General features: G+C 50.6%; 108 protein-coding genes, 3 tRNA genes, 1 other RNA gene and 5 pseudogenes. 55 read left to right on the forward strand and 62 right to left on the reverse strand.

Features of this window, described 5'->3' with window-relative positions; all coding sequences use genetic code 11:
* On the forward strand, positions 1-234 hold a 234-nt coding region (locus tag ACFPVS_RS03670), incomplete at its 5' end, for a hypothetical protein (RefSeq protein ID WP_378595426.1).
* A gap of 75 nt (positions 235-309) precedes the next feature.
* Here ACFPVS_RS03670 and ACFPVS_RS03675 read toward each other — a convergent pair.
* From ACFPVS_RS03675 to parC, 5 genes and pseudogenes are all read right to left on the reverse strand, one after another.
* A pseudogene (locus ACFPVS_RS03675) lies at positions 310-429 on the reverse strand (IS5/IS1182 family transposase); the annotation flags it as partial.
* Between the two features lie 134 nt (positions 430-563).
* On the reverse strand, positions 564-1322 hold the full coding sequence (locus ACFPVS_RS03680; RefSeq protein ID WP_096296020.1) for a class I SAM-dependent methyltransferase: 759 nt from the start codon (positions 1320-1322) through the stop codon (positions 564-566).
* Between the two features lie 101 nt (positions 1323-1423).
* Positions 1424-3052 (reverse strand): sigma-54-dependent transcriptional regulator, encoded by a 1629-nt coding sequence (locus ACFPVS_RS03685; protein WP_096296019.1) that lies wholly within the window; start codon positions 3050-3052, stop codon positions 1424-1426.
* Entirely contained in the window at positions 3045-4625 is a 1581-nt protein-coding gene (locus tag ACFPVS_RS03690) for an ATP-binding protein (protein ID WP_096296018.1), read from the reverse strand. The genes ACFPVS_RS03685 and ACFPVS_RS03690 overlap by 8 nt, the downstream gene beginning before the upstream one ends.
* Positions 4626-4800: 175 nt before the next feature.
* Complete coding sequence (parC, locus tag ACFPVS_RS03695) at positions 4801-7131, reverse strand: DNA topoisomerase IV subunit A (protein ID WP_096296017.1); 2331 nt, start codon at positions 7129-7131, stop codon at positions 4801-4803.
* Positions 7132-7805: 674 nt separating this feature from the next.
* Between parC and ACFPVS_RS03700 the strand changes: the two genes are divergently transcribed.
* The 7 genes from ACFPVS_RS03700 (at position 7806) to ACFPVS_RS03730 (ending at position 14001) form a co-directional block, all read left to right on the forward strand.
* Complete coding sequence (locus ACFPVS_RS03700) at positions 7806-7937, forward strand: hypothetical protein (RefSeq protein WP_255419094.1); 132 nt, start codon at positions 7806-7808, stop codon at positions 7935-7937.
* A 158-nt stretch (positions 7938-8095) separates the two neighbouring features.
* Positions 8096-8308: a hypothetical protein gene (locus ACFPVS_RS03705; RefSeq protein WP_158608739.1), complete on the forward strand. Its 213-nt coding sequence runs from the start codon at positions 8096-8098 to the stop codon at positions 8306-8308.
* A 307-nt stretch (positions 8309-8615) separates the two neighbouring features.
* A complete protein-coding gene (gene garD, locus ACFPVS_RS03710; protein WP_096296014.1) occupies positions 8616-10178 on the forward strand; it encodes a galactarate dehydratase in 1563 nt (520 codons plus the stop codon).
* Positions 10179-10435: 257 nt separating this feature from the next.
* On the forward strand, positions 10436-11086 hold the full coding sequence (gene pxpB, locus ACFPVS_RS03715) for a 5-oxoprolinase subunit PxpB (protein WP_096296013.1): 651 nt from the start codon (positions 10436-10438) through the stop codon (positions 11084-11086).
* The gene (locus ACFPVS_RS03720) at positions 11083-12012 is read left to right on the forward strand and encodes a 5-oxoprolinase subunit C family protein (RefSeq protein WP_096296012.1); all 930 of its coding nucleotides are present in this window, start codon (positions 11083-11085) and stop codon (positions 12010-12012) included. Before pxpB ends, ACFPVS_RS03720 begins: the two co-directional genes overlap by 4 nt.
* Positions 11999-12739, forward strand: a complete 741-nt coding sequence (pxpA, locus tag ACFPVS_RS03725) for a 5-oxoprolinase subunit PxpA (RefSeq protein ID WP_096296011.1) — start codon at positions 11999-12001, stop codon at positions 12737-12739. The genes ACFPVS_RS03720 and pxpA overlap by 14 nt, the downstream gene beginning before the upstream one ends.
* 71 nt (positions 12740-12810) lie before the next feature.
* Positions 12811-14001, forward strand: coding sequence for an NRAMP family divalent metal transporter (locus ACFPVS_RS03730; RefSeq protein WP_096296197.1), 1191 nt, complete (start codon positions 12811-12813; stop codon positions 13999-14001).
* Positions 14002-14161: 160 nt separating this feature from the next.
* On the opposite strand, the gene ACFPVS_RS03735 is transcribed toward ACFPVS_RS03730, so the two are convergent.
* Entirely contained in the window at positions 14162-16114 is a 1953-nt protein-coding gene (locus ACFPVS_RS03735; protein WP_198345297.1) for a transglutaminase TgpA family protein, read from the reverse strand.
* 150 nt (positions 16115-16264) lie between these two features.
* Positions 16265-16573, reverse strand: a complete 309-nt coding sequence (locus ACFPVS_RS03740; RefSeq protein ID WP_096296009.1) for a YfcZ/YiiS family protein — start codon at positions 16571-16573, stop codon at positions 16265-16267.
* A 302-nt stretch (positions 16574-16875) separates the two neighbouring features.
* Between ACFPVS_RS03740 and ACFPVS_RS03745 the strand changes: the two genes are divergently transcribed.
* Positions 16876-17559 (forward strand): 2,3-diphosphoglycerate-dependent phosphoglycerate mutase, encoded by a 684-nt coding sequence (locus ACFPVS_RS03745; RefSeq protein ID WP_096296008.1) that lies wholly within the window; start codon positions 16876-16878, stop codon positions 17557-17559.
* Positions 17560-17668: 109 nt separating this feature from the next.
* Here ACFPVS_RS03745 and ACFPVS_RS03750 read toward each other — a convergent pair whose 3' ends face one another.
* The 4 genes from ACFPVS_RS03750 to ACFPVS_RS03765 form a co-directional block, all read right to left on the reverse strand.
* Positions 17669-18463 (reverse strand): TIGR03915 family putative DNA repair protein, encoded by a 795-nt coding sequence (locus ACFPVS_RS03750; protein WP_096296007.1) that lies wholly within the window; start codon positions 18461-18463, stop codon positions 17669-17671.
* Positions 18464-18685: 222 nt separating this feature from the next.
* The gene (locus ACFPVS_RS03755; RefSeq protein WP_096296006.1) at positions 18686-19945 is read right to left on the reverse strand and encodes a putative DNA modification/repair radical SAM protein; all 1260 of its coding nucleotides are present in this window, start codon (positions 19943-19945) and stop codon (positions 18686-18688) included.
* 240 nt (positions 19946-20185) lie between these two features.
* On the reverse strand, positions 20186-21643 hold the full coding sequence (gene mgtE, locus ACFPVS_RS03760) for a magnesium transporter (protein ID WP_096296196.1): 1458 nt from the start codon (positions 21641-21643) through the stop codon (positions 20186-20188).
* Between the two features lie 757 nt (positions 21644-22400).
* Complete coding sequence (locus ACFPVS_RS03765; protein ID WP_123803603.1) at positions 22401-23330, reverse strand: LysR family transcriptional regulator; 930 nt, start codon at positions 23328-23330, stop codon at positions 22401-22403.
* Between the two features lie 189 nt (positions 23331-23519).
* On the opposite strand from ACFPVS_RS03765, the gene ACFPVS_RS03770 reads away from it, so the two are divergent.
* The 6 genes from ACFPVS_RS03770 (at position 23520) to ACFPVS_RS03795 (ending at position 28386) form a co-directional block, all read left to right on the forward strand.
* Positions 23520-24269, forward strand: coding sequence for a Nif3-like dinuclear metal center hexameric protein (locus tag ACFPVS_RS03770; RefSeq protein ID WP_123803602.1), 750 nt, complete (start codon positions 23520-23522; stop codon positions 24267-24269).
* Positions 24270-24393: 124 nt separating this feature from the next.
* Positions 24394-24975: a ubiquinol-cytochrome c reductase iron-sulfur subunit gene (petA, locus tag ACFPVS_RS03775; RefSeq protein ID WP_096296005.1), complete on the forward strand. Its 582-nt coding sequence runs from the start codon at positions 24394-24396 to the stop codon at positions 24973-24975.
* 18 nt (positions 24976-24993) lie between these two features.
* Positions 24994-26343, forward strand: a complete 1350-nt coding sequence (locus ACFPVS_RS03780; RefSeq protein ID WP_095502299.1) for a cytochrome b — start codon at positions 24994-24996, stop codon at positions 26341-26343.
* Between the two features lie 14 nt (positions 26344-26357).
* Positions 26358-27143 (forward strand): cytochrome c1, encoded by a 786-nt coding sequence (locus ACFPVS_RS03785; protein ID WP_198345296.1) that lies wholly within the window; start codon positions 26358-26360, stop codon positions 27141-27143.
* Between the two features lie 198 nt (positions 27144-27341).
* A complete protein-coding gene (locus tag ACFPVS_RS03790; RefSeq protein ID WP_096296003.1) occupies positions 27342-27947 on the forward strand; it encodes a glutathione S-transferase N-terminal domain-containing protein in 606 nt (201 codons plus the stop codon).
* Positions 27948-27969: 22 nt separating this feature from the next.
* Entirely contained in the window at positions 27970-28386 is a 417-nt protein-coding gene (locus ACFPVS_RS03795; RefSeq protein ID WP_096296002.1) for a ClpXP protease specificity-enhancing factor, read from the forward strand.
* A gap of 103 nt (positions 28387-28489) precedes the next feature.
* On the opposite strand, the gene asd is transcribed toward ACFPVS_RS03795, so the two are convergent.
* Positions 28490-29602 (reverse strand): aspartate-semialdehyde dehydrogenase, encoded by a 1113-nt coding sequence (gene asd / locus ACFPVS_RS03800; protein WP_096296001.1) that lies wholly within the window; start codon positions 29600-29602, stop codon positions 28490-28492.
* A gap of 152 nt (positions 29603-29754) precedes the next feature.
* On the opposite strand from asd, the gene ACFPVS_RS03805 reads away from it, so the two are divergent.
* The 4 genes and pseudogenes from ACFPVS_RS03805 to ACFPVS_RS03820 all read left to right on the forward strand — a co-directional run bounded on the left by ACFPVS_RS03805 (position 29755) and on the right by ACFPVS_RS03820 (position 31181).
* Positions 29755-30354, forward strand: coding sequence for an RDD family protein (locus ACFPVS_RS03805; protein ID WP_096296000.1), 600 nt, complete (start codon positions 29755-29757; stop codon positions 30352-30354).
* 56 nt (positions 30355-30410) lie between these two features.
* Positions 30411-30722 (forward strand): annotated as a pseudogene (locus ACFPVS_RS03810) (ADP-ribosylglycohydrolase family protein); the annotation flags it as partial.
* Positions 30723-30799: 77 nt separating this feature from the next.
* Complete coding sequence (locus ACFPVS_RS03815) at positions 30800-30997, forward strand: hypothetical protein (RefSeq protein ID WP_378595438.1); 198 nt, start codon at positions 30800-30802, stop codon at positions 30995-30997.
* The gene (locus ACFPVS_RS03820) at positions 30978-31181 is read left to right on the forward strand and encodes an ADP-ribosylglycohydrolase family protein (protein WP_332457924.1); all 204 of its coding nucleotides are present in this window, start codon (positions 30978-30980) and stop codon (positions 31179-31181) included. The genes ACFPVS_RS03815 and ACFPVS_RS03820 overlap by 20 nt, the downstream gene beginning before the upstream one ends.
* Before the next feature lie 102 nt (positions 31182-31283).
* Here ACFPVS_RS03820 and ACFPVS_RS03825 read toward each other — a convergent pair.
* The 3 genes from ACFPVS_RS03825 to ACFPVS_RS03835 all read right to left on the reverse strand — a co-directional run bounded on the left by ACFPVS_RS03825 (position 31284) and on the right by ACFPVS_RS03835 (position 32795).
* Positions 31284-31359 (reverse strand) — tRNA-Ala (locus tag ACFPVS_RS03825).
* 43 nt (positions 31360-31402) lie between these two features.
* Positions 31403-31479, reverse strand: a tRNA-Met gene (locus ACFPVS_RS03830).
* Positions 31480-31643: 164 nt separating this feature from the next.
* A complete protein-coding gene (locus tag ACFPVS_RS03835) occupies positions 31644-32795 on the reverse strand; it encodes a class I SAM-dependent methyltransferase (protein WP_378595427.1) in 1152 nt (383 codons plus the stop codon).
* A 351-nt stretch (positions 32796-33146) separates the two neighbouring features.
* Here ACFPVS_RS03835 and mraZ point away from each other — a divergent pair, with 351 nt between their 5' ends.
* The 8 genes from mraZ (at position 33147) to ACFPVS_RS03875 (ending at position 40652) form a co-directional block, all read left to right on the forward strand.
* Complete coding sequence (mraZ, locus tag ACFPVS_RS03840; RefSeq protein WP_096295999.1) at positions 33147-33602, forward strand: division/cell wall cluster transcriptional repressor MraZ; 456 nt, start codon at positions 33147-33149, stop codon at positions 33600-33602.
* On the forward strand, positions 33599-34558 hold the full coding sequence (gene rsmH, locus ACFPVS_RS03845) for a 16S rRNA (cytosine(1402)-N(4))-methyltransferase RsmH (RefSeq protein ID WP_096295998.1): 960 nt from the start codon (positions 33599-33601) through the stop codon (positions 34556-34558). Before mraZ ends, rsmH begins: the two co-directional genes overlap by 4 nt.
* 48 nt (positions 34559-34606) lie before the next feature.
* A complete protein-coding gene (gene ftsL / locus ACFPVS_RS03850; RefSeq protein ID WP_096295997.1) occupies positions 34607-34870 on the forward strand; it encodes a cell division protein FtsL in 264 nt (87 codons plus the stop codon).
* Positions 34871-34955: 85 nt separating this feature from the next.
* Positions 34956-36707 (forward strand): peptidoglycan D,D-transpeptidase PBP2, encoded by a 1752-nt coding sequence (gene penA / locus ACFPVS_RS03855; protein ID WP_378595428.1) that lies wholly within the window; start codon positions 34956-34958, stop codon positions 36705-36707.
* Between the two features lie 24 nt (positions 36708-36731).
* Positions 36732-38207 (forward strand): UDP-N-acetylmuramoyl-L-alanyl-D-glutamate--2,6-diaminopimelate ligase, encoded by a 1476-nt coding sequence (locus ACFPVS_RS03860; protein ID WP_096295996.1) that lies wholly within the window; start codon positions 36732-36734, stop codon positions 38205-38207.
* Positions 38208-38224: 17 nt separating this feature from the next.
* The gene (locus ACFPVS_RS03865; RefSeq protein ID WP_096295995.1) at positions 38225-38593 is read left to right on the forward strand and encodes a hypothetical protein; all 369 of its coding nucleotides are present in this window, start codon (positions 38225-38227) and stop codon (positions 38591-38593) included.
* Positions 38594-38644: 51 nt separating this feature from the next.
* Positions 38645-39166 (forward strand): M23 family metallopeptidase, encoded by a 522-nt coding sequence (locus ACFPVS_RS03870; RefSeq protein ID WP_096295994.1) that lies wholly within the window; start codon positions 38645-38647, stop codon positions 39164-39166.
* 121 nt (positions 39167-39287) lie between these two features.
* Entirely contained in the window at positions 39288-40652 is a 1365-nt protein-coding gene (locus ACFPVS_RS03875) for a UDP-N-acetylmuramoyl-tripeptide--D-alanyl-D-alanine ligase (protein WP_378595429.1), read from the forward strand.
* 50 nt (positions 40653-40702) lie between these two features.
* Here ACFPVS_RS03875 and ACFPVS_RS03880 read toward each other — a convergent pair whose 3' ends face one another.
* The gene (locus ACFPVS_RS03880; protein WP_096295993.1) at positions 40703-41461 is read right to left on the reverse strand and encodes a YaaW family protein; all 759 of its coding nucleotides are present in this window, start codon (positions 41459-41461) and stop codon (positions 40703-40705) included.
* Positions 41462-41585: 124 nt separating this feature from the next.
* Here ACFPVS_RS03880 and ACFPVS_RS03885 point away from each other — a divergent pair, with 124 nt between their 5' ends.
* The 12 genes and pseudogenes from ACFPVS_RS03885 (at position 41586) to ftsZ (ending at position 53474) form a co-directional block, all read left to right on the forward strand.
* On the forward strand, positions 41586-41765 hold the full coding sequence (locus ACFPVS_RS03885) for a helix-turn-helix domain-containing protein (RefSeq protein WP_096295992.1): 180 nt from the start codon (positions 41586-41588) through the stop codon (positions 41763-41765).
* Entirely contained in the window at positions 41762-42016 is a 255-nt protein-coding gene (locus tag ACFPVS_RS03890) for a hypothetical protein (protein WP_378595430.1), read from the forward strand. The genes ACFPVS_RS03885 and ACFPVS_RS03890 overlap by 4 nt, the downstream gene beginning before the upstream one ends.
* A gap of 134 nt (positions 42017-42150) precedes the next feature.
* Complete coding sequence (gene mraY, locus ACFPVS_RS03895; protein ID WP_096295990.1) at positions 42151-43233, forward strand: phospho-N-acetylmuramoyl-pentapeptide-transferase; 1083 nt, start codon at positions 42151-42153, stop codon at positions 43231-43233.
* A gap of 52 nt (positions 43234-43285) precedes the next feature.
* Positions 43286-43763: pseudogene (locus tag ACFPVS_RS03900) on the forward strand (group II truncated hemoglobin).
* 45 nt (positions 43764-43808) lie between these two features.
* The gene (murD, locus tag ACFPVS_RS03905; protein ID WP_096295989.1) at positions 43809-45146 is read left to right on the forward strand and encodes a UDP-N-acetylmuramoyl-L-alanine--D-glutamate ligase; all 1338 of its coding nucleotides are present in this window, start codon (positions 43809-43811) and stop codon (positions 45144-45146) included.
* Positions 45147-45267: 121 nt separating this feature from the next.
* Complete coding sequence (gene ftsW, locus ACFPVS_RS03910) at positions 45268-46425, forward strand: putative lipid II flippase FtsW (protein ID WP_198345295.1); 1158 nt, start codon at positions 45268-45270, stop codon at positions 46423-46425.
* A 4-nt stretch (positions 46426-46429) separates the two neighbouring features.
* The gene (gene murG, locus ACFPVS_RS03915; protein ID WP_096295987.1) at positions 46430-47497 is read left to right on the forward strand and encodes an undecaprenyldiphospho-muramoylpentapeptide beta-N-acetylglucosaminyltransferase; all 1068 of its coding nucleotides are present in this window, start codon (positions 46430-46432) and stop codon (positions 47495-47497) included.
* A gap of 151 nt (positions 47498-47648) precedes the next feature.
* Positions 47649-49055, forward strand: a complete 1407-nt coding sequence (murC, locus tag ACFPVS_RS03920) for a UDP-N-acetylmuramate--L-alanine ligase (protein WP_198345294.1) — start codon at positions 47649-47651, stop codon at positions 49053-49055.
* A 67-nt stretch (positions 49056-49122) separates the two neighbouring features.
* Entirely contained in the window at positions 49123-50034 is a 912-nt protein-coding gene (locus ACFPVS_RS03925) for a D-alanine--D-alanine ligase (RefSeq protein WP_096295985.1), read from the forward strand.
* Positions 50024-50740, forward strand: a complete 717-nt coding sequence (locus tag ACFPVS_RS03930; protein ID WP_096295984.1) for a cell division protein FtsQ/DivIB — start codon at positions 50024-50026, stop codon at positions 50738-50740. The genes ACFPVS_RS03925 and ACFPVS_RS03930 overlap by 11 nt, the downstream gene beginning before the upstream one ends.
* A 46-nt stretch (positions 50741-50786) precedes the next feature.
* Positions 50787-52031 carry a cell division protein FtsA gene (gene ftsA, locus ACFPVS_RS03935; RefSeq protein WP_096295983.1) on the forward strand — a complete coding sequence of 415 codons (1245 nt, stop codon included), beginning with the start codon at positions 50787-50789 and terminating at the stop codon, positions 52029-52031.
* A 237-nt stretch (positions 52032-52268) separates the two neighbouring features.
* A complete protein-coding gene (gene ftsZ / locus ACFPVS_RS03940; RefSeq protein ID WP_096295982.1) occupies positions 52269-53474 on the forward strand; it encodes a cell division protein FtsZ in 1206 nt (401 codons plus the stop codon).
* Between the two features lie 128 nt (positions 53475-53602).
* On the opposite strand, the gene murU is transcribed toward ftsZ, so the two are convergent.
* Entirely contained in the window at positions 53603-54301 is a 699-nt protein-coding gene (gene murU, locus ACFPVS_RS03945; RefSeq protein WP_378595431.1) for an N-acetylmuramate alpha-1-phosphate uridylyltransferase MurU, read from the reverse strand.
* A 210-nt stretch (positions 54302-54511) separates the two neighbouring features.
* Between murU and ACFPVS_RS03950 the strand changes: the two genes are divergently transcribed.
* Complete coding sequence (locus tag ACFPVS_RS03950; RefSeq protein WP_096295981.1) at positions 54512-54991, forward strand: META domain-containing protein; 480 nt, start codon at positions 54512-54514, stop codon at positions 54989-54991.
* A 50-nt stretch (positions 54992-55041) separates the two neighbouring features.
* Here ACFPVS_RS03950 and hpaC read toward each other — a convergent pair whose 3' ends face one another.
* From hpaC to ACFPVS_RS04000, 10 genes and pseudogenes are all read right to left on the reverse strand, one after another.
* Entirely contained in the window at positions 55042-55542 is a 501-nt protein-coding gene (gene hpaC / locus ACFPVS_RS03955) for a 4-hydroxyphenylacetate 3-monooxygenase, reductase component (RefSeq protein WP_096295980.1), read from the reverse strand.
* A 14-nt stretch (positions 55543-55556) separates the two neighbouring features.
* Positions 55557-55994, reverse strand: a complete 438-nt coding sequence (gene hpaR, locus ACFPVS_RS03960) for a homoprotocatechuate degradation operon regulator HpaR (protein WP_096295979.1) — start codon at positions 55992-55994, stop codon at positions 55557-55559.
* Between the two features lie 358 nt (positions 55995-56352).
* Positions 56353-56721 (reverse strand): annotated as a pseudogene (locus ACFPVS_RS03965) (protein disulfide oxidoreductase); the annotation flags it as partial.
* A gap of 211 nt (positions 56722-56932) precedes the next feature.
* Positions 56933-57178 carry a GlsB/YeaQ/YmgE family stress response membrane protein gene (locus tag ACFPVS_RS03970; RefSeq protein ID WP_096295978.1) on the reverse strand — a complete coding sequence of 82 codons (246 nt, stop codon included), beginning with the start codon at positions 57176-57178 and terminating at the stop codon, positions 56933-56935.
* A 272-nt stretch (positions 57179-57450) separates the two neighbouring features.
* Positions 57451-57843, reverse strand: a complete 393-nt coding sequence (gene rpsI / locus ACFPVS_RS03975) for a 30S ribosomal protein S9 (protein WP_096295977.1) — start codon at positions 57841-57843, stop codon at positions 57451-57453.
* A 9-nt stretch (positions 57844-57852) separates the two neighbouring features.
* Positions 57853-58284, reverse strand: coding sequence for a 50S ribosomal protein L13 (rplM, locus tag ACFPVS_RS03980; protein WP_096295976.1), 432 nt, complete (start codon positions 58282-58284; stop codon positions 57853-57855).
* A gap of 205 nt (positions 58285-58489) precedes the next feature.
* Positions 58490-58669, reverse strand: a non-coding RNA gene (gene ssrS / locus ACFPVS_RS03985) — 6S RNA.
* A gap of 5 nt (positions 58670-58674) precedes the next feature.
* A complete protein-coding gene (locus ACFPVS_RS03990) occupies positions 58675-58977 on the reverse strand; it encodes a cell division protein ZapA (RefSeq protein WP_096295975.1) in 303 nt (100 codons plus the stop codon).
* A gap of 9 nt (positions 58978-58986) precedes the next feature.
* Positions 58987-59313, reverse strand: a complete 327-nt coding sequence (locus ACFPVS_RS03995; protein ID WP_096295974.1) for a hypothetical protein — start codon at positions 59311-59313, stop codon at positions 58987-58989.
* Positions 59314-59431: 118 nt separating this feature from the next.
* Positions 59432-60421, reverse strand: coding sequence for an NAD(P)H-dependent glycerol-3-phosphate dehydrogenase (locus ACFPVS_RS04000; RefSeq protein WP_096295973.1), 990 nt, complete (start codon positions 60419-60421; stop codon positions 59432-59434).
* 356 nt (positions 60422-60777) lie between these two features.
* Here ACFPVS_RS04000 and ACFPVS_RS04005 point away from each other — a divergent pair, with 356 nt between their 5' ends.
* A complete protein-coding gene (locus tag ACFPVS_RS04005) occupies positions 60778-61959 on the forward strand; it encodes a cytochrome-c peroxidase (RefSeq protein WP_096295972.1) in 1182 nt (393 codons plus the stop codon).
* 61 nt (positions 61960-62020) lie between these two features.
* Here ACFPVS_RS04005 and ACFPVS_RS04010 read toward each other — a convergent pair whose 3' ends face one another.
* The 10 genes from ACFPVS_RS04010 to ACFPVS_RS04055 all read right to left on the reverse strand — a co-directional run bounded on the left by ACFPVS_RS04010 (position 62021) and on the right by ACFPVS_RS04055 (position 73132).
* Complete coding sequence (locus tag ACFPVS_RS04010) at positions 62021-62563, reverse strand: lipocalin family protein (protein ID WP_157742790.1); 543 nt, start codon at positions 62561-62563, stop codon at positions 62021-62023.
* Positions 62564-62792: 229 nt separating this feature from the next.
* A complete protein-coding gene (locus ACFPVS_RS04015; RefSeq protein WP_123803587.1) occupies positions 62793-63488 on the reverse strand; it encodes a M48 family metallopeptidase in 696 nt (231 codons plus the stop codon).
* A gap of 3 nt (positions 63489-63491) precedes the next feature.
* Complete coding sequence (locus ACFPVS_RS04020; protein ID WP_096295970.1) at positions 63492-64226, reverse strand: lysophospholipid acyltransferase family protein; 735 nt, start codon at positions 64224-64226, stop codon at positions 63492-63494.
* Positions 64227-64256: 30 nt separating this feature from the next.
* Positions 64257-64832 (reverse strand): D-glycero-beta-D-manno-heptose 1,7-bisphosphate 7-phosphatase, encoded by a 576-nt coding sequence (gmhB, locus tag ACFPVS_RS04025; RefSeq protein ID WP_096295969.1) that lies wholly within the window; start codon positions 64830-64832, stop codon positions 64257-64259.
* A 38-nt stretch (positions 64833-64870) separates the two neighbouring features.
* Positions 64871-65323, reverse strand: a complete 453-nt coding sequence (locus ACFPVS_RS04030; protein ID WP_096295968.1) for a DUF7832 domain-containing protein — start codon at positions 65321-65323, stop codon at positions 64871-64873.
* 118 nt (positions 65324-65441) lie between these two features.
* Positions 65442-66701: a BaiN/RdsA family NAD(P)/FAD-dependent oxidoreductase gene (locus tag ACFPVS_RS04035; protein WP_096295967.1), complete on the reverse strand. Its 1260-nt coding sequence runs from the start codon at positions 66699-66701 to the stop codon at positions 65442-65444.
* Between the two features lie 55 nt (positions 66702-66756).
* Entirely contained in the window at positions 66757-67998 is a 1242-nt protein-coding gene (locus tag ACFPVS_RS04040) for an aromatic amino acid transporter (RefSeq protein WP_096295966.1), read from the reverse strand.
* An 862-nt stretch (positions 67999-68860) separates the two neighbouring features.
* Positions 68861-69928 carry an AI-2E family transporter gene (locus ACFPVS_RS04045; protein WP_198345293.1) on the reverse strand — a complete coding sequence of 356 codons (1068 nt, stop codon included), beginning with the start codon at positions 69926-69928 and terminating at the stop codon, positions 68861-68863.
* Between the two features lie 128 nt (positions 69929-70056).
* Positions 70057-72108, reverse strand: a complete 2052-nt coding sequence (locus tag ACFPVS_RS04050) for a M3 family metallopeptidase (RefSeq protein ID WP_096295964.1) — start codon at positions 72106-72108, stop codon at positions 70057-70059.
* Between the two features lie 172 nt (positions 72109-72280).
* Positions 72281-73132: a mechanosensitive ion channel family protein gene (locus tag ACFPVS_RS04055; protein ID WP_096295963.1), complete on the reverse strand. Its 852-nt coding sequence runs from the start codon at positions 73130-73132 to the stop codon at positions 72281-72283.
* A 226-nt stretch (positions 73133-73358) separates the two neighbouring features.
* Between ACFPVS_RS04055 and ACFPVS_RS04060 the strand changes: the two are divergent.
* Positions 73359-73682 (forward strand): annotated as a pseudogene (locus tag ACFPVS_RS04060) (hypothetical protein).
* A 97-nt stretch (positions 73683-73779) separates the two neighbouring features.
* Here ACFPVS_RS04060 and ACFPVS_RS04065 read toward each other — a convergent pair.
* Both ACFPVS_RS04065 and ACFPVS_RS04070 read right to left on the reverse strand, forming a co-directional pair.
* The gene (locus ACFPVS_RS04065) at positions 73780-74187 is read right to left on the reverse strand and encodes an OsmC family protein (protein WP_096295962.1); all 408 of its coding nucleotides are present in this window, start codon (positions 74185-74187) and stop codon (positions 73780-73782) included.
* A 101-nt stretch (positions 74188-74288) separates the two neighbouring features.
* A complete protein-coding gene (locus ACFPVS_RS04070) occupies positions 74289-76490 on the reverse strand; it encodes a UvrD-helicase domain-containing protein (protein WP_096295961.1) in 2202 nt (733 codons plus the stop codon).
* A gap of 183 nt (positions 76491-76673) precedes the next feature.
* Between ACFPVS_RS04070 and ACFPVS_RS04075 the strand changes: the two genes are divergently transcribed.
* A complete protein-coding gene (locus tag ACFPVS_RS04075; protein WP_373753375.1) occupies positions 76674-76862 on the forward strand; it encodes a hypothetical protein in 189 nt (62 codons plus the stop codon).
* Positions 76852-77124 carry a type II toxin-antitoxin system RelE/ParE family toxin gene (locus ACFPVS_RS04080; protein ID WP_096295960.1) on the forward strand — a complete coding sequence of 91 codons (273 nt, stop codon included), beginning with the start codon at positions 76852-76854 and terminating at the stop codon, positions 77122-77124. The genes ACFPVS_RS04075 and ACFPVS_RS04080 overlap by 11 nt, the downstream gene beginning before the upstream one ends.
* 59 nt (positions 77125-77183) lie before the next feature.
* Here ACFPVS_RS04080 and gap read toward each other — a convergent pair whose 3' ends face one another.
* The 3 genes from gap to ACFPVS_RS04095 form a co-directional block, all read right to left on the reverse strand.
* Positions 77184-78215 (reverse strand): type I glyceraldehyde-3-phosphate dehydrogenase, encoded by a 1032-nt coding sequence (gene gap, locus ACFPVS_RS04085; protein ID WP_096295959.1) that lies wholly within the window; start codon positions 78213-78215, stop codon positions 77184-77186.
* A gap of 493 nt (positions 78216-78708) precedes the next feature.
* Entirely contained in the window at positions 78709-79038 is a 330-nt protein-coding gene (locus ACFPVS_RS04090; RefSeq protein ID WP_123803580.1) for a hypothetical protein, read from the reverse strand.
* Positions 79039-79195: 157 nt separating this feature from the next.
* Positions 79196-80083 carry an RnfABCDGE type electron transport complex subunit B gene (locus tag ACFPVS_RS04095; RefSeq protein ID WP_096295956.1) on the reverse strand — a complete coding sequence of 296 codons (888 nt, stop codon included), beginning with the start codon at positions 80081-80083 and terminating at the stop codon, positions 79196-79198.
* A gap of 124 nt (positions 80084-80207) precedes the next feature.
* On the opposite strand from ACFPVS_RS04095, the gene ACFPVS_RS04100 reads away from it, so the two are divergent.
* Positions 80208-80672, forward strand: a complete 465-nt coding sequence (locus ACFPVS_RS04100; RefSeq protein ID WP_096295955.1) for a YchJ family protein — start codon at positions 80208-80210, stop codon at positions 80670-80672.
* Positions 80673-80732: 60 nt separating this feature from the next.
* Here the strand turns inward: ACFPVS_RS04100 and ACFPVS_RS04105 are convergent, their stop codons facing one another.
* From ACFPVS_RS04105 to ACFPVS_RS04150, 10 genes are all read right to left on the reverse strand, one after another.
* On the reverse strand, positions 80733-81491 hold the full coding sequence (locus tag ACFPVS_RS04105; protein ID WP_096295954.1) for an iron ABC transporter ATP-binding protein: 759 nt from the start codon (positions 81489-81491) through the stop codon (positions 80733-80735).
* A 76-nt stretch (positions 81492-81567) separates the two neighbouring features.
* Positions 81568-82191 carry an FmdE family protein gene (locus ACFPVS_RS04110; protein WP_123803579.1) on the reverse strand — a complete coding sequence of 208 codons (624 nt, stop codon included), beginning with the start codon at positions 82189-82191 and terminating at the stop codon, positions 81568-81570.
* A gap of 68 nt (positions 82192-82259) precedes the next feature.
* Complete coding sequence (locus tag ACFPVS_RS04115; protein ID WP_096295952.1) at positions 82260-83234, reverse strand: iron chelate uptake ABC transporter family permease subunit; 975 nt, start codon at positions 83232-83234, stop codon at positions 82260-82262.
* Between the two features lie 71 nt (positions 83235-83305).
* Positions 83306-83947: a dethiobiotin synthase gene (gene bioD, locus ACFPVS_RS04120; protein ID WP_096295951.1), complete on the reverse strand. Its 642-nt coding sequence runs from the start codon at positions 83945-83947 to the stop codon at positions 83306-83308.
* Between the two features lie 137 nt (positions 83948-84084).
* A complete protein-coding gene (locus ACFPVS_RS04125) occupies positions 84085-84843 on the reverse strand; it encodes a methyltransferase domain-containing protein (protein WP_096295950.1) in 759 nt (252 codons plus the stop codon).
* Entirely contained in the window at positions 84840-85481 is a 642-nt protein-coding gene (locus ACFPVS_RS04130) for a DUF452 family protein (protein ID WP_096296194.1), read from the reverse strand. Before ACFPVS_RS04130 ends, ACFPVS_RS04125 begins: the two co-directional genes overlap by 4 nt.
* A gap of 408 nt (positions 85482-85889) precedes the next feature.
* On the reverse strand, positions 85890-87056 hold the full coding sequence (locus ACFPVS_RS04135) for an aminotransferase class I/II-fold pyridoxal phosphate-dependent enzyme (protein ID WP_096295949.1): 1167 nt from the start codon (positions 87054-87056) through the stop codon (positions 85890-85892).
* A complete protein-coding gene (gene bioA / locus ACFPVS_RS04140; protein WP_378595432.1) occupies positions 87043-88338 on the reverse strand; it encodes an adenosylmethionine--8-amino-7-oxononanoate transaminase in 1296 nt (431 codons plus the stop codon). The genes ACFPVS_RS04135 and bioA overlap by 14 nt, the downstream gene beginning before the upstream one ends.
* Before the next feature lie 184 nt (positions 88339-88522).
* Positions 88523-89491, reverse strand: coding sequence for an ABC transporter permease (locus tag ACFPVS_RS04145; RefSeq protein ID WP_096295948.1), 969 nt, complete (start codon positions 89489-89491; stop codon positions 88523-88525).
* 156 nt (positions 89492-89647) lie between these two features.
* Complete coding sequence (locus tag ACFPVS_RS04150; protein ID WP_378595433.1) at positions 89648-90646, reverse strand: siderophore ABC transporter substrate-binding protein; 999 nt, start codon at positions 90644-90646, stop codon at positions 89648-89650.
* A gap of 372 nt (positions 90647-91018) precedes the next feature.
* On the opposite strand from ACFPVS_RS04150, the gene groES reads away from it, so the two are divergent.
* Positions 91019-91306 carry a co-chaperone GroES gene (groES, locus tag ACFPVS_RS04155; RefSeq protein ID WP_095501906.1) on the forward strand — a complete coding sequence of 96 codons (288 nt, stop codon included), beginning with the start codon at positions 91019-91021 and terminating at the stop codon, positions 91304-91306.
* Positions 91307-91378: 72 nt separating this feature from the next.
* Complete coding sequence (gene groL, locus ACFPVS_RS04160; RefSeq protein ID WP_378595434.1) at positions 91379-93013, forward strand: chaperonin GroEL; 1635 nt, start codon at positions 91379-91381, stop codon at positions 93011-93013.
* Positions 93014-93332: 319 nt separating this feature from the next.
* Here groL and ACFPVS_RS04165 read toward each other — a convergent pair whose 3' ends face one another.
* Entirely contained in the window at positions 93333-93899 is a 567-nt protein-coding gene (locus ACFPVS_RS04165; protein WP_096295947.1) for a hypothetical protein, read from the reverse strand.
* Between the two features lie 249 nt (positions 93900-94148).
* On the opposite strand from ACFPVS_RS04165, the gene ACFPVS_RS04170 reads away from it, so the two are divergent.
* The 6 genes from ACFPVS_RS04170 to yacG all read left to right on the forward strand — a co-directional run bounded on the left by ACFPVS_RS04170 (position 94149) and on the right by yacG (position 99227).
* A tRNA-Phe gene (locus tag ACFPVS_RS04170) sits at positions 94149-94224 on the forward strand.
* A gap of 344 nt (positions 94225-94568) precedes the next feature.
* Positions 94569-96248, forward strand: coding sequence for a type IV-A pilus assembly ATPase PilB (gene pilB / locus ACFPVS_RS04175; protein ID WP_096295946.1), 1680 nt, complete (start codon positions 94569-94571; stop codon positions 96246-96248).
* A gap of 75 nt (positions 96249-96323) precedes the next feature.
* Positions 96324-97565 (forward strand): type II secretion system F family protein, encoded by a 1242-nt coding sequence (locus ACFPVS_RS04180; RefSeq protein ID WP_096295945.1) that lies wholly within the window; start codon positions 96324-96326, stop codon positions 97563-97565.
* A 1-nt stretch (position 97566) separates the two neighbouring features.
* Positions 97567-98430: a prepilin peptidase gene (locus ACFPVS_RS04185; RefSeq protein WP_096295944.1), complete on the forward strand. Its 864-nt coding sequence runs from the start codon at positions 97567-97569 to the stop codon at positions 98428-98430.
* Positions 98431-99039, forward strand: coding sequence for a dephospho-CoA kinase (coaE, locus tag ACFPVS_RS04190; protein ID WP_096295943.1), 609 nt, complete (start codon positions 98431-98433; stop codon positions 99037-99039).
* A gap of 2 nt (positions 99040-99041) precedes the next feature.
* Positions 99042-99227: a DNA gyrase inhibitor YacG gene (gene yacG / locus ACFPVS_RS04195; protein WP_096295942.1), complete on the forward strand. Its 186-nt coding sequence runs from the start codon at positions 99042-99044 to the stop codon at positions 99225-99227.
* Positions 99228-99319: 92 nt separating this feature from the next.
* Here yacG and ispH read toward each other — a convergent pair whose 3' ends face one another.
* From ispH to ACFPVS_RS04210, 3 genes are all read right to left on the reverse strand, one after another.
* Positions 99320-100288, reverse strand: a complete 969-nt coding sequence (ispH, locus tag ACFPVS_RS04200; protein ID WP_096295941.1) for a 4-hydroxy-3-methylbut-2-enyl diphosphate reductase — start codon at positions 100286-100288, stop codon at positions 99320-99322.
* Positions 100289-100312: 24 nt separating this feature from the next.
* Positions 100313-100813, reverse strand: coding sequence for a signal peptidase II (gene lspA / locus ACFPVS_RS04205; protein ID WP_123803570.1), 501 nt, complete (start codon positions 100811-100813; stop codon positions 100313-100315).
* A gap of 296 nt (positions 100814-101109) precedes the next feature.
* Complete coding sequence (locus tag ACFPVS_RS04210) at positions 101110-101451, reverse strand: hypothetical protein (RefSeq protein WP_123803569.1); 342 nt, start codon at positions 101449-101451, stop codon at positions 101110-101112.
* On the opposite strand from ACFPVS_RS04210, the gene ACFPVS_RS04215 reads away from it, so the two are divergent.
* Both ACFPVS_RS04215 and ACFPVS_RS04220 read left to right on the forward strand, forming a co-directional pair.
* Positions 101438-102871, forward strand: coding sequence for a transferrin-binding protein-like solute binding protein (locus tag ACFPVS_RS04215; RefSeq protein WP_232507452.1), 1434 nt, complete (start codon positions 101438-101440; stop codon positions 102869-102871). The genes ACFPVS_RS04210 and ACFPVS_RS04215 overlap by 14 nt on opposite strands.
* 114 nt (positions 102872-102985) lie before the next feature.
* Positions 102986-104473 carry a surface lipoprotein assembly modifier gene (locus ACFPVS_RS04220; protein WP_378595435.1) on the forward strand — a complete coding sequence of 496 codons (1488 nt, stop codon included), beginning with the start codon at positions 102986-102988 and terminating at the stop codon, positions 104471-104473.
* Positions 104474-104564: 91 nt separating this feature from the next.
* Here the strand turns inward: ACFPVS_RS04220 and ileS are convergent, their stop codons facing one another.
* The 6 genes from ileS to carA form a co-directional block, all read right to left on the reverse strand.
* Complete coding sequence (gene ileS / locus ACFPVS_RS04225) at positions 104565-107351, reverse strand: isoleucine--tRNA ligase (protein ID WP_096295940.1); 2787 nt, start codon at positions 107349-107351, stop codon at positions 104565-104567.
* 234 nt (positions 107352-107585) lie between these two features.
* Positions 107586-110795, reverse strand: coding sequence for a carbamoyl-phosphate synthase large subunit (gene carB, locus ACFPVS_RS04230; RefSeq protein ID WP_096296030.1), 3210 nt, complete (start codon positions 110793-110795; stop codon positions 107586-107588).
* An 86-nt stretch (positions 110796-110881) separates the two neighbouring features.
* Positions 110882-111475 carry a hypothetical protein gene (locus tag ACFPVS_RS04235; RefSeq protein ID WP_096296029.1) on the reverse strand — a complete coding sequence of 198 codons (594 nt, stop codon included), beginning with the start codon at positions 111473-111475 and terminating at the stop codon, positions 110882-110884.
* A 383-nt stretch (positions 111476-111858) separates the two neighbouring features.
* On the reverse strand, positions 111859-112065 hold the full coding sequence (locus ACFPVS_RS04240) for a hypothetical protein (protein ID WP_232507457.1): 207 nt from the start codon (positions 112063-112065) through the stop codon (positions 111859-111861).
* Between the two features lie 309 nt (positions 112066-112374).
* A complete protein-coding gene (locus ACFPVS_RS04245) occupies positions 112375-113421 on the reverse strand; it encodes a PTS sugar transporter subunit IIC (RefSeq protein WP_378595436.1) in 1047 nt (348 codons plus the stop codon).
* 136 nt (positions 113422-113557) lie between these two features.
* Positions 113558-114688, reverse strand: coding sequence for a glutamine-hydrolyzing carbamoyl-phosphate synthase small subunit (carA, locus tag ACFPVS_RS04250; protein WP_096296028.1), 1131 nt, complete (start codon positions 114686-114688; stop codon positions 113558-113560).
* Positions 114689-115343: the final 655 nt, after the last annotated feature.

A 115343-nucleotide genomic window follows, 5' to 3' on the forward strand; every position in this document is an offset into this window, starting at 1 on the left:
AAAGAACGCCGCCAAAGCTGCGAAACCGTTCAAACGTTGGGGGCGGAACACCCGCTGAAATATCTGCCGCACAGTGCCGGCATTCCCAAAAGCAGCTATATCGGCAAAGCCGGTCCCGATGCAGCGGCCAAAACCGCCGTGGGTGAAGTCTGTCACCGACGCAAAGGCCGCAAAATGGTGGCGCACATGTTGGATCAAGCATTTTGCCGGGATCTTTGCAAAACCCTGCCATAATCAAAAAGACTTACTTAGGTTGCTAAGTAAGTTTTTTCCAATATTAAATATTCTGTAGTTCTCTATCATTGCCTACTTTTCTAGATGATCGGCAATAGGGTGTCGGTCGATAATGAAGTGGATTTTAAGCAACGGGAACCGGTCAATATGTTTGGCAATCATGGTTTCGGCAGTTTGTTTGAAAAAGCTGCTCATGAAGAAAATCCTCTAAATTCGGCTTATAGGATTTAGAGGATTTTAGGGAGTTTGGGCAGTATGACGTTATTTGGTAACTATGGTTCTTCGTGTGAGTTTTAAGAAGGGTTTTGCATAGGTCTCGGGCCTTGTTTTTATTGCGATTCTTGGCTTGGATTATCCGGTAAATAGACATCAAAACGTGTGCTTTTGCCCGAATATTGATAGGCCGGTTTTTCGCTGTTGAGAAATCCGCCCAAGCGTGGGCGTTTGACCACGATGCGTTTTTTGGCCACGGCGCGGGCGGTATTGAGCAGGGCGGCTTCGTCTTGTGTGGTGCCGACTAAACCGTGGAAATAGGCCATTTCTTTTTTGACGGCAGCAGATTTTTGCCGTTCGGGATACATCGGGTCGAGATAAACCACATCAGGACGGCCGATTTCTTGCGCCAACTGTGGCATCAGCGTGGACATATCTACGAAATGCAGTGTGATGCGTTGTGCGATTTCAGCGGTGTTATGGTGTTGTAAGGCGCGGTTGAGCCCGTCGTGCAACAGGCAGGCAACGGCGGGATGCTGTTCGAAGGTGCGGATGGTTAAGCCCAAAGAAGCCAGCACAAAGCTGTCGCGCCCCAAGCCGCCGGTACCGTCCCAGACGGCGGGTTTGCTGGTGTGGTTCACTGCTTTGGCGATGAGTTCGCCTCCGCCTTTGGTGCGGCGGTATTGAGCGGCGCCGCCAACAAAATCGACTTGTACGCGGCCTTTTTCTCCGGCGCGGCACAGGCTGATGCCGTCTGAATCGGCGTAGAGATATTCGATGTTGTCGGGCAGTTGGCGGACGATGGTCAGGCCGAAGGTGTGTGCCAGCTCGCAGGCGGAAGCTTGGGCGGATTCGGCAAGGTAAATGCAAGTCATGTGTATCAGACGGCCTTTTTCATATAAAGACCGTCTGAAAGCTTTTCAGACGGCCTAAGGTGGATTTAGACGGCCTGATCAACATCAAGGCCGTCTGAATGTTAGTTAATGTTCAAACGCTCCATGCGGTAGCGCATTGAACGGAAGCTGATGCCCAACAGTTTGGCTGCCTGGGTTCGGTTGTAGCGGGTTTGCACCAAAGCGTTTTGGATGATGTCGCGCTCGATTTGGTCAAGATAATCTTGAATCTGCATGGTACGCGGGTCAAATGGCGGTAACGGTTCGTGATTTAATGGTGCTTCCGACACGGAATCGCTAATGTCTTTTAAAGAAAGACTGTGATGCCCGCGCGGCTCTTCATCGGCAGGGATGTTATGGATTTGCAAATCATCCAGTTGGATGATGGTGCCGATGGTGAGTGCCACGGCGCGCTCGAGAATATTTTCCAATTCGCGGAAGTTGCCCGGATAGCTGTAATGCAGCAGCGCTTCTTGCGCTTTGGAGCTGAGCTTGTAGGTTTGGTTGCCGTGGCGGTGTTTGTAGAGCAAATAGAGAATCAGCGCGCCCAAATCTTCACGCATTTCCCGCAACGGCGGCATATGCAGCGACACCACGTTCAAGCGGTAATACAAGTCTTGGCGGAACGCGCCGCTTTCAACCAGCGCTTCAAGGTTTTTATGGGTGGCGCAGACAATGCGCACGTCCACAAAAATTTCGCGGGCATCGCCAATACGGCGTACGGCTTTTTCCTGAATGGCCCGTAAGAGTTTTACCTGCATGGCCAAAGGCAGGTCGGCCACTTCGTCGAGAAAAAGTGTGCCGCCGTCGGCATGTTGGAAAAAGCCCAAGCGGTCTTGATCCGCGCCGGTAAAGCTGCCTTTTTTATAACCGAAAAATTCGCTTTCCATCAGGTTTTCGGGAATCGCACCGCAGTTTACCGCAATAAAGGGTTTGTCGGCACGATCAGACAATTCGTGTATGGTGCGTGCGGCCTGTTCCTTACCGGTACCTGATTCGCCGGCAATGTACACCGGCACTTCGCTGCGGGCAAGCCGACGGATTAAATGGCGCACTTCAACCATTTGCGGCGAAGTACCCAGTAGGCGCGGCATATCGGCTTCGCCGCCCAGTTGCGGTGCTTCTTCCAATAGCGTGGATTCAACGCTGGAAAAACGCTCTTTCATAGAACGCAGGCTGTCGGGCACGGAAATCGGCTTGTTCAAATCACGCGATACCGGTTTGGCAGCAGACTGTGCTTGGCGGGTGGTCATCGCAGCAGGCGGTTTATTCAAAGCGGCCGTCACAGGCGCAGGGGTAGGTTTAACCGGTTGCGGTGTAGGCGGTACTTCGGCATTGTCGGCTACCGTCACCGCCGATTTCACCAGCGAACGCAGTTGCGACAGGGTAATCGGTTTTTGCAGATAATCGAACGCACCCGCTTTCAGGGCTTCAACTGCCTGATCGGCATTTCCGTAGGCGGTAATCACGGCCACAGGCGTGTCAAGCATCAATTCGTCGATGTATTGCACTACTTCCAAACCCGAACCGTCGGGCATACGCATGTCGGTCAATACCAGCGAATAATCGTTGTTGTCGAGTTTGTCTTTGGCTTGTTCGACACCTTCTGCGGTCTCCACACGCAGTCCCATTTTCATCAGTGTCATTTCCATCAGGTCGCGGATGTCGGCTTCGTCATCGACAACTAAAACGGGATCTTGCAGCTTACTCATTGCTGTCCTTCGGTAAAATCAGTTCAAAACCGTTCATTTCAGGGTGATAGTGCAGCTGGCCCAAATTGGCATGCGCCAATTCGCGGGCAACGTATAAACCCAAACCGGTGCCTTGTTTTTCGGTGGTGTAAAACGGCTCGAACAAATGGTTGCGCACTTCCGGTGCGACGCCCTTGCCGTTGTCGGCTACCACAATAGAGATGTGCATGCGGCCACTCGGACGGATTAACACGGTGATGGCATTTTCGTCCTGGCGGCTGTGGCGCCAAGCGTTGTTACACAGGTTCCACATAATTTGCTGCAAATGCATGGGGTCGGACAAGACGGTTAAGTTGGAGCCTTCCATGTTCATGCGCAAACAGCCGATGGCGGCGGGATTGTTTAAAGTAAATTCCTGCTTGAAACCGAGCCAGAATTTCATCAGGTGAATCGGTTCGCGACTGATGTTGTCGCGCTTGTTGAGCAGGGAAATGTCTTCCAGCATTTTGTCGATGCGCTGGATATTGCTGTCGATGATGCCGTAGAGTTTGGCCTTTACCGGATCAATGTCTTCATCATCTTGCAGTAAATCGCTGGCGTGGCGAATGGCCGACATCGGGTTGCGGATTTCGTGCGCCAGATTGGCGGTGAGCTGACCCAATGACGTTAATTTGGTCGACATCGCTTCGGCCGCTACTTCACGCAAAGAGCGTACATACAGCATCAGCAATTCGGTTTGCTCCTGAATCAGGGGCACGGCACGAACATGCATGGCGTGTTGGAAAATGTGAATGTCGGTTTCAAAGGCTTTGTCGGGCTGGTATTGCCAACGCGACACCAATTCGCCGAACACAAATTCCTGCTGGTCGACCGCCAGGCTCGGGAAGTAGTTTTTGGCTTGTTTGTTGAACAGCCAAACGCGTTGGCCGGCATCAATCACAATCACTGCTTCTTGCACGCGGTTCAATACCAATCGATTCAAGCCACTGATACGCCGGTAGGCAAGTTGGTGTTTGCTGGCCGATTCGGTGGCTTGTTCAAGGTATTTGGCGGCAAACGCGGTCAACATGGCGACCAGATAGCCGGCACCAATCAATATGATACAGCTCAGGACGCTTTGGTTTTTCCATTCCGGCGGTGAGAAACGGATGCCGCCGTCTAAAAACAGCAAAATCACAAACAAAAGTGAGGCATAACCGGCATAAAGCATGGGGTAATGGCCGTAGCTCAGCAGGCAGGACGTAGCGATAAACGGCAGCACCAAAATGGCAAAGCCCGAATCAATTCCACCGGCGATATACACCAAAATAATCATCATGGAAATATCGACTACCGCACTGGCATTGGGTAAATCGAGCGATTGCCATTGCCAATCCGGTCGGAATACCGACAGCAAAATCAAAAAGGAATACAACGCGGCCCAGCTGTAAAATTCGATGGTCGGAAATGCCACGTTTTCCAAATTGATGCTGCTGTATGTCCCCAAGACTTGGAAAACCAGTAGCGACAACACGATTACTATCCGGGCCACATTAATCAGCCCGGGGATGCGTTCGCTTAAATTGTCCAATTCCTGATTACTGAATTTTGTCATGTTCAGTACACCTTAAGATACTGTTATTTTTATTAATCATTAGAATGAATGATTCGGCAGCCTGTCGTATGACTGCCGAATTTGCTGTTCCCAATCAATCAGGAACCGTCTGTGTTGCCCTAGAATATCACGATTTGGCATCAAGAGTGATGACATCGGACAAATTATGCCGGGATTATAGGGAACCTGAGCTGAATAATTGTTTCAGACGGCCTGAAAGCGGTAAAGGTTTGCCTTTTTTGCCGCGTTTGCCGCTGATGCCGGCAAGTAGGATGCGTTCTTTATGTGCCGCCCTGCGTCTGCCTTCGCTTTCAGCGTGGATTTCCGGCGTAGAGATGACGGCGATGTGGGCCAGTTGCTCTTTCTCTCCCAAGCTGATGAGTTGGAGGCCGCGGCCTTTAGCCATGACTTTGAGCTCGTTCAACGTAAAGGCCAAGGCTTTGCTTTCTTCCCATAAAGACGTTTGGCACTCGGTCACGGCCACCACTTTGCAATCCGGATTAATCAGCGACGAGGCATATACCGGCACCGGCGGCAATACTGTTTCGCCCGCTTCCACGCTCATCACCACTTTGCCCGCTTTCATGCGGCCGATCATATCGCCGAGTTTGGCGATAAAGCCGTAACCGCCGCTGTTGCTCAGCAGATAATGCTGATCCGGCAGACCGGTGAGCATGGCGACCACTTCGGCACCGTTTTGTACATCAACCAAAGAAGCCACCGGTACACCGTCGCCGCGTCCGCCCGGGATTTCCGATGCATCCAGCGTGTAGGTACGGCCTTGCGAATCAAGCACCACCACCGGCCACACGGTACGGCTTTCTAAGGTTTGTTTCAAACCGTCGCCTTCTTTGAACGTGGTTTGCGCCAAATCCAAATTGTGGCCGACACGGCTGCGTATCCAGCCTTTTTTCGACAAAATCAATGTCACCGGCTCATCAGCAGTAGTTTGCGTCAGCGTGGCACGGCCGGCTTCTTCAACCAGAGTGCGGCGTTCGTCACCGAATTGTTTCATATCGGTCTGCATTTCTTTGATGATGAGTTTTTTCTTTTCGTTTTCATCGCCGAGCAGCAGATTCAGACGGCCTTCTTCTTCGCGCAGTTCGGCCAGTTCTTTTTCTAACTTAAAGCCTTCCAAACGCGCCAGTTGGCGCAGTCGGATTTCGAGAATATCTTCCGCTTGGATTTCGCTCAAATCAAACGCCGCCATCAAATCGGCTTTCGGTTCGTCCGATTCGCGAATCACCCGAATCACTTCGTCAATGCTTAAGAAAACTTTCAGACGGCCTTCGAGAATGTGCAGGCGTTTTTCGACTTGGGTCAGGCGGAATTTCAGACGGCGTGTTACTGTCATCACGCGGAATTTCAACCATTCCTGCAGGATGGTTTTCAGGTTTTTTTGCGCAGGGCGGTTGTCCAAGCCCATCATCACCAAGTTGACCAACACATTGCCTTCTAAAGACGTTTGCGCCATCAGCGTGTTCATAAACGCCTCCGGTTCGAGGCGGCTGGATTTCGGCTCGAGCACCAAGCGTACGGGATGCTCGCCGTCGGATTCGTCGCGCACTTTTTCAATCAAATCCAGCATCAGCTTTTTGGTGTTGAGCTGGTCTTGGTTGAGCTGTTTTTTACCGGCTTTCGGTTTCGGATTGGTTTGCTCTTCGATTTCGGCAAGAATCTTGGCAGTGTTGGCATTAGGCGGCAACTCGGTCACAATCGCCCGCCATTGGCCGCGCGCCAGTTTTTCGATTTCATAACGCGCACGCACGCGCACGCTGCCTTTGCCGCTTTCGTAAATCTGCTGCAAATCGGCGGCAGGGGTGATGATTTGGCCGCCGCCGGCAAAGTCAGGCGCGGGAATGTAGCCCATCAAATCGGCGGTTTCCAGCGAAGGTTTCTTCAGCAGGGCAATCGCCGCTTTGGTGACTTCGGTGAGGTTGTGCGACGGGATTTCAGTCGCCATGCCCACGGCAATACCGCTGGCACCGTTGAGCAACACCATCGGCAATCGGGCAGGCAGGTGGACAGGTTCGTTGAATGCGCCGTCGTAGTTGGGGACAAAATCGACTGTACCTTGATTGATTTCGTTTAATAACAATTCTGCAATCGGTGTCAAACGCGCCTCGGTGTAACGCATGGCCGCCGCACCGTCACCGTCGCGGGAGCCGAAGTTGCCGATGCCGTCAATCAGCGGATAACGAAGCGTGAAATCCTGCGCCATGCGCACCATCGCTTCATACGCCGAGCTGTCGCCGTGCGGGTGGTATTTACCCAAAATCTCGCCGACCACGCGCGCCGATTTCACCGGTTTCGCCCCTGCGGTCAAACCCATGTCGCGCATGGCATAAAGAATGCGGCGCTGTACCGGCTTCTGGCCGTCTGAAACTTCCGGCAGCGCACGGCCTTTGACCACGCTCATGGCATATTCCAAATACGCGCGTTCGGCATATTGGCCGAGAATCAGATGGTCGGATTGGATAGGGGAAACAGGGATTTGCTCGTTCATGGTACGACTAAATAAGAGTGGAATTCAAGCACCGTATTGTAAAGCAAAACCACGTTTCTTGCTTAAGTTTGAAAAGGCCGAGACCTTTGCAAAATTCCCATCTTTGACACATTTCTTCGTTATGCGCCCGAAAGCCTGCCTGTCTAAGTGATATGTCTGTGTTTTCCGTGCTGCTCTAACTTTGAACTGCACTCAGATCCGGAGGTGTTGAAAAGGTTTCAGGCCGTTTGGAAGGGTAGTCGGTTTCAGACGGCCTGACTGAATATTGCCACGCAGTGATTACGGTTTTGTGATGTCTCCTAACTGCAGGATATGAACTGGTTTGCCCCAAAATTGCACTAGAGCCTGTTGACAATTGGCCGGCGAAGCAGTTTTTTGAGGCAAAAACCGCGTATGCAAAGCAAAAAGCGCAGCAAGGTTGGACACCTTGCGGGCATTTTTAACGCGGCAGACGGGGATTTTTGACCAAAAACACTGCCGTTGCGTTAATTGTCAACAGACCCTAGGCTTTTTCAATTACATCACACTACATTTCGATAAATGACAGCGCTCTATGGAGATTCGATTAAACGTTCAACGCGGATTTATTATGTGATCGGCCACCCGATTCCGCAGGTGAAATCACCGGATTTGGTTGCCTAATCCTTTCAAAAAAAGGTTTGAATGCGGTGTCCGTGCATGCAGCATCTGACCGGCCGGCCACATTTTTTTACGCGGTGAAAGCCATGCAAAATGCCGGCAGCTTGATGATTACTGTGCCGCACAAAATCACGTTTGCCGGTTTGTGTGGCGAATTATCCGACTAGGCGCGTTTCTTACACACCACCAACTGCGTGCACCATGAAGGCAGTAAATGGGCCGGCGATATGATTCGATGGTCGGGTACGGTAGAGGCTTTACAGCGCAACGGCACGCAACTGCAGGGTAAAAAAGCGATTTGTCCGGCATGGGGCGGGTACGGTCATTGCCCATACGATTATTGACGGCCGGTGTCAGAAAACCGGCCATTGTGGAAATGGGCACCGCCCGCCGAGACGGTTTGATTGAGCGTTTAACCAGCTTGGGCTTAGGCAGGTCTATACCGGAACCACCGACCCGAGCGGCTTCGATATTGTGGTCAGTAACCATGCCGATGGGTATGCGCGAAGGCGGCAAGCTGTTGTTTGACGGAGATTAAGATGGCGGCGGAGATGTTTGTCGGTGATGTGGTCGCGACACCGGCATTGGCTGCATGGATTGCCCGCGTGCAAAAAGTCGGCTGCCCAAACGTCCACCGGTATGGACATGTTTGAAAGAGTGCGCGATTCGATGGTGGATTTTTGCTGGCGAAATGATTTCAGACGGCCTTTGTATTGCACCAAACATGTAAAAATTTCCATAAATTTCAACAAATTCAACCTGATTTATTGTGTATCTGCATAATGATTTTTGTGGTGGCGCTGATTAAGATAGCATAAAACACCAAACCATAACGGAACACGACCATGAACACCACCGAACAAAAACCATTATTTATCAAAGTCCATCCCGATGATAATGTCGCCATTATCGTGAACAGCAACGGCTTGCCTGCGGGCACGCAGTTTTCAGACGGCCTCGCATTGGTTGAGCATGTGCCGCAAGGACATAAAGCGGCTTTGGTTGATATTCCGAAAGACGGCCAAATCGTACGCTATGGCGAAATCATCGGCTATGCAGTGGAAGATTTGCCGCGTGGGGCATGGATTGACGAATCGAAAGTGGCGCTGCCTAAAGCCCCGCCTTTGGATACCCTGCCGCTGGCGACCCGTCCTGTACCGAAATTAGCCCCGCTGGAAGGTTATACATTTGAAGGCTACCGCAATAAAGACGGCAGCGTCGGTACCAAAAATTTATTGGGCATTACCACCAGCGTGCATTGCGTGGCCGGTGTGGTCGGTTATGTGGTGAAACTGATTGAGCAGCATTTGTTGCCGAAATATCCGAAAGTTGACGGTGTGGTCGGTTTGAACCATTTATACGGCTGCGGCGTGGCGATTAATGCCCCGGCGGCAGTGGTGCCGATCCGTACGATTCACAACATCGCGCTAAACCCGAATTTTGGCGGCGAAATCATGGTCATCGGTTTGGGGTGCGAAAAGCTGCAACCTAACCGCCTGTTGGAACAAGCCGAGGGCACGATTCCGATTAAAGTCGACGGCGACAGCACCAGTGTCACCAGTTTGCAGGACGAGCAATTCGTCGGCTTCAAGGCCATGGTCGATTCGATTATGGCCACCGCAGAAAAACATTTGCAGAAACTGAATGCGCGCCAACGCGAAACCTGCCCGGCTTCCGATTTGGTGGTGGGCATGCAGTGCGGCGGCAGCGATGCATTCTCCGGTGTTACCGCTAACCCTGCGGTGGGCTATGCTTCCGATTTGCTGGTGCGTTGCGGCGCGACGGTGATGTTCTCCGAAGTGACCGAAGTGCGCGATGCGATTCACCTGCTCACACCGCGCGCGGCAGACGAACAGATCGGCCGCCGGCTGCTCGAAGAAATGAAGTGGTATGACGATTATCTCAATGCCGGACAAACCGACCGCAGCGCCAACCCCTCGCCGGGTAACAAAAAAGGCGGCTTGGCCAACGTGGTGGAAAAAGCTTTGGGTTCGATTGCCAAATCAGGCACTTCGGCGATTGTCGAAGTGTTGTCGCCCGGGCAACGCCCCACCAAAAAAGGCCTGATTTTCGCCGCCACCCCGGCCAGCGATTTTGTGTGCGGCACGCAGCAATTGGCTTCGGGCATCACCGTGCAGGTGTTCACCACCGGTCGCGGCACGCCTTACGGCTTGGCTGCCGTGCCGGTGATTAAAGTCGCCACGCGCACCGATTTGGCCGACCGCTGGTTTGACCTGACGGACATCAACGCCGGCCGCATTGCCACCGGTGAAGCTACCATCGAAGAAACCGGCTGGGAAATTTTCCACTACATTCTCGACATCGCCAGCGGCCGCAAGCAGACATGGTCCGACCAATGGGGTCTGCATAATGCGCTGTCGGTGTTTAACCCGGCACCGGTAACCTGATTTTCGCCCCTTCGTCTTCTCCGGATTCTTCTTGCGGAATAACTGTGTCTATGACATTTTTCACCAAGACTTAAGGCCGTCTGAATTTCAGACGGCCTCTTTCTATTGGAATGCTGCGCCGTCGGATGTAAGTCGAAATAAGGTTTTCCGCCGTCCGGTCCGGCGTTGTTGACAAAAGCTTGGCGCAACATTATAAGCATGGAAAAGGCAGCGTTTCTGCATCCGTCCGTTGTTAAAACCAAATAAGAAGAACATATATGTCTGCATTCGAAATCCATCCCATCAGTGAAACGGCTGTGTGCTGTGCTTTGCCGCCGCCCGCCTCTTTGGACAACCAGCGTCGTTTGTGGGCATTGGCCGGCATCCTGACCGATTGGCCGCAAGTGGCCGAAACCGTCACCGGCATGAACAATCTCACTGTGTTTGCCCGGCCCGATGCCGCACTTGAAGAATTGGCGGCGGAACTGTCGCGCGTTTGGCCACAGGCCGTGGCGGCGCAATACCAAGGCCGCCACGTCGACATCCCCGTGGTTTACGGCGGCGAATACGGTGTGGATTTGGCGGCAGTAGCGGCGTTTCACGGTGTCAGCGTGGCTGAAGTGGTACGCCGTCATACCGAGCCGGTTTACACGGTTTTCATGATGGGTTTCCAGCCCGGTTTCCCCTATTTGGGCGGTTTACCCGAACACCTGCATACTCCGCGCCATGCGGTGCCGCGTACGCAGGTTCCGGCCGGCTCGGTCGGCATCGGCGGCAGTCAGACCGGGGTGTATCCGTTTACCTCCCCCGGCGGCTGGCAGCTGATCGGCCACACCGACACACCGCTTTTTCAGACGGCCTCTTACCCGCCGACTCTGTTGCAGGCGGGTGATACCGTGCGTTTTGTGGCAGAAAGGATTGAACCGTGATTGATATTCAAGAAGTGGCCGCCTTGGCGCATATTCAGGATTTGGGGCGTTACGGACAGCGCCGTTTCGGTATCGGCCACGCCGGCGCGATGGATACGCAGGCATTGCAGGCGGGCAACATCCTGCTGGGCAATACGCCCGGTGCGGCGGCAATCGAAGTGGTGCTTGGCGGCTTGAGCGTGCGTTTTGGCCGCGATACGCCGTTTTGCATCACCGGTGCCGTTTATGAGGCCGAACTCGACGGCGAACCGGTCTACTCTTATTGGCGGCACACTGCCGAGGCGGGACAGACGCTGCGTCTGAAGCGGGCGGTACAGGGTATGTACGGTTATCTTTGCGTGGCCGGCGGTATTGACGTACCCGAAGTGATGGGTTCGCGCAGCACCGATTTAAAGGCTGCATTCGGCGGTTTGGAAGGTCGGGCGCTGCGTTCGGGCGATGCCTTGCCGCAAGGCACGGGGGAACATTATCTGAGCCGCATCGGCATTGCCCCGCTGTTTTCAGACGGCATCATCCACGCCTTGCCCTCATCAGAATACCATTTGTTCGACCGTGCTTCCCGCACGGCTTTTTGGGATACTTTGTGGCGGCTGCAAAGCGACAGCAACCGCATGGGCTACCGTTTTTCCGGTGCCGAACTGGGTTTGGCCGAGCCTGTGGAAATGCTGTCGCACGCCGTGACTGCCGGTACCGTGCAAGTGCCGCCGGGCGGACGGCCCATTGTGTTGGCCGCCGACTGTCAAACTACCGGCGGCTATCCGAAAATCGCCTGTGTGGCGGCCGCCGATTTGGGCAAGCTGGTGCAGACACGCTTCGGCAGCACGGTCAGGTTCCGTATGACCGACACGGCACATGCCCGGCGGCTGCAACGCAAAAACCAAGCCTATCTCAACCACATTAAAAGGATAGCCGATGAAAACCGTTGATTTGAATGCCGATTTAGCCGAAGGCTGCGGCATCGATCGCGATTTGATGCAGCGCGTCAGTTCCGCCAACATTGCTTGCGCTGTCCATGCCGGCGATGCGGTGGAAATGTACCGCGCCCTGACATGGGCAAAACAATACGGCGTGCGCATTGGCGCGCATCCCGCATTTCCTGACCGTGAAAACTTCGGCCGCCGCAACATGAATATGCCGTCTGAACACCTGCGCGCGCACCTGCTGTACCAACTCGGTTCGCTACAGGCTTTGTGTGATGCGGCAGGCGTAGCAATGAGCTACGTCAAGCCGCACGGTGCGCTCTACAACCAAGCCGCCGCCGATGAGCAACTGGCCTCCTTGATTGCCGGCACGGTGCGTGCCTTCAATCCCGAATTGAAACTGATGGCCTTGTCCGGCAGCCTGTTGCTGCAAGCCGGCGGGGCCGCAGGTCTGGGGGTGGTTTCCGAAGTGTTCGCCGACCGCCGCTATCTGGCCGACGGTTCGCTCGTGCCGCGCAGCCGCTCCGACGCTCAAGTCGGCAGCGACGGCGAAGCCGTAGCACAAGTGCTGCGCATGGTGGGGAAAGGCGAAGTGGAAAGCACGGACGGTACCATCGTAAAAGTGCGTGCTGACAGCATCTGCCTGCATGGCGACGGTACGCACGCGCTTGAGTTTGCCGATAAAATCCGTGCGGCTTTACAGGCAAAAGGAATAGGTATCAAGGCCGTCTGAACATTTATTCAATGGATTTTCAGACGAATTGTTTTTGCAAACGTGACAACAAAACAAAAGGAGAAACAGACATGTCTTCCGACAACCGCCGCAATGCAATGCTCGGTGCGGCCTTTTTAATGGCCACGTCCGCCATAGGCCCGGGCTTTCTCACCCAAACCGCCACCTTTACGCAGAGTCTGTCGGCCAGCTTCGGCTTTGTGATTTTGGTTTCGATTATGCTCGACATCGGTGCGCAATTGAACATTTGGCGGATTATCGCCGTGTCGGAACAGCGCGCGCAAGACATTGCCAACCGAGTGTTTCCCGGGGCGGGCTATTTTTTGGCCGCGCTGGTTGTGATGGGCGGCTTAGCTTTCAATATCGGCAACGTCGGCGGAGCGGGCTTGGGTTTGAACATTATCACGGGTTGGCCGGTGGAGACCGGCGCGGTAATCAGCGGCTTGATTGCCGTCGGGGTGTTTCTGTTCCGCGAGGCGGGCAAGGTGATGGACAGATTCGCTCAAGCCATGGGCTTCGTCATGATTGCGCTCACTCTGTATGTGGCCTGGAAAGCCTCGCCGCCGTTGGGCGAAGCGGCCGTGCGTACCTTTGTGCCGGAAAAACTCGATGCGGTGGCGGTTGTGACGCTGGTAGGCGGTACGGTTGGCGGCTATATCACCTTTGCAGGGGCGCACCGCCTGCTGGATGCGGGTATCAAAGGCAAAGAAGCCTTGCCGGAAGTCAACCGCAGCTCGATATCTGCGGTTTTGATCGCATCCGTCATGCGCGTGGTGCTGTTTCTCGCCGTGTTGGGCGTGGTGTCGCAAGGCGTTGCGCTCGATCCGAAAAATCCGGCGGCCACGCCGTTTGAACATGTCGCGGGCAATATCGGCCTGATGATTTTCGGTGTGGTGATTTGGGCGGCTTCGATTACTTCGGTAATAGGTGCGGCTTATACGTCGGTGTCGTTTATTTCCAGCTTCAGCCCTAAAATCGAACGCCATAAAAACAAGTGGATCATCACCTTTATCGCACTCTCCACTTTGGTGTTGGCAGCCATCGGCCGCCCGGCGCAGGTGCTGGTGTTCGTTGGTACGCTCAACGGGTTGGTTTTGCCGATTTCACTGGGTTTGATTTTGCTGGCGGCCTACCGCAAAGATATCATCGGCGATTACCGCCACCCGAAATGGATGACGGTATGCGGCTTGGCGGTAGTGGCTGCCATGGCAGTATTGGGCGGTATGACCTTGGTAAAATACATCGGCGGCTTATTGGCTTAAACGAAAATATTAACGTAAACAGGCTGTCTGAATTTCAGACGGCCTTCTTTTATTGGGGTATTGCTTGCAATGAAGCAGTTAATGTAGTTAATAATGAGAAGAAATATTTGAGGCAGTCTGAAAGCAAGCATAAGGTTTCAGACGGCCTCAAGCCATCTGCTCACTGATACCGTTTAGCGGCTTTTTTTACTTTGCGGAACCAGTGTTTTTGTGTGGATTTGTTGGCAGGTTCTCCCGCGTACAGCCAGTGTTCGTAACGCGCCAGCAACGATTCGACGGCAGGGTCATCCGCTTGGTTGCGGCGTAAAATCTCACGCAGTTCGGCGGGCGTGACGGCTAAAACCGTTTTATCGTCTTCGCCCAGAATGGCGCGTTTGAGCAGCATGAAACCGTCTTGCAGTTCGTCACGACGGCGGTTTTTCAGCCACCAGCGCAATAAAGGCAATAGTGCGAACGCAAGGGCAAGCGGCATGAACAGCAACAGGCTTTTCAAATTAAAGCCGCCCAAACCCAGCTTTTCAAACAGATTGTTTTGGCGGGTTTGATCGTAGTTCACCACCCATTGCTGGAAATAGAATTGGCCGGCATCGCGCCATTTGCCGAATACATGATCGCGCGGCAGTAATGATTGCTCGCTTTGCGGCAGCGCTTGGCTGATGCCTTGCTCGGTGCGCACGCTGGAGACGGCAGTGGTGGGATCGACGCGCAGCCACACTTGTTCGCTCGGCAGCCACACTTCCGTCCATGCGTGGGCATCTTTAGAGCGGATTTGCCAGAATCCGGCTTGCTCGTTGAATTCCGCCCCCAGATAGCCGGTGACAATCCTTGCCGGCAAACCGGCCGCCCGCATGATCACGGCGAAGCTTTGGGCGTAATGTTCGCAAAAACCTTGTTTGGTCTGGAATAAAAATTCATCGACCACATGCCCATTGCTTAACAAGGGAGGTTGCAGTGTGTAGCTGAAGCCTTGGCGGCGGAAATGATTCAGCGTGTTTCGGATAAATTCACGTTCGGTTAATGCGTTTTCGGCTAATTTTTTCGCGAGGTTTAAGGTTTGCAGGTTGCCGGCGGGTAAGCGGGTGTAGCGGCGGTATTCGGCTTCGTTTAAAACGTGCGGCAGGGTGTCGCTCAAAGCGGCTTGCAGGTGCAGGCGGCGCAAACCTTCGCGGCTGCGTTCGGCGCGCAAGGTGTTGCCTAAACGCTGTGCCAAACCTTGCGGCGGCGTGCCGACAGGGTGATCCAAGGCCGGTAAGGCGCCGTTTTGGTCGCGGATAATCATTTGGTAATCAATGCGCCGGCCATCTGAAACGTTTTGTGCACTGTCTTGGGCAAACCCCGGTACCGCCTGCCATGTGCGGCCGTTGAAGTCGTCCATAATGATGGCGCGCCAGTAAAGATTTTTCGGCTCGACAGTAAGGCCGTCTGAAAAAATCACGTTGGCCACCCATTCGTTGCTTTGCACCAAATTGCTGATGCTGCCCGGCTGCATGCTATCGGAAAGGCCGGTTGATGCCTGTTTGTCGCGTTTTTGCGGAATGCCCCATAAGGGCTCGTTCAAACGCGGCACGCTGACGAACAATACTGCTGTCAGCGGCAGAGTCAGCAACAATGCCATGCCGCTCCAACGCCACGATTCGCGCAGGTCCAAGCCGCACAACACGGCGAAACACGTGCTGACGGCAAACAAAGCGGCCAGCAGCCACAAGCCGACTGCCAAACTTTGGTTGAGCAGCACAGACGAGCCGATCAGAAACAGCATGGCCAGCAGTAACACATGCCAGTCGCGCCGTGAGGTGCTCTCAAAAGCCTTGAGCGTGACCATCAGCAGCAGGAAAGCGATGCCGCCTTCCCGCCCGAACACTGTGCCCAGTTGCGCCCACACCAAACCACCAGCCGCTGCCACCACCATAATCAGCAGCGGCGCAGGCAGTTTGCCGATGTTGAGATGCAGCAACACGCCGCGAAAAACAAGCAGGGCAATAAATAAAAGGGTAATGGTGGGAGGCAGGGAAAACATCATCGGCAGCGCGGCAAACAGCAAAGTGGCCAGAATCACAATGGCCGAGCGCGGTGGCGGCTGGAGCGACAGAAAAGCAGGTGCGGCAGGAAGCATGGTAATGTGTGGTGATGTTGTGATGATTTAGCGCGTTATTTTACCTGTGTTTTGCATTGCGTTGTCATGAAATAACAAGGCCGTCTGAAAACCACTTGCTGTGCAAGCTTTTCAGACGGCCTTTCAGTAGAGATTTGGCGAGCCAACGGTTTAGCGTTGCTTCAGTTGGAAAATGACTTTTTCGCTTTCACAGCAGAAGTTGAAGGTCATCATCAATTTGAAACCTTCTTCCACGCCGCCGATGTCGCTGATGATTTCGCAAGGATCGCTTTCAACCGAGCGCGCCAATTCGGTGTAATAGCCTTCCGCTTCGCGGGCGAGTTGTTCGGTTTCGTAAATTTGGACGATTTCAAAGCTGCAATCATTATTGTTAAAAACAGTGCCGACTTCTACAGAGCAATCCGGGCATTTGCCCACGCCATTTTCTTCGGTTTCAAAAGGTTTGGCTGATTTGTCCATGCTGATTCTCCTTTGTGGATTAGAAATTTCAGTATAAACCTGAAAAAGGCCGTCTGAAAGCGGTTCGGACGGCCTTTTCACTTTATTAACATTTATACGGAAAATTGATTAAAATATGATAAGAAACAAGTGCCAAACGGCTTTTATCATTCTAACGGTTGCGGCAAGGCCGTCTGAAAGATTCATGTTTGGTGAATCGGGCTGAACAAATCATCAACGTTTGCGCACAAATCAGCAAAACGGGGGCAAATTATGTTATAAATAAAGCTTCAAAATCCCCCTAAACAAATGGAGCAATAAGAATGGAATTGGTATTTATCCGCCACGGACAAAGCGAATGGAATGCGAAAAACCTGTTTACAGGCTGGCGCGACGTGAAATTGAGCGAGCAGGGTTTGGCCGAAGCCGCCGCTGCCGGTCAAAAGCTGAAAGAAAAAGGCTATGAATTCGACATCGCCTTCACTTCTGTGCTGACCCGCGCCATCAAAACCTGCAACATCGTGTTGGAAGAAAGCGACCAGCTGTTTGTGCCGCAAATTAAAACCTGGCGTTTGAACGAGCGCCACTACGGTCAATTGCAAGGTTTGGACAAAAAACAAACTGCTGAAAAATACGGCGACGAGCAAGTGCACATCTGGCGCCGCAGCTACGATATTTTGCCGCCATTGTTGGACAAAAACGACGAATTTTCCGCGCATAACGACCGCCGTTATGCGCACTTGCCGGCTGATGTGGTGCCGGACGGTGAAAACCTGAAAGTGACGCTGGAGCGCGTATTGCCGTTCTGGGAAGACCAAATCGCACCGGCCATTTTGAGCGGCAAACGCGTATTGGTGGCGGCACACGGCAACTCACTGCGCGCCTTGGCCAAGCACATCGAAGGTATTTCCGACGACGACATCATGGCTTTGGAAATCCCGACCGGTCAGCCGCTGGTGTATAAATTGGATGACAATTTGAAAGTGCTTGAGAAATTCTACCTGTAAGGGTTTTGAATTTGGCTGCCGGATGAACAGGCTGTCTGAAAACGATGATTTGGTTTTCAGACGGCCTGTTTTTATTGGAACTTGGTAGCGGATTCCCGGCCGGCTTTCTTCACGGTAATACCGGCCGCTTTTCCGTCAGATAACGCCAATAGCGCTGCGGCATCATTTGCCGGTGTTGGCGCAGGTTGATGCGTGAAGTGATGGTGGCGCTTTTGAAATAACGTTGCCACAACTTCTGATAATGCCGTTCGCGCTCGGATGGGACGGCGTGTTCGCCGGGAGTATCCAAATCTCGGATTTGATGCACTGCGGTTTTGTCGAAATACACGCCGTAGCCGCGACCGACATCGAAAATCAGCCATTGCTGGTCAGCGTAGCGGTTGCGGAAAAAACGCGTAATCAGCGGCAAGATATCAAATTGCGGCTCGATGCGGGCGATATAAATCGGTTCGGGTTCGCTCTGCACATGATATTCTTCAAAACGGACAAATGCTTCCATGTGGTGCTTTTCGCGCCCGACGGTTTTTACCCATTGCGCCCACTGCATCACGTCGGGATGGCCGTAATCGCTGAAAATGTTGGGGCGGTCGGGTTGCGCCAAGGCCAACCGGACGATGCGCAGGAAGGTGTCGGGCATGTCTTTGTCGTTGATGAGAAAACCGTAAAGCAGTGTTTGGATACCGCGTCTGCCCAATTGCCGCTGCAAACGCTCGAGCACACGCGCGGCATGTTCGGCGCAACTGGTCACCGATACGGTGTGGCCGAACAAATCGGTATCGTTGGGGTCGGCAGTGATGTGCACGCAATCGGGCGGATATTTGCCCGCATACACTGTAAACACCGCGCTGAGCAGGCCGTCGAAGCTGCCGTCGTAAAGTAAGGTGTATTGGTCGGGTGTGGTCATGATTTTATGCCGAAAGAGGCCGAGGCCTTTGCAAAATCCCTATTTTGGGCCGATTTCTTCGTTGTGCGCTGATGGAAAGCTTGCCTGTCTTCATGATATGTCTTTGCTTGCTGTGCTGCGGCAACTTTGAACGGCACGCACAGCCAGGGTTTTGCAAAGGTCTCAGGCCGTCTGAAAGCTTATGGCAAAGCAGTATATGGCTTTCAGACGGCCTGTTGTCGTTTATCCAAACAAATCCCCTTGCACCGCGTCGCTTTGCATGAATTTGGAACGCGTCTGCTGCAACAGTAAATTGGGCAGGTTCGGGCTGTCGATTAAGGAAGCGTAGCGGTTGGGTTCGGGCAAAGTGATGAAATAACGTGCGCGGTTGAGGGCAATGCCCATTTTCACCAACTGCGCCCATGTCAATATGCGGAAGCGGCGCGCCTGCACAATGCGTTTGGCCGATTTCACACCGATACCGGGTACGCGCAAAATCATTTCCAGCGGCGCATGCTGCAAGGCCACCGGGAAATAGGCACGGTGGCGCAGCGCCCATGCCAGTTTCGGATCGAAATTCAAATCGAGAAACGGCTGGTCGCGGTCAAGAATTTCATGCTCGGCAAAGCCGTAAAAGCGCATCAGCCAATCGGCCTGATACAGGCGGTTTTCCCGCCGCATCGGAACTTGCGCCGATAAAGGCGGCAGGCGGCTGTCTTCCAGCACCGGCACATAGCCCGAGTAATACACGCGTTTGAGGCCGTAGTTTTGATAAAACCGGCAGGCGGCGTGAATGATTTGGCGGTCGTTTTCACCGCTGGCACCAATGATAAGCTGCGTACTTTGCCCCGCCGGTGCGAATTTCGGTGTCGATTTGATGGTTTTGCGGCTATCGGCGGTAGCGGTGATTTCGTTTTTGACAAACAGCATGGGCCGGGTAATGTCGGTGTGTTTTTTCTCGGGGGCGAGCCGCCCCAAGCCTGAAACGGTGGGGATCTCCATGTTGATGCTCAAGCGGTCGGCATAGTGGCCGGCTTCCTGTAGCATTTCGTCGGAGGCTTTGGGAATGGCCTTGAGGTGGATATAGCCGTTGAATCGGTGTTCGGTACGCAGTTTTTTGGCAATACGCACCAAGCGTTCCATGGTGAAATCGGCGTTTTTGAAAATCCCCGAACTCAGAAAAAGCCCTTCGATATAATTGCGCCGGTAAAAACTGATGGTTAAATCAACCACTTCTTCAACCGTAAACGCGGCACGCGGCACGTCATTGCTGCGGCGCGACACGCAATAAGCGCAATCATAGATGCAATGGTTGGTCAGCAGGATTTTTAAAAGCGATACGCAGCGGCCATCTTCGGTAAAGCTGTGGCAAATTCCGGCGCGTGACGAGTTGCCCAAGCCGCCGTTGTTTTTGCGCGAACCTCCGCTGGATGAACAAGAAACATCATATTTGGCCGCGTCCGCCAAAATCGCCAGTTTGCGGTTGATTTTATCGTAATCCATATTAAAACTAAAAAAAATATTATTTTAGGATTATAAATTATAATTTTTAATTAGTCTTGTAAGATTTTCCTTAGTTGAAACAGATAAAAAAGGCCGTCTGAACAATGTGTTTCAGACGGCCTCACTATTGATATAGCCGCCTGTTATCAAAATAATGGGTATTGCCAGCTCCCTGATGTACTCGGCGTATCGGGCGGTCGCTTTCGCCTTGTCTTATTTCTATTTCAGACGGTTATATTATTAAAGCAGGAAAATCGTCGCTAAACCTAAGAAAATCAGGAAGCCGCCCGAGTCAGTGACGGCGGTAATCAGTACCGAGCTGCCGAGCGCCGGATCGCGGCCGGCTTTGTCGAGTACCACCGGAATCAACACGCCCACGGTGGCGGCCAAGAGCAGGTTTAAAGTCATGGCAGCGACCATCACCAAGCCTATGCCCAAACTGTCGTACAGTACCCAAGAAATCAAGCCCATGACGCTGCCCCACAACACGCCGTTGACCAAGGCCACGCCGACTTCTTTTTTCAGCAGTTTGCTCGCTTGAATACCGGTAATCTGGCCGACCGCCATCGCGCGCACAATCATGGTAATGGTTTGGTTGCCCGAGTTGCCGCCGATGCCGGCTACAATCGGCATTAAGGCGGCCAAAGCGACGATTTTTTCGATGCTGCCTTCAAACGCGCCAATCACGCGGCTGGCGAGAAAGGCGGTACACAGGTTGATGGCAAGCCACATCCAGCGGTTTTTCACCGAATCCAAAATCGGCGCAAACAAGTCTTCTTCTTCCTGCAAACCGGCCATGTTCAACATGTCGGCTTCGGATTCTTCACGGATGACGTCGACGATTTCGTCAATGGTGATACGGCCGATGAGCTTTTTGTTTTCATCAATTACGGGCGCAGTCACCAAGTCGTAGCGCTCGAACGCTTGCGCGGCTTCTTCAACGTTGTCGTCAGGACGGAAGCGCACCACATCGGTGGCCATCACGTTTTCCACCAATTCTTCCGGGTCGGCCACCAGCAGGCTGCGGATAGGCAGTACCCCTTTGAGAATATCGTTTTCATCGACCACGAAGATTTTGTCGGTATGGTCGGGCAGGCTTTCAAAACGGCGGAGGTAGCGCAGTACCACTTCACAAGCTACATCGGCGCGGATGCTCACCAGTTCGAAGTCCATAATAGCGCCGACTTGGTCGTCTTCATACGACATCGCCGCCTGAACCTGCGCGCGCTCTTCTTCGTCACGCGTTTGCAGGGCTTCATAAACCACTTGGTGCGGCAAATCGTCGGCCAGTTCGGCCAATTCGTCGGCATCCAAATCATCGATGGCGGCGAGCAGCTCGTCTTTATCCATCGATTCAATCAGGGTTTCGCGGACGGAATCGGATACTTCCAGCAAAACTTCGCCGTCGTCTTCCGGCGCAACCAACAGCCAAACAATGTTACGTTCGCGCTGCGGCAGCGATTCGAGTACGTCGGCAACGTCTGCAGGGTGCAATTCGCTCAGTAAGACGGTCAGTTCGGTGAGCTTGACGCGCAGGGCTTCGTCTTCAATCGGTGTGCCGGCTTCGATTTGCGGGAAGGCGGGTTCGAGAATTTCACACAGCGCGTGGATGTGGTCGAAATCGGCGGCAATGCGTCCGACATCGCTTTCGGCAGGCTCGGCGGCTTCGTGGATTTTGTGTTCTGGTTCGTGGCTCATAAATGCTCCGCCCGCCGTGCGGTGGAACATTCGGCGGGATTAATGGGGGGCGTTGCGGATGGTGTCTTCAGTCAATAAACTACTGGGAAGATCCATGACGGGTAAGTCTGCGTGAGACAAGAGTGATAAACGGGGCGTATTCTACACTTTTTTGAGGAGGTTTACTATTCTTTACACCACAGGCCGTCTGAATATATTTAAGACGGCCTGAAACCTTTGCAAAACCTCATGAACCATCAAGAAAAAACAAAACAGCCGTCATTCCCGCGCAGGCGGGAATCCATCTCAACGTTTAGGAACCTTATTTTATTCAATAGCTTGCCATGCTCAAAAATGGATTCCCGCCTGCGCGGGAATGACGTCGGTTCTTGGTGCCGTGGCTTTTCAGGGAGTTTTGCAAAGGTCTCGGCCTGTGATTTTATTTCACCGAAATGACTGTTTGATGAAGGATTTTGATGGTGGTTAATCGTCTGCAATTCTATGATTTACTGCGGTGTAGGAAATTGTCGGGTTGTTTACACTTTTTATGCAAAACAGCTTTTATTTTCTGCCTAAATGATTGTTTTAGGATTGTTGAGCATTATCAAGAACCATGCGGCGTTGCCGTGCCTTTCGGCATTCTTGACAACACTCGAAAATCCCAAAATGGGTCTTCAAGCAAAAAAGCAAAAGTGTAAACAACGCTAGGGTTTTCTACGCACACACACAGGCCGTCTGAAACAAAATATTTCAGACGGCCTACCTGTTCAACATCAACCTATTTCATTTCCAATACGCTCAAGCCGGATAAATCGGCAAAGCTGCGGTCGCGCACAATTTGGCAGAAGTTGTCGACATAGCTTTTGTTTGCATCTTCTGTGCGCATGGCGGCGTACAGTTCGCTGCGCAGGCCGTCTGAAGTGATTTTGCATGAGGTGATGTAGCCTTTTTCCAAATACGGCATCACTGTCCAATAAGGCAGGGCGGCAATACCGCGGCGGCTGGCGACTAATTGGATGATGGCGATGGTGAGTTCGCTGTGACGGCGCGGCGGATTCACGCCTTTCGGGTTTAATACTTTTTTTACCAAATCCAACATGTCGTCTGGAACGGGATAGGTAATCAGCGTTTCGTCGGCAAAGTCTTCGGCTTCCCAAATATTTTTATGCGCCAGAGGGTGGTCTTTGGCGCAAATGCCGACCATTTCATAAGAAAACAGCGGGAAATAAGTGATGTCCGTTTGCGGCTCGGCTTCGGAAACAATCGCGACATCGGCACGGTGTTGCAGCAGTAAGCCGACCGGATCGACGTGGAAACCGGACACAATATCCAATTCGACTTGCGGCCATAACGGGCGAAATTCGCCCATTGCCGGCATCAGCCAGTCGAAACAGGTATGGCATTCCACCGCCACACGCAATTCGCCCGCTTCCCCTTCGATAATTTGAGCCAAATCGCGTTCGGCAGTGGCCACCTGCGGTAATAAATTGCGTGCCAGTTGCAGCAGACGTTCCCCTGCCGGTGTAAAGCGCAAGGGGGTGGATTTGCGCTCGAACAAGGGGGTGCCGTAATAGTTTTCCAAAGCCCGGATTTGGTGCGACAAGGCCGATTGCGTCAGGAAAACGCGTTTGGCCGCCAAGGAAACGCTGCCGGTTTCTTCCAATGCCAGCAGGGTTTTTAAATGTCGCAGTTCAATAATGGAATCCATGAGTTTTCCGTTCAGACGGCCTGTGCTTGTGAAGCGTGAATATTAAAATAATTCATGTTGATGTGTAAACGATTAATAATCAGATGTGTGAATAAGAACGGTTATTTTATTTAGTGTAATGATAGAAAAACACGGGAGGTTTTCAGATAAAATGCGTTACATTTAAAAATGCGAGCAAAGGAAGACGATATGGCGACACGTCAGGAAGTATTGGATTGGTGCCGAGAAAATTTGCAAGTCAATCTGTTTAAAGACTATGCCCCCAACGGTTTGCAGGTAGAGGGGCGTGAAAAAGTCAACAAAATCGTAACATCGGTTACCGCCAGTAAAGCAGCGATTGATTTTGCCGTCGAACAAGGTGCGGATATGTTGCTGGTGCATCACGGCATGTTTTGGAAAAGCGAGCCGCTGACCATTACCGGCTGGAAAAAAGAGCGTATCGAAACATTATTGCAACACCAAATCAATATGGTTGGCTATCACCTGCCTTTGGATGCGCATCCAGAGTGGGGCAACAATGCGCAATTGGCGGCTTTATTGGATTGGGAATCGGATTACCAATGCGGTGATCAAAACCTATTAAATGTAGGCCGCCTGAAAACAGTGCAAACCTTGCAGCAACTTTCAGAGGGTATGGCCGATAAATTGCAGCGCCAGCCGGTTGTCGTGGGCGACATGAAGCGTGAAATCAAACGCATTGCCTGGTGTACCGGCGGTGCGCAAGGCTTTTTTCAGACGGCCATTGACGAAGGTGTCGATGCTTATGTCACCGGTGAAATTTCCGAAGCGCAATACCACTTGGCCAACGAATGCGGTGTAGCGTTTATCGGTGCAGGCCATCACGCGACTGAGCGTTACGGTGTGCAGGCGCTGGCTAAGGCGATTCAAGATGTATTTCAGGTAGAAATATATCGTTTCGACGAACAAAATCCTGCTTGAATATTGAGAAATATCACAAAATCTTTACCTTATTTTAAATAATGCTTTGAGTATTACAACAAACTAGGTAGAATTACACTGTTTAATGGCTCGGTATTCCCAAAATTCTTAGGACGACTGAATAATGGATAATCAAGAAATCAATAATGGCCGCCGCCGTTTCCTGACGCTCGCAACCTGCGGCGCAGGAGGGGTAGCTGCCTTAGGTGTGGCAACGCCTTTCGTAGCAAGCTTTTTCCCTTCGGAAAAAGCCAAAGCCGCCGGTGCTGCTATCGAAGTGGATGTCAGCAAAATCGAAGCTGGCCAAATGATGACTGCCGAATGGCAGGGCAAACCGATTTGGATTGTCAACCGCACAGAACAGCAGTTGAAAGACCTGAAAACGTTGGATGGCCAAATGGCCGACCCGAATTCAGATGCAGAACAACAGCCTGAATACGCGAAAAACGAAACCCGTTCGATTAAACCGAATATTTTGGTTGCCATCGGTATCTGTACCCACTTGGGCTGCTCTCCGACCTACCGCCCTGATATTGCGCCGGCTGATTTGGGTGCGGATTGGAAAGGCGGTTTCTTCTGCCCTTGCCACGGTTCGAAATTCGATATTGCAGGCCGTGTGTACAAAGGTGTTCCTGCACCGACCAACTTGGTGGTACCGCCTTATAAATATCTGAGCGATACAACCGTCTTGGTAGGCGAAGACTAATAATAAGGAACTGAAACTATGGCAAACCAAACCAATGACAAAGCAAAAGCATTGTTAGGCTGGGTAGACGCTCGCTTTCCGCTGACTAAAATGTGGAATGAGCATTTGGCTCAGTATTATGCTCCTAAAAACTTCAATTTCTGGTATTACTTCGGTTCGTTGGCCTTGTTGGTGCTGGTGATTCAAATCGTCAGCGGCATTTTTCTGACCATGAACTACAAACCGGACGGCAACTTGAATGCCTACCATCTGCCTGCGGCCTTTACCGCGGTAGAATACATTATGCGCGACGTATCTGGCGGCTGGATTATCCGCTACATGCACTCTACCGGCGCATCATTCTTCTTTATCGTCGTTTACCTGCATATGTTCCGTGGCTTGGTATACGGTTCGTACAAAAAACCGCGCGAATTGGTTTGGGTATTCGGATCACTGATTTTCTTGGCCTTGATGGCAGAAGCCTTTATGGGTTATCTGTTGCCTTGGGGACAGATGTCGTTCTGGGGGGCGCAGGTAATTATCAATCTGTTTGCCGCTATTCCGGTCATCGGTCCTGACTTGTCTACTTGGATTCGCGGTGACTTTAACGTATCTGACGTAACATTGAACCGTTTCTTTGCCTTGCACGTGATTGCCGTACCCTTGGTATTGATCGGCTTGGTAGTGGCGCACGTGATTGCCTTGCACGAAGTGGGTTCAAACAACCCTGACGGCGTAGAAATCAAGAAACTGAAAGATGAAAACGGCGTACCTTTAGACGGTATTCCTTTCCATCCTTACTACACTGTGAAAGACATTTTGGGCGTAGTGGTATTCCTGATTGTATTCTGTGCCGTGATGTTCTTCGCACCTGAAGGCGGCGGTTACTTCTTGGAAAAACCAAACTTTGACGCAGCCAATCCGCTGAAAACACCTGCGCACATTGCACCGGTATGGTACTTCACACCGTTCTACGCGATTTTGCGAGCCGTACCATCATTCTTGGGTACACAGGTTTGGGGTGTGATTGCGATGGGTGCGGCCGTGGTATTGATTGCCCTGCTGCCTTGGTTGGATAAAGGCGAAGTGAAATCTATCCGCTACCGTGGTCCGTTATTCAAAATCGCCGTGGTATTGTTTGTGATTTCATTCATCGGCTTGGGTATTTTGGGTGCATTGGTAGCGACCGATACCCGTACTTTGGTGGCGCGTATCTTGTCGGTTGTTTATTTCGCCTTCTTCTTGGGCATGCCGTTCTACACCAAATTGGATAAAGACAAACCGGTTCCTGAACGCGTGACCATGAGCACGACCAAACAGAAAGTTATGTTCTTCGTTTACGTAGCGATTACCCTGATTGGCTCGTATCTGTTTGCAGTGAATATCTAATGAGGGCAGCGAAAATGAAACAAACACTTAAAAACTGGTTTGCTGCCTTATTGTTGGCAGTGCCGATGAGTGCGGCGATGGCTGCCGGCGATCAGGTTTACGAAAAAGTCGACATCGATTTACGTGACCAAGTGAGCCTGCAGCGCGGTGCGCAGATTTTCACCAACTACTGCTTGTCTTGCCACTCAGCGACCGGCATGCGTTTCAACCGTTTGAAAGACATCGGTTTGACTGATGATGAAATCAAGAAAAACCTGATGTTCACTACCGATAACGTAGGTGAGGTAATGTTGTCTGCCATGCAGCCGAAAGATGCGGAAAAATGGTTTGGCGCAGCACCACCGGATTTGACGCTGATTGCCCGCTCGCGTGGTGCAGATTACCTGTATGCCTATATGCGCGGCTTCTACAAAGATCCGACCCGTCCTAACGGCTGGAACAACACCGTATTCGACAAAGTCGGCATGCCGCATCCTTTGTGGGAACAACAAGGCGTAAAAGCGGTTGAGTTGGACGACAAAGGCCAACCGATTTGGGTTGAAAACGAGCATGGCGTGAAAGAACCGAAACTCTACTGGGAGTCTACCGGTTTGCATTCCCGTCGCTTGCCAAACGGTAAAGTCATCGAAAAAGAGTATGACGATTATGCCCGCGATTTGGTGAATTTCATGGTCTACATGGGTGAACCGGCGCAATTGCAACGCCACCGTACCGGCTATATCGTGATGATTTTCTTACTGGCAGTAATGTTGCCGTTGGCGTATTTCTTGAAGAAAGAATTCTGGAAAGACGTTCACTAAGAAGCATGCGGCAAAAAAAGCAAGCCCTCCGGCTTGCTTTTTTTGTATTTACGGAATCATAAATTTTGAAAAATATTTAATAAAAATAAAGCATTAGATCTATTTCCTAGCTTTAGATTACGCAGTCGTATATAATCAAGCCATTAACTTTATATATAGGCCGTCTGAAAAGGCGGTACGGAATAGGAGCCAAACGCTATGATGACTTTATATTCAGGCATTACTTGCCCGTTTAGTCAGCGCTGCCGTTTCGTGTTGTACGAAAAAGGCATGGATTTTGAAATCAAAGACGTCGATATTTTTAACAAACCGGAAGATTTGGCGGTCATGAATCCGTATAACCAAGTACCGGTATTGGTCGAGCGTGATTTGATTTTGTATGAATCAAACATCATCAACGAATACATTGACGAGCGTTTTCCGCATCCGCAATTGATGCCGGGCGATCCAGTGATGCGTGGTCGTGGCCGTTTGGTTTTGCATCGTATGGAAAAAGAGCTGTTTAGCTTGGTTCAGACTTTGGAAAATGCTGACTCTACCAATAAAGAACAAGCTAAAGCACGTGAAGCCATCGGTAATGGTTTGACCTTGTTGGCACCGGCGTTCTCAAAAAACAAATACATTTTGGGCGATGAATTTTCGATGATTGATGTTGCTTTGTCACCGTTATTGTGGCGTTTGGATTATTATGACATCAAGTTGGGTAAAAGCGCTGCGCCACTTCTGAAATATGCCGAGCGTATTTTCCAGCGCGAAGCCTTTATTGAAGCCTTGACGCCGGCTGAAAAAGCCATGCGCCGTTGATTGCTGATCTTAAGGAGGGGAGATGACTGCCAGTACCAAACCTTATTTAATCCGTGCTTTATATGAATGGTGTTTGGATAACAACCAAACACCTCATATCGTTGCGTGGGTGAATGAACATACGCGTGTGCCGATGCAATATGTGCGCGAAAACGAAATTGTTTTAAACATCGGTCAAACTGCCAGCCATAATTTGAACATCGATAACGAATGGGTTAATTTCTCAGCCCGTTTCAGTGGTGTGGCGCACGATATTTGGATTCCGGTCGGGCATATTGTCAGTATTTTCGGTAGAGAAAGCGGTGAAGGTATGGGCTTTGAAGTTGAGCCTTATGCACCTGATGAAGCCAATAAAGCCAATAAAGCAGTAGAGCAGAAACCTGCTGTTGACGCCGGAGCAGAATCTAAACCGAAAAAAGGTTTGAAGTTGGTCAAATAAAAGTCTTCCTAAAAAAACGAAAAAGCCGTCTGAAGTTTCAGACGGCCTTTAAATAAGCAAAAGAGCAAGGTGTTTTAACCGCTGCTCTTTTTGTCTGTGTATCTTACAGATTACCCAAAATAATACGCAATACGCGACGTAACGGTTCGGCCGCACCCCACAATAATTGGTCGCCAACGGTAAATGCACTGATGTATTCGCCGCCCATGTCCAGTTTGCGGATACGGCCGACCGGTACGGTTAGTGTGCCGGTTACAGCGGCAGGGGTCAGATCGTTCATGCTGGCTTCTTTTTGATTCGGCACCACTTTCACCCAATCATTGGCTTCGGCTAAAATGCGTTCGATTTCTTCTACCGGTAAATCTTTTTTCAACTTCAGCGTAATGGCTTGGCTGTGGCAACGCATAGAGCCGATGCGCACGCACAGACCGTCGATTACGATGGGTTGCTCATTACCCAAAATCTTGTTGGTTTCCACGCTGCCTTTCCATTCTTCTTTGGATTGACCGTTGCCTAAGTCGGCATCAATCCACGGTATCAGGCTGCCGGCCAAAGGAACGCCGAAGTTGGCTTTCGGGTAGTCTTCGCTGCGCAGGAAGTCCGAAACTTTGCGGTCGATATCCAGAATGGCGCTGGAAGGATCGGCCAACTCATCGGCCACTTGCGCTTTGATGGCGCCCATGCCTTCAATCAATTCGCGCATGTTTTTTGCACCGGCACCGGAAGCGGCTTGGTAGGTCATGCTGGTGGCCCATTCGACTAAATCGTTTTGGAACAAGCCGCCCAATGCCATCAGCATCAGGGAAACGGTGCAGTTGCCGCCAATATAGTTTTTCACGCCGTTATTCAGGCCGTCATCAATGACTTTGCGGTTGACCGGATCTAAGACGATAATAGCATCATCGGCCATGCGCAAAGAAGAGGCTGCATCGATCCAGTAGCCGTTCCAGCCGTTATCGCGCAATGGTTGGAAAACCGCTTTGGTGTAATCACCGCCTTGGCAGGTTACAATGATGTCCATTTTGGCCAGTTCGGCCACATCATTGGCATTCAGCAGGGTTTTGGCTGCTTGGCCGAAATCAGGGGCGGTGCCGCCGGCGTTGGACGTTGTGAAGAAATACGCTTCAGGAATGTGGGCGAAATCGTTTTCTTCTTTCATGCGCTGCATCAATACTGAGCCTACCATGCCGCGCCAACCAACGAAACCTACTTTCATTCTGTGCTCCTTGAGGGAAATCGTTAACAAAATTCTGAAATGAGTAAAGTAAGTGTTTTAACGCCGTCTGAAAAAAATGTAAAGGTTTTTATTGAATTTTTTTTGCAAATGCGCAAATAATATGTGTTTGAATCTCATCAAAAGGTAAACGTATGAATGATATGAATTTGATGCTGTCTGAAATGACCGAGCCGCAATTTGAAGTGGATTTGGCGCCGCCGATGAAGCGGATAGGGGCGGTAATAATTAATAGCGTGTTAAATATTGCTGCATATATTCCACTGATTATTTCGGTATTGGCCGGCGAGAGCGGCTATTTGCAACGTGTCAGTGCGTCTAAAGAAATGACCTTGCCCGAAATCAACATGACTTGGCTGATGATTGGTATTGCCGTATTGGTAGTCTATGGTGCGGTACAGATTTATTTTATGAGTAAAGATGGCCAATCATTAGGCAAAAAAATGTTGGGTATTCGGGTGTTGAAAACCAATGGCAGCAATCCCGGCTTTTTCGGCACAGTATTTATGCGCGAAGTGGCCTATTACTTTTTATTGGGTTTGGCTGCGGGGGTTATCGCGTATGTCGCACAATCGATTACCGGTAATCCAGATATGTTTGATTTATTGAGTAATTTGATACAACTTGCTGCTTACGTGGCGTGTGTGGTGATGTTGTTTAAAGTGAAAAGCGATCGCCGCACCTTGCAGGATTATTTGGCCAATACAGTGGTGGTAGAATTGCCGAAGCGTTGAGCCATAAGGCCGTCTGAACGTTTCAGACGGCCTTATGACATGGGTGAGGATAAAATATGTTAGGCGCGGTCATTGGCGATATTGTCGGTTCGCCGTTTGAATTTAGTCCTTATAAACACACTGATTTTGAACTATTTGGTGTCGAAGCTGATTTTACTGATGATACAGTATGCACTGTGGCTGTTGCCGATTGGGTGAATCAAGGTTGTCCGGATAATTTGGCAGCCATTTTGCAAAGCTGGTGCCGTCGTTACCCTAATCCGAAAGGTGCATACGGCGGACAGTTTCATGAATGGATTTTCCAGGAAAACCTGCAGCCGTATGGTAGTTGGGATAATGGCTCGGCCATGCGCGTTTCGGCGGCGGGATGGGCATTTGATGATTTGGTAGGGGTTTTAATTATGCCGAACGCTCTGCCATTGTTACGCACAATCATCCTGAAGGTATTAAAGGTGCGCAAGCTGTGGCTGCGGCGATTTATTGGGCGAGAGAAGGGAGGGATAAGGCGTTTATTCGCACTCAGATTTGTGAGCGGTTTGGTTATGATTTGAATCGGACATGTGATAATATCCGTCCGAATTATCAGTTTGACGCAAGTTGCATGAACACTGGTGCCGGAAGCAGTGATTGCATTTTTGGATAGTGAAGGCTTTGAACATGCGCTGCGCTTGGTGGTGTCATTGGGTGGCGACAGCGATACTTTGGCTGCCATTACGGGCAGCATTGCTGAAGCGTATTATCAGCGGCTTCCATCGGAGATTGTTGAGAAAGCTTTGGTAAAATTACCGGATGAGATGAAAGAAGTATTATTCAAAATCAAGAAATAAAACCGCCCGAAGAGTCCTACTAACCTCTAATCAGATGAAAAAATTTTAATCAAACGGCCAATTAAAAAAGCTCTTGCATTAAGCAAGAGCTTTTTTTAAATCTGGTGGAGGTAAGCGGGATCGAACCGCTGACCTCTTGCATGCCATGCAAGCGCTCTACCAACTGAGCTATACCCCCCTTGGGAAAACGAGTTGAAATCTGATTTCAACTCGTTCAAATATGGTGGCGAATCAGGGATTCGAACCCCGGACACAAGGATTATGATTCCTCTGCTCTAACCGACTGAGCTAATTCGCCGTTTCGTGAATTAGCTATTATATGTTTTTTTGAATAATTGACAAGGGTTAGTTATTAAAAATTTCCTTAAATATTGATTTTAAATGGTAAAAAAATATTTTGAATATCAAAAACCAAGTTTATAGGCCGTCTGAAAAGATTGTTCAGGCAGCCTGTGAGATTCTTTATAACTTATGACTGATGTCACCAAATTGAAAGCCTTGCCAGTCGATATCAATGTTTTTGCCAAAGGCAATTACTTTGAATAGCTCACCCATTTCGTGTTGATTGAGTAATTTTTGTACCGCCGCCGCTTCGCGCAAATAGGCCGCAGAACCGACATCGCCGGCAGCCGCCAATAAGTCGGTGATGCCCAGATTGAGCAAAAAATTTGCTTGTGTGGTGTAACCGATAAAATCCAGTTTGGCATCGGTGGCGGCTTGTGCGATGTCGGTAAAGTTGACGTGGGCGGTCAGGTCAGTCAGACCGATGTGGAAAAATGGGTCGTGAATGGTGTGGTGGCGGTAATGGCCGATGAGGGTGCCGTCGTTGCGTTGCGGATGGTAATACTGTTGCGCATCAAAGCCGTAGTCGATCCAAATCATTGCGCCACGTGCTAATTTTTGCGAAAGCGTAGCGATGAATGCATATTGCGCAGGATGTATTTCACTGGTGTAGCCTTCAATAGTGGGCATGTAGGCTTCGCTGGCTTGGATTAATGTTTGAGATGACAGGGGCTTGAAAGTTTGTATGAATTGCTGGTTTTCTATGCTGACGCCGACTTGGTGAAATGTACCTGCTTGGTAGTGAATGCGTTCGATCGGCATGGCATCGAGCACTTCATTCCCCAAAATGATGCCGTCGAAGGTATCGGGTAAAACGATAAGGTGGATAACTTTTGCGCTCAATTCAGGGTTAAGTTGCTGATCTAGCCAAGTGCGTTGGCGTTGTGCCAATTCGGCAGACAATTCAATGATGTAGTAGTGCTTTAGGTTGCCTGAAAGCTGTGTCAGCAGTTCAGCAGCCAACCGGCCTGTACCTGCACCAAATTCGTAAATGTTGCCGGCAGTTTGCGGTAAAAGTGCGTTGAGTTGGCGAGCAAGTGTCTGGGCAAATAGGGGGGAAAGTGTCGGTGCAGTAATGAAATCGCCAGAACCACCAATCTTATGACTTCCTCCGGTGTAGTAGCCGAATTCGGGATGATAAAGCGCGAGTTCCATGAAACGGGAGAATGGCAACCAATTGTCATGGGCGATAATTTCGTGACGAATGTGTTGGCAGAGTTGCCGGCTTGACTGCTTCGCTTCGTCAGATGGCTGGGGGATATGTGGCTTCATGACTGTTAGATAATGTAAAAATTCAGAATTTGCTGCGACATTATAGCTTGAATGAATAAGTCTCGAAATACCGGTTTTAAATACAATATCTTGTGTTTACTTTATATTTAAACACAAGATATTGTATTTTTTTGTAATTTGTGTGTGTGAGTAAGGGATTGGGGTAATGGTACTTTATCTTTATATCTTTGTATCTTAATGGATTTTTTTTGTAATGTAGCTCTATTTTTGAGCAGGAGCTGATTTGACCGAACTATGAAAATTTCTTATAGTGTAGGTTAGTGGGGCAAGGTGGGCAAAAATGTCAGAATTCCCCAAATTTTGATTAACCAGCGAGAGGGTGGTAGAAGCGTGTTTGGCGGTTCTCATGAATTGAGCATAGACAGTAAAGGGCGGTTGGCCATTCCGGCTAAATTCCGCGACCTTTTATCGCGCCAATACACGCCTTCACTGGTGGTAACGCTTGATTCCCGTCAAAAGTTGCTGCTCTATCCTGAAGCTGAGTGGGCACGTGTTTCGGCGCAATTGCTGGGCATGAAAGTGGCAGGCAATCCCGTTTTGCAGCGTTATCAGAATTTGTTGCTACATAATGCGGAAACGCTGGAATGGGACGGCTCTGGCCGTATTCTGATTTCTGCCAACTTGCGCAAACGTGTCGATTTCGATAAAGAAGTTACCTTAGTAGGCCGCGCCAACCGTTTGGAACTGTGGGGCCGCCACCATTGGGAAGAGGAGATCAATCAGGCTTTGGATATCGACCCTGATGAGTTAGCCTTCCAATTGAGTCAAACGGATTTGCAACTGTGAGTAAAGCTGAAGATTATCAACATATTACCGTGCTGCTGCATGAGGCCGTAGATGGTTTGAATATCCGTGAAGATGGCGTATACGTTGACGGTACGTTTGGTAGGGGAGGGCATTCCCGCCTGATTTTATCGAAGCTGGGTGCGGCAGGGCGCTTGGTGGTGTTTGATAAAGATCCACAAGCGATTGCAGTAGCCAATCAATTAGCCGATCAGGACAAACGGGTCAGCGTGGTGCATGATGGTTTTGCGACTTTTCAGACGGCATTGAATCAATTGGGTATAGAAAAGATTGACGGTGCTTTGTTTGACTTGGGTATTTCATCGCCGCAGATTGATGAGGGCGAACGCGGTTTTAGCTTTCGTTTCGATGCGCCTTTAGACATGCGTATGGATCCGACTCGCGGCATGTCGGCGGCAGAATGGCTGGCCGTGGCGAGTGAGCAAGAATTACATGAGGTGATAAAAAATTATGGTGAAGAGCGGTTTAGTCGCCAGATCGCGCGTGCCATTGTTGCAGCGCGGCAAGAAGCGCCCATCGATACAACCCGCAAGCTGGCGCAGCTCGTGGCGCAAAACGTCCATACTCACGAGCGCGGACAAGACCCCGCAACACGCACCTTCCAAGCAGTTCGCATCTTTATTAACCGTGAACTCGAAGAAGTAGAAGCCGTATTGCCGCAAGTGGTAGGCCGTCTGAGCGAAGGTGGCCGCTTGGCGGTGATTGCATTTCATTCCTTGGAAGACCGTATTGTGAAGCAGTTTATGAAAAAGCATTCACAACATGTGCCATTGCCGCGCTGGGCAGCAGTAAAAGAATCTGATTTGCCGCAACCGCCTTTGGTGTTGGTGGGTAAAGCCATCAAACCCGGCGAGACGGAAACATCGGCCAATCCGCGCGCCAGAAGCGCAGTATTGCGGCTGGCAGAGCGTACGGCAGGTAGTTTTACTGCCGAATAATCAATATACGGTTTGTCAGGCCGTCTGAAGGTCAGGTGCTCGGTTGAAATGAATAAATTAAACGCATTATTATTAGTGGCTGTTTTTGCGACGGGTATAGCGGTAGTTACCGTGCAAAATCAGTCGCGTCTACACTTTATTGCCTTGGATAAGGCGCAAAAGCAGCAAATCAAACTGGATCAAGACTATGCCCGCTTGAAATTGGAGCAGGCGCGTTTGGCCAATCATAAATTGATTAAAGTGGCTGCGGAAAAGCAGAACCTGCAGCCGCCGACTTCACGCAATACCGTGATGGTTGAGCGTCGTAAATAATAAACTTCTGCACTTTGAAATAATAAAACGATAGAAAACGTCCATGCGGTCATGTCGCGCAGGTATTCACCACGAGAAGTTTACAATGTTAATTAAGAATGAATATAAACCGCAGATGATTCACAAGCCGGTCAAGACTAAAAGAGCCATCACCAGTGATGTGCGTATTTGGACGGTCTTGGGGGTGATTGTCGGTGCATTTGCCATTTTGTTGGGGCGGGGGGTGTATTTACAGACAACGCAACACGAATTCTTGAAAAGCCAGGGTGACCAACGTTTTGTGCGCACCCTGACACTGCCTGCATCGCGTGGCATGATCACCGACCGCAACGGCGCGACCTTGGCTTTAAGTGCGCCGACTGAATCTTTGTATGCGATACCATCAAGTATTGATGAACTGCCGAGTGCTGATCAAATGGCGCAATTGTCGGCTATTTTGGAGATGCCGGTTGAAACCATTCATGAGCGTTTAGGCCGTAAAGACCGTGATTTCGTGTATTTGAAACGACAATTGAGTCAAGAAACGGCAGATACCATCACCGCTTTGGGTATAAAGGGTTTGGGCTTTCAAAAAGAGTTGAAGCGCCATTATCCGATGGGTAATTTGTTTGCCCACGTCATCGGTTTCACCAATATCGACGGTAAAGGCCAGGAAGGTTTGGAATTGTCGCGTGAAGACAGCTTGCGCGGTGAGGCGGGTGCCAAAGTTGTATTGCGCGACAATAAAGGTAATATTGTTGATAGCTTGGATTCGCCACGCAACAGTGAGCCAAAAAATGGTCAGGACATGGTGTTGTCTTTGGATCAGCGTATCCAAACCTTGGCTTATGAAGAATTGAATAAAGCCGTGGCTTACCATCAGGCCAAAGCGGGTACTGTGGTGGTGTTGGACGCGCAAACCGGCGAGATTTTAGCCTTGGTCAACAGCCCGGCTTATGACCCGAACATACCGGGTAAGGCAAACAGCGAGCAGCGCCGTAACCGGGCGGTAACCGATATGATTGAGCCGGGCTCGGCCATGAAGCCGTTTACTATTGCTAAGGCTTTAGATGCGGGTAAAACCACACCTAATAAAGTATTCGATACCATGCCTTACCGTATTGGTAATGCAACTGTGCGCGATACCCATGTTTATCCGAAATTAGATGTGCGCGGCATCATGCAGAAATCTTCTAACGTCGGCACCAGTAAACTGTCGAAGATGTTTAAGCCGAAAGAAATGTATGATTTCTATCATGAATTGGGCGTAGGCGTGCGCATGTATTCGGGTTTTCCGGGTGAAACTGCCGGTTTGTTGCGCAGCTGGCGCAAATGGCAGCCGATTGAGCAAGCCACCATGTCTTTCGGTTATGGTTTGCAATTGAGCCTGTTGCAGCTGGCGCGCGCGTACACTACCTTGACCCACGACGGTATTTTGTTGCCGGTAAGTTTCGAAAAACAAGCTGTTGCGCCTAAAGGTAAACGCGTGATCAAGGCCGAAACCGCGCGACAAGTGCGCGAAATGATGGTATCGGTAACAGAAGAGGGGGGGACCGGTACAGCCGGTGCAGTAGACGGTTTTGATGTCGGTGCCAAAACCGGTACGGCGCGTAAATTGGTCGGCGGCCGTTATGTCGACAACAAACACGTTGCCACCTTTATCGGTTTTGCTCCTGCTAAAAATCCGCGCGTGATTGTGGCGGTAACGGTGGATGAGCCGACCAAAAACGGTTATTACGGCGGTGTTGTGGCAGGTCCGGTATTTAAAGAAGTGATGGGCGGCAGCTTGAATATTTTAGGTGTATCGCCAACCAAACCACTGAGCGCATTGAAGCCGAAAGAAAAAGCATCCTCTTAATTTTTAAGTAGTAAAGAGAATATTATGTTCAGCGAGTTAATTCCATTGGCTGAAACCGACTTACCTGCTCTGCTGTGTGAAAACGCAGCAGGGCGTTTGTTGCATTCAGACAGCCGTCAAATCAAGGCCGGCGATATTTTTGTTGCCTGTCAAGGCGAATATACCGATGGACGCAGCTATATTCCGGCGGCCATTGCCAACGGCGCGGCATTCGTGTTTTGGGACGATGACGGCCGTTTTGTCTGGAATCCTGAGTGGTATGTACCCAATCAGGGTATTAAAGACTTGAAGCATCGCGCCGGCATTTTGGCGGCCGAAGTGTACGGCAACGTTTCAGACGGCTTCAGCGTATGGGGTGTAACCGGCACCAACGGAAAAACCTCCATTACCCAATGGCTGGCTCAAGCCGCTGATTTATTAGGTGAAAAATGTGCCATTATCGGTACGGTCGGCAACGGCTTTTGGGGCAAGCTTGAAGCAACCAGCCATACGACCCCCGATCCGGTAACCGTGCAAACCCTGTTGCATAAATTCAAACAACAAGGCGCTACTGTGGCAGCGATGGAAGTGTCCAGCCACGGATTAGACCAATTCCGTGTCAACGGTGTGCCGTTTAAGACGGCCATTTTCACCAATCTGACGCGCGACCATCTTGACTATCACGGCACCATGGAAGCGTACGGCGGCATCAAAGCCCGTCTTTTTTACTGGCATGGTTTGAAACACGCCGTGATTAATACCGATGATGAATACGGCGCTGCTTTGGTCGGCCGTCTGAAACAAGATAAGTCCGAATTGGCCGTATATGGTTATGGTTTTCATGCCGATGCCGATATCCGCATTGTTGAATTTCAAGCATCTTCAGACGGCATGACCGTGGTGTTTGATACGCCATGGGGCAAAGGCGAATGCAACGGCAGCTTGCTTGGCCGATTTAACGCGCAGAATTTAGCGGCATGTGTCGGATTATTATGCGCCAACGGTTATCCGCTGGATAAAGTATTGCAGGTCTTGGCACAAATCCGCCCAGCTACCGGCCGCATGGATTGTATCATGAACAGTGGTAAACCTTTGGTTGTGGTCGATTATGCACACACACCTGATGCACTGGAAAAAGCCTTGTCCACCTTGCAGGAAATCAAACCGAACGATGGCGCATTATGGTGCGTTTTCGGCTGCGGCGGCAACCGCGACCGCGGTAAACGCCCGTTGATGGGTGCGGCGGCGGTGGCAGGTGCGGATAAAGTGGTCGTGACCAGCGACAATCCGCGCATGGAGCAGCCGCAAGACATCATCAACGATATTTTGTCTGCAGTATGCCATCCTGAAAAAGTGGAGGTCGACCGTAAAGCGGCAATCGAATATACCGTAGTCCGTGCGGCGGCAAACGACATCATTTTAATTGCCGGAAAAGGCCATGAAACCTATCAGGATATACAGGGCGTGAAGCATCATTTTTCAGATTTTGAAATTGCTCAAGCTGCGTTGGCCAAGCGCTGATAAAGAAAGAATACACCGTGAAATACATCATCGGCCTGTACATAGTTGCCCTATCGGCATTGGCTGCCTGTGGCGAAAAAACGGCGGAGAAACCGGCTGCCCAAGCAGAAAATAGCAGCGGCGAAGTGTTTAAATTCAATAAAACCAGTCACAGCGTCAACCCGCAATACACTTTATACGGCTTGCGCCACTTGGTGATGAACAACCGCACCTATGCCAAAAAATACGCCAAAAAACACCCTGAACAATGGGCGGCAGGCGAAGAACATTTCCGTCGCGCTGAAAATGCCTTCCAAACCGACCAAGTAGAAGCAGCCGATGAAGCCTTCCGTTCGGCGATGGAGCAATATCAGGTGATTTTGAAAGCAGAAAAAGTCCAAGGTTGATTCAGACAGCCTTGATGATGCAATAGGCCGTCTGAATAAGAAAGAAAATTTATGCCCCACACACTTCAACGCGCTTTTTTGATGGGTGCTGCTTTCGTTTTATTATTTGGTTGCAGCAGCGGAAAATTGCCGCGCCCCCACGCCGAAATAGCTTATCTGCGCGCACAAACGCCGCCGACTACCGGCAGCTTGATGAATCCGATCAAAGGCCAACGCTTCAGCGATACATGGCAGGCCGCGCGCAGCCATGGCCGCCGACATGAAGGCGTGGACATTTTCGCTAAGAAAAATACCAAAATCCGAAGCACGACCGACGGGGTGGTGACCAAAATCGGTAAGAACAAACTCGGTGGCAAAGTCATCGGCATTCAAGGTCCCGGCGCGTGGCATTATTATGCCCACTTGAATAAGTTTGCCAACATCAAACTCAATCAGCGCGTGAAAGCAGGGCAAACCATCGGTTACGTCGGCGACACGGGCAACGCCAAAAGCACGCAGCCGCATCTGCATTACGGCGTTTATCTGCCAAGCGGTGCGATTAATCCTTATCCCTTGATTAATCAGAATAAGTAAGTAGAATTATCTGCCCTAAAAAATGCCCCGATAGATTCATTTACGTACAACACAGCCATTTTTTCAGACGGCCCAGGCTGTTTGATAAGCCGTCTGAAAAACAAAAGCAACTAAAGAAACCATGAAACCTTTAGATTCACACTTCATCTGCCAAGCCCTCAACCTGCCCATGCCGTCTGAAAATCAGCCGGTGCAGCGTATTGTGACCGACAGCCGCGATATTCAAAGCGGCGATGTGTTTTTTGCGCTTGCGGGCGAACATTTCGACGCGCATGATTTTGTCGGTGATGTGTTGGAACGTGGTGCGGTGGCAGTGGTGGTGTCACGTGAAGATTGCGTGTGGCTGGAAGGTGCATTGAAGGTAGAAGATACCTTGGCAGCCTTGCAAACTTTGGCCAAAGCGTGGCGTGATAACGTGGATCCGTTTGTGTTCGGCGTGACCGGCTCGAGCGGCAAAACCACGGTGAAAGAAATGTTGGCCGGTGTGTTGCGCCATCAGTTCGGTGATAAAGCCGTGTTGGCCACCGCAGGCAATTTCAACAACCACATCGGCTTACCGCTGACGCTGTTGAAATTAAATGAGAAACACCGCTATGCCGTGATTGAAATGGGCATGAACCATTTCGGCGAATTAGCGCTGTTGACCCGAATCGCCCAGCCCGATGTGGCGCTGGTAAACAATGCCTTGCGTGCGCACGTCGGTTGCGGTTTTGACGGCGTGGGGGACATTGCCAAAGCCAAAAGCGAAATTTACGAAGGCTTGGCTTCAGACGGCCTCGCATTGATTCCGTGTGAAGGTGCCAATATCGATACCTTCAAAGCCGCCACAGGTCGTCTGAAAACGCAAACTTTCGGTGCGCAAAGCGGCGATGTACACGCCGAAAATATCGTGTTGAAACCTTTATCTTGCGAATTTGATTTGGTGTGCGGCGGCGAGCGTGCGGCGGTGGTGTTGCCGGTGCCGGGTAAACACAATGTCAGCAATGCTTGTGCGGCAGCCGCTTTGGCGCACGCAGCGGGTTTGAGCCTGCAACAGATTTCAGACGGCCTCAAACATTTCAGCAACATTAAAGGCCGCCTGCAAATCAAACAAGGCATTAAAGGCGCAACCCTGATTGACGATACCTACAACGCCAATCCCGACAGCATGAAAGCCGCGCTGGACGTATTAGCCGCCCTGCCTGCCCCACGCGTGTTTGTGATGGGCGATATGGGCGAGTTGGGCGAAGACAAAGCCGCCGCCATGCACGCCGAAGTTGGTGCGTATGCGCGTGACAAAGGCATTGAGTTTGCCTATTTTGTCGGCGACGACAGCGTGGAAGCAGCGGAAACCTTTGGTGCCGACGGCTTGTGGTTTGCCGCTAAAGACCCGCTGATTCAAGTGATGAGCCACGATTTGCCGCCAAACGCGCATGTGCTGGTGAAGGGCTCGCGCTTTATGAAAATGGAAGAAGTGGTGGGGGCTTTGCTGGTCGATGCTGTTTGAAAGGATAGATTGAAAAAAGCCATACAATTGTATGGCTTGGATTTAGAAATTTAAGATTTCATATTTTCAAACTTAATAACATCACGATTTTCTGAGAGTGTACGCAGATAGGCAACTTGGATGACAGCTGGAATGGTTACACGGTAGGCAGCACCGGCAATATCAACTGCAGTCCATAATCCTGTAATAATCCAACCTATTGGTCCGGTTAGAAGCGCAGCAGTTCGGGTAAGTGCGGCATTGCCGGCAAATGTCAATCCTCTGCCGATTAGTGTTTTTAATACGGCGTTTACGACAATTAAGGTTAATTGATAAGATTTGAAACCTCCAGCTTTAAAAATTGCAATTAGAATACCTGATAATTGGGATGGATTGACCAATGATACACTATCTAAGCCCAATTCTCTTCCGAGATTGGTAAGTTCTTCGGGGGATATTTTATCCAGAGCATCTTTCAGAATTTTCATTAAAAGGTTTTGTTCGATTTCTTTAGTTGGTGCGTATTTATTGTAATTAACTTTCATCTTGTTGCAGACATCACAAAGTATCTCTTTGTATTCTACGCCACGTCCGCCACGGAAGATATTTGCGAAAGTATTACCGCCGAATAATTGGATTTCTTCGGCAATTTCTTTCCAATATTTTTGATGATCAGGATAATAGCGTTTGTATTTTTCGTTGGCAGTCAAACTTTCCGTATAGCGGGTGCTGCCATCTTTGTCGTGAGTAAGAGAGTAAACAAGATCGTTTAATTCTTCTGATGAGCAAGAGCCCAAAAATTCCAAGTCGGGATCGTAGCGGTATGCCATAATGAATTTTCCGTGAGTGGTTTAAAGAGTCTGTATGTTAAGGATTAAGTAGAGTTGTTACCACAAACGGTTCGTTATATCCGGTTACCCAAAGAGAATGCCAAGTTACCTGAAAAGAGTTTTTATGAATGCAAGAGACCAATTAAGACAAAATATCCGCGATTTGCGGGAAGATAAGCATATGACCCAAGCTGTGATGGCGGAGAAGTTGGGAATGTCTGAACGGGTTATGCAAAAATTGAACGTGGCGAGTCAGGAGTTCGAATCGAACGTTTACAGCAAATTGCACAAGTGCTTGAAGTGAACATTGCAGATTTGATTCCGTTTGGCGATGAAGGTGTGATTGTATTCAATAACTCAAACGATAATTTCAGCAACTCCACTAATTTCAGTTTATCTTTGGGTAACCCAGCATTAGAAGCTGAAATATCAGGTTTGCGGAATATATTGGCGATGAAAAATGAGTTGCTTGATAGTCGAGAGCGTGAGATTGAGGCATTGAAACAACAGATTTTAACATTGGAAAAATTGGTCTCTGCTTTGGAAGAAGCATAGATTTTTGAAAGATTCTCAAGAAATTTATCCTTTTTTGAAATGTTGTCTGAAAAATTTTCAGACGACCGAGAATGATTAACCTTATAGGATGGCGATGCTATCCTGTTGACGATAAAAGAAATAAGGAAGTAAGAATGTTTTTATGGCTTGCCCATTTCAGCGATTGGTTTTCCGCGCTGAACGTTTTCCAATACACCACATTCCGTGCGGTGATGGCGGCATTGACCGCGCTGGTGTTTTCGCTGCTGCTCGGACCATGGGCAATCCGCAAGCTGACGGCATTGAAAGTCGGCCAAGCGGTCCGCACCGATGGTCCGCAAACGCACTTGGTAAAAAACGGTACGCCGACCATGGGCGGCTCGCTGATTCTGACCGCTATTGCCGTATCAACTTTGTTGTGGGGCAATTGGGGCAACCCGTATATCTGGATTTTGCTGGCGGTATTGCTGTCAACCGGTGCGCTTGGTTTCTACGACGACTGGCGCAAAGTGGTTTATAAAGACCCGAACGGTGTGTCGGCCAAATTTAAAATGGTGTGGCAATCGACCGTGGCTTTGTTGGCGGGTATTTTTTTGTTTTACGCGGCCGAGCTGCCATCGAGTACGGAATTTATTGTGCCGTTTTTTAAGCAAATCGCTTATCCTTTGGGCAGTATCGGTTTTGTGGTGCTGACTTATCTGGTGATTGTCGGTACTTCCAATGCGGTGAATCTGACCGATGGTTTGGATGGTTTGGCCGCGTTTCCGGTGGTGTTGGTGGCCGGCGGTTTGGCCATTTTTGCCTATGCCGGCGGCCACAGCGAATTTGCCCGCTATCTGCAATTGCCTTATGTGGCCGGAGCCAATGAAGTGGTGATATTCTGCGCCGCAATGTGCGGCGCGTGTTTGGGCTTTTTATGGTTTAACGCGTATCCGGCACAAGTTTTTATGGGCGACGTGGGTGCGTTAGCCTTAGGCGCGGCTTTGGGTACGGTGGCCGTGATTGTGCGCCAGGAAATCGTGTTGTTCATCATGGGCGGTTTGTTTGTGGTGGAGGCGATTTCGGTGATGCTGCAGGTCGGCTGGTATAAACGCACCAAAAAACGCATTTTCCTGATGGCGCCGATTCACCACCATTATGAACAAAAAGGCTGGAAAGAAACACAAGTGGTGGTGCGCTTTTGGATTATCACCATTGTGCTGGTGCTGATTGGTTTGAGCACCTTGAAAATCCGCTAATGGAAACAGGCCGTCTGAAACACGTTGATGTTCGGGCGGCTTTGGAGCAGCTATGTATCAAGCATTGGGCGGTAAACAAGGTGTGCGCGCCTTGACCGGCCGTTTTACGATTTAATGGAACTTGAGCCGAAATATCAAGCCTTGCGCGAGATACATGGTGACGACATGACTTTGGTTCGCGACAAGCTCTACGAATTTTTCAGCGGTTGGCTAGGCGGCCCGCCTTTGTTTGAACAAAAATACGGCCATCCGCAACTCCGTGCGCGCCACATGCCGTTTGCGGTAAAAAGCCAAGTGCGCGATGAATGGGTGGCCTGTTTTGCCCAAGCCTTGAGTGAATTGGCAATCGATAAAAAGCTGGCCGAACCTTTGCTGCTGCAAATCTATGCGATGGCCGATTGGATGCGCAATCGGCATGAAGCCGGTGTCGCGCCGCCGATGCCGCCCGGTGCCGGCAGTCAGGAAGACAGGCCGCATTGCAGGAAATGCTGCCGCGTTATGATGTAAACGGATTTTTTCAGACGGCCTGAATCCGCCTGAATACCCACAATGAAATCTATTGAATCGAACACAAAATGAATTGGCAAAATAAAAAAATATTGGTCGCAGGTTTGGGCGCCTCGGGCATTGCGATGATTGCGTTTTTGCGCCAAGCCGGTGCCGAAGTGGCGGTTTACGATGCGGCACTCAAGCCGGAGCGCGTGGCACAAATCGGCAAAATGTTTGACGGCTTGAAGTTTTACACAGGCCGTCTGAAAGATGCGCTGGCGGAAGATTTCGATACGCTGGCCATCAGCCCGGGTATCAGTGAGCGTCAGCCGGATATTGCCGAATTCAAAGCCAATGGCGGCCGCGTGCTGGGCGACATTGAAATATTGGCCGGCGTGTTGAACGAGCGCGGCGACAAAGTCATCGCCATCACCGGCAGCAACGGCAAAACCACCGTTACCAGCTTGGTTGGCTATTTGTGCATCAAATGCGGCTTAGACACCGTGATTGCGGGCAACATCGGTACACCGGTTTTGGAAGCTGAGTTGCAGCGCGAAGGTAAAAAAGCCGATGTATGGGTATTGGAATTATCCAGCTTCCAGTTGGAAAACACCGAAAACCTGCGTCCGAGTGCGGCGACGGTTTTAAACATTTCCGAAGACCATCTCGACCGCTACGACGATTTGCTCGATTACGCCCATGCCAAAGACAAAATTTTCCGTGGCGAAGGTGTGCAGGTATTGAATGCAGACGATGTGTTTTGCCGTGCCATGAAACGGGCCGGGTGTGAGGTGAAATGGTTTTCGATTGAATGCCCCGCCGATTATTGGCTGGAACGTGAAACAGGCCGTCTGAAACACGGCAGCGATGATTTGCTGACAACGGCCGATATTCCGCTGCAAGGCCTGCATAATGCGGCCAACGTGCTGGCGGCGGTGGCTTTGTGCGAAGCCATCGGTTTGCCGCGCGAAGCTTTATTGGGACACGTTAAAACCTTCCAAGGCTTGCCGCACCGTGTGGAAAAAATCGGTGAGAAAAACGGCGTGATGTTTATCGACGACAGCAAAGGCACCAATGTCGGTGCTACCGCCGCCGCGATTGCCGGTTTGCAAAATCCGCTGTGGGTGATTTTGGGCGGTATAGGCAAAGGACAGGATTTTTCACCGCTGAAAAATGTGTTGGCAGGCAAGGCCAAAGGCGTGCTGCTGATTGGTGAAGATGCACCGTTGATTCGCCGCGATTTGGCCGATTGCGGCGTGACGATGACCGATTGTGCCACTTTGCAAGAAGCGGTTCAGACGGCCTATGCCCGAGCCGAAGCGGGTGATGTGGTGTTGTTGAGCCCGGCTTGCGCCAGCTTTGATATGTTCACCGGCTACGCGCATCGGGCAGAAGTGTTTATTGAAGCGTTTCAGGCTTTGTAGGCCGTCTGAAAACGTCAAAACTGAAATAATGATTCATAAACAACGTAATCTTTGTTCAGACGGCCTGAATGTGTCAGGCCGTCTGAACGCTTTATTCAAGCTGTAATGACTGTTTCCTATCATGAATGTATCTAAAATTCTCGACCGCCAGATTGTCCGCAGCGGCCAAAAAATCGATGTTTCGTTGTTGTGGATGATTATCCTGATGACGGCATTCAGCCTGCTGATGATTTATTCGGCATCGATTGCGTATGCGGCGGCTGAAGGCGGAGATCAGTTTTCATTTTTGTACAAACAGGCCGGTTTTATCGTCTTGGGTGTGATTGTGTGCGGCGTCATTTCCCTTTTTAAGATGGCGGCTTGGAAAAAGTTTATGCCTTGGTATTTCGCCTTGTGCGGGATATTGCTGATTGTGGTATTGGGCGTGGGACGTGAGATTAACGGTGCTACACGTTGGATTCACATCGGTCCGGTTAATCTGCAACCGACCGAAATGTTCAAATTGGCGGCGGTTTTGTATTTGGCCAGTTTGTTCACGCGCAAGGCGGAGGTGTTGCAGAGTGTAAAAAAAATCATCAAACCGGGCTCGCTGTTGGTGGCCGGCCTGATTTTAATTATGGCGCAACCCGATTTCGGCTCTTTTGTGGTGATTATCGGCATCATTATGGGAATGCTGTTTTTGGCCGGTTTCCCGTGGAAATATTTTGCCATGATGGTGGTGATGGTATTGATCGGTATGGGTGCTTTGATTTTGGCCGCACCTTACCGTATGGCGCGGATGGCGGGCTTTCTGAACCCTTGGGAAGATCCGTTGGGCAAGGGCTATCAATTGACTCATTCCTTAATGGCGATTGCGCGTGGCGAATGGCTGGGTGTGGGCTTGGGTGCAAGTTTGGAAAAACGCTTTTACCTGCCTGAAGCGCATACCGACTTTATTTTTGCCGTGATTGGTGAAGAATTCGGCTTTCTCGGCATGTGTGTATTGGTGTTTTGTTATGGCTGGCTGGTGGTGCGCGCTTTTTCCATCGGCAAGCAGGCGCGGGATTTGGATTTGATTTTCAGCGCCTATGTGGCCAACGGCATCGGCATTTGGATCGGTATTCAGAGTTTCTTTAATATCGGTGTTAACATCGGTATTCTACCAACCAAGGGCTTAACCTTGCCGTTGATGTCTTACGGTGGTTCGGCTGTGGTGATTATGTTAGTCTGCATGACATTGTTGTTGCGGATTGATTATGAAAACCGCCAAAAAATGCGCGGTTATCAGATAGAAGGATAGAGTAATGGGCGGGAAGACATTTATGTTGATGGCCGGCGGTACCGGCGGCCATATTTTTCCGGCATTGGCTGTGGCGGATTCATTGCGCGTGCGCGGTCATCATGTGATTTGGCTGGGCAGCGAAGGCGCGATGGAAACGCGTATCGTGCCGCAATACGATATTTTGTTGGAAACCTTGGCGATTAAAGGTGTGCGTGGCAATGGTTTGAAACGCAAGCTGATCTTGCCGTTTACATTGTTTAAAACCGTTCGTTCGGCGCAGCGCATCATCAAAAAACACCGTGTCGCTTGCGTGATTGGGTTTGGCGGTTTTGTGACCTTTCCGGGCGGCGTCGCTGCCAAATTGTGTGGCGTGCCGATTGTGATTCACGAGCAAAATGCGGTGGCCGGCTTGTCCAACCGCCAATTGTCACGCTGGGCGAAACGCGTGCTGTATGCGTTCCCGAAAGCGTTTGAACACGAAAACGGTTTGGTCGGCAATCCCGTGCGTGCGGATATTGCCCGTTTGCCGACCCCTGCCGAACGCTTTGCTGATAGAGCAGGCCGTCTGAAAATATTGGTGATGGGTGGCAGCTTGGGTGCGGACATTTTGAACCAAACCTTGCCGAAAGCGCTGGCTTTGCTGCCTGAGCATCAGCGGCCGCAAATGTATCACCAGTCCGGCCGCAATAAATTGGGCAGCCTGCAGGCAGATTACGATGCCTTGGGTGTAGAAGCCGAATGTGTGGAATTTATTACCGACATGGTATCGGCTTATCGCGATGCCGATTTGGTAATTTGCCGCGCCGGCGCGCTGACGATTGCTGAACTGACCGCTGCCGGTGTCGGTGCGTTGTTGGTGCCGTATCCGCATGCGGTGGACGACCACCAAACCGCCAACGCCCGTTTTATGGTGCGTGCGCAAGCCGGTTTGTTGTTGCCGCAGCCGCAATTGACGCCGGAAAAGCTGGCCGAAGTGTTGAGTGGTTTAAAGCGTGGGCAATGTTTGCAATGGGCAGAGCAAGCCCGTACTTTGGCTCTGCCGCACAGTGCCGATGATGTGGCGCAGGCCGCGGTTGATGTGGTGGGATAAGTCGTTTAAACAGGCCGTCTGAAAAACGTGGGCAGTTTCAGACGGCCTGACATGCTATGTTAATCATCCTTTACAATAAAACGATAGCGCATAACGCAACAGCCCTTTAAAATAACGGTTTTACGTAAAAATCGACTTCGGGACAGAAATCATGATGAAAAATCGAGTAACCAATATTCACTTTGTCGGCATCGGCGGTGTCGGAATGTGCGGCATTGCTGAAGTTTTGCACAATTTGGGTTTCAAGGTTTCCGGTTCCGATCAGTCGAAAAACGCTACTACTGAGCATTTGTCGGCTTTGGGTATCCAAGTTTATCCCGGTCATACTGCCGAACACGTTAACGGTGCCGATGTGGTGGTGACCTCTACCGCCGTAAAAGCCGATAACCCTGAAGTGGTGGCGGCTAATGAGCAACATATTCCTGTGATTCCGCGTGCGCTCATGCTGGCGGAATTGATGCGTTTCCGCGACGGTATCGCCATTGCGGGTACCCACGGCAAAACCACCACCACCAGTCTGACTGCTTCGATTTTAGCTGCGGCTGGTTTGGATCCGACTTTCGTGATCGGCGGCAAACTTACTGCGGCCGGCTCGAATGCCCGTTTGGGGCAGGGCGAATATATCGTGGCCGAAGCGGACGAATCGGATGCGTCTTTTCTGCACTTGACGCCGATTATGTCGGTGGTCACCAACATTGACGAAGACCACATGGATACTTATGGCCACAGCGTGGAAAAGCTGCATCAGGCCTTTATTGACTTTATCCACCGCATGCCGTTTTACGGTAAAGCGTTTTTGTGTATCGACAGCGAATACGTGCGCGCGATTGTGCCGAAAGTAAGCAAACCGTTTGCCACTTACGGCTTGGATGATACTGCTGATATTTACGCCACCGATATTGAAAACGTCGGTGCACAAATGAAATTTACCGTGCATGTCAACATGAAAGGCCACGAGCAAGCGCCGTTTGAAGCGGTGTTGAATATGCCGGGCCGCCATAATGTATCGAACTCTTTGGCCGCCATCGGCGTGGCCTTGGAAGTGGGTGCTTCGGTTGAAGCAATCCAACAAGGTTTGCTCGGCTTTGCCGGCGTCGGCCGCCGCTTCCAGAAATATGGTGAAGTAGCGTTGCCTAAAGGCGGTAAAGCTTTGCTGGTGGATGATTACGGCCATCATCCGGTAGAAATGGCTGCCACGGTGGCTGCCGCGCGTGGTGCGTATCCCGATAAGCGTTTGGTGTTGGCATTCCAGCCGCATCGCTACACGCGTACCCGCGATTTGTTTGAAGATTTCACTAAGGTATTAAATACTGTTGATTCGCTGGTTTTGACCGAAGTTTATGCTGCCGGTGAGGAGCCGATTGCCGCGGCCGATTCGCGCGCCTTGGCGCGTGCCATTCGTGTATTGGGTAAACTGGAGCCGATTTATTGCGAAAACGTGGCTGAATTGCCGGAGATGTTGCTGAATGTGCTGCAAGATGGCGATGTGGTACTGACCATGGGGGCAGGCAGTATCAATAAAGTACCGCAAGCCATGTTGGATGCGACCAAACAATAATAACAATAATAATGGGAAAGGCCGTCTCAACAGAGTGGCCGTCTGAAAGATTAGAAAGACAAGCAGTATGCAGAATTTTGGCAAAGTAGCCGTGTTGATGGGCGGTTTTTCAACCGAACGCGACATTTCCTTAGACAGCGGTGCCGCTATTGTGGCCGCTTTGAAAAGCAAAGGTGTTAATGCACATGCGTTTGACCCGAAAGAAACCCCGTTGGTCGAATTGAAAACCCAAGGTTTTCAGACGGCCTTCAATATTTTACACGGCACTTACGGTGAAGACGGTGCGATTCAAGGCGCATTGGAATTGATGAATATGCCTTATACCGGCAGCGGCGTGGCCGCCTCAGCCATTGGCATGGATAAATACCGCTGCAAGCTGATTTGGCAAGCGTTAGGTTTACCTGTGCCGGAATTTGCCGTATTGCGTGATGACAGTGATTTCGATGCCGTTGAAAAAACCTTAGGCTTACCGATGTTTGTCAAACCGGCGGCGGAAGGCAGTAGCGTCGGTGTGGTAAAAGTGAAAGAAACAGGCCGTCTGAAAGCTGTTTATGAAGAATTGAAACACTTGCAGGGTGAGATTATTGCCGAGCGCTTTATCGGCGGCGGCGAGTATTCTTGTCCGGTATTGGGCAACCGCGGTTTGCCAAGCATACACATCATTCCGCAAACCGAGTTTTACGACTGGGAAGCCAAATATCAGCGCGATGATACCGTTTACCAATGCCCGTCCGATTTGAGCGAAAGCGATGAAGCTTTGATGCGCGAGCTGGCTGTACGCGGGGCGCAGGCGATTGGTGCGGAAGGCTGCGTGCGCGTTGACTTTCTGAAAGATAACGACGGTAAGCTGTATCTTTTGGAAATCAATACCCTGCCCGGTATGACCGGTCACAGTTTGGTACCAAAATCCGCCGCCCAAACCGGCTTGGATTTTGCCGATTTATGTCTTGAAATTTTGAAAACTGCTCATGTGGGATGATGCCGGCGCCTTGGGGCGGTTAACAAGATGGTTATGTGTGTTGGCGGCGCTGTTGCTCATCGGCACAGGCATGGCATGGGTGTATCATTCGAATCACTTTCCCATCAAGCAGGTCGCCATTGAAGGCAAGCTGACCCATATTGATGACAAAGATCTGCAAACCATTGCGCAAAAACACTTAGTCGGCAATATTTTCCGTGCCGATATGAATGCTGCGCAAGAAGCTTTTCAACAATTGCCTTGGGTGGATTCGGCTTTGGTGCGCCGTCGCTTGCCGGATACGGTTGAAATCCATCTGACCGAGCGCATCGCCATTGCGCAATGGAAAAAATCAGGTTTGGTCGATACCAAAGGCAATGTGTTCCAAGCCACCTTGGAACAGGATTTGCCGGTTTTCGAAGGCCAGCCTGGTACCGGTAAAGACATGGTCAAACATTACAATGAATTTACCGGCATTCTCGGTGCGCGCGATTTAAAAGTGCAAGAGCTGATTTATACACCTCGATCGGCTTGGTCGGTGGTGTTGGATAACGGGATTACCGTGCGCTTAGGGCGCGAGCATGAAATCAAACGTCTGCAGTTCTTTGCTGAAATTTGGCCAAGTCTGCTGCAAAAGCACAGCGACCGTTTGGCGTATGTCGATATGCGTTATAAAGACGGTTTTTCGGTGCGATACAAACAACCTTTGGATGAGCCGTCTGAATAATTAGGCTCAGTAAAAAATACAACATTAGCGAAATGAATGGGACTTTATGGAACAAGGCAAATACATCAGTGCATTAGATATCGGCACGTCAAAAGTGATTGCACTCATTGGGGAAGTGCAAGAAGACAATGAAATCCATATCGTCGGTTTGGGGCAAGCGCCATCACGCGGCTTGAAAGCCGGTATGGTGACCAACATCGATGCGACTGCACAAGCCATCAAACAAGCGGTAAATGAAGCTGAATTAATGGCGGATATCAAAATTTCCCATGTGACCACGGGCATTGCCGGCAACCACATCCGCAGCCTGAATTCGCAAGGCGTCGTGAAAATCAAAGACGGCGAAGTGACGCAGGCCGACATCGACCGTGCCATCGAAACTGCCAAAGCCATCAATATTCCGCCTGATCACAATATTTTACATACGGTGGTGCAGGAATACATCATCGACAACCAGCCGGGCGTAAAAGAGCCGATCGGTATGAGCGGCGTGCGTTTGGATACGCGCGTGCATATCATTACAGGTGCCAATACTGCTTTGCAAAATATCCAAAAATGCATTCAGCGTTGTGATTTGCAGATGGATCAAATCATGTTGCAGCCTTTGGCCAGCGGCCAAGCGGTGCTGACCGAAGATGAAAAAGACTTGGGCGTGTGTGTTATCGACATTGGCGGAGGTACGACCGACATCGCAGTTTATACCAATGGCGCCATCCGTCATACTGCCGTGATTCCGGTGGCAGGTGACCTGATTACCAAAGATTTGGCACAAGCTTTACGTACGCCGCACAGCGCGGCCGAATACATCAAAATTCATTACGGCGTTGCCATTCCGACCATGGAAGGTCTGGACGAAATGGTTGAAGTACCGAGCGTGGGCGACCGTTTGCCGCGCCAAATTTCACGCCGCGTATTGGCCAGCGTGATTGGCCCGCGTGTTGAAGAAATTTTGGAATTAACCTTAAATGAATTACGCCGTTCAGGCTTCCCTGAAGAAGTGTTAACTTCCGGCATCGTGTTGACCGGTGGTGCCTCTATGCTGACTGGCATTGTTGAATTGGCAGAAGAAATCTTCAATTTGCCGGCGCGTATCGGTGTGCCGCAAGAAATGGGTGGCGTATCAGAGCGTATCCGCAATCCACGCTATGCGACTGCTATCGGCCTGTTGCAAGCTGCGCGTGGCGAAGAAGACGGCAGCCTGGTAACCGGTGCGGTACAGGTTGGTGGCGATAGCGGTGAGAAGCTCAGCTTGTGGGCACGCTTCCAAAAATTCTTAAAGGATAATTTCTAACCTGCTACAACGGCTATCGTGTCACCAAGAATATTCAAACGGCCTAATCAGTCAGCATGATGGTTTAGGCCGTTTGAATGTAAACTGTATGTTTTTTGTTTAAAAAATGTAGATAATATTTATTTGTGGCAGTGACAAATGAGAAGTATTTTGCAAGTCATCGGCTACTTCTTATATAATATGCAGCAAGAGCTTATTTTTAACCGTCCTCACAGCAGGGCGCGGAGGAGTATTTGAATGGAATTTGTTTACGACGTAGCGGAATCAGCCGCAAGCCCTGCAGTTATTAAAGTGATTGGCTTAGGTGGAGGTGGCTGTAATGCCATCAACAACATGATTGAAAACACCATTCAAGGTGTGGAGTTCATCAGTGCCAATACCGATGCCCAATCATTGGGTAAAAACAATGCGGCCAAACGTATTCAATTGGGCACTAATCTGACTCGCGGTTTGGGCGCAGGTGCTAACCCTGAAATTGGTCGTGCTGCCGCTCAAGAAGAGCGTGAAGCGATCGAAGATGCTATTCGTGGCGCCAATATGTTGTTCATCACCACCGGTATGGGGGGCGGTACCGGTACTGGTGCAGCACCTGTTGTGGCAGAAATCGCCAAAGAAATGGGTATTCTGACTGTTGCCGTGGTAACCCGTCCGAGCAATTTTGAAGGTAATAAACGCGGTCATATCGCTCAAAACGGTTTGGAGCAATTGAAGAGTCAAGTGGATTCACTGATTGTGATTCCGAATGACAAATTGTTCACGGTATTGGGTGAAGATGCCACCATGCGTGATGCCTTTCGTACTGCAGACGATGTATTGCGTAACGCCGTTGCTGGCATCTCTGAAGTGGTCACCAACCCTGGTTTCATCAACGTCGACTTTGCCGACGTGAAGAACGTTATGGGCATTAAAGGTATGGCCATGATGGGGTCGGGCTTTGCCCAAGGGATTGACCGCGCGCGGTTGGCTACCGAGCAAGCGATTTCCAGCCCATTGTTGGATGGTGTAACCTTGGATGGCGCACGCGGCGTGTTGGTTAATGTGACCACTGCACCGGGTTGCTTGAAAATGTCTGAATACGGCGAAATCATGAAAGTCGTAAACAGTAATGCTCATCCGGATGCGGAATGTAAGTTTGGTACTGCTGAAGATGAAAATATGAGCGAAGATGCAATTCGTGTGACCATCATTGCAACCGGTTTGCAAGAGCACGGCCATCAAGTTGCACCGGTACGTGCTTCTTCACGCGTACAGCAAACCTTGGGTGGTCGCGAAGAATATGCACCGCAACAAGCGCAGCAATTACATAATATCGATGGTTTGGTGCGCTCAGGCCGTGGCACGCGCGGTATGAACCTGACTGCTGCCGATTTTGGTAATCAATCGGTTTTAGATGATTTTGAAATTCCGGCTATTTTGCGCCGTCAAAATTCTTCTGATAATTGATTGACTGAATTATTAAAAGCCTGCTTCAATAGCAGGCTTTTAATTTTGGGTAATTAGGCTAAAGCCGTCTGAACTTTATATTTCAGACGGATTCAATAGTTTGTTGAACTTATCGGATAAAACAGGGTTTATACCCAGTTTTCAGCCAGGCGGCTGGCTTCTTCCAATCTTGCTATAGTGCCGACATCTAGCCAAAGTCCGTTATGTTTTTGGCCGCTGATTTGTTGTTTAGCCATTGCTGAACGCAAAAGTGGCGCTAATTTGGCTGCTTGGTGGGCAGGGGTGTGTTGAAACAAATCAGGGTGATAAACGCCCATGCCACTGAAAGTTAAGCCTTGACCGTTATGAGGGGTAGGGGCAATCAGGCCGTCTGAAAGTAGCTTGAAGTCGCCACTTAGGTTGTGTGCCGGATTATTGACCAGCCACAAATGCGCCAGTTGTTGTTTTTGCGTCAAAGTTTGAGCCACAGAAGCGGCCGTTTGAAAATCAATGTCGGTTAATACGTCGCCGTTGATAACCAAAAACGGATCGTTGCCTAATAAAGGCAAGGCGGTGGCGATGCCGCCGGCAGTTTCTAGCCCGCCGGATAATTCCGGCGAATAGACAATGTTGACACCGTATTGCCCACCATTACCTAGCGTTTTCTCGATTTGTTCTCCCAACCATGCATAGTTGATGACAATTTCTGTGATTCCGGCTTGTTTCAGACGGCGTAAATGCCAGCCGATAAGCGGCTCTTTGCCAACTTTTAACAGCGGTTTAGGGCAGGTGTCGGTGAAGGGGCGCATGCGCTCACCGCGACCGGCAGCCAGAATCATTGCTTTCATGTGTGTATCCCGAAATCTTGTGAAATATTTGAAATTGTATAGTCGATAGTACGCTTCGACAAGTTGGGATACGAATGTTTCATGCAGTTTATCGAGTTTAACTTCCGATAAGCATAAATTTCAGATGGCCTTTCCATCATCCTTTATAGTATCAGCATAAAAATACATTATGGGGTCTGCGTGATTTTAACCCATTCAGAAAGAATACAGATGAAGAAAACTGCACTTCTCTTACCTTTGTTATTGTCAGCGTGTTTTCCGGTAGTGATTCCAGTGGCAAATCCGTTGGATAAAGCACCTAATATTTATGGTGCATGGCGCTTGAGCGATGTTGGTGGCTATTCGCCAAATGACCCTAATGCGATTTTTACTATTAATAATAGTGATGACGGTTTTAGTGCTGTGTCGGAATGTGTCAAAGTATCGGGCCGATATGGTTTGGGCAGTAGCCATATGCTGACGTTTAACCAAATTCAAACAGATAACCAATGTGCTGAAAATGTGGCGGAGCGTAACTTGCCGCAAGTCTTGCATAATGTGCAAAGCTATCGTTTTAATTCGCGCCATTTGGAATTGTTGAATGAGCAGGGGCGCGTAGTGCTGGTAGGTAAGCGTTTGCGTACTGAGAAAGCCAAGGGTCAGGCAGATTTAGGCAACACATCTTATTTGCTGGATGCACGCCGTAATTAATATTCATTAGAAAAATGCTGTCTGAAAATAACGTTTCAGACAGCATCTTTCTATGCTAATGATTTGAATTGTCTTCGGAAATACAATAAAGCAGGCGAGTTCGTGTCGGCTATTTTGATTTCGTTGATACGGACATAAAAAATATAGTGCGTACCAATCTCGTGCTGCTCGATAACTTGACCGTGCAGATGAGCTAAAGCGCCTTCTACCTCGAGTTGGCCAGTTTGACCGCGATGCCAGATATGATATTCAAAGCGTTCTTCTGGTGAAAGATTGGTTATGCCGGCGAAATGCTCGGCAATATCTTGTTGGCCACCTGAAAGCGTGTTGATACATAAATCGCGGTTTTGCAATAAAATTGGAATGATGGCGGCTTCACGGTTGATACACAGCATAATGGTAGGCGGATCATCCGTTACTGATGTTACGGCAGTCATGGTAATGCCATAACGCCCGATGGCACCGTCTGTTGTAATGACATGCACACCTGCTGCTGCAGAAGCCATGGCATCACGAAACGGTTGCTTAAGTGTGTGTGTTGAATCAGTCATTCTGTGATAACTTTTTATTTTAAAGCCTGCTCGATTTCAGACAGTTCGGCCAGCAATTTTTGTAATGTGTCCAATTTTTCTTTAGTGTAAATAGCCTCAATGGCATCGTAGCGGTCATCCACTTGTGCGCCGATGGTTTGATAAAGCTTTTCTCCTTCTTGAGTCAGCTTCAGATAAACACGGCGCTGGTCGTTGGAAGGCTTCAGTCGTACGGCCAGGCCGGCTTTTTCCAAGCGGGTCAGAATGCCGGTCAAGCTGGGGCGCAAGATGCAGGCTTTATTGGCTAAATCTTGGAAGTCTAATGTGCCGTTTTCGGCCAATAGGCGGATAATACGCCATTGTTGGTCGGTTACATTGGCTTGGTTCAAAATCGGGCGAAATTGCGTCATCAAAGCTTCTCGAGCTTGGATCAAGGCAATATTAATTGATGCGTGTTTAGACTGGTTAGGCATGAGAAGTTCTCCGTTGTAACTAAGATTCAAATCATGGAAGCGTGGCAGAATAATAAGGGCTTACGCCAAGGTTATGGGCGGCCATTGTACAAATTTATATTGAAATAAACGGTCTACTGCTTCAGCCTTGATTGAATACGGTGTTAGTTTGTTTTGATGATAATAATGATAAGATTTTTGAGCTATCCTCTAAGCTTATATTAGTCTATTTTAGAAATAATCTCAATAGAATCATTAAGTATTAATTGTTAAGATAGTTTGTTTATTTTGAAAATACCAATGATTAATACATAATACCGTTTAATTTTTACAAGTCGATTTTATATTTAAAATAATCGGATTTCCTTGGATGTAAATATCAATATATCAGATTGCTGATAAGCACGCGTAGGCGCAGCCCCCGGTAGCTGCTGATACCCGTAGTGGCATGAAGCATTTGGCCGTTTTTCATCAAAACAAAGGTGGGGGTGACATTGATGTTCCATTGTTGGGTAATCAGGCCGTCTGAATCGTTGACGGTTGGGAAAGAGAGCTGATTTTGGTTGAGATATTCTTTTAATTCCGTATCATCGCCCGATTTTAAGGCAATGCTGATGACCGGAATATGGTTTTGATGGAGCTTTTCTACTGAGGAGGAAGTGTATTTACAAATGCCGCACCATGTTCCCCAGAAATACACAATCGCGACACGGTCTTGGCTGAAGTAGTTAAGCGAAGTTTGGTTCTGATTGACTGGAGCGAGATTCTGCTCAGTAAAGGAAACAGGTTGACTGGGTTTTCACCACCAATCAATGGCAACAGAAATAAGCGCAAAAATCAGTGCGGCCTGTAAAAAAGATTTGAAATAAGATAGAAGAGTGTGTTGCATAATTAGGAGTTTTATAGCAAGAAAAACAGGCCATTGGCGGGCCTGTTTTATCTTTGGCGTCAGTCAATCATCATTTTTTCACGATGCGTGTGTAGACAGCCAAAATAATAATCGCAAAGATAGTAGAGGCAATCCAGCCTGCGCCTTCGCCGACTTGATACCAACCCAAAGCTTCGCCGACCACGCCGGCCAAGGCCGCACCGGCAATACCCAAAATCGTGGTCATGATGAAACCTAATTTATCGTTGCCCGGATGCAAAAATTTAGCCAATACGCCAACGATAAAACCTACCAAAATTGTGCCTAACCAGCCCATAATATTCCTTTCATTATTTAATATTTAATATGTTCTTGCCGCCTGTTTTGATGTAGTGCGGATGGTTTCATCATACCGAGACGACGGGTTGAAGTCTTTTTTTATTGCATATCTTTTCAAAAATTAAGATATTTTGGAATATTATATAGCCGAACTTTATAAAAAAGTGAATAGGTATGCCGTCTGAAATGTTTAGTGTTCGGGCGGTAGAGATAATAAAAAAGCCCGGCAATAATTGTGCGGGCTTTTTTGAGGTAATATCTGAAAACAAATTAACGTTTTGAGAATTGTTTTGCGCGACGTGCTTTGCGCAAACCTGGTTTTTTACGTTCCACTTCTCGGGCATCGCGAGTTACAAAGCCAGCAGCAGAAAGAGCAGATTTCAAAGCAGCATCAAAGTCGATTAGAGCTCGGGTAATGCCGTGACGGATGGCACCAGATTGACCGGTTTCGCCGCCGCCGATAACATTAACTTTAATGTCGAATGATTCTGCATTTTCAGTCAGAACCAATGGCTGGCGAACCACCATGCGACTGGTTTCGCGAGCGAAAAATTCGTCAACAGGGCGGCCGTTAACGGTGATTTGACCGTTACCTTTGGTCAGAAATACACGAGCCACTGAACTTTTGCGGCGGCCTGTGCCGTAGTAGTATTTACCGTTCATGTCGTGTCCTTATTTCAATTTTAAAACTTTAGGTTGTTGTGCAGCATGGCCGTGTTCTTCGCCGGCATACACTTTCAATTTTTTGATCATAGCGTAACCCAAAGGACCTTTTGGCAACATGCCTTTTACAGCTTGTTCCAAGGCGCGACCCGGAAATTGCTCTTGCATCTGGCGGAATGAACGCTCATAGATACCGCCGGGGAAGCCTGAGTGACGGTAGTATTTTTTGTCTTCGAATTTAGCACCGGTCACGCGCAATTTGTCTGCATTGATGACGATGATGTAGTCACCGGTATCAACGTGAGGGGTGTATTCAGGTTTGTGTTTGCCACGCAGATGGTGTGCGACTTCGGCCGCAACGCGACCCAAAACTTTGTCTTGAGCGTCGATGACGAACCATTCGCGCTTCACCTCATGCGGTTTCGCTGAAAAGGTTTTCATAGTGGAAATCCAGATAGATATAGAAAGCTATGGATTTTAAATTCGATAATGTCTTTTGTCAATCGTATTGAGGCAGTATGAAAGTAATTGTTTTAATAAAACGGCAATAAAAGTTTTTTGATCAAAGTTTTGTTGCTTTTCCGCGATTAAATACGATATTGAAAAAGCCATACCGTCGAGGTATGTCGAGGTATGGCTTGATATGGGAATCCCCGCATATGCCGTTTCGGCTGAATCCGCTTGAACCTTATCTGACAAGGCGGCCACCTCGGGTAGTTTCGGGTTCATCTGTAAAAGACGATCGCGCTCACTACTGCTCCCGGCAACCTGAAGCGAACTTATTGGTTCAAAGGAATATATGCCTTCGCGTACACTGCAGGGAAAAGAAAATCAATTTTGCTCTAAGCGGGACAATGCTTTTTGGCAAGCATTGCTCATATCTGTTATTTTACGCTGAAATTCGCCGATTGCCAAATCATCTTTGAGGCTGACTTTCAGTAGGTCGTGTACAACATTTAAAGCGGCCATGACAATGATTTTGTCGGTGCCGACGATGCGGCCGCTTTCTTTAATGGCTTCGCTTTTTTTATTCAGCATTTCGACAGCTTGAATCAGGGTATCTTTTTCTTCGGTCGGTGTATTGATGGTCAGGTTGACATTCATGATGTCGAGATTGACTTGTTCGATGCTCATGTTTTGTCCTTAATATGAGGATTCTTCTTGTGGCAGACGGGCGAGCAGGCGGCGCACTTCTGCGGCGCCTTCTTCTAATGCTCTGCGGTATTGGTCTTTTTCGGCGGTAAGGCTGTCGATTTTGGCCTGTAAATCTTCTTTCAATTTACCCACTTGCACCAGCAAGGCTTCGCTCAATTCGTCAATTGCGGTTTCGTGTTCGCGTTTTTGTTGCTCTTGTTCCAGTTTGAGACGGTTGATTTCTTCGTGTAAACGGCGGTTTTCGCCAATCAGTGTTTCAAACTTTTGGGTAAGTTGGCAAACGTTGATTTCCAGTTGGTCAAGGGCTTGGTTCATGGGGCATCATTCGTAAGAAAAAACAATGGTGATAAGCATAGTGAGATGCTTGATTGCTGTCAATGAAAAGGCCGTCTGAAAGAGAGGAAATATTTCAGACGGCATTCTGGTTTACTTGTTATTCGAAACGCGCGCTGCGTTCCATCAAGCGTTCAACTACTTGTTGCGGCGTCATTTCCTGACGAATCAGTTGAAGCAGGGTTTGGGTAATAGGCATGTCGATTTGGTATTTGCAGGCGGTGTTGAACACTTCTTCGATGGTGCTGACACCCTCTGAAACGTGGCCGATTTCTTTGAGTACTTGGTGTAGCTCTTTGCCTTCGGCTAAACCTAAGCCGACGCGACGGTTGCGCGACAGGGCGCCGGTACATGTTAGAATCAAATCGCCGATTCCGGCCAAGCCCATCATGGTTTTGGGCTGCGCACCCATGGCAACGGCCAAACGGGTGATTTCCGCCAAACCGCGGGTCACTAAAGCAGCTCGGGCATTCAAACCGTATTCGAGGCCGTCTGAAAGGCCGGTCGCAATTGCCATCACGTTTTTTACTGCGCCACCGACCGCCACGCCAATCACATCGGTGCTGCCGTATAAGCGCATCACGTTGTTGTTTAACTGCTCAACCAGCGATTCAATCCATTCTTTGTTTTCAGAAGCAAGTACCACGGCGCAAGGCAATTGTTGTGCCAATTCCTGTGCGAAGCTGGGGCCGGACAATACGCCGAGTGTTTTGTTTTCCGGCAAGACTTCTTTCAATACTTGAAAGGTCAATAAGCCTGTGTCTTGCTCAAAGCCTTTGCACGCGGCTAAAACCGGAATATCTGCGGCGCCGTTGGCTTTTAATAATTCTGCACTGCTGCGCAAACCGGCAACGGAGGTCACAATCAATACCAATTCGGAATCTTTTAACGCATCGGCCAAGTCGGCGTGTGCGGTCAGACTTTCCGGGAATGGGAAGCCGGGCAGGCCGTGTTTGTTTTCGCGGTCGTTTTGTAAGGTTTCGATGTGTTGGGCATTGCGCGCCCACAGAGCGACTTCATTGCCGTGTTGGGCAAAGTGTAGCGCGAGTGCAGTGCCCCAAGAGCCTGCGCCCATAACAGTAATTTTCATAGAAGTTTCCCTAGTAAGATTTGCGCCTAACTTTAAAACAATCGGCCATCGGGCGCAAGTGATACGACGTGATTTGCGGTTAAATTCGGGCAATTCTTAGAAATGAATAAGAAGTTAAAATTTTAGCTATCCGATGTATTGGTTTTGGCTATGATGGTGTCAAAATTGATTTATCGCAAAAAGACGGCAGTCGAGTCTGATTATACTCTATACATAAATTAACCAAAGCAATGGCAATACGGCAGTAATCAAATGTAGGATTTTCATCAAATCTAACCATAGGGTTCGGCTGCTTTAGGTGAGCAGTGTTTTCCCTTTTTAATATATAAATATATAAATATATAAAGGAATACGCCATGAAATACCAAGCTTTCGGCAAAATCGCCCTCTATCTTGCAGTGCTGGCGGCATTGGCTGCCTGTGGTGACAAGCCTGCTGAGCAAGCGGCTGTGCCTACTGCTTCCGCGCCGGTTGCAGCGCCGGCAGCTTCAGAGCCTGATGCGGCACCGGCTTCTCAGGCTGCGTATGATAACAGCGGCGCATCGCAAGAAGATAAAGATTTGCTGCAACGTGCGCAAGGCATTTTCAAACCACTGCCAACGACTGAAGAAATGCAGAAGCTGCGTCCTTTTACGCCTGAACAAGTCGAACTTGGCCAATCATTATGGTATGAGCCTCGCTTGTCGAAAGGCAATACCGTAAGCTGCAACTCTTGCCACAACTTGGCTTCTGCCGGTGTGGACAATATGCCGACCAGCCAAGGTCACAAAGGCGGCTTCGGTGGCCGTAACTCGCCGACCGTGTTGAACGCGGCAACTTTAGACATGCAATTCTGGGACGGCCGTGCGGCTGATGTGGAAGAGCAAGCAGGCGGGCCGTTGCTGAACCCGGTGGAAATGGCGAACAGCAGCGAAGAAGCCGTTGTGGCCAAAATCGTAAACATTCCGGAATACCAGGCAGCGTTTAAAGCAGCCTTCCCTCAAGACGGCGCAATCAGCTTCAAAAACATCACCACCGCGATTGCTGCGTTTGAGCGCACTTTGCTGACACCGACCAAGTGGGACGAATATTTGAAAGGCAACATCAATGCCTTGAACGAACAAGAACGCAAAGGCCTGCGCTCGTTTATGGATAACGGTTGTATTGCGTGCCATGCCGGCGTGGGTTTGGGCGGTAATTCGTTTCAAAAATTCGGTTTGGTGCAAGGTCCTTATTGGAAATTCATTGAAGACCCGAACCACGACAAGGGTCGTGCCGATGTGACCAAAAACGAAGCCGACCAATATTTCTTCCGCGTACCGGGCTTGCGTAATGTGGCCAAAACTTATCCTTACTTCCACAACGGCAGCGTGTGGGAATTGGATAAAGCCGTTCAAATCATGGGGCAGGCGCAATTGGGTAAAGAATTGAAGAAGGAAGAGGTCGACAGCATCGTCGCATTCTTGCATACCTTGTCCGGCTCTGTTCCGGAAAAAGCACGCACTATGCCTGAATTGCCGTTGTCTAGCCCGACGGAATCCCACCCTGACAACAAATAATATGCAGTCAAACAAAGGCCGTCTGAACATTCAGACGGCCTTTGTTATTATGAATCAATTTTTATTGTACGCTGCGAACCAGCTTGGAAACATCATAGCCCTGTTGCTTGGCCGTTTCGATGTAGCTTTGTAAAGTGGCTTCGTCCAGCTTTGGTTCGCGTGACAATACCCACAGGTATTTGCGGTTGGGCGTGCCGACCAGCGCGGTTTGGTAATTGTCGTCTAAGCGCAAAATCCAGTAAGACGAGCGGGCAACCGGCACCCAGTTGATAGCCTTGGGTAAGAATGAAATACGCAATTTACTGCCGTTTTCATCCACTTTTTTCACTTCCGCATCGGCGCTGATCATGCTGCCGTCTTTTTTGCGACAGGAATTGGTGATTTTCACCACTTGTTTTTCGGTCAATCGGTATTGTGCCTTAACATCCGACACGCAACCGTCTTGGAAACGCATAGGCAGACGGACTTGTTCGTACCATGTGCCCATGTAGCGCGGAATATCCACTTGTGCGACGGTTTGCGGTTCGTTTTGTGGTTCGGCGGATTGGGCGGTGGCGGCAAGGATGCCTAACGATAAGGCAACAAATTTGGCAGGAAAACGCATATTCATCCTTTCGTGTGGGATTCAGACGGTGCAGCATAAGAATAAATAGGCCGAGACCTTTGCAAATCCCTATCTTTGACACATTTCTTCGTTATGCGCTGCCCGAAAGCTTGTCTATCTTCGTGATATGTCTGCGCTTTCTGTGCTGTTATAACTTCGAACTGCACTCAAACTTAGGGTTTTCTATATCTCAGGCCGTCTGAAAGATGAGGCTAATGTACCGCATGATTCAGCCTAATACAAACAATTCATGACCATGCGCTTTCAGCCAAGCTTGGGCGGCAGCAGTGTGCGGCGTATGGCGGTTGACCAATGCCCAAAATTTCGCGCTGTGGTCGGGGTGGGTCAGGTGGCAGAGTTCATGCACGCACACGTAATCGGCCACAAATTCCGGCACGCCGATCAGCCGCCAATTCAAGCGGATGCCGGTGCGGTGGCGGCACACGCCCCAGAAGGTTTTGGCGTTGCTCAAGGCGGTGGCGGCAGGGTGCACATCCATGGCGGCCGCGTGGCCGGCCAGGCGAGGCAACAGATATTCGGTGGCGCGTTGATGCAGGAAGCGGCGCAAATGGGTTTGCTGCTGCGGCCAGCTTTTTTCGGGCAGATAAATTTCAGACGGCCGCAAAGTGATGGTGGCGTGCGGCGTAGCGGTTAAGGCCGTCTGAACACCTTGATACCAAATCCATGCCGGTTTTTCCGAAGGGTTGGTAAGCGGACGGGCAGGCGTTTTGGCTAAAGTTTGGCGCAGTAAAGATTCGTTTTCCGACAGCCATTGTTGCAAACGCGCGGCGCTGAGAAACGGCGGAATATTGATGCTGACTGTTTGGCCGTCGATGGGGCGCAGGATGAGGTTTTTCTTGGCACTGCGTTTTAAATCGATGTCGATTTCAAGGCCGTCTGAAAAAGTGTGGGTGAAGCGCGGCATGTTTCAGACGGCCTTTTGGGGTGCGAACGGACCCTGACCGGTGATTTCGGCTTGACGTGCTTCAATCCAGTTTTCGCATTCGGCCATTAGTTCGGCGTCGCTGCCACTGTCGTGCGCAATCGGTTTGCCGATGACGACGGTGATTTCGCCGGGATATTTCATAAATGAATCTTTCGGCCAGAATTCGCCGCTGTTGAGCGCGACCGGCACGATGTCCATTTCAAACATTTTCGCCATGCGTGCGCCGCCGAGCTTGTATTTGCCGTGCGTGCCGGGCGGCAGGCGCGTGCCTTCGGGAAAAATGGAAATCCAATAGCCTTCGTTTTTGCGCGCCAAACCCTGTTTCATCAATTGGTCGTTGGCTTCGCGGCGGTTGCTGCGGTCGATGCCGATGGTTTTGACCAGTTTCAAACCCCAGCCGAAAAACGGGATTTTAAACAGTTCGCGTTTGGCAACATAAACCTGCGGCGGAAAAATTTCCTGCAAAGCCAAGGTTTCCCAGCCGCTTTGGTGTTTGGAACAGATAATCGACGGCTTGGAAGGGATGTTTTCCGCGCCGATTAAGCGGTATTTCAGACCGATGATGTTTTTCAGCGACCAATTCAAAATCGATACCCAAACTTGCGCCATTTTGTGTGCGCCGCCGGGGATTGGTGCAGCCAAAAGCATAAAGGGAAACAATACAATCAGGCTGACGGACAGAATCAGCCAGTAAATCAGGTTTTTAATCAACAGCATAAATGATGCGCGCTTTCTTTTCAGACGGCCTTAAGCTTCGTCTGGTTTCAATTCTTCTTGCGTGATGTATTGTGCAAAAGCCAGCAGATTGTCGAAGATTTGCGTGTTTTCCGGCAATTCTTCTTCCTTCTCCTGCAAGGTTTTTTTGCCTTTGCCGGTCAATACCAAGGCTGATTTGCCGCCAACGGCATCCATGGCCTGCAAATCGCGCAGGCTGTCGCCCACTAACCAAGTGTCGGCAGCTTGGGCTTGGAAGCGGTTTAAAATGTCTTGAATCATGCCGGGCTTGGGTTTGCGGCAGTTGCAGTTGTCGTCGGCCAAATGCGTGCAGAACCAAATGCCGTCAATCACGCCGCCGGCCTGCAGCGCCAAGCGGTGCATTTTGGCGTGCATTTCGGTGAGGTCTTGCAGGGTGAAATATTTGCGGCCGATGCCTGATTGGTTGGTGGCTACGGCGACCGTGTAGCCTGCTTCGGTGAGAAAGGCGATGGCGTCCATGCTGCCTTCAATCGGAATCCATTCGTCAACGGATTTGACGAAGTCGTCGCGGTCTTGGTTAATCACGCCGTCGCGGTCGAGGATGATGAGTTTGTTGTGGGATGGCATAGTGTGGCTTTCAGACGGCCTTTTTCAATATGGCCGTGTCAGATTATTTTTTTTAAAGAATGCTTCCAGCGCTCAAAGGCTGCCTGAAAAACGGGCGCGAGCAAGGCGTAGTTTTCGGGCGTGTCGGCCACATGGTAGAAGCTGGGCAGTTGCGGCGTATCGAGCGTGGTGACGTAGTCTTCCATAAACGCGCCGTAGCCTTCGTCTTCATCGTCGTAATAAAACTCGGTAAAGCGTTGACCCAGTTCGGTAAAGTCTTGGGGCGTGAGCACGCTGCCCAAATGGTTGCGCACAAATACCGCACCGCTAAATGTGCCGTCCAGCATGGCGGCGAAGTCGGAGGCGGTTTCCGGCGCAGTCTGCCATACCGGATTCACCAGCCCTTGACCGGCCGCCCATTGGAAATACATGCCCATGTGGGTGGCGGCATGGTCGGGTGACAAATCGGCAGGGTAGTCTTCTCCGGTGTGGAATTGAAAGTGGTCGTACATGGAGGGCTTTCGTGTATTGATGCAGTCCGAACAAGGTTTCAGACGGCCTATTTTACCAGTAATCCGCCGCTTTTCGCACCGGTAATATGCAATTCAGGCCGTCTGAATAGGTTGGGGCTTACGCTGATTCCCGGCAGACAGCTTCTGCCGCACATAAGGCCGAAGACCATGCCCATTGGAAATTGTAGCCGCCGAGCCAGCCGGTGATGTCCATCACTTCGCCGATGAAATACAAGCCCGGCTGCAATTTGCTTTGCATGGTTTTCGGGTCGATTTCTTTCACATTCACTCCGCCGCGCGTGGCTTCGGCTTTTTTATGGCCGTCTGAACCGCTGGGTAGAAGCGTCCATTGGTTCAGGCTTTGGCCGAGTTTGACTAAGACGGCATTCGGTACATCCGCCCATTTGTGCGCGGCATACGGGGCGAACTCGGCGCGCCTCAGCCATGTTTCCAGTAAGCGTTCGGGCAGGGACGGGCAGAGTGATTTTAAGGCGGTGTTGAGCTGGATTTTTTGGCCGTTTTTGCCGGTGCACAATTCAGCGGCAAGGCCGGTGTCGGGTACCAGGTCGATGGCGATGGTTTGGCCGCTGTGCCAATAGCTGGAAATCTGCAAAATCGCCGGGCCGCTCAAGCCTTTGTGGCGGAACAGTAAATCTTCATCAAACGACACACGCGTTTTGCCGCTGCCCACGCTGATGCGCACCGGCAGGGCAATGCCGGAAAGCTGGTCGTAGCCGTGTTCCGCCCAATGCTCGAAACGCAGCGGCACTAAGGCTGCTTCGGGAGGTACGATGCTGTGACCGAATTGCTTGGCCAGTTCATAGCCAAAAGGCGACGCACCAATGGCAGGTACCGCCAAGCCGCCCGTAGCCACAATCAGATTGTGTGCCTGAAATTCGCCGTGGCCGGTGTGCAGTCGGAAACGCGGTGAATCAGCGGCAGAGGCCGTCTGAAGCAGGTTGACGGTTTCGACCGTGCAAGCCGTGTGCCATACCACTCGGCCTTGTTTGCATTCGTTTTGCAGCATGGTAATGATTTCCTGAGCGCTGCCGTCGCAAAAAAGCTGGCCTTTGTGTTTCTCGTGATAAGTGATGCCGTGTTTTTCCACCAAGACAATAAAATCGGCGGCATGAAACTGCGCCAAGGCATGCCGCACAAAGCGCGGCTTCTGTGATACATAATAGGCCGAACCATCGTGGCCGTTGAGATGGCGGTTGGTGAAATTGCAGCGGCCGCCGCCGGAAATGCGGATTTTTTCACCGATTTTGGCAGCATGGTCAATCAGCGCGACGCGGTGTCCGGTCTGACCAATGCGTGCAGCGGCCAACATGCCGGCTGCACCGGCACCGATGATGACGGTGTGGAAAGTCTGGGGCATGGTGTTATCGTTTCACAATATAAAAGAAAAGGCCGCCTTTCAGACGGCCTGATAATCAGCCTGTAAACACAGGTACAATACCCATTTGGCTTAAAATTTGCGCAGCAATGTTGATGAGGCCGAAGGCGAATACCCACACCATCAGCCACACGCCGCCGCCGATGCAGTAGCCTTTGCCCGCGCCGAATTTCCGGCGCGATTTGTAGAGCAGCATGGCCGGAATCAAAGCCGTCCATACCGTTGCGGCCAAGCCGACATAGCCGATGGCAGTCACAAAACCGGTTGGGAACAGTAAACAGCAAACCAGCGGCGGCAGGAAGGTGACGGCGGCGGTTTTGCTGCGGTCGGCGGCGTATTCTTTCCATTTGAACATATCGGCAATGTAGTCGAACAAGCCCAAAGTTACGCCCAAAAACGAGCTGGCAATTGCCATATACGCGAAGAACGACAACACTTTGTCCATACTGCCCGTCGGCACGAATTTCGACAGCGTTTCAATCAAAACCGAAACTTGGCCTTCCGCCGCAATCACGGGGGCGAATTCATTGCGCGGCAAATTGCCTTGGATCGCCAGCTGCCACAGCACATAAATTACTAAGGCAATCAGCGTGCCCGTTTTCAAGGCTTTGGCGACTTTGGGCGCATCGCCGTCGAAGTATTTCAACAGGCTGGACACATTACCGTGAAAGCCGAACGACGCCAAACACACCGGCAACGCAGCAGCGGCATAAATCCAATAGCTGGTGTGCGGTGCGGCTTGGGTGTCGAACAATACCGGCAGTTTGACTGTGGAAATCAGACCGCCGGTCGCCCAGATAAAGGTAATGACCATGCCGCCGATTAAAACGGTGGTGAGGCGGTCAACCAAGCGGGTGGATGCCCACACGCAACACGCCAACACGCCGAAAAACACCAATTGCCCCACCGGTAAAGCCACTTCGCTTCCGGTCAGGCTGCCCAAGCCTTGCGCGGTCAAATCGCCGCCGACAAAAATGTAGGCATAGGTTAAAAGATACAGCACAAACGCCACCGCCAAACCGTTTACCACGTTCCAGCCCTTGCCGAGCAAGTCTTTCACCATGGTGTCGAAACTCGCACCATGCGGGTAATGCGTGTTCACTTCCAAAATCATCAGGCCGCTGGAGAGCATGGAAAACCAAGTATAAAGCAGCACCAGCAGCGCGCCGGTAAACCACACGCCCGAGGTGGCGGTGGGGTTGGCAAACATACCGGCACCGATAATCGTACCGGCAATAATCATCGCGCCGCCGAAGAGCGACGGTTGTTTGGCAGACATAATTAACTTTCCGGAATGAGGTTTCATACGGCATGGCAAAGGGATTCAGGCCGTCTGAAAGTATGAATATTTGTAAAGGGCTTATTATGCCGTAAAGTGGTGGGAATGGAAATAAAAACGCCGTCTGAAAAACAGTCGCAAACAGTAGGGCGGTAGCTTACTTTTGATATGATTTTTTTTCCTAGATGATTCTAAAAATTTTTTTCATGTCCTTTCTTTTGTAAATGAATTTTAACGAATATATTCAGTCAGTAGATACTGAACCGGTTCTATTTATATTTTTTAATTCCAAGAATGGCATTGAAAGTTTTATCTATTCAAGAACTGAAATATGTATAAGGTGCTTTTGGTCCGGTTGGGGGCTGCCATTGGTGCGGTTGGTGGCAGCCGTTTTTTTACTAACTACATTAGCATGGTCCGCCGGAGCTAGCGCGGCTGCTACCGAAGGTTTCGTAGGTGTGGGATGGGGATTTAATGGCGCTTTGGCAGGAGGAATGGTAACTGGTGTTGCCTGGCGATATGGAAAATAAAGCGATTGGAATAAAAGTCTTTTTTTGTGTGGTATTTTTAGTCGTGTCTTATCTTATCAGACAGGAATTCATTGCACGGAATATAGCAGACGGTTCTTTTATTGTTGCATTATCCGCAATAATTTTTATTTGGTCTGTTCCTGTACATAAGGCTTTATTCAAATACGGCATCGCTTTTTTCTCGATTGCTTATATATGTTTATATTCAATATTATAGGAAAACCAAATCTTGGCTTGAGCTGCGGCCGGCATATGTCTGAATAGGTTGTAGCTTGATAATATCAAGGCCGTCTGAACGTTTGATTTTACTTTCAGACGGCCTTTGGATAAGCCTAAATCAGCTTCTGCCACTTCATTTCGTTTTTCACATACGCATAATAAACCGGTGCGACCACAATGCCGCCGATGCCGAATATGCGTTCGAACACAATCATCGCCACCAGCAATTCCCACGCGCCGGCTTCGATTTCCGAACCGATGATTTTGGCATTTAAAAAATATTCCAATTTGTGGATCACCACCAAAAATACCAATGAAGCGATGGCGACATAGAGCGAAATGCCCAAGCTCAAAATGATGATGATGGTGTTGGAAATCAGGTTGCCCGCCACCGGAATCAGCCCGACGATAAAGGCAATAATCAACACGGTCACCCGAAACGGCAGCTCGATATCGAAAAGCGGCAGAATCAGGTAAAGATACAGGCCGGTCAGGAAGGTATCGACCAAGGAAATTTTTGCCTGCGCGATGAACACGCGTTCGAAACTCAGTTCGAAATTGACGATGCGCTGCACCATTTCCCGCTTAAATGCCGGCATGCTGCGGCGTTGGCGGCGCATACGCAAACGGTGGTAGCTCAACATCACGCCGATGATGATGCCCAGCAGAATATGCACGAAAGAGGCAATGCTGTGGGTGCTGATGCGGGTCAGCGCGGCGCTGTATTCTTCGATCAGCCGAATGCCGTATTGCTTGATTTGTTCCAAATTATCGGGCAGCAGGTTCAATACAAACTCGGGCAAATTATCGCTGCTTTTGGTGTCGGCCAAAATCGCCGCCAGCTTATCCAGCATCACCGACACATTGCCGCCGTGTATCAAATGATAAACACCCATCGACAGCAAAAACAAAATCAGCGACACAATGCCGATGGTCAGCGTGGTGGAGAGCAGGTTGATGTTGTGCACACTCAACGAGCGGTCGAGCAGCGTATTGCGCGACAGCAAACGGCGGCGCAGCCACAAAATGATGCCGTTGGTTTTGGTGATGAACACATACGTCAGAATCACCGCAAACAACAACGGCAGCAAACGGAAATACAAAATGCCCCATAAGCTGGCCGCCATCATCAGGTAAGTGGCGTTGCGGTAAAGCGAGGTCGAAGGTGGGTGTAGGCTCATGGTGTGTGCAATTTTGAAGCGTAAGGTTAAGACGTATTATGCCGTAAAAGTGGGTGGATGGTGGGTGAAAAAAGCCGTCTGAACATACAGTTTCAGACGGCCTTTATGACCCTTCAATCTACCTTTAATCAAGCCGCATCCACATCAAAACCGCTGTGGCGCAGCAGGGCATCGATTTGCGGTTTGCGGCCGCGGAAGGCTTTGAACGATTCGGCTGCCGGGCGCGAGCCGCCGACGGCCAGAATTTCGCGCCAGAAGCGTTTGCCGGTGGCGCGCAGATCGTCGCTTTCTTCAAAGGCGGCGTAAGCATCCGCGCTCAACACTTCCGCCCATGCGTAGCTGTAATAACCGGCCGAGTAGCCGCCGGCAAAGATGTGACCGAAGCTCAAGGCGAAGCGGTTGTATTGCGGCGGGCGAATCACGGCGACTTCTTCGCGCACCTCGTCCAACACTTGCGCCCAGTTGTTCAGACGGCCTGCATCGGTTTCGCTGTAAATCAGCATATCAAACAGGGCGAATTCCATTTGGCGCACCATAAACAGGCCGCGTTGGAAGTTTTTGGCGGCGGCCATTTTGTCGAACAATTCGCGCGGCAGGGCAGCGCCGTTGTCTTCGTGGGCAGACATTTCGGCCAACACATCGTATTCCCACACGAAATTTTCCATAAACTGGCTCGGCAGCTCGACCGCATCCCATTCCACGCCGTTGATGCCGCTCACGCCCAATTCTTCTACTTGACTCAACAAATGATGCAGACCGTGGCCGGTTTCGTGGAACAGGGTCAGGATTTCATCGTGGCTCAAGCGCGGTTCTTTGCCGCCTGCCGGCGGGGTGAAGTTGCACACCAAATAAGCGGTCGGGGTTTGGATTTGGCCGGCCCGGCCGCCGTCCATAAAGCGGCGGCGGCCTTTGTAGTCGTTCATCCACGCGCCGCCGCGCTTGCCTTCGCGGGCGTATAAATCCATGTACACGCCGCCGATAATCGCGCCGCCGTTTTCCAATTCAAAATAGCGCACGTCAGGATGCCAAACCGGCACGCGTTTTTCGATGAAATTCACGCCGTATAAGCGGTTGATTTGGGCAAACAGGCCGTGCAGCACTTTGCTCACCGGGAAATATTGTTTCACTTCGGTTTCGCTGAAGGCATATTTGGCTTGGCGCAATTTTTCGCCCGCGTAGGTCAAATCCCACGGCTGCAGGTCGGCCAAACCCAATTCTTCGGCGGCAAAGGCGCGCACTTCGGCCAAGTCTTTTTCGGCAAACGGTTTGGCACGTTTGGCCAAATCGCGTAGAAAACCGGTCACTTGCGCCGGCGTGTCGGCCATTTTGGTGGTCAGCGACAATTCGGCATAGTTGGCAAAACCAAGCAGCTTGGCGGTTTGCAGGGCAATTTCCAAGGTGCGGTTGATGTTGGCGGTGTTGTCGAATTTGCCGTCGTTGCTCAATTCGCTGGCGCGGGTCACATAGGCGCGGTAGATTTGTTCGCGCAGCCCGCGGTTGTCGGCATACTGCATCACGGCCAGATAATGCGGCATTTGCAGGCCGACTTTGTAGCCGCTTTTGTCTTCCGCTTCGGCAGCGGCGGCAAACATGGCCTGCGCATCTTCCGGAACACCGGCCAGCGGCGCGGCATCGTCAAAATACAGGGCAAACGCATCGGTCGAATCCAAGACGTTTTGCGAGAATTGGGCGGACAATTGCGCGCCTTCGGTTTGCAGCGCGGCCAGTTCGACTTGTTGTTTGGCCGGCAATTCCGCACCGCTCAACACAAAATCACGCAAATCGTGCGCCAGCTTGGTTTGCTGCGCTTCGGTCAGGCGGTCGAATTCGGCAGAGGCTCTAATCGCTTTGAAACGCTCATATAATTCGATATCTTGGCCGATTTCGGTGAAAAATACCGTTACTTCCGGCATTAATTCGTTATACACCGCACGCAATTGAGGCGTATCGACCACCGAATTCAAATGCGCCACCACGCCCCAAATGCGGCCGACGCGCTCGGTGATGTCGGTGAGTGCTTCGACCGTGTTGCGCCAAGTGGTGTCGGGTTGGGCTTTGACCGCCGAAATCTGTCCGCGCGCTTCGGCGATGGCGGTTTGTATGGCCGGCTTGATGAGTTCGGTTTGAATTTGGTCGAATTTCGGCTCGTCGTCAAGAGATAATAAAACGTTGTCGGTCATGGGGCTTTCCTTTGTGTTTTCAGACGGCCTTGTTATTGGAGGCCGTCTGAACGAAAAAACGATAAACAATATATAGAGCCAATTTGGTTGAACTCAAGTTTAGCATTGAAAACAGTCAGGCCGTCTGAAAAAAATCAAACCACCCGATCGGGGGTTTGAGCATCAGCGGGCATTATGAATCGGCATGTAATAATTGATGCTGCACCCGTAAAAATTCGTCCAACACCGTTTGCTGAATTTCCAAACGCTTCGCCACCGGCGCGGCAAAACGCACAATGATGTTGTACACCTTGTCATCATGCGGCACGCGGGTCACGCGCGGCTCGGCGGCGGGCGTGATAAACAGCTTTTCCACCTGCACCGCTTCCAAATATTTGGAAATATCGGCAATGTAAGGTGCGCACAACGGCTCCAACACCGCTTTCAAACGCGACACCACCGCATCCGAATCCAAATGAATCGGCACGGGAATCTGCACCGTGTGAATTACATAGGGTCCCAACACATTGTCGCGACGCACATTATGATTGAGCAGCAGGCTGTTGGGGAATGAAATCGTGTCGCCCGAAAGCTGGCCGACCAAGGCATTGGGACCGATTTCCATCATCAGCGTATTCAACAAATTAATATCGACCACACGGCCGCGCAAGCCGTTGATTTCAATATAATCGCCCACCGAATATTGTTTGGTAATCGAGCGTAACACGCTGCCCGACAAACACATAATCAATTCTTTGGTGGCCACCACAATCGCCGCCGCCACCGCAAACATCGACAAAGCCACTGTCTGAATCTGTGTTGCCCAAATCATTGCCAAACCCAGCAACACCAAAATCAGCGTCAGATTGCGGCTCACGACCAACGCGCGGCGCTTGGTCTCAATCGACAAATCCGGATGGCTGCGGAAATGCGCGCCCAAAAGCAGCGTGCGCACCGCCAAGATGCCGATAATCATCAGCACCGATTCAATGATTTCATAGCTGGCCGGAATCTCTTGCAGCCAAAGTTTTACAGTATCCCACATCTTGCGTTTTCCGTTTCTAACGGTATGTCATGTATAAACACGCATTATAAAGGCCGTCTGAAAAAAATGCTTGTGCCGCCGGGATAAGAATGCTATACCATAACTGATATATCATAATAAAATTCGTTAAAATCAAAAGTTTATTGAATAAATTTTGAGAAAAACATAAGATAAACACATACCAATTCTGCCTGAAAAGGCATACCGTCTCATGGAGGAAACCATCATGACCTGCAAAATCCATCACGAACACAACCACGTTCACGGCCAAGACTGCGATCAAACACGATGACCACATTGACTACCTGCACGACGGTCATCTGCACCACGAACACGACGGCCATTACGATGAACACACTTTAGCCGTTGACGGCACCAATCCCGACGGCTGCCATCCGTCAGCGACTGCGGCGACCACGTTCACGGCGAAGGCTGCGGCCACGAAGCCGTGCCACACGGCGATCACGTCGACTACATCGTTAACGGCCGCCTGCATCACCAACACGGCGACCATTGCGACGACCACGGGCCTGTGGAAATCGTGAAATAAAAAACTGATAACTTATTGAAAATTTGATAGTAAAGGCCGTCTGAAAATTTTTCAGACGGCCTTTACTATCTGCCTCAAACGCATTCACGCGCCCGAATCATTCGTAATGGAACACAAATTCCTGCACCAAATCCGCACTCAAACTTTTCGCGACCGGACAAGTATGCGCCGCCGCTTCTAAAACCGCGCGGCTGCGTTCGTCTAAATCTGCGTTCAAATAAAAATCAACCGTGACCTTCGCCACACGGCGCGGATTGGCCGCCATTTCCTTGCCCACTTCCGCCCGCGCGCCGGCTAAGCCTACGCTCAAATCATCGGCTTTCATGCCCATAATCGTCAGCGCACAAGCGGCCAGCGAAGTGGCCAGCAAATCCGTCGGCGAAAACGCTTCGCCTTTGCCGTTGTTATCGGTTGGCGCATCGGTGGAAATCGTGTCGCCGCTTTGTAAGTGGGTTAAATCGTTGTGCAGGTTGCCGGTGTAGCGGACGGTGGAGATGTGGGGCATGATGGGGTTCCTTTTTATGCAAAGTGATGGGATAAGAAAGGCCGTCTGAAAATTATTTCAGACGGCCTTTATCATGTCAATTCAATCAGTTCGGGGCCAATTCAAACCACTTCCAATTTCGCAAATTTCGTATCCAATTCCTTCACGCCTTCTTTGCCGAAATTAATCGTCAGCCGCGCCGATTCGCCTTTATTGACCGCATCGATAATCACGCCGGTGCCGAATTTGGTGTGGCGCACGTTTTGGCCGATGCGGAAACCGGCGTATTCCTGCGGCAGCTTGTAGTCTTCGACAACTTTATTGCTGCGGGTACGCGGGGCATCGGTAAAGCTGTTGAAATTTTGTTTTTTCGCCGACAGGTAATGCAACACTTCGGGCGGGATTTCTTCGACGAAGCGCGACACGATGCCGAATTGGGTTTGGCCGTGCAGCATGCGTTGTTGTGCCATGGTGATGTAGAGGCGTTTGCGTGCGCGGGTGATGGCGACGTACATCAGGCGGCGTTCTTCTTCGAGGCCGCCGCGTTCGGCGAGGCTGAGTTCACTCGGGAAGCGGCCTTCTTCCATGCCGGTGAGGAAAACGGCGTTGAATTCCAAGCCTTTGGCGGCGTGGACGGTCATCAGCTGAATCGCGTCTTCGCCTTCGCCGGCTTGGTTTTCGCCTGATTCCAGCGCGGCGTTGCTGAGGAAAGACAATACCGCAAAGGCAGGGTGTTCGGCGGCGTTTTCCGGCAGGATTTCAAAATTGCTTTCTTCGGGCTTGAACGCGACGGCGGCATTGGCCAATTCGTCTAAGTTGTCCAAGCGGTCTTGGTGGTCGCCTTTTTGCGTTTTGTAGAATTCGACCAAGCCGCTGTCTTGAATCACGCTGACCATGATTTCGGCCAGCGACAATTGGCCGATTTGGTTGCGCAGGTTTTCAATCAGTTGGACGAATGCGGCGATTTTGGTGGCTTTGGCACCGGCATCGCAGGCCGCCTGCCACAGGGAAATGCCTTGCTCGCTAGCGGCCGTCTGAAGGTTTTCAATCGTGCGTGCGCCGATGCCGCGGGCGGGCACGTTAATTACGCGCAACAGGGCGTTGTCGTCATCGGGGTTGACCGCCAAGCGCAGGTAAGCCAGCGCGTGTTTGATTTCTTGACGCTCGTAAAAGCGCAGGCCTCCGTAGATTTTATACGGCACGCCGCTGCGGAACAGGGCTTGCTCGATGACGCGCGATTGGGCGTTGCTGCGGTAGAGTACGGCCATTTCCGACAGCGGCCAGCCTTCGCGTTGCAGTGATTTGGCTTCGTCGATGATGAACTGCGCTTCTTCAAAATCACTGGGCGCGGAAAGGTAGCGGATTTTGTCGCCCAACTCGGCGTCGGTGCGCAGGTTTTTGCCCAAACGCTCGTCGTTGTTTTCAATCACGGCATTGGCGGCAGCGAGAATATTGCCTACCGAGCGGTAGTTTTGCTCGAGCTTGATCGGCGCTTCGATGGCGAACTCTTTCATCAGCGCGGTCATGTTGCCGACATTGGCTCCGCGGAAACGGTAAATGCTTTGGTCGTCGTCGCCCACGGCAAACACCGCTGCCTGATTGCCCGCCATCAGCTTGAGCCACGCATATTGCAGCTTGTTGGTGTCTTGGAATTCGTCCACCAAAATATGGTTGAAACGGTTTTGATAATGCACGCGCAGCATTTCGTTACTTTTGAGCATTTCATAACTGCGCAACATGAGTTCGGCAAAATCGACGACGCCTTCACGCTGGCAGATGCGGTCGTATTCGGCATAGCATTCAATCATGCGCTGTGTGTGCGGATCCGGCGCTTGCAGGGCAGACGCGGGCAGGCCGTTTTCCTTTTGCGCATTGATAAATCCCTGCAGGCTGCGCGGCGCCATGATTTCTTCGGCGATGTTGAGCTGCTTCAGCATGCGTTTGATTAGGGCCAGTTGGTCGCTGCTGTCGAGAATCTGAAAAGCCGCCGGCAGGTTGGCGTCGCGGTGGTGCAGCCGTAAAAAGCGGTGGCACAAACCGTGAAACGTGCCCAGCCACATGGCGCGCACGTTCACCGGAATCATCGCGCCCAAGCGCGTCTGCATTTCTTTGGCGGCTTTGTTGGTAAACGTCACCGCCATAATGCTGTGCACACTGGCCTGACCGCTTTGCAACAGCCACGCAATGCGCGTCGTCAGCACACGCGTTTTGCCGCTGCCCGCGCCGGCCAACACCAAAGCCGATTGCAGCGGCCAAGTCACGGCGGCAAGCTGCTCGGGATTCAAGCCGCTTAACAAAGAAGAAGGGGATTCGCTGGGAAACATGATGAGGCCGTCTGAAAAAGATTTTGGAATGCGGTATTTTAATATAAAACGATGAAGAAGGCCGTCTGAAAACGTGGTTGCAAGTGTGTTTTAATCTTCAGACGGCCTGATGGTGTCTGCCTTGGATTGACAAATATAATGAAAACAGGCACGATAGGACTCAGATTTTTCAGGAGAAAACAGATGAAAAAGCTTGATCCGATTCTGTCTCAATTCGATACCCAGCAGCAGGCCGATGATTATCATGCGTGGCTTTCCGATAAGGTGGAAAAAGGCTTGAGCAGCGAAACGTGGCATGAGCAGGAAGATGTATTGGCACGCGCTGCGCAACGACGTGCGGAATTGATGGCGAATCTGAAAAATGCAGGTTAAATGGTCGCAACAGGCAGAAGATGACTTAGACCAAATCGTCCGCTATATTTTTGAATTCAATCCGGTGGCCGCGTTTGAGTTGGAAGAACAAATTTTTAATGCCATGCGCACCCTTGCACAATTTCCCGATTCCGGCCGCTTGGGTCAGGTGTTTGGCACGAGAGAATGGGTGGTGCATCCGAATTATATGATTGTGTATAAAATTACCGAAACCGCAGTTTTGATTGCTGCGGTAGTGCATACCAAACAACGTTACCCATAATAAATGCCGTCTGAAAAAATTTTTTCAGACGGCATTTTAACCAATCAAGCCAAGCTCAATTATTCAAAGTCTTTCACTTCCAAATCAAACATACGCAGGGCGGTGCGCAGCATTTGGCAGCTGAAGCCCCATTCGTTATCGTACCATGCGAACACTTTCACCATGCTGCCGCCGACGACTTTGGTCAGGGTGGCGTCGAAGTTGCTGCCTTGGGTGGTGTGGTTGAAATCCATCGATACCAAAGGCAGGGTGTTGTAGCCCAATACGCCTTTCAGACGGCCTTGTTCCGAAGCGGCTTTCATCAATTCGTTGATTTCTTCCACGCTCGTTTCGCGGCCGGCTTGGAAGCTTAAGTCAACCAAGGATACGTTGACGGTCGGCACGCGGATGGCCAAGCCGTCGAGTTTGCCTTTCAGGTCAGGCAACACCAAGCCCACGGCTTTGGCGGCGCCGGTTTTGGTCGGAATCATGTTTTCCACACCGCTGCGGGCGCGGCGCAGGTCTTTGTGGCGCACGTCGGTCACGGTTTGGTCGTTGGTGAGGGCGTGGATGGTGGTCATCGCGCCTTTGACGATGCCGATGTTTTCATTCAATACTTTGGCCAAAGGTGCCAGGCAGTTGGTGGTGCAGGAAGCGTTGGAAACGACAGTCATGTCGGCAGTCAGCACATCATCGTTCACGCCGTAAACCACGGTGGCATCGACATCGGCTTCGCCCGGGGCGGAAATCAATACTTTTTTCGCACCGCTTTCCAAATGGACATTGGCTTTGGATTTGCTGGTGAACGCGCCGGTGCATTCCATTACCAAATCGACGTCCAAGTCTTTCCAAGGCAGCTCGGCCGGATTGCGGGTGGAGAAGTAAGGGATTTTGTGGCCGTTGATAATCAAATGAGTGGCATCGTGGCTGACATCGGCGTTGAAGCGGCCGTGTACGGTATCGAATTTGGTCAGGTGGGCGTTGGTTTCCAAGCTGCCGCTGGCGTTGACGGCGACGATTTCGAGCTGGTCTTGCAGGTTGTAATCGTAGATGGCGCGTAATACTTGACGGCCGATGCGGCCATAACCGTTAATGGCGACTTTAATGCCCATAGATTTGTCCTCTTGGTTGGGTCTGGGTTGGTGGAAAATGATTGGGCGGGATTATAGCAGAATATGTAGTGATATGTAATTAATATTTTATTGAATTGTGCAAAAGTGAAACATTTTGATTGTTGGCACTTGGTAAGTAAATGATAAAATTTTATGGCGTAAATTAAAAATATTCAGGATAATCTGCTTTTATTTTCAAATTGGCGCGATGATGTTTTAAAAAAAATCGGTTTGAGGCTGAAGATGGCGAAGGTGGGTAATGATGTATTTATTTTAAAATGATTTTTAAGGGCGATAATCACTACATTGAAGAACAAAAGTTCAAAGGCCGCTTGAAAGATATTGCGTTCAGACGGCCTGAGACCTCCGCAAAGCCTCGAAAAACACCAATAAAAACCCAAAAGGCCGTCATTCCCGCCTGCGCGGGAATGACGTCGGTTTTGTATGTGCAAGCTTTTGAAGGCATTTTGCAAAGGTCTCGGCCTTTGAACACTTAGCTGCGGCGCAATAAAGCGTCAATCACGCTTTGGTTATTTAAGGTGCGTTGAAACATGGCTTTGAGTGGCATCACATCTTTATTGGCGACGACCAACACCATGCGCCCGCTGTCGGGGTTGTGCCAGGTGTCAAACCACAACCCGCAGGCATGCGCGGCCATCTGCACGGCGTGGACGGTAAATTCCGGCTTGAGTGCGCGTTGGAACAATACGGGATTACGGATGAAATAATCGCTTAAACGGTTTTTCGATAAGGCATAATCGGCACGGTCGCGGTCGATGGGGTAAACGGGCAGGGGAAGTTGGTTGACAAGATTCGGATGCATGGCAGGATTCCGTGGAACATTTTAATTATCGTGAATAAAACGCGAAATATACTGCGTTGCCAATGCGCTTATATACTATTCGTACACCGCGCGCGTTGCCGCCTAGTCTCTTTTTATTTTAATTTACTATAAATTAATAAAGGTCTCAGCCTGAAGGTTAAGGTTGTTGCGCGCGCATTTGTTTGGCTTTGCGTTTGGCGGATTTTTTCGCTTCCTGCTCAGCTTTGTATTGGCGCAAATAAACCAGTGCGGCGGCTTTTTCTTCTTCGTTGCCGTATTTCATGTCGCGTTGGGCGCGGCGCAACACGGCGCGTTGTCTGGCTTCTTCGACTTGTTTGGCTTTGAAGTCTTCGTGGTTGTGTGCGGTGGTCAGTTGGGTTTGCTGCTCTTGCGCTCTGGCCATGGCTTTGGCGATTAAATCCATCGGGTCAAACGCCGGTTTGGCCGCAGCTTCAACCGGTTGCGCCGCTTCGGCAGCGGCTTGCAGCTTGGCTTTGGTTGCGGCTTCACGTTCGGCCAATTTGGCTTTGCGTTCGGCGGCATCGCGTGCTTTGCGCGCTTCGTGCCATTCAAAACGGTTTTTGGCGTGTTCCGCCGCGGCAAAGCGTGCCTCGCTTTCATATGCCGCGCGCGCCAAGGGGAGGAAGTCGCTTTTGACAGGCTGCATATAAATGCAATCGACCGGACACGGTGTCACGCACAGGCCGCAGCCGGTGCATTCGTCTTTGATGACGGTGTGCATCAATTTATGTGCGCCCATAATCGCATCGACCGGGCAGGCTCTGATGCAGGCAGTGCAGCCGATGCAGACGGCTTCATCAATCCATGCCAAAGCTTTGGGCTGGATTTTGGCCGGTGTCAGCGGCGGTTTGCCGAGCAGGTTGGCAATGTCGAGCATGACTGTTTCTCCGCCCGGTGCGCACAAATTGACCGGTGCCTCGTCGCGGGCAAGGGCTTCGGCATAAGGCAGGCAGCCTTCATAGCCGCACTCGCGGCATTGGGTTTGCGGCAACAAACGATTCAGACCTTGTGCTGTGGCAGTCATGGTGTTCAAATCAAATACAAAATCAAAAGGCGGTATTTTAGCAGAAAATCGGCGTTAAGAGCTTCTACGTATTGATTTTGTTATATAATTTGAGTCATTCTCATTTGAAAGCCCATATCCCGATATGCAGATTTGTCCGTGCCAATCGCAGCGCGCTTATGCCGATTGCTGCCAACCCTTTCATACGCAACAAACATTGCCCGCTACCGCCGAAGAACTGATGCGCTCGCGCTATAGCGCTTATACGCTGCAAAATATTGATTATATTGTGCAAACGACCGTGCCATCGCAGCAGGGATTATTGGATACCGCCGATATGCTGGCGTGGAGCCGCGAAACCGATTGGCAGGGGCTGGACGTGTTAAACCATGTGCCTAACATCGGTAAAAAACATGCGCAAGTTGAATTTATCGCACATTTTCAGGACGCAGGCGAAGCGCAGCATCACCATGAATTGTCGGCTTTTGTGAAGATTGACGGGCGCTGGTATTTCATCAATCCGACCGTGCCGCTGCCGACCATGAAGCAGCCGTGTATTTGTGGCTCGGATAAAAAATTTAAGGCTTGCTGCGGGCGGTTTTTTAAATAAAACAAGGCCGTCTGAAACAATATCGTTCAGACGGCCTTGATTGAGTTATCCGCATCAAAATCAAACGTGGTGCACCACCAATTTCTTCCCTTCGTAGTCCAATACGTCCACATCCATATCAAACAAATCCAGAATATTTTCCTTGGTGAACACATCGTTCGGCGTGCCTTGCAGCGCGACCCGGCCGTTTTTCATCGCCACCACATAATCCGCATAAGCCGCGGCTTGGTTGATGTCGTGCAACACCACAACGGTTGTGCGCCGGTGTTCGTGGGTCAGGTGTTGCAAAAGCTGCATCAGCGAGCGGGCGTGATACATGTCGAGATTGTTTAACGGCTCGTCGAGCAACACATAATCCGTGCTTTGGCAGAATACCATCGCAATCATCGCGCGCTGGCGCTGGCCGCCGGAGAGTTCGGTCAAATAGCGGTTGGCAAATGATTCCAATTGGAAGCGGTGCAATGCTTTTTCCACAATCGCTTTATCTTCTTCAGACGGCCTGCCCCGATGATACGGATAACGCCCGAATATCAGCAAATCACGCACGGTAATGCGGCTCATGATGCTGTTTTCCTGCGTCAGAATCGACAGGGTTTTGGCCAGCTCGGCCGTTGGTGTGGTAGTGATGTCTTGTCCGTTGTAACTGATTTTGCCCTGCGTCAGCGGCTGCAAACGCGCCATAAACGACAGCAGCGTCGATTTGCCCGCGCCGTTGGGGCCGATCAGCGCGGTAATGCCGCCTTGCGGAATATCAAGGGACACGTCGTTTAAGATAAGGTTGTTGCCGATTTTGTGGCTGACATTTTGGATTTTAATCATGGTGTTGAAGCATTAGGAGTTAGCGGTTGGCGGTTGAATCATCAGGCCGTCTGAAAAGCAGTTTGCGTGTTGATAATTAAATTTCTTCAATTTCAATGAATTGCGGGTCGTCGGCCAAGTCAATCAAAAAGGCTTTAACGCGCGCTTGCCACAGTTCACCGAAACGGCGGTGTTCTTCCGGTGTGGCGGTGCCACCGACGGCTTTGGGCAGCAGTGCACGCATTTCTTCAGCAAAAGGCGATAAATGACTGTTGAGGTGTACACTGACGGCCTGGCCGGTGTCTTTGCGCCGCAGCAATAAAGTTCCCTTGATGTCGGCGCCGAATTGCAGCAAATTACGGCGGGCAAAGCGGCCTTGCATACCAATGCCGCCGAATCCGGTTTCCGGTGCGGCACCGGTAAGCAGTTGTACGACGGCAGCAGTCACGCCGGTAGTGCCTTCGTTGCGCTGCCCCTGCATGGCAGCTTCCATGTCGCCGCGTTGCGGAATATCGTCGCCGTATAAGGCTTGTAATCCTTTCACGACCATCAGATATGCTCCGGCCACGGTCGGGCAGGAGTGACCGCACAGTTTTACCGCATCTTCATAGCGGTATTCGAGCAAGCCTTGTTCTGACGCACCGAGAAATTCGGCCAACGGGTCTTGAATCCGCAGTACAGGGGCTTGTTGGAAAAAATCGGGAAAACGGTTTGCTTGCATGATGTTGCCTTTCATTTTGTCAGGCCGTCTGAAAAGGGAATCGGTTTCAGACAGCCTAAGAGAGGAAGTCAGTGCTTTTTCTTCAAAATCAAATATAAAAACACCAAGCCGCCGGCAAATTCGACCACCACGCTCAACACGGCCTGCATGCCCAAAAAATGCTCGAACAAGGTTTGGCCGCCGACCAGCAAAATGCCGGCTGTGCAAAACGTCATCGGCAGGCGCACGGCGTGTTTCATGTTAGGCGCAAAATGGTTGGCCAGCGCAACGACCAACAGGCCGAAGAAGCTGACGGGGCCGGCTACGGCGGTGGCGGTGGCAACCAGCGTGGCAATCCACAGCAGCAGCCAAAGGGTGTTGCGCGAATAGTTGATGCCCAAATTAATTGCTTGGTCACGCCCGAGCATGTAGACATCCAAACGGTGGCGTTCGCGCCAGATAAACACCACGCTGGCCAGCAGCACCACTGCGCCGATGGTAATCAGCTGCGGGTTGACGCTGTTGAACGAGGCAAAGGTGTAGGCTTGCGCCACGGCAAATTCTTCGGGGTCAATCATGCGCTGCAACAGCGAGGCCGCGCTGCGGAACAGAATGCCGAAAATCACGCCGATCAATATCATGCGCGTCAAATCGCGCCCACCCTGTTTCATCAAGGTGGCAAACAGCAGCACAGAGCCGCCCATCATGAGCACCAATTCCAGCGAAAACTTGCCCAATATCGGCAGCGAAGTGAAGCCGGCGCCGCCCAACACAAACACCAGCAGGGTTTGTAAAAACACATACAGCGCATCAAAACCAAGTATCGACGGCGTGAGAATCGGGTTGTTGGTCAGCGTTTGGAATAACAAGGTCGACACACCGATCGCATAAGCCACCAGCAACAAGACGGCCAGTTTGGTCAGGCGCAGGGGCAGGGCGAAATCCCAGTTGCCGTTGACGTTGTAGGTCAAAAACAGGGCGCAGCAGCCGATGAGCAGGGCAAAAGCCAGCCACAATGTTTTGGTATTGCTTGGGTGTGAAAGGGGAACAGTAGGCGTGTTCATTCAAATCAAAGTCGTCTAAATTCGTGGGGTTAATCGTCAATATGGGTTGAGGCCGTCTGAAAAGTCTCTTTTTACCATTCGGTAAATGCCAAATCCATCCATTTTGCCAGTGGAAAATGGGCGGCCAAATGCTGGCGCAAATAGCGGCGCGTGTCTTCTTTAATCAGTTGGTCGCCACATGGATAATGGTTGTAAACCACGGTATCCAAAGTGATGCCGCGCATATAGCAGGCGGCCAAACTCAGCAGCGTGTGGTTGATGCTGCCGAGCTTGGCGGAAGTCACCAATACCACCGGGTAACCTTGCCGGGCGATGTAATCCAGTGTGGTTGTGTCGTCACGATAAGGCACGGCCAAACCGCCCGCACCTTCGAGTAAGACATAATCATAATGCGCGGCCAATTGCTCGGTGGCGGCGGTGATGCGCGTATCGTCAATTTCCGTTTGTTCCAAAGCGGCGGCCAAATGCGGCGAACATGGATGCGCGAACACATAAGGGCAAGTGGTGCCGTCGAGGTCTTCGGGCAACCAAGCGATGCCTTGAATGCGGCGGTGTGTCTGCAAATCGACCGATAATCCTGTGCAGCCGGTTTGCATCATTTTTTGCGTAATCACGCGGTGGCCTTGTGCGGCCAATTGCTTGGCCAATACGCCGGTGGCCACGGTTTTACCGACATCGGTATCGATGCCGCTGATAAACAATACTTTTCCCATGATTTTCCTTTTGAGGCCGTGCGCGTTTGCCTTTCAGACGGCCTTGTTAGGGAGTGTAGTCAGAATGCTTGTGAAGCGGATTTTAACCAAAAATACCGCCGCAACGCGGTCAACTACTCCCTAATACGGCAGGCGGTTTATTTTTTGCGGGCGGCGATATAAAGCGGCGTGTAATCCAAACTGACTCGGCCATCAGGAAGGGCATGGTGCGCGCGGTATTGCGTTTCAAAATTCTGTAGGTGCTGTTTCGTCCACACAAAACCGGTATTGGTGGCGGTAACCCCGGTGTATTGCAGGTGGCGCAAGGCATCGCGCGGGGTATCGAAAGCCAGCGTAATCGTGTGCTGCTCAAGCGCCAGAATGTCGTAGTCGCGGTGCAACCAAGCTGCCCATTCTGCCGCCGCCGGATAATGCAGGCCTCTGCCGGTGAGCGCGCGGATGGGATGCAGATTGTCGGGCGTAAACGTGTTAAACAACAACAGGCCGTCTGAAACCAATCTTTGCGCCGCGTGCCGGACAAACACATCAGGCCGCGCCAGCCATTGCAGCGCGGAAGCGGAAGCAATAATGTCGTAGCCGCGGCCTAAATCGATGGCTTCGGCATCACCGAAACGGTATTCCGTTTCAGACGGCCTGTTGTATGGCCAATCCGGTGCGCAAGCGGCATCCAAATCGTTTAAAACCAGCTTTGCCTGCGGGAAACGCTGCGCCAACAGGCGGCTGAATAGGCCGGTGCCGCAGCCGATTTCCAGTATTTTGGCGACACGCTCGGACGCGTAAAGTGCCAGCCATTTATCCAGCTCGCCGTGAATGATTTTTTGCGCTTCGGCATGGCGGTCGTAATGCGGCGTGGCGGCGGCAAAACGCGCGGCGATACGTTGTTTGTCGGGCATCATGTTGCTTCGTTCCAACGCGGCCAATGCGTATATGGATAATGGCCGCCGTCAAATTCGATGACGGGGCAGCGCGATTGCCAGTAGGCCGATTGGTTGGCCGCCGGAATAATGCGGTCGCGCGCGCCTATCCATGCTTCGTGCCAAATCAATAAATCGGTGTGGTGGTCGGCTTGCACGGCCTGATGCAGAAAACTTAATTCGTCATGCAGGCTCTGTTGGCTGCGGTGGCCGTCAAGCCGGCGGTAGTGTGCCAGACTGTCGGCATCGGCGCACATGCGCTGTTCGAATTTGGCGCGGTTGCGTTCGTCGAAGCGGGCTAGGGTTTGGTCGAATACGGCGCAGGGAATGCCGAATTGGTCGTCGTAGGGAAAGCCTGTGCCGTTTACAGCCGCCGCCCAATCTACTTTCACGCCCTGCATGGCGCGTTCGGCAACCCAAACGCCCATCGACCATGCCAACACGCCGATGCGGCGGTAGCGGCTGAAGTCGAAATTTAAAACGGTGTCGCGGTAATCGCTGCACAACAACACATCGGCAGCGGGGGCCATGGCTTCCGCTACGCTGTCGGGCGTACCCCAGCCGGCGAAATAAACCAAAAGCGTGTCTGCATTCGGTTGGGAAATCAATCGGGTATGCATGGTGGTCGTGTTCTTTTCATGATGTTTCAGACGGCCTGTGATGATTTTAGGCAGCCGTTTTGTTTGGGATCTGCCGATCATTAATGCAACGGCGGTGTTTTTGGTCAAAAATCCGCATCTGCGGTGTTAACAATGCGCGCAAGGTGTTTAACCTTGCTACGCTTTTTGCCTTGCATACGCGGTTTTTGCCTCAAAAAACCGCTTCGTCGGTTAAATGTCGACAGCCCCTAGTACAAGACAATCTGTGGGCAGGGCATTGATGCACGACACCATACACCATCATCATGTCGGGCATAAATGCCCGACCTACGAAAATCATTTTTTGTCGTGTGCTGAAACAAGCTTGAACACCTTGTGCGCATTGTTAACGACGCAAACGGGGATTTCTGACCAAAACCGCTTCGTTGGTTAATTGTCAACAATCCCCAGCGTCTGGATAAACCCGTCTAATTCATCGTCGCTGATGTCGGCCGTGAGCGACAGCCGCACGCGCGCGCTGCCCGGCGGCACGGTCGGCGGACGAATCGGCAGACAGTAATAACCTTGTTTTTGCCATGCTTGCGCCTGTTTTACCGCTGCTCCGTTGCTGCCGAGTACGCAGGGAATAATGTGGCTGTTTGCCGCCGCCGGCATGGGCGACGGGTGATGCGCTGCCACGGCTTCACGCAGACGCCGGCTGATGCCGGCCAAACGCTCTCGGCGCGCCTTCATCCCGGGCAGCTGCCGGAATACAAAATGGGTCCACGCCATATTTACCGGCGGCAGGGCGGTGGAAAAAATCAAGGTGCGCATGTGGTTGGTCAGGTATTCTTTGATCAAACCGCTGCACACGGCAAACGCACCCACCGAAGCCAATGCCTTGCCGAATGTGCCGGTTAAGATGTCGATGTCGGCCACGCAGTCCTGCATTTCTGCCAAGCCCAAACCGGTTTCGCCGTATGCGCCGACGGCATGGGCTTCATCGACATAAAGCAATACATGGCCGTAGCGTTTTTTCAGGCGCACCAAATGCGGCAGGTCGGCTGTGTCGCCATCCATGCTGAACAGGCTTTCGGTCACGATGATGACGCAGCGGTAATCGGCGGCGCGTTGTTCGAGCAGGCGTTCAAGCTGGGCGTAATCATTGTGGCGGTAGCGCAGATAATCGGCGCCGCTTAAGCGAATGCCGTCAATCAGGCTGGCATGTACCCATTTATCGGCCAAAATCAGCGTTTTTTTGTCGGCCAGCGCAGGCAGAATGCCGACATTGGCATGATAGCCGCTGTTGAACAATAAAGCTGCTTCGCGCTGATAACGCGCCGCCAGCAATGCTTCCAGCTCCTGATAAATCGGAAAGCCGCCGGTCAGCAGCCGCGATGAAGACGACGACCACGGCAGATTGCGGCAGGCTTCGCTGTTTAAGAATTCATGCCGCAGGGCTTTGTCGTGTGCCAAACCGAGATAATCGTTAGACGATAAATTCAGCAGCTTGAGGCCGTCTGAAACAATATAGCGGCCTTGTTGCGGCAAATCGGGCAGACGGCGCAAACGGTCTTGGGCTTTTAATTCCTCTAGCGCGTGTTTAAAGTGTTGCACCGTATTCCTCCGCCAAAGCGGCCAGCAGGCCGTGGGTTAATTGAGCCAACTCGTCCGGCGTAATGATAAAAGGCGGCATCAGGTAAACCAGTTTGCCAAACGGACGCACCCAAATGCCGTGCGCCACCAGCCGCGCCTGCAAAGAAGCCATGTTGACCGGCGCCTTCATTTCAATCACCCCGATGGCACCCAACACGCGCACTTCTGCCACGCATGCCCATTCGGCTGCAACCGCCAAATCCTGCCGCAATTGCGCTTCAATGCAGGCAATGCGCTCCTGCCACGGGCTTTCCAGCAGCATGGCAACCGATTCGGCAGCCACGGCGCAGGCCAGCGGGTTGGCCATAAAAGTTGGGCCGTGCATAAAGCAGCCCGCCGCGCCCGATGAAATGGCTTCGGCCACTTGGGCGGTGGTGATGGTGGCCGAAAGCGTGAGATAGCCGCCGGTGAGCGCTTTGCCCAAGCAGACAATATCGGGTACGGTGCCGGCGTGTTCCAGCGCAAACAGTTTGCCGGTGCGGCCAAAGCCGGTGGCGATTTCGTCAAACACCAGCAACACACCATGCGCCGAACACAATTCACGCGCTTGTTGCAGGTAAACCGGCGAATAAAAATACATGCCGCCCGCACCTTGTACAATCGGTTCCACAATCAGCGCAGCGATTTTGTGACCGTGTGTTGCCAACAGATGGCGCAAAGGTTCAATCGCTTCATCACACCACGGCTCGCCGAATTTGACGGCAGGTTGCGGCAGGAAATATTGCACCGGCAAGCTGCTGCCAAACAAACCGTGCATACCGGTGACCGGATCGCAAACCGACATCGCATGCCAAGTGTCGCCGTGATAGCCGACACGGATGGCGGCAAAACGGTTGCGCTCAGGCTGCCCGATGGCTTGCTGATATTGCAGCGCCATTTTCATCGCCACCTCAACCGCTACCGAGCCGCTGTCGGCATAAAAAACCTTGTTTAACGGCGGCGGCAGAATGCTTAATAATAATTCGGTCAGCCGCACTGCCGGCTCGTGGGTCAGGCCGCCAAACATGATGTGGCTCATTTGTTCCAATTGCGCTGTGGCAGCCGCATTCAAACGCGGGTGATTATAGCCGTGCAGCGCCGCCCACCACGAAGACATGCCGTCAACCAAGTGGCGGCCGTCTGAAAGGGTTATCATCACGCCGTCGGCACGCGCCACCGGGTAAACCGGAAGCGGTTCGGTCATGGACGTGTAAGGGTGCCAGATGTGGTGTTTGTCGATATGAAGCAGGTGATCGGTGTGCATATTTATTCGGTATTCTTTAATCTGGGGTCTGCCGACAATTGAGCAATGAAGCGGTTTTTTGAGGCAAAAAGCGCAGCAAGGTTGAACACCTTGCGCGCATTTTTAACGACGCAGATGCGGATTTTTGACCAAAAACACCGCTGTTGCGTTCATTGCCGACAGCCTTTAGGCTGTCTGAAAAGTTTCAGACGGCATGGGCAGGTTTTCTCAATAATAAACCTAAGAATAACACCGTACCGGCCACGCCGAAAACCACCGATACCGGAATCTCAAACGGAAACACCACCAAGCGGCCGATAATGTCGCACAGCAACACCAGAGACGCGCCCGTCAAGGCCACTGCCGGCAGGCTTTGCCGCAGCTTGTCGCCCATCAGGCGGCTGATGATATTGGGCACGACTAATCCGATAAACGGGATATTGCCCACCGTTACCACCACCAGCGAGGTAATCAGCGCGACGATAATCAAACCTGCCCACAAAATGGTATTGCGGTTTAAGCCCAAGTTCACGCTTACCGTTTCGCCCAAACCGATGATGGTGAGTTGGTCGGCAATCAGATAGGCAAACACCGCCAACGCGCCGGTGAGCCACAGCAATTCATAACGCCCCAGCAACACCCCCGAAAAATCGCCTTGCTGCCACACAGTCAGCATTTGCAGCATATCCGTTTCATAAGCGATAAATACCGCCACCGATTCAATCACGCCGCCGAAAATAATCCCCACCAGCGGCACCATCAATTGCGCGGTCGGCGGCAGTCGGCGGATGAGCGCCATAAACACCAACATCCCCACCATCGCCGCTACCGCCGCTGCCGACATTTTCACCAGCAATGCAGCGGAAGGCGCAAACAACGCCATCAGCAGCAAGCCTAAAGACGCACTCTGGCTCGCCCCCACCATCGACGGCTCGACAAAACGGTTGCGCATCAAAATCTGCATAATCATGCCCGCCACCGCCATCGACGCACCGGTCAACACAATCGCGAACGTGCGCGGCAAGCGGCTCACCCACATCAGCTGGATGCTGTCGGACATATCGAACAGATTGCGCCAGTCGAAACTGGCCACACCGACCGACAGGCTGATGAAAAACAGCACAATCAGGGTAAAGATGCTGGCTAGGTTTAAAGAAAGGGCGGTTTTGAACATGGGTTTCGTTTATTCATTAGAGTGCATTTTATTTTCAGACGGCCTTTGATCTGCAAAGGCCGTCTGAAAATCAAACGCCAAGGTAAAAATATCGATACGATAAACGCGTTCAGACGGCCTTTGCAGATCAAAGGCCGTCTGAATAATCAAATACGCTTATTTTGCGGCATTGAATGCGTCGGTCAGCTGTTTGCTGGCGGTAAGCAATGATTGCGCGCCGCCGGCAGCCAGATAGGTTTCAGGCACCAAATACACCACTTGGCCTTTTTTCCAGGCGTTGGTTTCGGCCACCAACGGGTTATCCAATACATCTTTCGCTGCCTGGCCTTGTTCGCCGATGGCCGCACCACGGTCTAACACAAATAACCAATCCGGATTTTTCTCTTTCAGGTATTCAAAGGTCACCGGCTGGCCGTGGCTGCCTTCTTTGATGGCGTCGTCTACCGCAGGCACGCCGATGTCTTGATGAATCCAGCCGCCCAGGCGTGAAGTCGGGCCGAAAGCAGACATTTTGCCGCCGTTCACAATAATCACTAAGCCTTTGCCTTTGCCTTCGGCTGCTTTTTTGGCTGCGTCAAAAGAAGCATCGATTTCGGCTTTCAGCGCGTCAGCTTCGGTTTGTTTGCCGAAAATTTGACCGAAGGCATCAATGCGCTCTTTCGCGCTTTCTTTCAGGTTGTCGGTTTCCGCAGTCATTTCGATGGTCGGCGCAATCGCATTCAACTGGTCGAAGGCTTTGGCGGTGCGGCTGCCGATGATGATCAATTGCGGTTTGTAGCTGTTTAAGGCTTCAAAGTCCGGCTCAAACAACGTGCCGGCAGGCTGGGTGTTTTTCAGGTAATCACCCAAGTACGGCAACAGGTTTTTGGTGCTTTCAATCGACATACCGGCTGGCACGCCTAATTTTTGCAGCGTATCGGCCATACCCAAATCGTACACGGCAACGCGCTTAGGATTTTGCGGCACTTGCACATCACCGCGTGCGGTTTTCACCGTCAGGTTTGCGCCTTCAGTTTGCGCAGCCGGTGCGGCAGCAGCCGCAGCGGCGGAAGTGCCTGAAGCGGCCGGAGCAGCCGGTTGGGCGGCTTCTTGTTTCGGGGAACATGCGCTTAAGGCCAGCGCGCAGCATACGGCCAAAGAAGTTAAACGGAACATTAAAAATCTCCAAAAAATAAAAATCTCCAAAAAATGAAAGTGTGATACGGCAAGATAGTGTTTGCAATGCAGTGATTTTACAAACCGTATCAATGATGAGAATGGTTTTCTTTTATTTTCGCATAGATTTGATGAATTTCCAAGTTTTGTTATGGGCATGCAACAAGACATGAAATTAGGCCGTCTGAAACATTTCAGACGGCCTGTTGCTTGTCATTGAAAATAATCGGACGCTAACCGCAGAAAAATTTGCACATCGGGGCTTGAATTTTGCGCCGATAACCTTATTTTTAGCTTCGCTGAAGCAGATATCTTTGTTTTATCTGTGAATTTTCAAAACAAACTTTTTATAACTTTTTTGGAGAATATTACATGACCATCCGTCCTTTACATGACCGCGTAGTGGTAAAACGCGTTGAAGCTGAAGAAAAAACCGCATCAGGCATTGTGTTGCCGGGTGCTGCGGCCGAAAAACCTGATATGGGTGAAGTGGTTGCCGTGGGTGCAGGCAAAGTAGGCCGCGACGGCCAACGCCGTGCTTTGGATGTGAAAGTCGGCGACAAAGTGATTTTCGGCAAATACAGCGGCCAAACCGTGAAGGCCGACGGCGAAGAGCTGTTGGTGATGCGAGAAGAAGACATTTTTGCAATTGTAGAATAATCCCATTTCATATTTAGGTCTTCTGACAAGGTTCAGACGGCCGCCAACCAGATAATTTATTGGAGCATATAAATGACAGCAAAAGACGTACAATTCGGTAGCGAAGTTCGCCAGAAAATGGTTAACGGTGTCAACACTTTAGCCAACGCCGTGCGTGTAACCTTAGGCCCTAAAGGCCGCAACGTGGTATTGGATCGCGCATTCGGCGGCCCGCACATCACCAAGGACGGCGTGACTGTCGCCAAAGAAATCGAATTGAAAGACAAATTCGAAAACATGGGCGCACAAATGGTGAAAGAAGTGGCTTCTAAAACCAACGATGTGGCTGGTGACGGTACCACTACCGCGACCGTATTGGCGCAAGCCATCGTGGCAGAAGGCATGAAATACGTTACCGCCGGTATGAACCCGACCGATCTGAAACGCGGTATCGATAAAGCAGTAGCCGCTTTGGTGGAGGAATTGAAAAACATCGCGAAACCTTGCGACACTTCTAAAGAAATTGCCCAAGTGGGTTCGATTTCGGCTAACTCTGACGAGCAAGTCGGCCAAATCATTGCCGAAGCGATGGAAAAAGTCGGTAAAGAAGGCGTGATTACCGTAGAAGACGGCAAATCGTTGGAAAACGAGTTGGATGTGGTTGAAGGTATGCAGTTCGACCGCGGCTATCTGTCACCATACTTCATCAACGATGCCGAAAAACAAATCGCCGCCTTGGATAATCCGTTTGTATTGTTGTTCGACAAAAAAATCAGCAACATCCGCGATTTGCTGCCTGTTTTGGAACAAATCGCCAAAACCAGCCGTCCGCTGCTGATCATTGCTGAAGACGTTGAAGGTGAAGCCTTGGCAACTTTGGTGGTGAACAACATCCGCGGCATCCTGAAAACCGTGGCCGTGAAAGCCCCGGGCTTTGGCGACCGCCGCAAAGCCATGTTGCAAGACATCGCCATTTTGACCGGCGGCCAAGTGATTTCAGAAGAAGTAGGCTTGTCTTTGGAAAAAGCCACTTTGGAAGATTTGGGTCAAGCCAAACGCATTGAAATCGGCAAAGAAAACACCACCATTATTGATGGTTTCGGTGATGCCGCTCAAATCGAAGGCCGTGTGGCGGAAATCCGTCAACAAATAGAAGTGGCCACCAGCGACTACGACCGTGAAAAACTGCAAGAGCGCGTGGCCAAATTGGCCGGCGGCGTGGCGGTGATTAAAGTCGGTGCCGCAACCGAAGTGGAAATGAAAGAGAAGAAAGACCGCGTGGAAGACGCGCTGCATGCAACCCGTGCTGCGGTTGAAGAAGGTGTGGTAGCAGGCGGTGGTGTGGCCTTGCTGCGTGCCCGTTCGGCTTTGGAAAACCTGCACACCGGCAATGCCGACCAAGATGCAGGCGTACAAATCGTATTGCGCGCGATTGAGTCTCCGCTGCGTCAAATCGTGGCCAATGCCGGCGGCGAGCCAAGCGTGGTGGTAAACAAAGTGTTGGAAGGTCAAGGCAACTATGGCTACAACGCAGGCAGCGGCGAATACGGTGACATGATTGAGATGGGTGTGTTGGATCCGGCTAAAGTGACCCGTTCTGCATTGCAACATGCCGCATCGATTGCCGGTTTGATGCTGACTACTGACTGCATGATTGCCGAAATCCCTGAAGACAAACCTGCTATGCCTGATATGGGCGGCATGGGTGGTATGGGCGGCATGATGTAATAAGGCCGTCTCAACATTTCAGATTGTAAAAGGAAAATCCCACACGCTTTTGGTTGTGTGGGATTTTTTTGTGTGCATACAATAAGATTGAAATTTTTGTAAAACTTGTAACTTTTCAGAAATTTTAAGCCGCATTAGCTACACAAATCTGCCCAGCCGCCCTAGTACAGACGGGAACCCAGATATGGGTTCAGGATATTTGGCTATGGCAGTAATTTGAATGTCTAAACTCCCCCAACTGCGTAGAAATTATAAATAGTAGGGTTGCAAGCTATAAGTTTAGAGGCCGTCTGAAACGTTTCAGACGGCCTCTATCTATTTAAGAATCTTTAGTCTGCATAATGGCTTGCAATTGTTGGTTCAAGGTGTCGGCATCCATCCAGCCTGCTTGGATAAACAAAATCAGCAAAACCGAGCCGACGGCCAGCGTGCCGAGGAAATATAAAAGATAACCCAACATGATTTTCCAGCCCGAAACATTGCCCATTTTCATGAAGCCAATGGCTTGCGCCCCAAAGCTCCAGGCTTGGTAAAACAGTGCCAGCGTGGCCAGTTGAGGGACATAAAACAAAGCCAGCATAGGAATCGCTAAGGCTTCGGAAGCCAAAGTGAAACCCCATAAGGGCAAGCGTGGCGTGCCGCCGTAATAATGAATCACCGTACGCATGGCGCGGCTTAATACCAGCCATTTGACGATGGTGAGTAAAACCGCAAACACTATCGCGGCGGGTTCTTGGCCGAATAAAGGCGACATGCTGGCCGCATTGATGATACCCAGCAGTAACAACACGGCGGCGATTACCGGCAGCGTGTAGAGATATTCCATCGGCGATCGGTAGCGCAGGCGCAGAATATCCAGCATATCTTTTAAAAATTGGTAAAGCATGTGTGTGTTTTTTATCGAAAGGGCAAACTGCTATTGTAGCTTAAAAACAGGATACGCGACCATGATTCTGTTTTCAGACGGCTTGATAAAATAAATTCGCAGAAAATGCCGGAAATCACGGCAAAATCATGAAATTTTAATTCAATATAAAACATGAGTTTAGTTGTTTTATGAATATTTTTGTCAAATAAGGCTTGCGTGAAGGCGGTGTTTTTGGTTTAATAAACATCTCGCAACAAAAGACGAGAAGGCCAGATAGCTCAGTTGGTAGAGCAACGGATTGAAAATCCGTGTGTCGGCGGTTCGATCCCGCCTCTGGCCACCAAAACCGCTCTAGCGGTTATTTTTTTATCTAAAAAATTTGAAAAGGCCGGAAATTATCCGGCCTTTTTGTACGTAGCAGTTCAAACATTATATCTGTTGTGAAATAGTTTCTAATTGTTGATACAATTTCAAAAGCAGGTTTGAGACTGGCTCAGCTTGTTTTATAATAACAAACGCATATTGAATAAAACAATAAACATAACATTAAACGTAAATAAATGACCCACTTCTGACCGGTAAAGGTAAAAGGGAAAACAAAAGGCCGCCGGAGGTTTTAGGGTATTCATAATTAAACACATAGCAAAGCTCAGGGATGATGCTTTGCTAAGAACGGATCAGGTCAAAATGAGTGTCGGATTACTGCGCGTATTGGTGCAAAGTCAAACGATTACGCCTACTCAGGCAGAACATTATCAAGCGGCGATTAAAGCGCATAAAGACATTATGTCGATGCTTTTTGATGATGGTGTGATTTCTCCCAAAGCCCTTGGTGAGCTGGTGGCGCGTGTGTTCAGCTATCCTTTACTGGATTTGCATCATTATCCGCGCAGTCATGTGTTGACGGATGTTTTGACTGAAGAGCAGATGGTGCAAAACCGATGTGTGCCGATTTTCCGCCGAGGCCGTAAGGTTTATTTGGCGGTGTCTGATCCGACCCAGATTCAAAATTTCCAAAAAATCGCTTTTTCTTTAGGTATTTCCGTTGATTTGGTGGTGGTGCCGCATGACCAGTTAAGTTCTTTGCTGGAATGGATTGGTCAACGCTCGACCACCATTTTGAAAGAAATCACCCAAGAGCAGGAATCTTCCCAACCATCGCAAGCGCTGTATATCGACAATGAAGAAGCGGAAGACGGCCCGATTCCGCGTTTTATTCATAAAACATTGTCTGATGCCTTGAATGCCGGCGCATCGGATATCCATTTTGAATTTTACGAACAAATGGCACGCGTGCGTTTCCGTGTTGATGGACAGTTGCGTGAAGTGGTACAGCCGCCAGTTGCCGTGCGCGGCCAGTTGGCATCGCGTATTAAAGTGATGGCGCGTTTGGATATCTCTGAAAAACGTGTACCGCAAGACGGCCGTATTCAGATTGCTTTTCATAAACATGGCCGTCCGATTGACTTCCGTGTGAGCACCTTGCCGACTTTGTTCGGTGAAAAAGTGGTAATGCGTATCCTGAATTCGGATGCCACTACATTGAATATCGACCAATTGGGCTTTGAGCCATTCCAAAAAGAAATGCTGCTTGAAGCTATTCATCGCCCTTACGGTATGGTGCTGGTGACCGGCCCTACCGGCTCGGGTAAAACTGTTTCGCTTTATACCTGTTTAAATATTCTAAATACCGAAGATGTGAATATTTCCACGGCAGAAGACCCTGCCGAGATCAACTTGCCGGGGATTAATCAGGTCAACGTCAATGACAAACAGGGTCTGACCTTTGCGGCCGCGCTGAAATCTTTCCTGCGTCAGGATCCGGATATCATTATGGTCGGTGAGATTCGTGACTTGGAAACTGCAGATATTGCGATTAAAGCGGCGCAAACCGGCCATATGGTGTTCTCGACATTGCATACCAATAATGCACCGGCAACTTTGTCGCGTATGTTGAATATGGGGGTGGCGCCATTTAATATCGCCAGCTCGGTGAGTTTGATTATGGCGCAGCGTTTGTTGCGTCGCTTGTGTCCAAACTGCAAAAAAGCGATTGAGCGCCCGCCGGTGCCGGCATTGAAAAAAGCCGGTTTTACCGATGAAGATTTGGCCAAAGATTGGCAAATGTACCGCCCTGTCGGTTGCGACAGTTGTCGTGGCAAGGGTTTCAAAGGTCGTGTCGGCGTGTATGAAGTAATGCCGATTACCGAAGAAATGCAGCGTGTCATTATGAATAACGGTACGGAAGTCGATATTCAAAACATGGCTTATCAAGAAGGTATGGTGGATTTGCGCCGTGCAGGTCTATTGAAAGTGATGCAGGGTTTAACTTCGTTGGAAGAAGTAACGGCTCACACCAATGACTAATTTTTAAGAATGGGAAAAGCAAGGGGAATTGTGTTTCTCATTTTTTCTCATATGAAATTAAGGGGTAATTAAATTATGGCTCAAGAAGAGCAAAAAAAGGGCTTGTTCGCCCAAAAGAGCAAAGGTAAACGTTTTACATTTGAAGGTAAAAATACCAATACTGATCAAGTGGTTCGTGGTGAAGTGGTGGCGAAAGACGAAGAAGAAGCGCGTAAAAAGCTTCAGCGTCGCGGTATCCGCCCGTTGCGTATCAGTAAGGTGAAAGCAGTACGCAAGCGCCGCATTACGCAAGAAGACATCACCGTATTTACCCGTCAATTGGCGACCATGATGAAAGCCGGTCTGCCTTTGATGCAGGCTTTTGAAATCGTGGCGCGTGGCCATTCTAATCCTTCCATGACGCAGATGCTGATGCAAATCCGTGCCGATGTCGAGCAGGGGAGTGCATTAGGTAAAGCTTTTGCCAAACACCCTAAATATTTCGACCGTTTCTACTGTAATTTGGTGGCGGCAGGCGAAACCGGCGGTGTATTGGAAGGCTTGTTGGATAAATTGGCAGTATATAAAGAGAAAACGCAAGCCATTAAGAAAAAAGTCAAATCTGCACTTACCTATCCGATTTCGATTGTGGTGGTGGCTGTGGTGTTGATGTTTGTGATGATGATGTTTGTACTGCCTGCCTTTAAAGAAGTATACAGCGGCATGGGCGCGGAACTGCCGTGGCTGACCCAAGTTGTGATGAATATTTCCGACTTTTTTGTCGCGTACGGTTGGATCATGATTATCGTCCTGATTCTGATGATTTTCGGTCTTTACAAGCTGCGCCAAAAATCACCGGCTTTTCAAAAACGTGTTGATGCCATGTTGCTCAAGCTGCCAATTTTCGGTTCGATTGTGAAAAAGGCCACGATTGCACGCTGGTCGCGCACCACTTCCACCTTGTTTGCCGCGGGTGTGCCGCTGGTAGAAGTATTGGAGTCGGTGGCAGGTGCGTCCGGCAATATTCTTTACGAAGAAGCCACACAAGACATCCGTGCCAAAGTCACACAAGGTTTGTCGCTGACTTCCAGTATGCAGACAACCGAAATGTTCCCCAATATGGTGATTCAGATGGCCGCCATTGGTGAGGAATCAGGTTCTTTAGACGATATGTTGAACAAAGCGGCTGAGTTTTATGAAGACGAAGTCGACAATGCCGTTGCCCAATTATCGTCATTGATGGAGCCGATTATCATGGTGGTGTTGGGTTCGTTAATCGGTATATTACTGGTGGCCATGTACCTGCCTTTGTTCAACTTGGGCAACGTGGTGGGCTAAGATGTTGGAAATTTGGAATCAATTAGCACCATTTGTTCTACCTTTGACTGTGATTTTCGGTTTGTTGATCGGCAGTTTTTTGAATGTGGTCATTTACCGCGTTCCGGTAATGATGGAGCGGGGCTGGACGCAATTTGCTAAAGAACATTTAAATTTGCCGCTAACAGCCGAAGAAGAAGCACCGTTTACGTTGTCGAAACCGGATTCGCGCTGTCCGAAATGTCACGCACCGGTGAAGGCCTGGCAGAATATTCCGATTGTCAGTTATTTGCTGTTGGGCGGTAAATGCAGTTCGTGCAAAACACCCATCAGTATCCGTTATCCCTTAGTGGAATTGCTCACGGGCGTTTTATTCAGTGTGGTAGCGTGGCAATACGGCTGGTCGTGGTTGACGTTTGGCGGCTTGATTTTCACCGCTATGCTGATTGCACTGACCTTTATCGACTACGATACCCAATATCTGCCCGATTCTCTGACCTTGTCGCTGGTGTGGTTGGGCTTGCTGTATAACTTCAACGGCGCATTTACCACGCTGCAATCAGCGGTGCTGGGCGCGGTTTGCGGTTATATGAGTTTGTGGCTGCTGTGTTATGTCTATAAACTCTTAACCGGCAAAATCGGCATGGGTGGCGGCGACTTTAAATTATTGGCTGCACTGGGTGCATGGCTGGGTGTCGGGGTGTTGCCGGTATTGGTGTTTATGGCGGCCTTAATCGGCATTATCGTCGCGCTTTTATCACGTGTCGGCAAAGGGCAGCAATTTGCGTTCGGCCCAAGCTTGGCGGTGGCAGGATGGGTTATTTTCATTGCCAGTGAACCGATTCACCAATTGATTCAATGGTGGCTAATGAAATCAGGATTTTAAATGACGGTTTGGGTGGGATTGACAGGCGGTATCGGCAGTGGAAAGTCGCAAGCTGCCGCAGAATTCGTCGCGCTGTGTGTACCGCATATTGATGCTGATGCACTTAGCCGCAGCCTGACGGCAGATAATGGTAAAGTACTGCCTGCCATCCGTGAAACCATTGGTGAGCATGTATTTGAAAGTGAAGGTCGTCTGAATCGTGCTGCGTTGCGTGATGAAGTGTTCAGACGGTCTCAAACCAAAGCCATACTTGAAGCTTTGATATTTCCGCTGATATTGGCAGAAATCCGCCTGCAACAAGCGCAGTATCCGGATAAAATTTACGGTATCATCGATGTGCCGCTGTTGGTGGAAAAGCCGCCGTTTCTTGCTTTGGTGCAACGCGTGTTGGTAATAGATGTGGATGAAGCCACCCAAATCGAGCGTGTCAAACAGCGTAGCGGCTTGAGCGAAGATGAAATCCGCCGTATTATGGCTAGCCAAGCACCACGTCGCGAACGGTTGCTGCATGCTGATGATGTGGTTAAAAATGACGGCAGTCTGAACAATTTAGCTGAAAAAATCCAGCGTTTGCATCGTTATTATCTGCACACACTTAAGGCAGTCTGAATATGAATGAGCACATCACCATCGTTAAATGCCCGACCTGCCAAACGTCGGTTATTTGGAGCAGTGAAAGCAAATACCGTCCGTTTTGCAGCCGTCGTTGCAAGCTGATTGATTTAGGCGAGTGGGCAGAAGAGCGTTACAGTGTCGAAGCGGTTGAAGATGATAGTTTGTCGGATTTATTGAAATAAACGAATCAATAACATACCGAAGGTAACAAAGAGGTAACAAAGGCCGTCTGAAAGATAATCTTTCAGACGGCCTTTGTTATTCTAAAAATAAATTAACCCTTATTCAAAATCTGCTTGTTTTCGCCTTCGCGACGCAATTCTTTCGGTAGTACAAACACAATGCTTTCTTCGGTGCCTTCGCCTTCATGCACGGTGTCATGTCCCCAAGATTGGATGGTTTGCAAGACTTCCTGCACCAACACTTCCGGCGCCGATGCACCTGCTGTCACGCCGACTTTGGTTTTGCCGTTGAACCATTCTTTCTGCAGATAGCTGGCGTTGTCAACCATATATGCATCTACGCCGCGCACCGCCGCCACTTCGCGTAAACGGTTACTGTTCGATGAATTAGGCGAACCGACCACAATCACAATATCGCATTCGGCTGCCAAATCTTTCACCGCTTTTTGACGGTTGGTGGTGGCATAGCAAATATCTTCTTTGTGCGGGTTGCGGATGTTGGGGAAACGCGTATTCAGTGCTTCGATGATGTCTTTCGTTTCGTCCACCGATAAAGTCGTTTGACTTACATAAGCCAGCTTGTCGGGGTTGGCCACTTCCAGCAAGGCCACATCTTCGACCGTTTCGACCAGCAGCATTTTGCCGGGTGGCAGTTGCCCCATCGTACCTTCCACTTCGACATGGCCTTTGTGGCCGATCATGATGATTTGATAATCCTGCTCATCCAGCCGCGCCACTTCTTTATGCACTTTCGTAACCAGCGGGCAAGTGGCATCAAACACACGGAAACCGCGCGCAACCGCTTCGCCCTGCACGGCCTTCGAGACACCGTGCGCTGAATAAATCAGCGTGGCACCGGCCGGTACTTCCGATAATTCTTCAATAAAAATTGCGCCTTTGTCACGCAGGTTATCGACCACGAATTTATTATGCACGACTTCATGGCGCACATAAATCGGCGCGCCGTATTCTTCCAGCGCCCGCTCTACGATTTCAATAGCGCGGTCAACGCCGGCACAGAAGCCGCGCGGATTGGCCAGCATAATGGTTTTGTTTGTCATGTGTGTATTCCGAAAAATTCAGTTTCAGACGGCCTGATTCTCTGCCGCAGTATCCTTTTTATGTTTGCTTGAAAAGCCATCTAATATTAACAATACCGCGCCCACGCAGATAAAACTGTCGGCAATGTTAAACGCAGGATAATGCCAATCTTGCCAATAAAACAGTAGAAAATCAACCACATGGCCGTGAATCACACGGTCGATGGCGTTGCCGATTGCGCCGCCGATAATCATCGCCGCACCGATTTTTCCCCAGCGCGCAAAATCGTTTTTCACAATGCCGCGCCACAAGTAGCCGATGATGACCAGAGCCAGCGTTAAAAAGAAATATTTCTGCCAGCCCCCCTGATCGGCCAAAAAGCTGAACGCCGCCCCCGGATTGAATACCAGTGTCCAATCGAAAAAATCGGGAATGATATTGAAGCGTTCCTGATAGCGGAAATTCGCCAGTGTCCAAAATTTACTGATTTGGTCCAGTATGATTGCCGCCAAAGCCAGCAGAAGATAAGGAATTTTAGAACTCATGTTTTCAGAAGGCCTGAAGTCGGTAAAAGAGAGTATTTTACCCGAAAGTAAAGCTAAGGTGGGCAAAATCAATGCGTCTGAAACAGGGAGGATGAAGCAAGAAAATGCGTAATCTGTAGGTTGGAAAATCCGTTTTGAGATAAATAAATATTTAAAATCCCAGTAAATTTGATTATGGAGCATCTTATGACTAATATTGTTGTCGTATAAGTAAAACAAAAATCAAAGAATGAGAAAAAAGTTCTTTATGAAATGTAAAAAAATATTTCAAATTGTTTATTTTTTATGCATAACAATCAGCTTGGAAAATAAGTACGCTCACAGGCTAACCCTTTTTTAAAGATACCATTACAGGGAGTTTTCATGTTGAAAAATATCAGGATTAAAACCATTTTATTTACTGCTGTTAGTGCGGCGTTGTTGTCGGCTTGCGGTGGCGGCGGTAGCTCACCTAGTACGGAATTGGTAAATATGCCACCAGTGCGCGCAGCGTGATTGGCAAAGCTGCTGCGTTGAAGCCAGTAGAAGAGCTTACTGCTGCCGATGCCGAGGCAGTGGCTGCCGTTATTAACGCTTATAACAGCCTTTCTGATGCTTCTAAACAGCTGGTCGGTATAAGAGACTTTGGATAAGCTCAAAGCAGTGGCAGAAGCTGTGAAAACAGCGGCGGAAGGAAGTAAGTCTTCTGATGGAGCGGTGATTCAGGAAGCAGATGCGGCAGTAGATATATTAAAGAAGAAAATTTCAGCTTTACCCGACTCAGCCAAGGATGTCGACACTGCTGAGGAAGAGAAAGCCTTGACTGAAGCACAGCAAGCGTTCAATGCTTTGAATGAACAGCAGAAAACATTGATTACTACAGCTGAGAAGTCCAAACTCGACAAGCTGTCTGCGCAATTGGTAACCGACCATAGCCCGTTGGCTGCGCTCAACCTGCCGACTCCGCTGCACACCGATTTTATCGAATCAGCCGCAGCACAACAAAACAACCCGAACATTCAATTGCGTAAAATCGATGGTCAAAATGATTTTACGACCAATCAAGGCGGTTTGATTAGCTCTTTGGCGTCGAATGCCAATCAAGAAGTGAAGTTGGACGGAGTGGTGATTAATAACAGCACAGCTGCGGGTAACGCTACTACTGTTAATTTTACTACGCCATATTCAATGATTGCCAAGGCCTATTCCGGCGGTATTTCGAAATCTGACGTCAGTACACATGCCGGTTTGCCTAAAGGCAGTAAATTTGCTACCGGTACGGCAAGTTTCGATGCCTCAATTGAAGAAGCTTATCAAGCAATCGAATCAGCCAAAAAAGCACTGGAATCAGCAAAAGATGAGGCAGCACGTCAAGCAGCCCAAAAGGAAATTGCCAAATGGCAGCCGCTTTACGATGCTTACATGACAGCACGTCCCCAATTGGCTAACGGTGTGGAAAGTTCAGTTGATGGAATTGCCTACATCAAAAAAGATAAAAACGGTTTGGTGTTTGATAAAAAATTCGACGGTGTATATATTGTACAGTTCTCTGACGGTGCCCGTATTGTGATGCACGATCCGGCGGCGGCTGGTTGGACTTATCAAACTTTTGCGTATCACACCGACCCGAAAAATGGCGTGATTCATGGATATCAAACCTTAGGTGATGAAACCGTATTCGGCAGCCTGCCAGCCAACGGTACAGCAACGTATAACGGTTTGACTACTGCCTATTTGGTTGAAGGTGGAAAACAGCGTCAGTTAACTGCTGATGTCAAAGCTGTGGTTGATTTTGCTAAAAAAGGCGTACGTTTTGAAACCTTGAACTCTCAGGTTCACAGTCTGAATAACAGCGTACGTACCAGTACCGCTGCAGCTGGCTACAATATCAAAGGTACTGCTGCCTGGGGCAATGCTAACCACTTTGTAGGCAATGCAAAAACCACTAACGGCTTAAGCGGTGATTTAAACGGTAAATTCTACGGTGCCAATGCTGCTGAAATCGGCGGTACTTACGGCCTGAAGAATGCGGCCGATACCGAGCAGTTGATCGGTGGCTACGGTGCGAAGCGCCAATAACCTTTAAGCTGAAGACAGGCCGTCTGAAAAAGTTTCAGACGGCCTGTTTGTCTGAAGATGAGGTATACTTGGCGTAAATATATGGCAGTATTTGGGGAAGTGTTGGTTTAAATTATGAAAAAAACAATAATGTTGAGTTGGCTGCTGTTTCCTGCGGCGGGATTTGCGGCGGATGCGGTCAGGCCGTCTGAACCGCGGACGGAAGTGGAATTAAAAATCAATGTGGCAGAGCCGCAAACGCCGGAAATTCCTGTGCATGTGAAAGAAGCAGCCAAGCCGTCTGAAAAAGTATTGCAGGTCGATGAGGAAATATTATTGGCCAATACGGAATTGCTGGAGCGTGCAATGTATTCGGCGGTGGTGGCACAGAATATTGCCGGTATCAAGGCAGTGTTGCCGATTTATGAGAAGTGGCCGCAACACGATCAGCCTATGGCGCGTTATGCGCGCGGTTTGTTGGCGCAGGGCGAAGGTAAGGCGGGGGAAGCGGTGAGCGTGTACCGTGAATTTATTGCCGACAATCCGAATGCGCCGATGGTGCGCTTACAGTTGGCCAAAGCCTTGTTTGAAGATAAGCAGAACGAAGCGGCAGCCGATCAATTCGACCGTTTGCAGAGCGAAGACATGCCTGAAGCGGTGAAAAATGAAATCAAAGCCTACCGCAAGGCTTTGCGTGATCGCGATTCGTGGCAGTTTAATGCATCGCTGAACATTACCCGCGAGCAGAATATCAATCAGGCACCACGTCAACGCCGTTTGGGCGGGCAGTTGGGGGAGGAGCAATGCGTCGCGGCCAGACAAATCCAACCTGATGACGATTGTTTCCGCGGATGGACATTCAATGCGCCGATTGATGCGGCCGCCGTCAATTATCAAGCCGGCACCGAAAAAAAATGGTCGCTGCCTAAAGGTTGGTATGCCACGGCCGGCGCGGATGTGTACGGTAAAGTTTATCCCAACCACACCACTTATAACGATTTAATAGGCCGGGTATCTGCCGGAATCGGTCATGCCGACCAGCGTACCGATGCGGGAGTGACGCCTTTTCTCGAGCGGCGTTTTTACGGCAACGACCCTTATACTTACACCGGCGGTGTGCGTCTGCATTGGAACCGCTGGCATACGCCGAAAATCCAAACCTTAACGGCGGCGGAATTTGGCCGTCTGAAAAATACCCGCCGTGCGGATTCGGATAACCAAAGCCGTTTGTTCAGCACCTCACTGGTGTATTATGCCAATGCCCGCCAATATTGGCTGGCAGGTGCGGATTGGTATCGCGAACGCAATAAAGATGATGAGTCGGAAAGCTTCAGCCGTTATGGCTTGCGTGTGGCATGGGGGCAGGAATGGCAGGGCGGTTTGTCGAGCCGTCTGCAACTGAATGCTGCCAAACGGAATTATGATGATGCAAGCTTTTTCAGCAATGGCGACAAACGGCAGGATAAGGAATTGGGTGCAACCTTGTCGCTGTGGCATCGTGGAGTGCATTTCAAAGGCATTACCCCTAGGCTGACGGTGTCGCATCACAAAAACCTGAGCAACGATAAATTCTACGAATACGGTAAAAGCCGTATGTTTATTGAATTGGGCAAGACGTTTTAATCGAAAGGCCGTCTGAAACAAATATTTTTCAGACGGCCTTTGGTTTATTTGCCGGTTAAATTAATTGTTTTAAATTAATTGTTGGCAGGCGTTAAGCGTAATACCGCTCTTCGCCTTTGCCATCGACATTATCGGCGCAGCGTTTGCACACGGTGGCATGGCCTGCTACGCTGCCGATGTCGTCAGTGTAGTGCCAGCAGCGTTCGCATTTTTCGCCGTTGCTGGCTTGGGCGGTCACGCTCAACTCGTCGGCTTTGTGCACGTTGGCTTTGGAAACCAGCAGGGCAAAGCGCAATTCTTCGCCCAAGGCTTTCAGATAGCCTGCCAATGTTTCCGGTGCGTGAATGTCGACTTCGGCTTGCAGTGAAGAACCGACGGTTTTGTCGGTACGCAGCGGCTCAATCGCAGCGGTGACGGCTTCGCGCACTTCGCGCACGGCCGCCCACTTTTTCACGATTTCGGCTTCGGCTTTTTCGTTAATCGGCGGGAATTCGTGCCATGTGTGGAACAAGACGCTGTCTTCTTCGCCGCCGCCGATGATGTCCCAAGCTTCTTCACCGGTGAAACACAATACCGGCGCAATCAGCAGCACCAGGCTGCGGGTGATGTGGTACAGGGCGGTTTGCGCGCTGCGGCGGGCGTGGCTGTCGGCTTGGGTGGTGTACAGGCGGTCTTTCAAAATATCCAAGTAGAACGCGCCCAAGTCTTCCGAGCAGAACGACACCATGTCTTTCACGGCAAAGTGGAAGGCATAGCGCGGGTAGTAATCGCCGGCCACGCGTTCTTGCAGTTGGCGCGCCAAAATCAGTGCATAGCGGTCAAGCTCGACCATTTGGTCTTGCGGTACGGTGTGTTCAAACGGGTTGAAATCCGACAAATTGGCAAACAGGAAGCTCAAAGTATTGCGGATGCGGCGGTAGCTTTCGGTCACGCGTTTGAGGATTTCTTTGGAAATCGCCAGTTCGCCTGAATAATCGGTGGAAGCAGCCCACAAGCGAAGAATGTCGGCGCCGAATTCGTTGTACACTTCTTGCGGCGCGACTACGTTGCCGATGGATTTCGACATCTTTCGGCCGTTTTGATCGACCACGAAACCGTGGGTCAGTAATTGCTTGTAAGGTGCACGACCCATGGCGGCGCAGCCGGTGAGCATAGACGATTGGAACCAGCCGCGGTGCTGGTCGTTGCCTTCCAGATACAAATCCGCCGGCCACGCCAATTCTTCGCGTTGTTTTAATACGGAATAGTGGGTTGAGCCTGAATCGAACCAGACATCCATCGTGTCGGTCAGTTTGTCGTATTGCCCGCAATCTTCCGCGCTCAGCAATTCGCTTTTATCCAGCGAAAACCAAGCTTCAATGCCTGTTGCTTCAATGCGTTGCGTCACTTGTTCCAGCAATTCGGCCGAATTCGGGTGCAATTCGCCGCTTTCTTTGTGCACAAAGAAAGTCATCGGTGTGCCCCAGTAGCGTTGTCGCGAAATCACCCAGTCCGGACGGCCTTCAATCATTGCCTGCAAACGCGCACGGCCCCATGACGGGAAAAATTCGGTGTCGTCCACCGCTTTCATGGCATTGCCGCGCAAGGTTTTGCCGTCGGCACCCGGTTTGTCCATGCCGATAAACCATTGGCCGGTGGCGCGGTAAATCAGCGGGGTTTTGTGGCGCCAGCAGTGGGCGTAGCTGTGTTCCAGCTTGGTGTTGCACAATAAACGGTTGTTTTCTTGCAGCCACTCGATAATCACCGGATTGGCTTCCCAGACGGTCAGCCCGGCCACACGCGGCACTTCGCCGATGTAGCGGCCTTCGCCGTTGACAGGGTTATACAGCTCGATGCCGTATTGGTTGCAGACGGTGTAGTCTTCCAAACCGTGGGCAGGGGCGGTGTGTACCAAGCCCGTGCCGGCATCGGTGGTCACGTGGGCGCCGTTGAGCATCAGAATGTCGCGGCCGATAAACGGATGATTCAAATGCAGGTTTTCCAAATGCGCGCCGGTGGTTTCGGCCACGACGGTTATGCCGTCTGAAAGGCCGTAGCGTTTCAGCGCGTCTTCCGCCAAATCTTTGGCCAAGACCAAATGGCCTTTGTCGGTGGCAATCAGTTGGTACACGACTTCTGCGCCGGCAGAAATCGCTTGGCTCGCCGGCAGCGTCCACGGAGTGGTGGTCCAAATCACGGCGAAGGCTTCGCCGTCAATACTGTTCACGCCGAAGGCTTTGGCCAATGCTGCGTTGTCTTTAAACAGATAAGCCACATCGATGGCAGGGGAAATTTTGTCTTTGTATTCTACTTCGGCTTCGGCCAATGATGAGCCGCAATCCAAACAGAATTGCACCGGTTTGGCACCGCGGTACAGATAACCGGCTTTGTAGATTTCACCCAAAGTGCGCACGGTGTCGGCTTCGGTTTGGAAATCCATGGTCAGGTAAGGATTGTCCCAATCACCCAATACGCCCAAGCGGATGAAGTCTTTTTTCTGGCGGGCGATTTGTTCGGCGGCATATTCGCGGCACAATTCGCGGAAACGTGCTTTAGGCATGTCTTTGCCGTGCAGTTTTTCCACCATCACTTCAATCGGCAGGCCGTGGCAGTCCCAGCCGGGCACATAAGGCGCATCGAAACCGGCTTGGGTCTTGCTGCGGATGATGATGTCTTTCAGAATTTTGTTGACGGCATGACCGATGTGGATGTCACCGTTGGCATACGGCGGGCCATCGTGCAGAACGAATTTCGGGCGACCTTTGGTTTTGTCGCGCAATTTTTGGTAGCGTTTTTGTTCGTACCAGCTTTTAAGCCATGCAGGTTCGCGTTTGGCCAGATTGCCGCGCATTGGGAACGGGCTTTCAAGCAGGTTGACGGTTTTGCTGTAATCGGTCATGTTTGTTCTCGGATTTATATGGTGTAATTGGGTTTCAGACGGCCTTTTGCTTGGTAGGCCGTCTGAAAAAATCGTAATGCGTTATTGTAGCGGAATTGTGTTGTTTTTATAAGGGGTTTGGTGTGGGTTGGGGGGATATTTCCATGATTTTAAAAATTCGGTTTGCCGACAAAAAAAGGCCGTCTGAAAAGCAGAAATGTTTTTCAGACGGCCTTTTATCATCCAACCACTACCTTATTTTTTCAGACGGCCATGTAATTCCTGTACGCTGTACACACCCAAGTGATCGCGGCTTTTAGCGCCTTCGCTCATGGCTTCGCCACCGGCGATGGTGGTGTATTGCGGCACGCGTTGGGTCAGGGAGGTGCGGCGGATGCTGTGGCTGTCGGCAACCGATTGCGGATCGCTGGCCACGGTGTTCACCACCAAGGCGATTTCGCCGTTTTTGATGGCGTCAACGATGTGCGGACGGCCTTCCAGCACTTTGTTCACCACGCCGACTTCAATGCCTTGTTCTTTCAAGTAGGCTGCGGTGCCGCGTGTGGCGATGATTTCGTAGCCCAAGGCTTGGAAGTTTTCTGCGGTTTTGGTCAGCAGCGGTTTGTCTTCGTCGCGCACGGCCAAGAAGACTTTGCCGCTGTCCGGTAAGCGTTCGCCTGCGCCCTGCTGCGCTTTGTAGTAGGCTTCGCCGAAGCTCGCGCCCACGCCCATCACTTCGCCAGTTGAGCGCATTTCAGGGCCTAAGATGGTGTCCACACCGGGGAATTTGATGAAGGGGAAGACGGCTTCTTTGACGGCGTAGAAGTCGGGAATCACTTCTTTTTCAACACCTTGCTCTTTCAGCGAAATACCTGCCATGGCGCGCGCGCCGACTTTGGCGAGCGGCACGGAAGTGGCTTTGGAAACGAACGGCACGGTACGCGAGGCGCGCGGGTTCACTTCCAAGACGAACACCACGCCGTCCTGCACGGCGAACTGTACGTTCATCAGACCGACTACGTTCAGCGCGTAGGCCATGGCTTTGGTTTGGCGGCGGATTTCGTCTTGAATGTCTTGGCTCAACGAATAAGGCGGCAATGAGCAGCCTGAGTCGCCCGAATGGATGCCGGCCTGTTCAACGTGCTGCATGATGCCGCCGATGACGACATTGATGCCGTCTGAAACGCAGTCCACGTCTACTTCAATCGCGTTGTTCAGGAAGAAGTCGAGCAGTACGGGGCTGTCTTCGGAAACCTGTACGGCTTCGCGCATATAGGTTTTCAATTGTTCTTGGGTATGCACCACCTGCATGGCGCGGCCGCCCAATACGTAAGACGGGCGTACCACCAGCGGATAGCCGATTTCTTCCGCTAAAACAAGGGCTTCTTCTTCGTTGCGTGCGGTGCGGTTCGGCGGTTGGCGCAGGCCGAGCTCGTTGAGCACTTTTTGGAAGCGTTCGCGGTCTTCGGCGGCATCAATGCTGTCGGCGGATGTGCCGATGATGTTTACGCCGTTTTCCACCAAGGCATTGGCCAGTTTCAGCGGGGTTTGGCCGCCGTAATGCACAATCACGCCCCACGGGTTTTCTTTGCGCACGATTTCCAACACGTCTTCCAAAGTCAGCGGCTCAAAATACAGGCGGTCGGAAGTGTCAAAATCGGTGGAAACTGTTTCGGGGTTACAGTTGACCATGATGGTTTCAAAACCCGATTCGCGCAGCGACAGAGCGGCGTGTACGCAGCAGTAGTCAAACTCAATACCTTGGCCGATGCGGTTCGGGCCGCCGCCGAGAATCATCACTTTTTTGCGGCCACTCGGGCGCGCTTCGCATTCTTCTTCGTAAGTCGAATACAGGTAAGCGGTGTCGGTGGCAAATTCGGCCGCGCAGGTGTCGACACGTTTGTACACCGGATGCAGGTTCAAGGCATAGCGGTGTTCGCGCACTTCTTTTTCGCTGATGTTTAATAATTGCGCCAAGCGTTTGTCGGAGAAGCCTTTGCGTTTCAGACGGCGTAGGGCGGCGTAGTCCAAATCAGCCAAACGGCCGTCTGAAACTTTTTGCTCTTCTTGCACCAAGTTTTCGATTTGAGCCAAGAACCAAGGGTCGATGGCGCAGATTTCGTGGATTTCGGCGATGGTGAAACCGGCGCGGAAGGCATCGGCCACAAACAGCATACGTTCAGAGCCGGGATTTGCCAATTCGCGGCGGATTTCCGATTTGTCGGCCGAGCGCGGATTAAAACCGCACAAACCCGTTTCCAGGCCGCGCAAGGCTTTTTGGAACGATTCTTGAATGGTGCGCCCCATCGCCATCACTTCGCCTACGGATTTCATCTGCGTGGTCAGGCGGTCGTCGGCGGCGGGGAATTTTTCAAAGGCAAAGCGCGGGATTTTGGTAATCACATAGTCGATTGACGGCTCAAACGATGCAGGCGTGCGGCCGCCGGTGATGTCGTTTTGCAATTCGTCCAAAGTAAAGCCTACGGCCAATTTCGCCGCTACTTTGGCAATCGGGAAGCCGGTGGCCTTAGAAGCCAATGCAGACGAACGCGATACGCGCGGGTTCATCTCAATCACAATCATTTCGCCGTTTTTAGGATTGATGGCGAATTGAACGTTGGAGCCGCCGGTGTCCACGCCGATTTCGCGCAACACCGCCAAAGAGGCATTACGCATGATTTGGTATTCTTTGTCGGTCAGCGTTTGCGCAGGGGCAACGGTGATGGAGTCGCCGGTGTGCACGCCCATCGGGTCGAAGTTTTCAATCGAACAGATGATGATGCAGTTGTCGTTTTTGTCGCGCACCACTTCCATTTCGTACTCTTTCCAGCCGAGTACCGATTGCTCAATCAGCAGTTCATGCGTGGGCGAAGCGTCAAAACCGCGTTCGCAAATCGCCAGAAATTCGTCTTTATTGTAGGCAATGCCGCCACCCGAACCGCCCATGGTGAAAGACGGGCGGATTAGGGTGGGGAAGCCGACTTGTTCTTGCGCCGCAAGGGCTTCGTTCATGGTGTGGCAGACAAACGATTTCGGGCAATGCAAACCGATTTTCGCCATTGCTTCTTTAAAGCGGCCGCGGTCTTCGGCTTTGTCGATGGCATCTTCGGTTGCACCAATCAATTCGACATTGTATTTCGCCAGCACACCGTTGCGCGCCAAATCCAGCGCACAGTTCAGCGCCGTTTGGCCGCCCATGGTCGGCAATACCGCGTCAGGGCGCTCTTTGGCGATGATTTTTTCCACCGTCTGCCAAGTAATCGGCTCAATGTAGGTCACATCGGCCATATCGGGGTCGGTCATGATGGTGGCCGGATTCGAGTTCACCAGAATGACTTTATAGCCTTCTTCGCGCAAGGCTTTACAGGCTTGAGCGCCCGAATAGTCAAATTCGCAGGCTTGGCCGATGACAATCGGGCCGGCGCCGATGATTAAGATGGATTTTAGGTCGGTACGTTTGGGCATAGTGGGTCTTTCTTTTCTTAAGTTGATTTTTTATGTGGGTAATGTTTTTCAGGCTGCCTGAAAACAGGTTAGGACTAAAACGCGATTTATATACATGAACCGGTGGCGCAACCATACATCATGATGAATGGGAAAAATCCGATAATCAGCATATTGCCAACCGGTGCGGGCTGTTTATCTTTAACGTTGATTTGTATGGGTAACGGGTGGGATAGGGTATATTTGTTATCCAAAGGGGAAGTGCCACTAAAATAGCGTAAATCCAATACGTATCCATCTTTTGCATAAAAGCGGACATATATTTTATCAGGGGCTTCTTCTTGTGCTTGGTAGTGTTGATGCAAATCTGCTAATTCTTTGGGATTGAGCAATGATTTATTCAGGAAAATCCAATATTGAATTTCAGCTTTTGGAAAACCATATGCAGTGTTGTCTGTATATGCTTGCAGGGAGCTGCCTGTAATTTTTGATTGGTATTTTTGAGTAAAGGCCGCAAACTTTTCTTGTTCTGATTTTAATGCTTTATTTTGAAACATGAATTTTTTCCCCTGCCGGGTTTCAAGACTTATTGATCCTGATGATATTTCCGCTTTTTGTATCCACTCGGTATGGGTTTTCGTATTGATAGCTGTACAAGCACAAAGTATCAATGAGGGAATAAACGTAAAAAGGTACTTCATTACAGCAGCCTCCTTTATTTCATGAGTTGAGCGCAGGTTGGGTCATGACCCAACAATTTCTTCAATTCAAGGTTTCGTTGGGTTAGGCAAGCCAACCTACGGTGTTGCTGAAGTTTCAAAGGCCGTCTGAAAAAACATTGGATTTCTGCGTAGGTTGGGTCATGATCCAACAATTTCTTAAAATTCAACGGTCTTGTTGGGTTTGACAACCCAATCTACCTTTACTCCCCAAGATTTCCTTCAATTTCCGCGCCGTTGCCCCCCAATCTTTCGGCAAGATCCCGTTTGCCACATACCGGTGAAACGACGAATACGGACAATCTGCAACGCGTGTTACATATCCGTGTTTGACGGATTGAAATGAATATAATCAATATGTGTATTCAAATCGCGCTCATCACGGATTTCGTGTTTTCAATAATGCCGCTGCCAAATACCGCGTTCGTTTTTGCGGAGGCGCGACGGGAGGCGGTTTCGGTTTTCGGCATGGCTTGCGGAAATCTGGCTTTGATTAAACGCAGCCTTACCGGGCAGCCGCTGTCGTTTTCAGGCAGCCTGACAATAAATGCAGGTGTTCGGGTAAAACGCATACGGCAATGATTTCAAAAGGATGCCGTTTTTTTAACCGCATGAAATGCCTGTCTTAATTCGTCAATATGCCGCACAAGCGTACCTTGTTTCGTGTCTTGCAGGGCAAGGGTGAAGAAACAGCCGCCTCTGGTAAAGGCGCGGCGGTATCGCATGGCGGTTCCTGTGTTTCATTTGCTTGGGTGTTTTGAATTTGAGATTCAATGCGCCACAAATCATTACTTTAAATTCAGCCCAATCATTTTTGTTGGGTTTGGCAACCCAACCTACGGTGTTGTCCTTGATATTCAAAAGCAAGGCCGTCTGAAATTTCAAACATCCAGCTTCAAATCCCCATCCTTAATCCAGCCTTTTTTGCGCATAAACGCGGCGATGATGAGCGTTAAAACCGCAGGTAGTACAAAATGCAGCAGCACAATTCCCAGCCAAACGGTCGGGGCGTTGCCCATGGCGTTGATGGTGCCGGCTTGGCCGACTAAGCCGCTGGTGCCCATACCCGCGCCGCCGGGGATGTTGCTCATTTGAAAGCCGACGGTGGCGACAGGGCCTAAAATTGCGCCGCTGAGTGTGGGCGGAATCCAAATCAGCGGGTTTTTCACGATATTCGGCATTTGCAGCATACTGGTGCCCAAGCCTTGGCTGAGTAAGCCAGACCAGCGGTTTTCTTTAAAACCCATCACGGCGAAACCGACCATTTGCGCGCAGCAGCCGACGGTGGCTGCGCCTGCCGCCAGGCCGCTGAGTGACAGGGAGATGGCAATGGCGGCGCTGGAAATGGGCAGGGTCAGAATCATGCCCATCAACACCGCGACAACCATGCCCATCAGCACAGGCTGCAATTCGACTGCCCACATAATCAGCGCGCCGGTTTGGGCCATGGCGGTGGCGATAAGGGGGCCGACAAATTGGGAGGCGGCTATGCCGCTGATTAAGGTAGCGGCGGGGGTAGCGATGATGTCAACCGGTGTGGTTTTGCTCACCAGTTTGCCGGTTTCGGTGCCGATGGCAACTGCGATAAAGCAGCCGGCAGGCCCGCCCAGTGCCGCACCGGCCAAGCCGATGATGGTGCCGGAGAATAAGACCAGCGGCGGGGCTTTCAGGGCATAGGCCACACCCACGCCGATGGCCGCCCCCATACCGGCTTGCGCTTGGCCGCCGATTTCAACCAGCCAAGGCAGGTTTGTCCAGCCGCCGACGGTTTTTAAAATCAGGCCGATAATCAGCGAGCCGAACAGGCCGAGCGCCATGAAGTTCAGCGCGTCAATACCGTAGCGGCGCAAGCTGAATTCGATGTCTTTTTGTGCGAGCAGGGATTTGATGTTCGTTTCTCCTCTTGATGAACATGCCGTCTGAAGCAATAGGGGCTTTTCAGACGGCCTTTGAATATGCGTGAAGCCGCCATCAGAATGGTTTTAATATTTATTTTGAGGTGGGGTTGTTATTTTTCAGACGGCCTTTTTTTATCCCATTTAGAGGCCGTCTGAACACGCAGCTTTACGCTTTAGCCGTTTTCAAGCTGTCGATAAATTTATCAAACAGATAAGCCACATCATGCGGGCCCGGGCCGGCTTCAGGGTGGCCTTGGAAGCTGAATGCCGCTTGGTCGGTCAATTCAATGCCTTGCAGCGAGCCGTCAAACAATGAGCGGTGGGTCACTTTCACATTTTCAGGCAGCGTGTCTGCGTCCACTTCGAAACCGTGGTTTTGGCTGGTGATCATCACGCGGCCGTTTTCCAGGTTTTGCACCGGATGGTTGGCGCCGTGGTGGCCGAACGGCATTTTGCGGGTTTTGCCACCCACTGCCAAGCCCAATAATTGGTGACCCAAGCAAATACCGAATACCGGTTTTTTACTGGTCAAAATCTCTTGGGTTGCTTTGATGGCGTAGTCGCAAGGCTCAGGGTCGCCCGGGCCGTTGGATAAGAACACGCCGTCGGGATTCATGGCCAACACATCTGCCGCAGGGGTTTGCGCCGGAACGACCGTCAGGCGGCAGCCGCGTTCAGCCAGCATGCGCAGGATATTGGTTTTCACGCCGAAATCATAAACAACCACATGGTAAGGCTGTTTTTCTGGGGTGGCAAAACCTTGACCCAGCTTCCATTCACCTTCCGTCCATTCGTAGGTTTCGGCACAGGTCACTTCTTTAGCCAAATCCTTCCCCACCATGCTGCCGAACGCAGCAATCAATTCTTGCGCTTTTTCTTCGGTGGCGTCCGTGCCGGTCAAGATTGCACCGGCTTGCGCACCTTTATCACGCAAAATGCGGGTCAGGCGGCGGGTATCGATGTCGGCGATGGCAACGGTTTGGTTGCGTACCAAATACTCTTGCAGGCTTTCGGCGGCACGGAAATTGCTGTGTAAAAGCGGCAGGTCGCGGATAATCAGGCCGGCGGCGTAAACGGTGCGGCTTTCCGTATCTTCGCCGTTCGCGCCCGTGTTGCCGATGTGCGGATAGGTGAGGGTAACGATTTGTTTGCAGTAAGACGGGTCGGTCAGGATTTCCTGATAGCCGGTCATGGAAGTGTTGAACACGACTTCGCCCGAAGTCGAACCGTGATAACCGATTGATGTGCCGCGGAAAACGCTGCCGTCGGCGAGAACCAAAAGTGCCGGAGTCGTCATGATGGATTCCTGTCTTGCTGAGATTGAAATGTTTGATATGAGGCCGTCTGAAAAGTTACGTCTTTTCAGACGGCCTTCGTTTTAGGACGGTATTTGCCCGCGCTGCAAGTTTAAATATGTTTTTTCAGACTGCCTGGACGAATAACCGTATATTCGCCGCCGTCAAAATGCGGTTAAAAAAAAACACGCTGCGCAATGGGGAACATGCGTTACGTGCTTTTTCAGGCATTTCCGTTTATGCCGTAGAAGCAATGTATTCTAAGCGAAAACGCCGTTGCGTTCAAGCCTAAAAAAGGGCGGATGACGGAAAAAAGGATAAACGGCCGTTTCGTTTCCCGCACACAAATGCCATGAAAATAATGAAAAGAATCAACGGAGCAAATTCTAATGTTTGCCCAACCCGAAAAAGCGGCAGGGTGGGTATTCATACCCACCACAATCCCTTTAAAAACCATCGGCTGCCATAAATCCAAAAATTGTGCGTGCAGCGGGTGTCCAGTCCAGCCCGCGGCATTTTGAGTTTTCAGACGGCCTTTGAAATTTTGGCAACGCCGCAGGTTGGGTTGCCAAACCCAACAAAACCGTGAAATTTAAGAAATCGCTGGGTCACGCCCCAACCTACGTAAAAATTCCACGTTTTCAGACGGCCTTTCAA

The sequence above is a fragment of the Neisseria weixii genome (assembly GCF_042658245.1).
GTDB classification, from domain to species: domain Bacteria; phylum Pseudomonadota; class Gammaproteobacteria; order Burkholderiales; family Neisseriaceae; genus Neisseria; species Neisseria weixii.

Coding starts and splice junctions, on each gene's coding strand:
- ACFPVS_RS03680 (WP_096296020.1), bottom strand. CDS start 1,322: ATGACTTGCATTTACCTTGCCGAATCCGCCCAAGCTTCCGCCTGCGAG.
- ACFPVS_RS03685 (WP_096296019.1), bottom strand. CDS start 3,052: ATGAGTAAGCTGCAAGATCCCGTTTTAGTTGTCGATGACGAAGCCGAC.
- ACFPVS_RS03690 (WP_096296018.1), bottom strand. CDS start 4,625: ATGACAAAATTCAGTAATCAGGAATTGGACAATTTAAGCGAACGCATC.
- parC (WP_096296017.1), bottom strand. CDS start 7,131: ATGAACGAGCAAATCCCTGTTTCCCCTATCCAATCCGACCATCTGATT.
- garD (WP_096296014.1), top strand. CDS start 8,616: ATGAACACCACCGAACAAAAACCATTATTTATCAAAGTCCATCCCGAT.
- pxpB (WP_096296013.1), top strand. CDS start 10,436: ATGTCTGCATTCGAAATCCATCCCATCAGTGAAACGGCTGTGTGCTGT.
- pxpA (WP_096296011.1), top strand. CDS start 11,999: ATGAAAACCGTTGATTTGAATGCCGATTTAGCCGAAGGCTGCGGCATC.
- ACFPVS_RS03730 (WP_096296197.1), top strand. CDS start 12,811: ATGTCTTCCGACAACCGCCGCAATGCAATGCTCGGTGCGGCCTTTTTA.
- ACFPVS_RS03735 (WP_198345297.1), bottom strand. CDS start 16,114: ATGCTTCCTGCCGCACCTGCTTTTCTGTCGCTCCAGCCGCCACCGCGC.
- ACFPVS_RS03740 (WP_096296009.1), bottom strand. CDS start 16,573: ATGGACAAATCAGCCAAACCTTTTGAAACCGAAGAAAATGGCGTGGGC.
- ACFPVS_RS03745 (WP_096296008.1), top strand. CDS start 16,876: ATGGAATTGGTATTTATCCGCCACGGACAAAGCGAATGGAATGCGAAA.
- ACFPVS_RS03750 (WP_096296007.1), bottom strand. CDS start 18,463: ATGACCACACCCGACCAATACACCTTACTTTACGACGGCAGCTTCGAC.
- ACFPVS_RS03755 (WP_096296006.1), bottom strand. CDS start 19,945: ATGGATTACGATAAAATCAACCGCAAACTGGCGATTTTGGCGGACGCG.
- mgtE (WP_096296196.1), bottom strand. CDS start 21,643: ATGAGCCACGAACCAGAACACAAAATCCACGAAGCCGCCGAGCCTGCC.
- ACFPVS_RS03765 (WP_123803603.1), bottom strand. CDS start 23,330: ATGGATTCCATTATTGAACTGCGACATTTAAAAACCCTGCTGGCATTG.
- ACFPVS_RS03770 (WP_123803602.1), top strand. CDS start 23,520: ATGGCGACACGTCAGGAAGTATTGGATTGGTGCCGAGAAAATTTGCAA.
- petA (WP_096296005.1), top strand. CDS start 24,394: ATGGATAATCAAGAAATCAATAATGGCCGCCGCCGTTTCCTGACGCTC.
- ACFPVS_RS03780 (WP_095502299.1), top strand. CDS start 24,994: ATGGCAAACCAAACCAATGACAAAGCAAAAGCATTGTTAGGCTGGGTA.
- ACFPVS_RS03785 (WP_198345296.1), top strand. CDS start 26,358: ATGAAACAAACACTTAAAAACTGGTTTGCTGCCTTATTGTTGGCAGTG.
- ACFPVS_RS03790 (WP_096296003.1), top strand. CDS start 27,342: ATGATGACTTTATATTCAGGCATTACTTGCCCGTTTAGTCAGCGCTGC.
- ACFPVS_RS03795 (WP_096296002.1), top strand. CDS start 27,970: ATGACTGCCAGTACCAAACCTTATTTAATCCGTGCTTTATATGAATGG.
- asd (WP_096296001.1), bottom strand. CDS start 29,602: ATGAAAGTAGGTTTCGTTGGTTGGCGCGGCATGGTAGGCTCAGTATTG.
- ACFPVS_RS03805 (WP_096296000.1), top strand. CDS start 29,755: ATGAATGATATGAATTTGATGCTGTCTGAAATGACCGAGCCGCAATTT.
- ACFPVS_RS03835 (WP_378595427.1), bottom strand. CDS start 32,795: ATGAAGCCACATATCCCCCAGCCATCTGACGAAGCGAAGCAGTCAAGC.
- ftsL (WP_096295997.1), top strand. CDS start 34,607: ATGAATAAATTAAACGCATTATTATTAGTGGCTGTTTTTGCGACGGGT.
- penA (WP_378595428.1), top strand. CDS start 34,956: ATGTTAATTAAGAATGAATATAAACCGCAGATGATTCACAAGCCGGTC.
- ACFPVS_RS03860 (WP_096295996.1), top strand. CDS start 36,732: ATGTTCAGCGAGTTAATTCCATTGGCTGAAACCGACTTACCTGCTCTG.
- ACFPVS_RS03870 (WP_096295994.1), top strand. CDS start 38,645: ATGCCCCACACACTTCAACGCGCTTTTTTGATGGGTGCTGCTTTCGTT.
- ACFPVS_RS03875 (WP_378595429.1), top strand. CDS start 39,288: ATGAAACCTTTAGATTCACACTTCATCTGCCAAGCCCTCAACCTGCCC.
- ACFPVS_RS03880 (WP_096295993.1), bottom strand. CDS start 41,461: ATGGCATACCGCTACGATCCCGACTTGGAATTTTTGGGCTCTTGCTCA.
- ACFPVS_RS03885 (WP_096295992.1), top strand. CDS start 41,586: ATGAATGCAAGAGACCAATTAAGACAAAATATCCGCGATTTGCGGGAA.
- mraY (WP_096295990.1), top strand. CDS start 42,151: ATGTTTTTATGGCTTGCCCATTTCAGCGATTGGTTTTCCGCGCTGAAC.
- murD (WP_096295989.1), top strand. CDS start 43,809: ATGAATTGGCAAAATAAAAAAATATTGGTCGCAGGTTTGGGCGCCTCG.
- ftsW (WP_198345295.1), top strand. CDS start 45,268: ATGAATGTATCTAAAATTCTCGACCGCCAGATTGTCCGCAGCGGCCAA.
- murG (WP_096295987.1), top strand. CDS start 46,430: ATGGGCGGGAAGACATTTATGTTGATGGCCGGCGGTACCGGCGGCCAT.
- murC (WP_198345294.1), top strand. CDS start 47,649: ATGATGAAAAATCGAGTAACCAATATTCACTTTGTCGGCATCGGCGGT.
- ACFPVS_RS03925 (WP_096295985.1), top strand. CDS start 49,123: ATGCAGAATTTTGGCAAAGTAGCCGTGTTGATGGGCGGTTTTTCAACC.
- ACFPVS_RS03930 (WP_096295984.1), top strand. CDS start 50,024: ATGTGGGATGATGCCGGCGCCTTGGGGCGGTTAACAAGATGGTTATGT.
- ftsA (WP_096295983.1), top strand. CDS start 50,787: ATGGAACAAGGCAAATACATCAGTGCATTAGATATCGGCACGTCAAAA.
- ftsZ (WP_096295982.1), top strand. CDS start 52,269: ATGGAATTTGTTTACGACGTAGCGGAATCAGCCGCAAGCCCTGCAGTT.
- murU (WP_378595431.1), bottom strand. CDS start 54,301: ATGAAAGCAATGATTCTGGCTGCCGGTCGCGGTGAGCGCATGCGCCCC.
- ACFPVS_RS03950 (WP_096295981.1), top strand. CDS start 54,512: ATGAAGAAAACTGCACTTCTCTTACCTTTGTTATTGTCAGCGTGTTTT.
- hpaC (WP_096295980.1), bottom strand. CDS start 55,542: ATGACTGATTCAACACACACACTTAAGCAACCGTTTCGTGATGCCATG.
- hpaR (WP_096295979.1), bottom strand. CDS start 55,994: ATGCCTAACCAGTCTAAACACGCATCAATTAATATTGCCTTGATCCAA.
- ACFPVS_RS03970 (WP_096295978.1), bottom strand. CDS start 57,178: ATGGGCTGGTTAGGCACAATTTTGGTAGGTTTTATCGTTGGCGTATTG.
- rpsI (WP_096295977.1), bottom strand. CDS start 57,843: ATGAACGGTAAATACTACTACGGCACAGGCCGCCGCAAAAGTTCAGTG.
- rplM (WP_096295976.1), bottom strand. CDS start 58,284: ATGAAAACCTTTTCAGCGAAACCGCATGAGGTGAAGCGCGAATGGTTC.
- ACFPVS_RS03990 (WP_096295975.1), bottom strand. CDS start 58,977: ATGAGCATCGAACAAGTCAATCTCGACATCATGAATGTCAACCTGACC.
- ACFPVS_RS03995 (WP_096295974.1), bottom strand. CDS start 59,313: ATGAACCAAGCCCTTGACCAACTGGAAATCAACGTTTGCCAACTTACC.
- ACFPVS_RS04000 (WP_096295973.1), bottom strand. CDS start 60,421: ATGAAAATTACTGTTATGGGCGCAGGCTCTTGGGGCACTGCACTCGCG.
- ACFPVS_RS04005 (WP_096295972.1), top strand. CDS start 60,778: ATGAAATACCAAGCTTTCGGCAAAATCGCCCTCTATCTTGCAGTGCTG.
- ACFPVS_RS04010 (WP_157742790.1), bottom strand. CDS start 62,563: ATGCGTTTTCCTGCCAAATTTGTTGCCTTATCGTTAGGCATCCTTGCC.
- ACFPVS_RS04015 (WP_123803587.1), bottom strand. CDS start 63,488: ATGCCGCGCTTCACCCACACTTTTTCAGACGGCCTTGAAATCGACATC.
- ACFPVS_RS04020 (WP_096295970.1), bottom strand. CDS start 64,226: ATGCTGTTGATTAAAAACCTGATTTACTGGCTGATTCTGTCCGTCAGC.
- gmhB (WP_096295969.1), bottom strand. CDS start 64,832: ATGCCATCCCACAACAAACTCATCATCCTCGACCGCGACGGCGTGATT.
- ACFPVS_RS04030 (WP_096295968.1), bottom strand. CDS start 65,323: ATGTACGACCACTTTCAATTCCACACCGGAGAAGACTACCCTGCCGAT.
- ACFPVS_RS04035 (WP_096295967.1), bottom strand. CDS start 66,701: ATGCCCCAGACTTTCCACACCGTCATCATCGGTGCCGGTGCAGCCGGC.
- ACFPVS_RS04040 (WP_096295966.1), bottom strand. CDS start 67,998: ATGTCTGCCAAACAACCGTCGCTCTTCGGCGGCGCGATGATTATTGCC.
- ACFPVS_RS04045 (WP_198345293.1), bottom strand. CDS start 69,928: ATGAGCCTACACCCACCTTCGACCTCGCTTTACCGCAACGCCACTTAC.
- ACFPVS_RS04050 (WP_096295964.1), bottom strand. CDS start 72,108: ATGACCGACAACGTTTTATTATCTCTTGACGACGAGCCGAAATTCGAC.
- ACFPVS_RS04055 (WP_096295963.1), bottom strand. CDS start 73,132: ATGTGGGATACTGTAAAACTTTGGCTGCAAGAGATTCCGGCCAGCTAT.
- ACFPVS_RS04065 (WP_096295962.1), bottom strand. CDS start 74,187: ATGCCCCACATCTCCACCGTCCGCTACACCGGCAACCTGCACAACGAT.
- ACFPVS_RS04070 (WP_096295961.1), bottom strand. CDS start 76,490: ATGTTTCCCAGCGAATCCCCTTCTTCTTTGTTAAGCGGCTTGAATCCC.
- ACFPVS_RS04075 (WP_373753375.1), top strand. CDS start 76,674: ATGAAAAAGCTTGATCCGATTCTGTCTCAATTCGATACCCAGCAGCAG.
- ACFPVS_RS04080 (WP_096295960.1), top strand. CDS start 76,852: ATGCAGGTTAAATGGTCGCAACAGGCAGAAGATGACTTAGACCAAATC.
- gap (WP_096295959.1), bottom strand. CDS start 78,215: ATGGGCATTAAAGTCGCCATTAACGGTTATGGCCGCATCGGCCGTCAA.
- ACFPVS_RS04090 (WP_123803580.1), bottom strand. CDS start 79,038: ATGCATCCGAATCTTGTCAACCAACTTCCCCTGCCCGTTTACCCCATC.
- ACFPVS_RS04095 (WP_096295956.1), bottom strand. CDS start 80,083: ATGACTGCCACAGCACAAGGTCTGAATCGTTTGTTGCCGCAAACCCAA.
- ACFPVS_RS04100 (WP_096295955.1), top strand. CDS start 80,208: ATGCAGATTTGTCCGTGCCAATCGCAGCGCGCTTATGCCGATTGCTGC.
- ACFPVS_RS04105 (WP_096295954.1), bottom strand. CDS start 81,491: ATGATTAAAATCCAAAATGTCAGCCACAAAATCGGCAACAACCTTATC.
- ACFPVS_RS04110 (WP_123803579.1), bottom strand. CDS start 82,191: ATGCAAGCAAACCGTTTTCCCGATTTTTTCCAACAAGCCCCTGTACTG.
- ACFPVS_RS04115 (WP_096295952.1), bottom strand. CDS start 83,234: ATGAACACGCCTACTGTTCCCCTTTCACACCCAAGCAATACCAAAACA.
- bioD (WP_096295951.1), bottom strand. CDS start 83,947: ATGGGAAAAGTATTGTTTATCAGCGGCATCGATACCGATGTCGGTAAA.
- ACFPVS_RS04125 (WP_096295950.1), bottom strand. CDS start 84,843: ATGATGCCCGACAAACAACGTATCGCCGCGCGTTTTGCCGCCGCCACG.
- ACFPVS_RS04130 (WP_096296194.1), bottom strand. CDS start 85,481: ATGCATACCCGATTGATTTCCCAACCGAATGCAGACACGCTTTTGGTT.
- bioA (WP_378595432.1), bottom strand. CDS start 88,338: ATGCACACCGATCACCTGCTTCATATCGACAAACACCACATCTGGCAC.
- ACFPVS_RS04145 (WP_096295948.1), bottom strand. CDS start 89,491: ATGTTCAAAACCGCCCTTTCTTTAAACCTAGCCAGCATCTTTACCCTG.
- ACFPVS_RS04150 (WP_378595433.1), bottom strand. CDS start 90,646: ATGTTCCGTTTAACTTCTTTGGCCGTATGCTGCGCGCTGGCCTTAAGC.
- groES (WP_095501906.1), top strand. CDS start 91,019: ATGACCATCCGTCCTTTACATGACCGCGTAGTGGTAAAACGCGTTGAA.
- groL (WP_378595434.1), top strand. CDS start 91,379: ATGACAGCAAAAGACGTACAATTCGGTAGCGAAGTTCGCCAGAAAATG.
- ACFPVS_RS04165 (WP_096295947.1), bottom strand. CDS start 93,899: ATGCTTTACCAATTTTTAAAAGATATGCTGGATATTCTGCGCCTGCGC.
- pilB (WP_096295946.1), top strand. CDS start 94,569: ATGAGTGTCGGATTACTGCGCGTATTGGTGCAAAGTCAAACGATTACG.
- ACFPVS_RS04180 (WP_096295945.1), top strand. CDS start 96,324: ATGGCTCAAGAAGAGCAAAAAAAGGGCTTGTTCGCCCAAAAGAGCAAA.
- ACFPVS_RS04185 (WP_096295944.1), top strand. CDS start 97,567: ATGTTGGAAATTTGGAATCAATTAGCACCATTTGTTCTACCTTTGACT.
- coaE (WP_096295943.1), top strand. CDS start 98,431: ATGACGGTTTGGGTGGGATTGACAGGCGGTATCGGCAGTGGAAAGTCG.
- yacG (WP_096295942.1), top strand. CDS start 99,042: ATGAATGAGCACATCACCATCGTTAAATGCCCGACCTGCCAAACGTCG.
- ispH (WP_096295941.1), bottom strand. CDS start 100,288: ATGACAAACAAAACCATTATGCTGGCCAATCCGCGCGGCTTCTGTGCC.
- lspA (WP_123803570.1), bottom strand. CDS start 100,813: ATGAGTTCTAAAATTCCTTATCTTCTGCTGGCTTTGGCGGCAATCATA.
- ACFPVS_RS04220 (WP_378595435.1), top strand. CDS start 102,986: ATGAAAAAAACAATAATGTTGAGTTGGCTGCTGTTTCCTGCGGCGGGA.
- ileS (WP_096295940.1), bottom strand. CDS start 107,351: ATGACCGATTACAGCAAAACCGTCAACCTGCTTGAAAGCCCGTTCCCA.
- carB (WP_096296030.1), bottom strand. CDS start 110,795: ATGCCCAAACGTACCGACCTAAAATCCATCTTAATCATCGGCGCCGGC.
- ACFPVS_RS04235 (WP_096296029.1), bottom strand. CDS start 111,475: ATGAAGTACCTTTTTACGTTTATTCCCTCATTGATACTTTGTGCTTGT.
- ACFPVS_RS04240 (WP_232507457.1), bottom strand. CDS start 112,065: ATGCGTTTTACCCGAACACCTGCATTTATTGTCAGGCTGCCTGAAAAC.
- carA (WP_096296028.1), bottom strand. CDS start 114,688: ATGACGACTCCGGCACTTTTGGTTCTCGCCGACGGCAGCGTTTTCCGC.